The sequence below is a fragment of the Streptomyces sp. CC0208 genome (genome assembly GCF_003443735.1).
Lineage (GTDB): Bacteria > Actinomycetota > Actinomycetes > Streptomycetales > Streptomycetaceae > Streptomyces > Streptomyces sviceus.
Window position 1 is genome coordinate 9015173 of record NZ_CP031969.1, and the last position, 115343, is coordinate 9130515.

At 69.6% G+C, this 115343-nt stretch carries 100 protein-coding genes, 1 tRNA gene and 10 pseudogenes (2 of these 111 running past the window's edge); 56 read left to right on the forward strand and 55 right to left on the reverse strand.

All coding sequences use genetic code 11. The features are described 5' to 3' along the window. Positions 1-920, forward strand: partial view of a polyketide synthase gene (locus tag D1369_RS41345; RefSeq protein WP_050789646.1) — the 3' portion only. Its footprint begins 265 nt before the window's first position; only the last 920 of its 1185 coding nucleotides appear in the window; the start codon falls outside the window, past its left edge; its stop codon occupies positions 918-920. Positions 921-1108: 188 nt separating this feature from the next. Here D1369_RS41345 and D1369_RS41350 read toward each other — a convergent pair whose 3' ends face one another. Then, positions 1109-3271, reverse strand: a complete 2163-nt coding sequence (locus D1369_RS41350) for a SpoIIE family protein phosphatase (RefSeq protein WP_007379289.1) — start codon at positions 3269-3271, stop codon at positions 1109-1111. 763 nt (positions 3272-4034) lie between these two features. Between D1369_RS41350 and D1369_RS41360 the strand changes: the two genes are divergently transcribed. Next, positions 4035-4379 (forward strand): hypothetical protein, encoded by a 345-nt coding sequence (locus tag D1369_RS41360; RefSeq protein ID WP_007379288.1) that lies wholly within the window; start codon positions 4035-4037, stop codon positions 4377-4379. Positions 4380-4424: 45 nt separating this feature from the next. Here the strand turns inward: D1369_RS41360 and D1369_RS43270 are convergent, their stop codons facing one another. Both D1369_RS43270 and D1369_RS41365 read right to left on the reverse strand, forming a co-directional pair. Beyond that, the gene (locus D1369_RS43270; RefSeq protein WP_158680096.1) at positions 4425-4568 is read right to left on the reverse strand and encodes a hypothetical protein; all 144 of its coding nucleotides are present in this window, start codon (positions 4566-4568) and stop codon (positions 4425-4427) included. An 86-nt stretch (positions 4569-4654) separates the two neighbouring features. After that, positions 4655-5311, reverse strand: coding sequence for a transposase (locus tag D1369_RS41365; RefSeq protein ID WP_007379286.1), 657 nt, complete (start codon positions 5309-5311; stop codon positions 4655-4657). A gap of 406 nt (positions 5312-5717) precedes the next feature. Here D1369_RS41365 and D1369_RS41370 point away from each other — a divergent pair, with 406 nt between their 5' ends. Beyond that, positions 5718-7271, forward strand: a complete 1554-nt coding sequence (locus D1369_RS41370) for an MFS transporter (protein ID WP_050789844.1) — start codon at positions 5718-5720, stop codon at positions 7269-7271. A 529-nt stretch (positions 7272-7800) separates the two neighbouring features. Beyond that, the gene (locus D1369_RS41375) at positions 7801-8922 is read left to right on the forward strand and encodes an NAD(P)/FAD-dependent oxidoreductase (RefSeq protein WP_037898549.1); all 1122 of its coding nucleotides are present in this window, start codon (positions 7801-7803) and stop codon (positions 8920-8922) included. A 727-nt stretch (positions 8923-9649) separates the two neighbouring features. Here D1369_RS41375 and D1369_RS41380 read toward each other — a convergent pair. The 3 genes from D1369_RS41380 to D1369_RS41385 all read right to left on the reverse strand — a co-directional run bounded on the left by D1369_RS41380 (position 9650) and on the right by D1369_RS41385 (position 11302). Then, on the reverse strand, positions 9650-10438 hold the full coding sequence (locus D1369_RS41380) for a peptidoglycan-binding protein (RefSeq protein WP_037898548.1): 789 nt from the start codon (positions 10436-10438) through the stop codon (positions 9650-9652). After that, on the reverse strand, positions 10435-10596 hold the full coding sequence (locus D1369_RS43275; RefSeq protein ID WP_158680095.1) for a hypothetical protein: 162 nt from the start codon (positions 10594-10596) through the stop codon (positions 10435-10437). Before D1369_RS43275 ends, D1369_RS41380 begins: the two co-directional genes overlap by 4 nt. A gap of 103 nt (positions 10597-10699) precedes the next feature. Beyond that, positions 10700-11302, reverse strand: coding sequence for a peptidoglycan-binding protein (locus D1369_RS41385; RefSeq protein ID WP_007379282.1), 603 nt, complete (start codon positions 11300-11302; stop codon positions 10700-10702). Positions 11303-11903: 601 nt separating this feature from the next. On the opposite strand from D1369_RS41385, the gene D1369_RS41390 reads away from it, so the two are divergent. The 4 genes from D1369_RS41390 to D1369_RS41405 all read left to right on the forward strand — a co-directional run bounded on the left by D1369_RS41390 (position 11904) and on the right by D1369_RS41405 (position 15246). Beyond that, complete coding sequence (locus D1369_RS41390) at positions 11904-13178, forward strand: PHB depolymerase family esterase (protein WP_007379281.1); 1275 nt, start codon at positions 11904-11906, stop codon at positions 13176-13178. A gap of 721 nt (positions 13179-13899) precedes the next feature. Further along, positions 13900-14163 carry a hypothetical protein gene (locus tag D1369_RS44830; RefSeq protein WP_063649556.1) on the forward strand — a complete coding sequence of 88 codons (264 nt, stop codon included), beginning with the start codon at positions 13900-13902 and terminating at the stop codon, positions 14161-14163. 110 nt (positions 14164-14273) lie between these two features. After that, positions 14274-14453, forward strand: a complete 180-nt coding sequence (locus D1369_RS44835; RefSeq protein WP_063649549.1) for a hypothetical protein — start codon at positions 14274-14276, stop codon at positions 14451-14453. Positions 14454-14502: 49 nt separating this feature from the next. Beyond that, positions 14503-15246 carry an SDR family oxidoreductase gene (locus D1369_RS41405; RefSeq protein ID WP_007379280.1) on the forward strand — a complete coding sequence of 248 codons (744 nt, stop codon included), beginning with the start codon at positions 14503-14505 and terminating at the stop codon, positions 15244-15246. 377 nt (positions 15247-15623) lie between these two features. Here the strand turns inward: D1369_RS41405 and D1369_RS41410 are convergent, their stop codons facing one another. From D1369_RS41410 to D1369_RS41425, 4 genes and pseudogenes are all read right to left on the reverse strand, one after another. Continuing rightward, the gene (locus D1369_RS41410; RefSeq protein WP_037898547.1) at positions 15624-16847 is read right to left on the reverse strand and encodes a serine hydrolase domain-containing protein; all 1224 of its coding nucleotides are present in this window, start codon (positions 16845-16847) and stop codon (positions 15624-15626) included. 275 nt (positions 16848-17122) lie between these two features. Beyond that, positions 17123-17308 (reverse strand): annotated as a pseudogene (locus D1369_RS41415) (alpha-L-arabinofuranosidase); the annotation flags it as partial. Between the two features lie 130 nt (positions 17309-17438). Further along, complete coding sequence (locus D1369_RS41420) at positions 17439-19007, reverse strand: alpha-L-arabinofuranosidase B (protein ID WP_037898545.1); 1569 nt, start codon at positions 19005-19007, stop codon at positions 17439-17441. Between the two features lie 183 nt (positions 19008-19190). Then, positions 19191-20618 (reverse strand): glycoside hydrolase family 43 protein, encoded by a 1428-nt coding sequence (locus D1369_RS41425; RefSeq protein WP_007379276.1) that lies wholly within the window; start codon positions 20616-20618, stop codon positions 19191-19193. A 494-nt stretch (positions 20619-21112) separates the two neighbouring features. On the opposite strand from D1369_RS41425, the gene D1369_RS43280 reads away from it, so the two are divergent. From D1369_RS43280 to D1369_RS41435, 3 genes and pseudogenes are all read left to right on the forward strand, one after another. Beyond that, positions 21113-21274, forward strand: a complete 162-nt coding sequence (locus tag D1369_RS43280; protein ID WP_162950987.1) for a hypothetical protein — start codon at positions 21113-21115, stop codon at positions 21272-21274. Further along, positions 21256-21576: pseudogene (locus D1369_RS41430) on the forward strand (IS701 family transposase); the annotation flags it as partial. The gene D1369_RS43280 and the pseudogene D1369_RS41430, both read left to right, overlap by 19 nt. A 362-nt stretch (positions 21577-21938) precedes the next feature. Next, entirely contained in the window at positions 21939-23369 is a 1431-nt protein-coding gene (locus tag D1369_RS41435) for a non-reducing end alpha-L-arabinofuranosidase family hydrolase (protein ID WP_007379274.1), read from the forward strand. A 131-nt stretch (positions 23370-23500) separates the two neighbouring features. On the opposite strand, the pseudogene D1369_RS44340 reads toward D1369_RS41435, so the two are convergent. Continuing rightward, positions 23501-23683, reverse strand: a pseudogene (locus D1369_RS44340) (AI-2E family transporter); the annotation flags it as partial. 275 nt (positions 23684-23958) lie between these two features. Here D1369_RS44340 and D1369_RS43285 point away from each other — a divergent pair. Beyond that, a tRNA-Ile gene (locus D1369_RS43285) sits at positions 23959-24093 on the forward strand. Positions 24094-24493: 400 nt separating this feature from the next. Here the strand turns inward: D1369_RS43285 and D1369_RS41445 are convergent. Together D1369_RS41445 and D1369_RS41450 are read right to left on the reverse strand one after the other, a co-directional pair. After that, positions 24494-26767 carry a tetratricopeptide repeat protein gene (locus tag D1369_RS41445; RefSeq protein WP_240436142.1) on the reverse strand — a complete coding sequence of 758 codons (2274 nt, stop codon included), beginning with the start codon at positions 26765-26767 and terminating at the stop codon, positions 24494-24496. Between the two features lie 184 nt (positions 26768-26951). Further along, entirely contained in the window at positions 26952-27332 is a 381-nt protein-coding gene (locus D1369_RS41450) for a hypothetical protein (protein WP_007379271.1), read from the reverse strand. A 645-nt stretch (positions 27333-27977) separates the two neighbouring features. On the opposite strand from D1369_RS41450, the gene D1369_RS41455 reads away from it, so the two are divergent. After that, positions 27978-28670 carry a VOC family protein gene (locus tag D1369_RS41455; protein ID WP_007379270.1) on the forward strand — a complete coding sequence of 231 codons (693 nt, stop codon included), beginning with the start codon at positions 27978-27980 and terminating at the stop codon, positions 28668-28670. 75 nt (positions 28671-28745) lie between these two features. Here D1369_RS41455 and D1369_RS44345 read toward each other — a convergent pair. Then, positions 28746-28927: pseudogene (locus tag D1369_RS44345) on the reverse strand (IS5/IS1182 family transposase); the annotation flags it as partial. A gap of 320 nt (positions 28928-29247) precedes the next feature. Here D1369_RS44345 and D1369_RS41465 point away from each other — a divergent pair. Together D1369_RS41465 and D1369_RS41470 are read left to right on the forward strand one after the other, a co-directional pair. Further along, the gene (locus D1369_RS41465) at positions 29248-31317 is read left to right on the forward strand and encodes a putative Ig domain-containing protein (protein ID WP_007379269.1); all 2070 of its coding nucleotides are present in this window, start codon (positions 29248-29250) and stop codon (positions 31315-31317) included. A 541-nt stretch (positions 31318-31858) separates the two neighbouring features. Beyond that, entirely contained in the window at positions 31859-32971 is a 1113-nt protein-coding gene (locus tag D1369_RS41470; RefSeq protein WP_106433568.1) for an AI-2E family transporter, read from the forward strand. A 134-nt stretch (positions 32972-33105) separates the two neighbouring features. Here D1369_RS41470 and D1369_RS41475 read toward each other — a convergent pair whose 3' ends face one another. Then, on the reverse strand, positions 33106-33951 hold the full coding sequence (locus tag D1369_RS41475) for an MFS transporter (RefSeq protein WP_050789645.1): 846 nt from the start codon (positions 33949-33951) through the stop codon (positions 33106-33108). Positions 33952-34986: 1035 nt separating this feature from the next. Here D1369_RS41475 and D1369_RS41485 point away from each other — a divergent pair. Beyond that, complete coding sequence (locus D1369_RS41485; RefSeq protein WP_007379266.1) at positions 34987-35865, forward strand: LysR family transcriptional regulator; 879 nt, start codon at positions 34987-34989, stop codon at positions 35863-35865. Between the two features lie 45 nt (positions 35866-35910). Here D1369_RS41485 and D1369_RS41490 read toward each other — a convergent pair whose 3' ends face one another. Genes D1369_RS41490 through D1369_RS41540 form a run of 11 tightly spaced genes read right to left on the reverse strand, consistent with a single transcriptional unit; the run spans position 35911 to position 45386 of the window. Then, complete coding sequence (locus D1369_RS41490) at positions 35911-37491, reverse strand: AMP-binding protein (protein ID WP_118083077.1); 1581 nt, start codon at positions 37489-37491, stop codon at positions 35911-35913. Between the two features lie 12 nt (positions 37492-37503). Further along, complete coding sequence (locus tag D1369_RS41495; RefSeq protein WP_118083078.1) at positions 37504-38061, reverse strand: flavin reductase family protein; 558 nt, start codon at positions 38059-38061, stop codon at positions 37504-37506. Continuing rightward, on the reverse strand, positions 38048-38926 hold the full coding sequence (locus D1369_RS41500) for a hypothetical protein (protein ID WP_007379264.1): 879 nt from the start codon (positions 38924-38926) through the stop codon (positions 38048-38050). The genes D1369_RS41495 and D1369_RS41500 overlap by 14 nt, the downstream gene beginning before the upstream one ends. Further along, positions 38923-39525 (reverse strand): 4'-phosphopantetheinyl transferase superfamily protein, encoded by a 603-nt coding sequence (locus tag D1369_RS41505; protein ID WP_007379263.1) that lies wholly within the window; start codon positions 39523-39525, stop codon positions 38923-38925. Before D1369_RS41505 ends, D1369_RS41500 begins: the two co-directional genes overlap by 4 nt. Beyond that, on the reverse strand, positions 39522-40637 hold the full coding sequence (locus D1369_RS41510; RefSeq protein ID WP_240436144.1) for an acyl-CoA dehydrogenase: 1116 nt from the start codon (positions 40635-40637) through the stop codon (positions 39522-39524). The genes D1369_RS41505 and D1369_RS41510 overlap by 4 nt, the downstream gene beginning before the upstream one ends. Further along, the gene (locus D1369_RS41515; RefSeq protein ID WP_118083080.1) at positions 40634-40897 is read right to left on the reverse strand and encodes an acyl carrier protein; all 264 of its coding nucleotides are present in this window, start codon (positions 40895-40897) and stop codon (positions 40634-40636) included. Before D1369_RS41515 ends, D1369_RS41510 begins: the two co-directional genes overlap by 4 nt. Positions 40898-40937: 40 nt before the next feature. Continuing rightward, positions 40938-41789 (reverse strand): hypothetical protein, encoded by an 852-nt coding sequence (locus D1369_RS41520; RefSeq protein ID WP_118083081.1) that lies wholly within the window; start codon positions 41787-41789, stop codon positions 40938-40940. Continuing rightward, complete coding sequence (locus D1369_RS41525; protein WP_118083082.1) at positions 41786-43111, reverse strand: TrpB-like pyridoxal phosphate-dependent enzyme; 1326 nt, start codon at positions 43109-43111, stop codon at positions 41786-41788. Before D1369_RS41525 ends, D1369_RS41520 begins: the two co-directional genes overlap by 4 nt. Continuing rightward, positions 43108-43389: an acyl carrier protein gene (locus D1369_RS41530; protein ID WP_007379261.1), complete on the reverse strand. Its 282-nt coding sequence runs from the start codon at positions 43387-43389 to the stop codon at positions 43108-43110. The genes D1369_RS41525 and D1369_RS41530 overlap by 4 nt, the downstream gene beginning before the upstream one ends. Positions 43390-43423: 34 nt before the next feature. Then, positions 43424-44674: a glutamate-5-semialdehyde dehydrogenase gene (locus D1369_RS41535; protein ID WP_007379260.1), complete on the reverse strand. Its 1251-nt coding sequence runs from the start codon at positions 44672-44674 to the stop codon at positions 43424-43426. After that, the gene (locus tag D1369_RS41540; RefSeq protein ID WP_007379259.1) at positions 44667-45386 is read right to left on the reverse strand and encodes a thioesterase domain-containing protein; all 720 of its coding nucleotides are present in this window, start codon (positions 45384-45386) and stop codon (positions 44667-44669) included. The genes D1369_RS41535 and D1369_RS41540 overlap by 8 nt, the downstream gene beginning before the upstream one ends. 336 nt (positions 45387-45722) lie before the next feature. Here D1369_RS41540 and D1369_RS41545 point away from each other — a divergent pair, with 336 nt between their 5' ends. From D1369_RS41545 to D1369_RS41580, 9 genes are all read left to right on the forward strand, one after another. Beyond that, positions 45723-47039 carry a hypothetical protein gene (locus tag D1369_RS41545; RefSeq protein WP_007379258.1) on the forward strand — a complete coding sequence of 439 codons (1317 nt, stop codon included), beginning with the start codon at positions 45723-45725 and terminating at the stop codon, positions 47037-47039. An 8-nt stretch (positions 47040-47047) separates the two neighbouring features. Next, entirely contained in the window at positions 47048-48289 is a 1242-nt protein-coding gene (locus D1369_RS41550; RefSeq protein ID WP_118083188.1) for a pyridoxal phosphate-dependent aminotransferase, read from the forward strand. Between the two features lie 18 nt (positions 48290-48307). Next, complete coding sequence (locus D1369_RS41555) at positions 48308-48574, forward strand: hypothetical protein (protein WP_007379257.1); 267 nt, start codon at positions 48308-48310, stop codon at positions 48572-48574. After that, positions 48571-49752, forward strand: a complete 1182-nt coding sequence (locus D1369_RS41560; protein WP_118083083.1) for an acyl-CoA dehydrogenase family protein — start codon at positions 48571-48573, stop codon at positions 49750-49752. Before D1369_RS41555 ends, D1369_RS41560 begins: the two co-directional genes overlap by 4 nt. Further along, positions 49745-51292, forward strand: a complete 1548-nt coding sequence (locus D1369_RS41565) for an amino acid adenylation domain-containing protein (RefSeq protein ID WP_007379256.1) — start codon at positions 49745-49747, stop codon at positions 51290-51292. The genes D1369_RS41560 and D1369_RS41565 overlap by 8 nt, the downstream gene beginning before the upstream one ends. Beyond that, positions 51286-52566: an aminotransferase class III-fold pyridoxal phosphate-dependent enzyme gene (locus D1369_RS41570; RefSeq protein ID WP_007379255.1), complete on the forward strand. Its 1281-nt coding sequence runs from the start codon at positions 51286-51288 to the stop codon at positions 52564-52566. Before D1369_RS41565 ends, D1369_RS41570 begins: the two co-directional genes overlap by 7 nt. After that, entirely contained in the window at positions 52563-53825 is a 1263-nt protein-coding gene (locus D1369_RS41575) for an ATP-grasp domain-containing protein (RefSeq protein WP_037898541.1), read from the forward strand. The genes D1369_RS41570 and D1369_RS41575 overlap by 4 nt, the downstream gene beginning before the upstream one ends. Next, the gene (locus tag D1369_RS43290) at positions 53818-54150 is read left to right on the forward strand and encodes a hypothetical protein (RefSeq protein ID WP_162951053.1); all 333 of its coding nucleotides are present in this window, start codon (positions 53818-53820) and stop codon (positions 54148-54150) included. The genes D1369_RS41575 and D1369_RS43290 overlap by 8 nt, the downstream gene beginning before the upstream one ends. Positions 54151-54550: 400 nt before the next feature. Further along, positions 54551-55822, forward strand: coding sequence for an MFS transporter (locus D1369_RS41580; RefSeq protein WP_118083084.1), 1272 nt, complete (start codon positions 54551-54553; stop codon positions 55820-55822). 347 nt (positions 55823-56169) lie between these two features. Here D1369_RS41580 and D1369_RS41585 read toward each other — a convergent pair whose 3' ends face one another. From D1369_RS41585 to D1369_RS41595, 3 genes are all read right to left on the reverse strand, one after another. After that, positions 56170-56490 carry a hypothetical protein gene (locus tag D1369_RS41585; protein WP_007379251.1) on the reverse strand — a complete coding sequence of 107 codons (321 nt, stop codon included), beginning with the start codon at positions 56488-56490 and terminating at the stop codon, positions 56170-56172. Continuing rightward, entirely contained in the window at positions 56424-56828 is a 405-nt protein-coding gene (locus D1369_RS41590; protein ID WP_050789642.1) for a hypothetical protein, read from the reverse strand. Before D1369_RS41590 ends, D1369_RS41585 begins: the two co-directional genes overlap by 67 nt. Positions 56829-56961: 133 nt before the next feature. After that, complete coding sequence (locus D1369_RS41595) at positions 56962-57402, reverse strand: VOC family protein (protein ID WP_037898540.1); 441 nt, start codon at positions 57400-57402, stop codon at positions 56962-56964. A 268-nt stretch (positions 57403-57670) separates the two neighbouring features. Here D1369_RS41595 and D1369_RS41600 point away from each other — a divergent pair. The 4 genes and pseudogenes from D1369_RS41600 to D1369_RS41615 all read left to right on the forward strand — a co-directional run. Further along, positions 57671-57952, forward strand: a pseudogene (locus tag D1369_RS41600) (helix-turn-helix domain-containing protein); the annotation flags it as partial. A gap of 83 nt (positions 57953-58035) precedes the next feature. Further along, positions 58036-58295: pseudogene (locus D1369_RS41605) on the forward strand (MarR family transcriptional regulator); the annotation flags it as partial. 451 nt (positions 58296-58746) lie between these two features. After that, entirely contained in the window at positions 58747-59517 is a 771-nt protein-coding gene (locus tag D1369_RS41610; RefSeq protein ID WP_050789641.1) for an endonuclease, read from the forward strand. A 422-nt stretch (positions 59518-59939) separates the two neighbouring features. Beyond that, positions 59940-60176: a hypothetical protein gene (locus D1369_RS41615; RefSeq protein ID WP_007379246.1), complete on the forward strand. Its 237-nt coding sequence runs from the start codon at positions 59940-59942 to the stop codon at positions 60174-60176. 358 nt (positions 60177-60534) lie between these two features. Here D1369_RS41615 and D1369_RS41620 read toward each other — a convergent pair whose 3' ends face one another. After that, on the reverse strand, positions 60535-60738 hold the full coding sequence (locus tag D1369_RS41620; protein WP_007379245.1) for a cold-shock protein: 204 nt from the start codon (positions 60736-60738) through the stop codon (positions 60535-60537). Positions 60739-61227: 489 nt separating this feature from the next. On the opposite strand from D1369_RS41620, the gene D1369_RS41625 reads away from it, so the two are divergent. Beyond that, a complete protein-coding gene (locus tag D1369_RS41625; protein WP_205574511.1) occupies positions 61228-61635 on the forward strand; it encodes a hypothetical protein in 408 nt (135 codons plus the stop codon). Positions 61636-62126: 491 nt separating this feature from the next. Here D1369_RS41625 and D1369_RS43295 read toward each other — a convergent pair whose 3' ends face one another. From D1369_RS43295 to D1369_RS41640, 3 genes are all read right to left on the reverse strand, one after another. Then, the gene (locus D1369_RS43295) at positions 62127-62615 is read right to left on the reverse strand and encodes a hypothetical protein (RefSeq protein ID WP_007379244.1); all 489 of its coding nucleotides are present in this window, start codon (positions 62613-62615) and stop codon (positions 62127-62129) included. Then, positions 62603-63649: a hypothetical protein gene (locus D1369_RS41630; protein ID WP_007379243.1), complete on the reverse strand. Its 1047-nt coding sequence runs from the start codon at positions 63647-63649 to the stop codon at positions 62603-62605. The genes D1369_RS43295 and D1369_RS41630 overlap by 13 nt, the downstream gene beginning before the upstream one ends. A gap of 851 nt (positions 63650-64500) precedes the next feature. Continuing rightward, positions 64501-66153 (reverse strand): hypothetical protein, encoded by a 1653-nt coding sequence (locus tag D1369_RS41640; RefSeq protein WP_037898537.1) that lies wholly within the window; start codon positions 66151-66153, stop codon positions 64501-64503. Positions 66154-66739: 586 nt separating this feature from the next. Here D1369_RS41640 and D1369_RS43300 point away from each other — a divergent pair. Further along, positions 66740-66994, forward strand: a complete 255-nt coding sequence (locus tag D1369_RS43300) for a hypothetical protein (RefSeq protein ID WP_007379240.1) — start codon at positions 66740-66742, stop codon at positions 66992-66994. Between the two features lie 86 nt (positions 66995-67080). Here D1369_RS43300 and D1369_RS41650 read toward each other — a convergent pair whose 3' ends face one another. Next, positions 67081-68016, reverse strand: coding sequence for a GNAT family protein (locus D1369_RS41650; RefSeq protein ID WP_007379239.1), 936 nt, complete (start codon positions 68014-68016; stop codon positions 67081-67083). 562 nt (positions 68017-68578) lie between these two features. Here D1369_RS41650 and D1369_RS43305 point away from each other — a divergent pair. Continuing rightward, on the forward strand, positions 68579-68722 hold the full coding sequence (locus D1369_RS43305) for a hypothetical protein (protein WP_158680094.1): 144 nt from the start codon (positions 68579-68581) through the stop codon (positions 68720-68722). A 442-nt stretch (positions 68723-69164) separates the two neighbouring features. On the opposite strand, the gene D1369_RS41655 is transcribed toward D1369_RS43305, so the two are convergent. Continuing rightward, on the reverse strand, positions 69165-70019 hold the full coding sequence (locus D1369_RS41655; protein ID WP_007379237.1) for an alpha/beta fold hydrolase: 855 nt from the start codon (positions 70017-70019) through the stop codon (positions 69165-69167). A gap of 199 nt (positions 70020-70218) precedes the next feature. Between D1369_RS41655 and D1369_RS43310 the strand changes: the two genes are divergently transcribed. The 4 genes from D1369_RS43310 (at position 70219) to D1369_RS43315 (ending at position 72139) form a co-directional block, all read left to right on the forward strand. Continuing rightward, positions 70219-70389, forward strand: a complete 171-nt coding sequence (locus tag D1369_RS43310; protein WP_158680093.1) for a hypothetical protein — start codon at positions 70219-70221, stop codon at positions 70387-70389. A 231-nt stretch (positions 70390-70620) separates the two neighbouring features. Then, positions 70621-70779 (forward strand): hypothetical protein, encoded by a 159-nt coding sequence (locus D1369_RS43500; protein ID WP_205574512.1) that lies wholly within the window; start codon positions 70621-70623, stop codon positions 70777-70779. Beyond that, positions 70776-71783: an NAD(P)H-dependent glycerol-3-phosphate dehydrogenase gene (locus D1369_RS41660; protein WP_007379235.1), complete on the forward strand. Its 1008-nt coding sequence runs from the start codon at positions 70776-70778 to the stop codon at positions 71781-71783. Before D1369_RS43500 ends, D1369_RS41660 begins: the two co-directional genes overlap by 4 nt. A 47-nt stretch (positions 71784-71830) precedes the next feature. Then, positions 71831-72139: a hypothetical protein gene (locus D1369_RS43315; RefSeq protein ID WP_007379234.1), complete on the forward strand. Its 309-nt coding sequence runs from the start codon at positions 71831-71833 to the stop codon at positions 72137-72139. Between the two features lie 341 nt (positions 72140-72480). Here the strand turns inward: D1369_RS43315 and D1369_RS44350 are convergent, their stop codons facing one another. Further along, complete coding sequence (locus D1369_RS44350) at positions 72481-72678, reverse strand: hypothetical protein (protein WP_240436145.1); 198 nt, start codon at positions 72676-72678, stop codon at positions 72481-72483. Positions 72679-72891: 213 nt separating this feature from the next. Then, on the reverse strand, positions 72892-73281 hold the full coding sequence (locus D1369_RS41675; protein WP_007379233.1) for a RidA family protein: 390 nt from the start codon (positions 73279-73281) through the stop codon (positions 72892-72894). Positions 73282-73353: 72 nt separating this feature from the next. On the opposite strand from D1369_RS41675, the gene D1369_RS41680 reads away from it, so the two are divergent. Next, positions 73354-74262: a LysR family transcriptional regulator gene (locus D1369_RS41680; RefSeq protein WP_007379232.1), complete on the forward strand. Its 909-nt coding sequence runs from the start codon at positions 73354-73356 to the stop codon at positions 74260-74262. Here the strand turns inward: D1369_RS41680 and D1369_RS43505 are convergent. Further along, positions 74259-74713, reverse strand: a pseudogene (locus tag D1369_RS43505) (transposase); the annotation flags it as partial. The gene D1369_RS41680 and the pseudogene D1369_RS43505 overlap by 4 nt on opposite strands. Before the next feature lie 237 nt (positions 74714-74950). Here D1369_RS43505 and D1369_RS41690 point away from each other — a divergent pair. Next, a complete protein-coding gene (locus D1369_RS41690) occupies positions 74951-75277 on the forward strand; it encodes a CU044_2847 family protein (RefSeq protein ID WP_050789638.1) in 327 nt (108 codons plus the stop codon). Continuing rightward, the gene (locus D1369_RS41695) at positions 75274-79284 is read left to right on the forward strand and encodes a trypsin-like peptidase domain-containing protein (RefSeq protein ID WP_237557571.1); all 4011 of its coding nucleotides are present in this window, start codon (positions 75274-75276) and stop codon (positions 79282-79284) included. The genes D1369_RS41690 and D1369_RS41695 overlap by 4 nt, the downstream gene beginning before the upstream one ends. A gap of 519 nt (positions 79285-79803) precedes the next feature. Here the strand turns inward: D1369_RS41695 and D1369_RS41700 are convergent. After that, positions 79804-80901 (reverse strand): hypothetical protein, encoded by a 1098-nt coding sequence (locus tag D1369_RS41700; protein WP_240436146.1) that lies wholly within the window; start codon positions 80899-80901, stop codon positions 79804-79806. Between the two features lie 328 nt (positions 80902-81229). Here D1369_RS41700 and D1369_RS41705 point away from each other — a divergent pair, with 328 nt between their 5' ends. After that, entirely contained in the window at positions 81230-82018 is a 789-nt protein-coding gene (locus tag D1369_RS41705) for an FAD-dependent monooxygenase (protein WP_240436147.1), read from the forward strand. Between the two features lie 23 nt (positions 82019-82041). Here the strand turns inward: D1369_RS41705 and D1369_RS41710 are convergent, their stop codons facing one another. Next, positions 82042-82257 (reverse strand): hypothetical protein, encoded by a 216-nt coding sequence (locus D1369_RS41710; RefSeq protein ID WP_106433450.1) that lies wholly within the window; start codon positions 82255-82257, stop codon positions 82042-82044. A gap of 66 nt (positions 82258-82323) precedes the next feature. Beyond that, complete coding sequence (locus tag D1369_RS41715) at positions 82324-84558, reverse strand: LuxR C-terminal-related transcriptional regulator (RefSeq protein WP_037898535.1); 2235 nt, start codon at positions 84556-84558, stop codon at positions 82324-82326. A gap of 153 nt (positions 84559-84711) precedes the next feature. Between D1369_RS41715 and D1369_RS43510 the strand changes: the two genes are divergently transcribed. The 7 genes and pseudogenes from D1369_RS43510 (at position 84712) to D1369_RS41745 (ending at position 91169) form a co-directional block, all read left to right on the forward strand. Beyond that, positions 84712-85914 carry a hypothetical protein gene (locus D1369_RS43510; RefSeq protein WP_007379224.1) on the forward strand — a complete coding sequence of 401 codons (1203 nt, stop codon included), beginning with the start codon at positions 84712-84714 and terminating at the stop codon, positions 85912-85914. A 68-nt stretch (positions 85915-85982) separates the two neighbouring features. Continuing rightward, a complete protein-coding gene (locus tag D1369_RS41725; protein ID WP_118083085.1) occupies positions 85983-87566 on the forward strand; it encodes an MFS transporter in 1584 nt (527 codons plus the stop codon). 89 nt (positions 87567-87655) lie between these two features. Beyond that, positions 87656-88141: a helix-turn-helix domain-containing protein gene (locus D1369_RS41730; protein WP_037898534.1), complete on the forward strand. Its 486-nt coding sequence runs from the start codon at positions 87656-87658 to the stop codon at positions 88139-88141. A gap of 410 nt (positions 88142-88551) precedes the next feature. Next, positions 88552-89499 (forward strand): class I SAM-dependent methyltransferase, encoded by a 948-nt coding sequence (locus D1369_RS41735; protein WP_082319332.1) that lies wholly within the window; start codon positions 88552-88554, stop codon positions 89497-89499. A gap of 20 nt (positions 89500-89519) precedes the next feature. After that, positions 89520-89684: pseudogene (locus D1369_RS44355) on the forward strand (PhzF family phenazine biosynthesis protein); the annotation flags it as partial. Between the two features lie 269 nt (positions 89685-89953). Continuing rightward, positions 89954-90394, forward strand: a complete 441-nt coding sequence (locus D1369_RS43520; protein WP_202476894.1) for a PhzF family phenazine biosynthesis protein — start codon at positions 89954-89956, stop codon at positions 90392-90394. Between the two features lie 160 nt (positions 90395-90554). Then, a complete protein-coding gene (locus tag D1369_RS41745; protein WP_050789635.1) occupies positions 90555-91169 on the forward strand; it encodes a hypothetical protein in 615 nt (204 codons plus the stop codon). A gap of 293 nt (positions 91170-91462) precedes the next feature. Here the strand turns inward: D1369_RS41745 and D1369_RS44670 are convergent, their stop codons facing one another. After that, positions 91463-91585 (reverse strand): hypothetical protein, encoded by a 123-nt coding sequence (locus D1369_RS44670; protein ID WP_007379220.1) that lies wholly within the window; start codon positions 91583-91585, stop codon positions 91463-91465. A 56-nt stretch (positions 91586-91641) separates the two neighbouring features. Here D1369_RS44670 and D1369_RS41755 point away from each other — a divergent pair, with 56 nt between their 5' ends. Together D1369_RS41755 and D1369_RS41760 are read left to right on the forward strand one after the other, a co-directional pair. Further along, positions 91642-91932, forward strand: coding sequence for a hypothetical protein (locus D1369_RS41755; protein WP_037898533.1), 291 nt, complete (start codon positions 91642-91644; stop codon positions 91930-91932). 7 nt (positions 91933-91939) lie between these two features. Beyond that, positions 91940-92227: pseudogene (locus tag D1369_RS41760) on the forward strand (transposase); the annotation flags it as partial. 45 nt (positions 92228-92272) lie between these two features. Here the strand turns inward: D1369_RS41760 and D1369_RS41765 are convergent. Beyond that, on the reverse strand, positions 92273-93598 hold the full coding sequence (locus D1369_RS41765; protein WP_240436148.1) for an aminotransferase class V-fold PLP-dependent enzyme: 1326 nt from the start codon (positions 93596-93598) through the stop codon (positions 92273-92275). Between the two features lie 543 nt (positions 93599-94141). Here D1369_RS41765 and D1369_RS41770 point away from each other — a divergent pair. After that, positions 94142-94741, forward strand: coding sequence for a TetR/AcrR family transcriptional regulator (locus D1369_RS41770; protein WP_007379216.1), 600 nt, complete (start codon positions 94142-94144; stop codon positions 94739-94741). A 305-nt stretch (positions 94742-95046) separates the two neighbouring features. Beyond that, a complete protein-coding gene (locus tag D1369_RS41775; protein WP_007379215.1) occupies positions 95047-95625 on the forward strand; it encodes a MarR family transcriptional regulator in 579 nt (192 codons plus the stop codon). Positions 95626-95909: 284 nt separating this feature from the next. Here the strand turns inward: D1369_RS41775 and D1369_RS41780 are convergent, their stop codons facing one another. The 10 genes from D1369_RS41780 to D1369_RS41825 form a co-directional block, all read right to left on the reverse strand. Then, positions 95910-96629: a gamma-glutamyl-gamma-aminobutyrate hydrolase family protein gene (locus D1369_RS41780; protein ID WP_037898532.1), complete on the reverse strand. Its 720-nt coding sequence runs from the start codon at positions 96627-96629 to the stop codon at positions 95910-95912. Then, on the reverse strand, positions 96626-98116 hold the full coding sequence (locus tag D1369_RS41785) for an aldehyde dehydrogenase (RefSeq protein WP_007379213.1): 1491 nt from the start codon (positions 98114-98116) through the stop codon (positions 96626-96628). The genes D1369_RS41780 and D1369_RS41785 overlap by 4 nt, the downstream gene beginning before the upstream one ends. A gap of 509 nt (positions 98117-98625) precedes the next feature. Beyond that, positions 98626-100083, reverse strand: coding sequence for an APC family permease (locus tag D1369_RS41790; RefSeq protein ID WP_037902767.1), 1458 nt, complete (start codon positions 100081-100083; stop codon positions 98626-98628). A gap of 210 nt (positions 100084-100293) precedes the next feature. Then, a complete protein-coding gene (locus tag D1369_RS41795; RefSeq protein ID WP_037898531.1) occupies positions 100294-100929 on the reverse strand; it encodes a TetR family transcriptional regulator in 636 nt (211 codons plus the stop codon). 129 nt (positions 100930-101058) lie between these two features. Then, the gene (locus D1369_RS41800; protein WP_007379210.1) at positions 101059-101904 is read right to left on the reverse strand and encodes a fumarylacetoacetate hydrolase family protein; all 846 of its coding nucleotides are present in this window, start codon (positions 101902-101904) and stop codon (positions 101059-101061) included. Between the two features lie 12 nt (positions 101905-101916). Then, positions 101917-102852: a 3,4-dihydroxyphenylacetate 2,3-dioxygenase gene (locus D1369_RS41805; protein ID WP_007379209.1), complete on the reverse strand. Its 936-nt coding sequence runs from the start codon at positions 102850-102852 to the stop codon at positions 101917-101919. Then, a complete protein-coding gene (locus tag D1369_RS41810; RefSeq protein WP_007379208.1) occupies positions 102845-104308 on the reverse strand; it encodes an aldehyde dehydrogenase in 1464 nt (487 codons plus the stop codon). The genes D1369_RS41805 and D1369_RS41810 overlap by 8 nt, the downstream gene beginning before the upstream one ends. A 34-nt stretch (positions 104309-104342) precedes the next feature. Next, on the reverse strand, positions 104343-105149 hold the full coding sequence (locus tag D1369_RS41815; RefSeq protein ID WP_007379207.1) for an acetoacetate decarboxylase family protein: 807 nt from the start codon (positions 105147-105149) through the stop codon (positions 104343-104345). A 12-nt stretch (positions 105150-105161) separates the two neighbouring features. Next, entirely contained in the window at positions 105162-106376 is a 1215-nt protein-coding gene (locus tag D1369_RS41820; RefSeq protein WP_205574513.1) for an FAD-dependent oxidoreductase, read from the reverse strand. Between the two features lie 5 nt (positions 106377-106381). Beyond that, positions 106382-106570, reverse strand: coding sequence for a ferredoxin (locus D1369_RS41825; protein WP_037898529.1), 189 nt, complete (start codon positions 106568-106570; stop codon positions 106382-106384). Positions 106571-106935: 365 nt separating this feature from the next. Between D1369_RS41825 and D1369_RS41830 the strand changes: the two genes are divergently transcribed. From D1369_RS41830 to D1369_RS41840, 3 genes and pseudogenes are all read left to right on the forward strand, one after another. Further along, entirely contained in the window at positions 106936-108291 is a 1356-nt protein-coding gene (locus tag D1369_RS41830) for a glutamine synthetase family protein (RefSeq protein ID WP_007379204.1), read from the forward strand. 21 nt (positions 108292-108312) lie between these two features. Next, positions 108313-109611, forward strand: coding sequence for a cytochrome P450 (locus tag D1369_RS41835; protein ID WP_037898528.1), 1299 nt, complete (start codon positions 108313-108315; stop codon positions 109609-109611). 148 nt (positions 109612-109759) lie between these two features. Then, positions 109760-109906: pseudogene (locus D1369_RS41840) on the forward strand (transposase); the annotation flags it as partial. A 172-nt stretch (positions 109907-110078) separates the two neighbouring features. Here D1369_RS41840 and D1369_RS41845 read toward each other — a convergent pair. Both D1369_RS41845 and D1369_RS44360 read right to left on the reverse strand, forming a co-directional pair. Beyond that, complete coding sequence (locus tag D1369_RS41845) at positions 110079-111491, reverse strand: RICIN domain-containing protein (protein WP_202476891.1); 1413 nt, start codon at positions 111489-111491, stop codon at positions 110079-110081. A gap of 368 nt (positions 111492-111859) precedes the next feature. Then, positions 111860-113386, reverse strand: a complete 1527-nt coding sequence (locus tag D1369_RS44360; RefSeq protein ID WP_240436149.1) for an RICIN domain-containing protein — start codon at positions 113384-113386, stop codon at positions 111860-111862. 391 nt (positions 113387-113777) lie between these two features. On the opposite strand from D1369_RS44360, the gene D1369_RS43320 reads away from it, so the two are divergent. Then, entirely contained in the window at positions 113778-114659 is an 882-nt protein-coding gene (locus D1369_RS43320; RefSeq protein ID WP_162951054.1) for a hypothetical protein, read from the forward strand. Positions 114660-115013: 354 nt separating this feature from the next. After that, positions 115014-115343, forward strand: partial view of a hypothetical protein gene (locus tag D1369_RS41865; RefSeq protein WP_050789634.1) — the 5' portion only. The gene runs 246 nt beyond the window's last position; the window shows 330 of its 576 coding nt (coding positions 1-330); its start codon is at positions 115014-115016; its stop codon lies off the right edge, out of view.

Consider the following 115343-nt stretch of genomic DNA (forward strand, 5'->3'; position numbering starts at 1 on the left):
AGGACGTGGATCGCGTGATCGCCGCTCTTGAGGCGATACCCGCGCCGCAGACCGTCCAGGAACGCACCGCGCCGGCCTGGTCGGCGGTGCAGTCCTACGGTGAGCGTGCGGCGCGCGGGGCCCTGCAGATCGCCGGGCTGGACGCCGCGGACGTCGACTGCCTGATCACCAGTCACTCCACCACGCCCGCGCTGCCGGGACTCGACGTCTCCCTCGCCAACCGACTCCCGCTCCGGAGCGACGTACTGCTGCTGCCGGCCACACAGTGGGCCTGCATAGCCGGGACCCGCTCCCTGGCCCTGGCGGCGGATCTCGTGGCCGCGGACCCCGACCGGGTGGTCCTGGTCGTGATCGCGGAGGCACTGAGCACGACCTACCAGCCCGCGGACGACACCCTGGAGTCCTTGATCGTCCGGTTGCTGTTCGCGGACACCGCGGTCGCCGCGGTGGTCACGGGCCGACCGAGGCCCGAGTCGGTGCTGCGGCTGGACGCCGCCTGGCACCACACGCTGCCCGGCACCCAGGACCTGCACCGCCTGGAGACACGGGAGGACGGCACCCACTTCGTGATGGACCGGCGCGGGCCGCGCGCCGTGCAGGAGACGGTCACCGCGATGTGGGAGTGGTTGCGCCTCCGATACCAGGACGACCCCGGTTCTTGGCACCCCGACGTTCTGCTCGCCCACCCCGGCGGGACGCGTGTGCTGGAGTACATGGAGCAGACGATGCCCGACGGGTGGCCGTCGGGGCTCCTGCGCTACAGCCGGGAAAGCTACACCAGCGGCAACCGCGGAGGCGCCGCCGTGTTCGACATCATGCGGAGGGCCTACGACGCCGGCCAGAAGGCGGGCAGCCGTGCCGTCCTGTACGCGGCTGCCCCGGGTCTCACGGCCACCGCCCTGGAAGGGGAGTGGCTGTAGCGCGGACTCGCGCCCCTCGTAACGCCGGTGCCGACACCCGACGAACAGCTCGCGCGCCGCTAGGCCAACGCCCCGTCACCACCCGGCCAAGGCCTTGTCACCACCCGGCCAAGACCGCCTTGCCACCACCGGGCCGAAGCCTCGCCGCCGGCCGGCTGACGCCTCATCACCGCCCAGCCGACTCCCCGTCACCGCTCGACCGAAGCCCACACCACCTTCCCGGTGTCCGTCCACCGCACCCCCCACCGGGTGGTGAGCCCATGCACTACGTGCAGGCCACGGCCGGCGTCGTCGAGGAGCCCGCTCGGGCCCAGCCGCGGCCTGCCGTTGCCGGTGTCGCCCACCTCGCACAGCAGCCCGTGACCGGTCCTGATCAGCCGTACCGTGATGGGTCCGCCGGCGAAGCGGACCGCGTTCGCGACCAGTTCGTCGACCACCAGCAGCACGCTGTCCCTGGTGTGCTCTCTGGTGCCCCACTGTCCCAGCAGCTCGGAGACCAGTGTGCGGGCCCGGGCTGCCGCGTCGCCGCGGGCGGGCAGACGCCACGTCGCGGTGTCCTCCTTGCGGTAGCCGATCATGCGGGCGATCAGCAGAGTCACGTCGTCACGCCGACGTGTCGGCGCCACCGCCGAGACCACGCGTCGAGCGGCCTGCTCCAGGGCGTCCCACGGGTGCACCGAGGACACGGCGTCCGTCAGCCTGTCGATGCCGTCGTCGATCGACAGGGCCGGATTCTCCACCAGGCCGTCGGTGTAGAGGGCGAGCAGCGAGCCCGGGGGCGCACGGAACGTGTGCACGTCGTACGGCTCCCGCAGCGCGAACTCGGCGCCGAGCCCGGGGTGGGGGTGTATCGCGACCGGGTCGGCGGGGCCGTCCGGGGGCACAAGGACCGGGGGGAGGTGGCCGGCGCTGGCCACCGCCACGTGGTTGCTGACCGGGTCGTACACGGCGATGCAGCAGGTCGACCCGAGGGCGCTGTAACCGGCCGCCAGCCCGGACTCCGCGTCGTCCAGCAGCGACACGGTCTCGTCCAGGTGCTCCAGCACCTCGTCGGGCGCCAGCCCCGCTGACAGCAGCGCGCGGGCCTCCATGCTCAGCTGTCCCATGGTCGCCGCGGCGCCCAGCCCGTGCCCGACGACGTCTCCGACCACCAGCGCGGTACGGCCGTCCGGCAGCGGAAAGCTGTTCACCCAGTCGCCGCCGACGCCCGCGCTGTCGGGGGTGGCGGGCTGGTAGACGCTGGCCGTCTGGATGGTGTCGCCGCCGGACCGTGGCAGCAGTCGGCGCTGCAAGGCCAGGACCTGCGTGTGCTCGCGCTGGTGCTGACGGGCCAGGTCCACGTGGTGGGAGGTCCTGGCCACCAGTTCCTGCAGGTCGAACAGCTCGCTGTCCGCGAAGGGGCGGTCCGCCCGCCGCCAGACCTCCGCGACACCCAGGACTACGGGCGGCGGGCCGTCCAGGACCAGCGGTATGCACGCCACGGCCGCCGCCTGGTCGCCGGGCACCAGGGCCCGTACCAGCTGAGGACTGCCGAGCACCCGCTCGATCGCTTCCCGGTCGGGTATGACGATGGCCTGCGCGGCATCGTCACGCCGTATGGCCTGCGACAGCAGCCGACTCGCATCGCCGGGAAGATCGTCGCCCGGGGTCACGTAGCCGTCGGGCCACGCCCCGTCCGGCACCAGGGCCGCCCGCCGCAGCCGGAGGCGCCCCTGCGGCTGCTCGGTGACCGCCTCACCCGTCCACACGGCGAAGTCGAGGTCGATGGCTGTCACGTCACCCCAGGCCAGCAGGGACTCCGCCAGTGACTGCGCGGTCTCGCCGATGTCCAACGAGGTGCCGATCGCGGTCTCGGCGGCGTACAGGTGCAGCCTCCTGGCCATGGCGATCAGGGAGACGGTCAGGCCCTCCTGGGGTGCCGCGGCGGCCAGGATGCTCATCGAGACCACCAGCTCCGACCCGTCGCCGCGTCGCAGGCGCTGGACCCGGGCGACGTGCGGCTCTCCGGTCTCGAGGACCTGCCGCAGGCGCCGGGTGACCGTCGGTACGTCCGAGGGAGGCAGGAGATCGACGAAGGGGCTCCCGGCCACGGCCTCCACTCCCGCGAAGACCGGGGCGTCCATATTGCAGCGGCTGATTCTCAGATCCCGGTCCAGATTGACCGCGCCGAGGATTTGCTCCTGACCGGCGGGGGCCGGGTTGTCGGATACGTCTCGGCGGGCGGCGTTGTCCCCCTGCGGGTCGGCGGAACCGGCGGCCGCCGCCGCTCCGTCGACTGGCATGTACTGCCCCAAAGCGCTGCTGACCATGTCGAACGGTGACACAGACGAGGGGGGTGGGGTGGAGTCCATGCGACTCTCTCAGCTCGCTCGCCGACCCCGGCACCACGTCGGAGCCGTACCAGAACCCGGGCGACACAGTCCCGGGATTCTTGACCGCAAACCTCATTCAATAACACCCGGGGCCGCTTCGCCCACACCAGCGGGCCGCACGGTGACGTGGTGGCAGCCGGCGACCAGTCGACGACGGTGTTCCTTCGCAGTCGACCGACCCCGTCGATGCTGATCACCGTGCCCCCACATGCCCCTCGGCGGGTGGGGCCGTTCGCGCGCATCCACGGTATGCAGACCTGCCGCCCGCGAGCGGCCGGGCATTGCACCCGGCCAGGCAGCGGTCGGACCTCTGATCAGCGTCTCCGACGGCATCCCTCGGACCCGGTGACACCACCCCAGGTCATCCGTTCGACAGGGGAAACAGTCATGCCGGTCCCGGAGGCCGGCGGCCCTCTTGCAGGACGGCGAAGATGATGACGGGGGGCGTAGAACGACAGCGTGGCCCCTCGGCAGTGCGGGAGAAGAGCGGATCGCCTCAGGAGGGCTCCTGCGGCCGCCCCGCGGACGCGAGTGCTGCGGTTGACCGCCCCGTCCCGGGCGGGGTGTGCCCGGTGGCGAATCGCGTTGACACGGATGGTCGCCGGACGTTGACTGACAACACGGCGCAGGACCGTGAACGGCAGGGTCGACCGGGCTTTAGGCGGCCCTGAGCAGCCGTCGAGAAGGTGAAGGGCAACCTCGGACGGTGACCTCATCGCAACGAAAAACGGTGAAGACGACGATGTACGACCAGACACGCGCCCAGCAGCCCGACGACCGGTCCTCGGGCTTCGCGGCGCGCCGCACCCAGGGTCCCGAACCGCTGATCCCGTCCGATGAGCGGGACAAGATCGTCCGGCACCTCGGGCACGCCGTCAACCACTTCGCGGACACTCCGCGCGAGGCGCTGGAGGAGGCCGAGGTCGCCTTCGACGCAGCGGCCGACGCGCTGGTGAAGGCCCTCGCGGAACGGCGGCGCGACCTGCGCGAAGGCTGGCAGGATCAGGACGCCGAGACGCGGTCCACCGAACTCCGGCTCGCGTTGCGGGAGTACCGGGAGATCACCGGGCGGCTGCTCCGCGCGTGATCGAGCGAGGCGGTGTTCAGTGCCGATTCGTCACCGACTGCCGTGTCAGGTGTAGTAGGGCGTGATGCTGGCGTCATTGACGATGTCGCCGTCGAACGGGCGTGTCATTGCCGGGGCTACGGCACGGCGGCCTTCTTCGGCGAAGGGGCCCCGAGCGAAGGCCAGGGCGTAGTGCTTCGTCAGGTTCATTCTGGTGAGGGGTCGGCCGCAAGTGGTGCACCTGCCGTTCCAGCAGCGCAGCAAGTCCTGTAACCCGTTGAGGACTTGGTAGAGGCTCAGGCTGGCGTGAGGGCTTTTGGGTCGTGGCGCCGGAGGGTGAGGAAGGCCTGGGTGGCGGTGACGAGGGTGCCGTGGTGGTGCCGGCCCCGCCAGGTGCGGCCCTCGAAGTGGTCCAGTCCCAGACGGTGTTTGAGTTCGCGGTGGTCGTGCTCGAGCGCCAGCGCATGTTGGCGAAGCGCACCAGATCGGCGACGGGAGTGGTGGCGGGCAGATTGGTCATGCAGCAGCCGGTGGGCTCGGCGGCTCCTGCGGGCTGTTCGACCAGCAGGGTCCGCAGCGGCAGTACGCCATTGCACCGGCTGCGTCCGCCGGCGTGTTCCTGCGCGGTGCGGGTGGCTTCCTTGCCCGAGGGGCCGCATCTCCAGCACGGCACAGCGTGAGGTCATCGAGCCCTTGCTGCCCTGGCGCCGGGTGACGGTCTCCAAGCGGGTGGCCGGACCGACCAGGTCTCGCAGGGGGCGGGCCGGCTCGCGATAGCGCGGCAGGGTGGGCGGCCCCAGGCCGCGGTAGGGCGGCAGATGCGGCTCGACACCGGCTGGGCGGGCGATCTCCTCGGGCTCGACGGCCATCACGTAGGACCAGCCGTGTTCCTCCAGGGCCAGACGGAAAGCGACACTGCGGCCGTAGCCGCAGTCGGCCACGATCACCGGCACCGCATCTGCCAGTCAAGCTCGCCCATGGGCGCAGGCCACTCGATGCGAAATTCCATGCTGAATCATGTGGGGCGGCCAACTGTGGTGCGCTTCGGGCTCGCCCGACACGTCGGCCGGCCCGGTTCACGTATCCCAGTAGCGCGGAGAAGCCCTATGTGCGAATGACCCGCGCATGCCGGGAGCGGCCAGAGCGGACCGGCGTTCAGGGCTCCTTCCGGTCTCGTCCACCCGTCCGCGCCGGGCGGCGGGCTCGTTTGCCGTCGAGTACGCGCCCGCCGTATCCCCCTCTGCTGCGGGCTGGCCTGGGTCGGGGCAGACTGGGAGGGTGAGTGACACACGCCTCGGGGGTGCTGGCACCACGCTGGCACCTCGCACAGTGCATCAGCAGACGCTGGCTCTCGCGGCCATGATGTTCGCGGTTTCGATGACGTTCATCGATCAGACCATCGTCTCGATCGCCGCCCCGGACATCGTCAGGGAGCTGGGCCTTTCGGCGTCCGGGATGCAGTGGGTGATCAACGCATATCTACTGGCATTGGCCGCCTTCTTCGCTGTCGGCGGCCGTCTCGCTGACCTGTATGGTCCACGGCGGATCGTGGTCATCGGGACGCTGGTGTTCGTCGCGTCCTCGGTGATGTGCGGCTGTGTCCCCAAGGGGGACGTCGCGCAGGCCTGGCTGATCGGATTCCGGGCTGTCCAGGGGGCTGGTGCGGCACTGCTCTTCCCAGCCGCGCTCGCGGTGGTCGTGGCGGTGTTCCCGGCCGAGCGGCGCGGCCGGGCCCTCGCGCTGTTCTTCGGGCTGTCGGGCGCGTTGACGGCCGTCGGGCCGCTGTTGGGCGGCTGGCTCACGGCGGCGTGGACGTGGCGTGCGGTGTTCTGGGTGAACGTGCCTGTGGCCGTGGTGGCGCTGGTACTGACGGCGATGGCGCACATCGCCGACCGCAGGCGGGTCGGCACCCTGGACATCGTGGGCGCCGCTCTCATGGCAGCCGGCATGGGACTGAGCGTTCTCGGCTTCCAGCAGGCCTACGCCTGGGGTTGGGACAGCCCGGCCACCTGGCTCTGCGTGGCGGGCGGCCTGGCGGTCCTGGCCGTCTTCGTCCGCTACGAGCGGGGCGTCCGTCATCCTCTGATCGACCTGCGGGTCTTCCGGGACCGGGGCTTCACTATCGACGCGGTGGTGCTGTTCTGCGCCATGCTCGCGTTCGTTCCGCTGTTCTTCTTCGCGTCCGTGTACGCGCAGGTCTCGCTCAGCGCCTCGCCCAACCAGGCAGCGCTGTTCCTGCTGTATGTGTTCGCGGGCTTCGCCCTTGCCTCGCAGTGGGGCGGGCGGATCCTCGATCAGCGGGGCGCTCGCCCGGCGCTGAAGGCGGGCGCCGTCGTGGGCTGCGTCGGCTTCGCCCTGTGGGCGGGCAAGCTGACGGACCTGTCCATGCACGACCAGTGGCCGTACGCGGCTTTGGCCGGGGCGGGCATCGGCTTCATCCTGGCTCCCGCCTCCACGGACGCCGTCAACCGTGCGATCGGGCCGTCCTACGGCGAGGTCACTGGCGTCACCCAGACGGTGCGCAACTACGCGGCAAGCGTGGGCATGGCCGTCTTCGGCACGATGCTCACCCATGTCACGCGCTCGAACGTGACGAGCACCCTCGAGTCGCGGGGCATGTCGGCCGAACAGGCACGAGACACCGCCCACCGCCTCAGTAGCTCCATCACAGGCAGCGGCGACGCCCGCCCGCCCTCGGGCACCGGCGCTGAGGCCGACCGGATGCGCGACCTCGTCAGCACGGTCCGCATGGACTTCGCCGAGGCGAATCAGTGGGTCTTCTACGGCATGGCCGTCGCTCTGGGGATCGCGTTCCTGTTCGCCCTGTGGCACCCGGGCGGCACCGCGGCCGCCGCGTCCGGGGTCTCGTCAGGCGAGGCGCAGTACCGGCCCATCCCCACGAAGACGAACTGATCCTCACCACGGTCACCCGCGTTAGGCGGGTTTGCAGGAGTCGCTGTCCCAGGAGGGTTCGGCGTCCGAGGCGGTGGCGGCCTCGGGCGCGCGAAGGGTGCGGTCCTCAGCACGTCTGCCTGCTCCGTCAAGGGCCGGCTGATCCCTGAACCCTGCCGGATCGCTTCCAGGCCGCCGCGACGCCGACGCCCTGCCGTCGTTGGCGGGAGCTGGTGGTAGTCGTCGTACCGAAGGCACCTCGGACAACCACACCCAACGACACCGCCGAGCCGGTCGAGGCGGCTGTCGGAGATGAACGTGGCGGGCGCGGTGCGTCGGAGCGTCAGCGGGCCCGGCCGGTGCGAGGTGGATGCGGGGCTATAGTCACAGGGTCGCGAAAAACGATCTCGCGGGTCCACCCGCCGGGTATCGCACATACATCGATGCAGATGGTTCTGATCGGTGAGCGTCTCCTGCCGAGACCGGACATCCCGTCCGCTCACGGCGTTGACTGTCGCCGACGCGTGTCGGCGCTACAGAGGAGCGCAGCATGCAGAAGACCATCGCCATCGTCGGAGCGGGACTGGGCGGGCTGACGCTCGCCCGGGTGCTTCAGGCTCACGGCGTCGCCGCGACGATCTACGAGGGTGAGGCTTCGGCGTCGACCCGTGCTCAGGGTGGCCTGCTTGACATCCACGAAGAGACCGGACAGGTCGCGCTACGCGCAGCTGGTCTGTACGACGAGTTTCTCACTCTGGTCCGCCCGGGCGAGGATGCCAAGCGGGTGGTCGACCGCCACGGCATGATCCTTTTCGACATGCCTGCGGACCCCGGTTCGGCCCGTCCTGAGGTGGATCGTGGCGAACTCAGGCGCCTGCTCATCGACTCGCTGGCGCCCGGGACGATCAGGTGGGGTCACAAGCTCGCCGCGGTCCGGCACCGTCCGGAGGGCGGCTACGGTCTCGCCTTCGCGGACGGTTCCGCCACCTGCGCCGACATCGTCATCGGCGCGGACGGCGCCTGGTCGAAGGTGCGTCCGCTGCTCACCCCCGCCGAGCCTCTCTTCAGCGGAACCTGCTTCATCGAGATCACCCTCACCTCAGGTGGCCAGAACTGTCGGGCGAGCGTGGCTGCGATCGGCAGCGGCACGCTGATGGCGGTAGCGCCGGGCAAAGGCATCATCGCCCATCGCTACGCCGACGGGCACGTGCGCGGATACGTGGCGCTGAACAAGCCCGAGGAGTGGATGAGGTCGATCGACTTCGGCGAGCCGTCCGCAGGCCTCCGCCAGCTTGCCGACGAGTTCGACGGCTGGTCGCCGCTGCTCACCGCTTTCGTGACAGAGAGCGACGCGGAACCGTGGCTCCGACCCATCTACGCCCTTCCCGTCGGGCTGAAATGGGACAGGGTGCCCGCAGCGACGCTCGTCGGCGACGCCGCGCATCTGATGTCGCCCTTTGCCGGCGAGGGCGCGAACCTCGCCATGTACGACGGCGCGGACCTGGCGAGCAAGCTGGTTGAGCAACCCGACATCGAGGTCGCGCTCAGCGCCTACGAAGAGCGGCTGTTCCTGCGTAGCAGCGACGCCGCCGGCCGCTCGGCGCAGAACCTGGAAGTCTTTTTCGGCCGGGAAGCACCGCAGAGCGTAGTCACTCTGTTCGATCACTCCTGATACCTCAGTCAGGTTCGCGATCTTGCCGCGGACCCGGCGGGGAACGGGTACGGCCATCGCGTGATCTCCGGGGGTGTGTGGACTCGTGAAGATCGGATGTTCGACCGCCCGCGTCTACCTGCTCGGGATGCGGTGTCAGTCACTTGACCTCTCTCCCTGATCGTCGGATCCGCCCTTGAAGATTTGCACTCCCTCGCGAAGAGCGGCTTCGTCCCTGCGGCCGGTGGCGACGGCGACCACGCGCACTCCGTTGGCGTGGGTGCCCTAGACGTCGGCCGGGGTGTAGGTCGGCGCGTACGTCGTGCTCTTCGCCGTAGGCGCCCACCTCCCACTGGACGGGGGCGTCCGGGCCGAAGGTCTGTCCCGGAGGAGGGAGGCGTCGCTTCAAGTACACCGGGGGAGGGGCGCGACCGCCGTCTACCGGGTGCCGTTCTCGGTGAACGTTCACCTGGCTCGGCTGTTGAGCGACATCTCAGCCTGCTGGTAGCGGGCGACCATCTCCCACTGCTCAGGAGACCTCGAGGTTGAAGATGACGGGGCAGTGGTCGGATGCCTTGGGAAGATGTCCGGGAGCGCCTGTGGCACCGCCTGGGCGAGCGATGCCCGAACTCCCGTCGCCGTCCGGTTCCAGGTAGTCGTTCAAGTCGCCCAGAACGACGAACGGATGGTCTCCCGGAGCCTCGTGCCCGAAGCGGTCGGTGACTAGTTCTTGACAATTCCTCGGCGCTCAGACGTTGGGGACCTGTAGTTTGTCCCAACTGGTCTCGCCGGGTGTGCCGTTGGCGGCGGCGCCGTCGTAGCCGAGCTTCGTTTGCCAGGCGGCGTAGGATTTCACATCGCCCGGGCCCCATACGTCGGCGTTGGCGTGGGACTGGTACAGGTCGCAGCCCTTGGCGACGAGTCGGTGGTGCATCGCGGCGATGATCGGCGACTTCCGTCCGGTGTGGAAGAACGACGCACCAGGGAACGGCTCGGTGTTCGACACACGGACCGGGTGTGAAGCCTTGAAGTGGTCGTATGCCTCCTGAGCCGCCGCGAGGACCTTGTCGTAGAGCGTGTCCATGTGCGGGCCGGCGCAGGCGGTTGAGGACCAGTGGTGATGGTAGAAGAGGTTGCCTGTGCTGGGGCGTTCGCCGATCACCTTGGCGAAGAGCCAGCCGGCGAGCCGTGCGGAGTTCTTCCACGTGGGCTCGGAGACCTGCCAGGCGGGTGCGAGCGTTTCGTTCGCCATTTCGATGCTGATTGTTCTCTGGTTGCCGACCGTGTCTCCGACGGCCCAGGCGTACTCGTTCACTTTGACGTACTGAGCGACGGCACCGGAGGCGTCCACGTCGAAGTGCGCTGACGCGGGACGCGTCTTCCAGACGTTGAGCACGCCCTGGTGCGAAAGCCGGCCGCCGTTGTGGTGCAGCGTGACCGACGTCTTCTTGTAGGACTTGTGGGTGACGTGGCCCGTCGCGCTGAGTTTGTCGATGAAGTTCGAGACAGGGCGGTCGTAAGCGATGGTGGCGGTCACCTCGGGGCCTCCGCATCGTTCTCGACCCCGTGCTCGGCGAAGGCGATGAAGTCGCTTGCCGGAAGGCCGTCGAGGTTGTCGGTGCCGGGTCCGTCGGCGGTGTCGGTCTTCTCGAGGGCCGCCTTCACGTCGTCGTGGTCGAAGTTCTTCTCGGGCATGACGCAGTCCTTCCACTCGCCACTGTTTTGTGTCGCTGACGGTTCGACCTGCGGCCGGGGACGAATTCTCTCGTCGCCGTAAGGAAGAACACTGGGGGATTGTTCAGACGTTGGGGACCTGTAGTTTGTCCCAACTGGTCTTGCCAGGTTTGCCGTTGGCGGCGGCGCCGTCGAATTCGAGCTTCGTTTGCCAGGCGGCGTAGGATTTCACATCGCCCGGGCCCCATACGTCGGCGTTGGCGTGGGACTGGTACAGGTCGCAGCCCTTGGCGACGAGTCGGTGGTGCATCGCGGCGATGATCGGCGACTTCCGTCCGGTGTGGAAGAACGACGCACCAGGGAACGGCTCGAACTTGGCGGGGGCGCCATCCATGTACTGCTTGTAGGCCCCGTTTGTGAACGTGGACCATTGGTTCCAGTCGTGTGCGTCTTTGATGGCCCTTGCCGTCTTGGCGTTGTAGAGCGGATCTTTGAGTTTTGCCTCAACCCTGAGTGTGTCCGGTGGGGAGAACTGCCCCGGGTGCTTGAGTGAGCGTATTTGGAACAAGCCTATGGACGGCCCCCACTTGTGGTCGACCAGATTCTTGTCTCCGATGATGACCGGGTCGCCTTTCGACTCTGCCATGGCGACAGCCGCGGCGATTTTGATGTCGCTGCCGGTGAACCCTGCCTGTGTGGCGAGTGCGCGCAGCTCAGCCAGGCTCATTTTCATTCCCGACGCCCCTCTCTGCCGCTGCAAGCCATCCCTGATGGGCGCTGAACAGAGGAGACCGGGATCCTTGTCGCTGCGCCTCTGTGGGGGCGAACAGCTTCGCGAAGCATGAAATTTCGGCATTTCTAAGGTATTGCAAGGTCAGGTAGTGGGCAAGCGCAGTGTCGACGACTGGTGCACGGTTGAACGAAATCGTCGCGTACCTCGGTCTGGCCCGTGTTCACAACTGTCGTGTCGAGTTGAGATCCATGGCCTGCTGGTCGACAACAGTGGGGCGAGTGCTGGATGGGGTCTTCGCCGGGTCGCTGGTCGGGGCACCCGTTCTCTGACCGCCGGCACAGTGTGCTGCGGTTCGCTCAGCTGAAGGCCCCATGCCGATGCGTCGTCCCTCCGCTGCGCCCTGGCGCCCACCTGATCCTGCGACAGTTGTGGCTGCGTCAGCCGCGTCTGACTCTTGACTATTGCCATCAAGAGAGGTCTGGTCGTGTGAGCCTCGGCAGACGGGGTCGGCCGTCTGCGCTCCTCGGTAGCGCGCCGCCGAGTTCGGCGCGAACTGGTCGTGGTGAAGCCTCCGAACCCCCAACAAGGAGTCCGCATGGCACCGCATATCAGCCGTCGCACCGTACTGACCGCCGGAGCGAGCGCTGCCGGCCTCTCCCTGCCCGGCGTTGCCGCGTCCGCAGACGACCGTGCGACCACCAGCGTGAGATTCACCCTGAACGCCCGCGTGCTCGACGGCGGAGAACAGGTCACGTCGATCACTCTCAGGACCTCCCGGCTCGGCCCGATCGACCCGGCCGGCCTGACCACCGACACCTTCAGCGTGCACGCCAAGGCCGTCAGCCCGTTTCCCGTGGCCCCGGACGACATCATCTTCGGCGAGTACGACCTCGACCGTACGGTGACCGCGGTCCGGCTCGACCACCGCGGCGACATCGTGCTCGAACTGAGCCATGGCGAGGGGCAATCCGGGGGCGGCACCCTCGGCTACCTCGCGGGCGCGGGCCGCAACGTGATGCTCGACCTCGTCTACACCCTCACTCAGCACGCCCCGATCCCCTTACGCAACCACCGTTCGATCACCATCGACGACTTCGTGCAGGACCGGCGACTGTCGGACCCCGAGGTGGATGCCTTCAGCTCGCACGTCTCCGGCTCGGGAATGAAGTACCGCCTGTACTCGCCCACCGCCCCCCACGCTTCCCGGCACAGGAGGCGTCCGCTGATCGTGTGGCTGCACGGCGGAGGTGAGGGCGCCTCCCTGCCCAATGACTACTACGACAACGAGACCACGCTGCGCGCCAACCGCGGTGCCCTGGGCTTCGCCACCCCCCAGGCACAGCGCATCTTCGACGGCGCGTACGTCCTCGCCCCGCAGAGCACCTCGTACTGGATGGAGGACGGCCCCCGCTTCGCCCCCCTCATCCACGAGATCATCAGCGACGTCACGCGCCGCCACCACGTCGACCACAACCGGATATACGTCGCGGGCTGCAGTAACGGCGGCTACATGAGTCTGAAGATGACCACCGTCTATCCCACTATGTTTGCCGCATCGGTTCCGATCTGTGGCGTCGTCGCGTCGTTCCCGCCCGGCGGTGCGGCCCTGATTCCCGACGGCGACCTGGCCCGGATCAGCACCCCCACCTGGCTCGTCACCTCCCGCGACGACACCACCGTGGACCCGCAGGCCAACACCGTGCACGCGCACGACGTGATTCCCGGTTCCCTGATGACGCTCTACGACCACGTCGTCCGGAACGGCCACCAGTTCGACGGCCATTGGTCGTGGATCTACGTCGCCCGCAACGACCCCAGCATCGGCGGAACTCACATCTGGCAGTGGATGGCAGCCCGGCACCGTCACTGACAGGCGGGCAGGGGGTGCCCCTGTCTCTTTGGCCAAGCGGATTGGGGCGTTGTTTCAGTCTGTGGGCGTGGGATGGATGCCCTTGTGTGAGTGGATCCGCCTGCTGGGACGTCGGTGGAGCGAACTGCCTCGTAGCGGTGGCGGTCGGATCGTGCCCGGCCGCCAGAGGCGCGAATCTGTGCGGGAGGTGTCCCGCCCGAACCGGGTTTAGCGGTTGATGAACTGCAGGTCCTCGGAACCTTCTGGCGCCATGGAGCCAGCCGAGCACGGGCGGGTCGGGAGGGGCAAGGTATTCATCTCATCTCGCCCTGACGACTGACTGCCGCTGAGCGGGAGTTCGGCGAGCAGATCCGGATGGTCGCCTGTGAGCGGTTCGAGTCTGGGGTGAAGAACGAGCAGATCGCAGCCGAGCTGCGGGTGTCGCGGCGCTCGGGATCTGTTCCGGTGCGCGGTTGGAGCCGCGTTGTCCGAGGGTCCTGCCGCGGACGGTTGGGCTGACCAGCGCGGGACCCTGGGCAGGGTCAAGCTGCTGATCGGGCGGATGTTCCAGGTGTCGTACAGCGTGCGCGGGGTGTGGGGGCTGTTGCGGCACAACGGGGCTGGTCCTAGGAGGTGCCCCGCGCGGCGGGCGGTGAAGGGGATGAGCAGGCGATCGCGCTGTGGAAGAAGGCGGTGCTGGCCGCGTGGAACCACGGCCGCCGAAGGCCAAGAACTGGGGCCGGTGTGGACGGACTCCGGTGGTCACGGTGCGAGGGCGTGGCTCGGGGCGGGTGTCGATCGCCGGGCCGACCTGCTGCCGTCCCGGGCACCGCAGTCACCTGGTCTTCCGGCTGCACGTCTACCGCGGTCGGCGGGGGAGAAGAAGGGTTTCGGCTGGACCGACTACCGCGACCTGCTGGCCGCCGCACAACGGCAGCTCGGTGCGCCGCTGGTCGTCGTGTGGGACAGCGTGCGCACCCACTGGATGCCGGGCCTGCGCACCTAAGCCGCCGAGCACGCCTGGCTGACGCTGGCCGCGCTGCCCACCTACGCCCCGGAGCTGAACCCCATCGAGGGCATCTGGTCGCTGATAATCGAGGGCCACTGGCGAACGTCGTGGTCACCGACCTGGACGGTTTGCTGTCCGCCGTCCGCTTCGCCCTCGAACGGATCCAGTACCGCCCCGAGCTGGTCGACGACTGTCTGACCGAGACCGGCCTGATCATCAGCCCGTCCGGATCCCCAACCCCGACAACAGCCATGTCCCGGAAAGCGCGAGGAACTCCAGTGATGTGATGCCGCTCACGTCGCGTCACGGGAACGACGGGAGCGGTGTCTTGGGGGCATGACCGACACGAAGCAGTCCACAGTCCTGATCACCGGCGCCAACAAGGGCCTGGGCCACGAGGCCGCCCGCCGCCTCGGAAAGCTGGGATGGAAGGTGTTCCTCGGCTCCCGGGACGAGGATCGGGGCCGCGAGGCCGCCGAGAAGCTGGCCGCCGACGGCATCGACGTCGTCCTGGTCCCGCTCGACGTCACCTCGGAGGAGTCCGTGGCGGCCGCCGAGGAACTGGTCCGCACGCACACCGACCGGCTGGACGTCCTGATCAATAACGCCGGCGCGCCGGGCCACGCGATCCACCCCGCCCAGGCGACCGTCGCCGAGGTCCACGCCGTCTACGACACCAACGTGTACGGCCCGATCCGCGTCACCCACGCCTTCCTGCCGCTGCTGCAGGCCGCCGACCACCCGCGGGTGGTGATGGTGTCCAGCGCCGTCGGGGCATTCTCCGTGGTGACCGATCCGGAGCAGCCGGTTTCGAAGATGCACGAGCTCGCTTACAGCTCCTCCAAGGCGGCGCTGAACATGCTCACCATCCGCTACGCGCAGGCGTTCCCCGGCATCAAGTTCAACGCGGCCACCCCCGGGGAAGTCGTGAACCACACCTTCGCGGCCACCGACATGAACAACAACATGGGCCAGCTGACCGTGACCGAGGGCACCGATTCGATCGTTCGCCTGGCACTGCTGGACCCAGACGGCCCGAGCGGGACCTTCACAGATCGACTCGGCCCCATACCGTGGTGATCGCCCGACCGCCTGCGGACCGGTCCACGGATCGCCGGCCATGGTGTTGCAACAACTGACGGCGCGTGGCCCGCTGCCGCAGTAGAAGCGAGCCGGGAAGGCCGCGGAGACGCTACGGGGCTCGGACGGTGACCGGTAGGGAGCGTGGCCCAGAACCCCGGAACATGCGCCAATGACCTCTCTGCGGCCCGATGACCGTGAGCGTCCAGGGCGGCGACGTCATCATGCAACTGGGGCCGTAGAAACAGCGGTTCACTCTGCGGTACTACGAAGGCGATCCCTTCAGCTCCTGCACGATGAGGCTCGCGGTCACTGAGCGTTTGCACAGGCGCGGTTACGGGGTGGGAACGATTGCACCCGGCCCCACCGGGCCCGATTCACCGGACCCGGCCCCACCCCGACCGCGGAGCAATCGCCCCGTCGTAAACGTTCCCCGGCGTGACAATCCCGGTCACCGCCCGGGCCAGCAGCGTCGACGGCTCCTGGCCTCCGCTGCTGATGTCCGTGTTGATCATGATGACCAGGGTTGCCTTCTTCGAGGGCAGATACACCGTCACTGTCTGGTACCCGGGGATCGAACCGTTGTGGCCGATCCATCCTGCCGTCTCGAAGATGCCGAGGCCGTAACTCAGGCCCGCAATCCCGGTCGGCAGCGTCTTGAGCCTCTGCGCCTGGGTCTGGGCGCTGAGTAGCGATCCGGTTGCGACGATCGGCGCCCAGCGGCGCAAGTCGTGCAGATTGGAGATCATCGCGCCGGCCGCCCAGGCCCAGCTGGGGTTCCAGTTGGTGGTGTCGGCCACCTCGCCGGTCAGGGTCTGGTTCGTGTAGCCGTGCGGGTGTGGCTCGGGGAATTCCGGACCCTGGGGGAGCAGCGTGTGGTGCAGACGGGCCGGCCGCAGCACCCGGCTCTCGATGAAGTCGGCGAGGCACTGGCCGCTGACCTTCTCGATCACCAGGCCCAGGAGGACCAGGTTGGTGTTGGAGTACTGAAACTGCGTGCCCGGCGCGAAGGTGTTGTCGTGGCGGTAGCCGTACGCGAGTACCTCCTGCGGGGTGAAGTAGCGCTGCGGGTCGCTCAGCAGGGCGTGGGCGAAGTCCGGGTCGGCGCTGTAGGGGAACAGGCCGCTGCGCATCCCGGCCAGGTGGCGCAGGGTGATGCGGTGGCCGTCCGGTACGCCGTCGACGTAGTGGGAGATCGGGTCGTCCAGGCGGATCCGGCCGTCGTCTACGAGTGTGAGCAGCGCGGTGACCGTGAACGTCTTGGTCTCGCTGCCGATGCGTAGGAAGACATCGGAGGCCATCGGGCGGCGGGTGGCGGTGTCGGCGACGCCGGTCGCGCGGACGTAGCTTCCCTTGCCGGGCAGCCAGACGCCGACTACGGCACCGGGGATGCCTGCCTGCCGGCGGACGTCCTCGATCGTCCTGTCCAGGCGGGCGGTCAGTTCGGGGCCGAGGCCGCCCGGCGGGTGGTCGTCCCCGTAGTGCCGGTCGATCCCTGTGGTCTGAGCGGTGGCGGCGGGAGCCGCTGTCGTGGGGACCAGGGCGGCGCACGCCACGAACAGCGTTGCGGCGAGCATCCGGAGGTGGGGGGTGCGGCGCATCGGCGGGGCTTCTTTCAGTCGCGGGCTCGGATGGCCGCAACATCACCATCGGCAACGCGTCGAAAAGGGCCCCCACAGATCACGTACCGGTGAGTCCACTCGTTCGGAGCCGCGCAGGTGATCGGCATGGTTCCTGGCCCAGGGCCGTCCCACGGTTCGCTGATGCATGCGGTCGCCGTCTCGCAGCGACCTCTTGCCCATGCCGGCACTGTCCCGCGCCGCTCTCGCCGGGTGCGGTCGCCGAGGACGCGGATGACAGGGCCCGGCTACAGGGCTTGGCTGGACGGCATCCACTGCAGCGCGTCGGTGCTGACGGCGAGGTGGAGGCCGTAGTCCGTACCGAGGTTTCTCGGTGACTGGGTGAAGTAGGCCATGACGAACGGGGAGGCCGTCGCGGCGTTCGCGGACTGGCTGCCGAGGGTCAGCGTGCCGGTCATGGACAGCGGCACGGCCGCGGCCATGCCGAGGAAGAGCCGGCGTGAGGGGAGGGGGGTGCGCTCATCTGGTACTTCCGGGGCGTAGGAAGGTGCGGGCGGATGGAGAACCCGTGGGCGGCCCCTGCCCGAAGCCGCCCACGGATTCGGTCCCACGTCAGTTCCAGGGAGCCGCGGTGAGCCAGCTGGTGTCCTGGGCCCACGACGTCGTGTTGTCCCAGGCGTTGGTGCCGCCGTTGCTGGCGATGTAGGCCGTGTAGTTGTAGTGGCGGATGTACTTGGTCGGGAAGTTGGCGGACTGGAAGGAGGTGCCGACGCCGCTGTTGCCCGCGGTGGGGCAGAAGGTGGCGTCCTTCGCGAACGAGCTGCCGCCGTTGTCCGTGTTCAGGTAGAGCTGGTAGTTGGAGTGGCGCAGGTACTGGCCGGGTTTGTCGGCGGACTCGAAGGACAGGCAGGAGGTGTTGGCCAGTCCGGCGCGGACGATCCAGGTGGCGTTGGCCTTGTCGGTGGCCGGGCTGGCGGAGTTGATGCTGGAGATGACGACCTTGGTGTCGGCGCTGTTGTGGCGCAGGTAGTGGGAGGTGCAGCAAGGCGAGGTGGTGGCCTGCAGGGAGATCCGGGAGCCGGGGGTGAGGGTTCCGGTGCTGGTCGAGCCGCTGTTGTAGCCGGCGGCGGTGATGTTGGCCTGTACGGCGTTCTCGGTGGCGTCCGAGGGGTAGCCCTGGGTCATGACGCCTTCGTAGAAAGTGCCTTGGCCGGTGTTGCTGTTGTCACCGCCGATGCCGAGGATGATCGCGCCCTGCTTCTTCATCGGGTTGTAGCCGGTGTCGTTGGGGCGCACGCCGTCGTAGAAGGTGGACAGGCTGCCCGACTGGGCGTTGCCGCCGCGGATGGCCCAGTGGTTGGGGCCGCCCTTGACGATGGCGGTTGTGAACCGGTGGTTGATGGTCGGGTCGCTCGCGTTGACGCCGCGGTTGACTCCGGAGAACAGACCGTTCTCCAGGTCGGCCATGATCCAGGGGCCGGTGCCGCTGCCGGAGCCCCAGCCCGTGCTGGTGCCGAAGTAGATGGCCTCCATGGTGCCGTTGCCGTCGTCGTTGCCGGTCGTCTCGGCGTTGCCGTAGTCGAAGCAGCAGCCGCCGTTGACGTGCGTGCCGTCGAAGATGGCGTACATGCCCTCGGGCTGGTCGCCGGTGGCGATGCCGTTGGTGTTGTTGTTGCGGTAGCCGGTGCCGGGCGCCACGTAGACGCCGTACGCCTTGTGCCCGCCGACGGTGACCGGCGCCTCGAAGGCGTTGGCCAGGTTGTCGTTCCCGTTCTCCGCCGGACCGGGCCAGTAGCCCTTGAGCGCCTGGGTGAGGTTGTTGTGCTTGGGCGACTGGTCGTAGATGACGGTGATGACGCAGCTGGTGTTCGCGCAGAACGAGTCCTGCTGCGCGGCGTCGGCGTATCCGCCCGCGCTCAGCAGGCCGATGTCCTTGGTCGCGTTGTCGGAGGCGCGCTTGACCTGGTAGAGCGGGCCGTTGTAAGCCCCGTACAGGGCGCGGGTGGTGCTGTGTGCCGCGACGCAGGGTGTGTTGCCCGCGGCGTAGATGTCGCACGGCCCCTGGGTGGCAGCCTGCGAGGGGGCAGCTGTGGCGGTGAGCAGGCCGGCGGTGAGGGCGGCAGTGGCTCCTGCCGCCAGCAGCGCGCGTCTGGCGCGGCGTATCCACTGTTTCTTGATCATGAAGAACTCCTACGCAGAGTGGAGTGGGAAATGAGTGGACTCCCGGGTGCCGCCATCACGGCGGCGGCCCGGCCCCGCCGCTGGCTCCGGGGGCCGGCCAGGGCGGCGAGCGCCGTCGCCGGAGCTTGTTGGGTCCGCCGGAGAAGCGGCGGACTCCGCAGAGCGCTCCGTGACACGGTCGCGTCAGTTCGTCACACGGAAGGTGGCGTCACTGCGGGCTGTCGTGGTGGTGACCGGGTCGAGGCGCAACTGGTAGGCGTAGTGGCGGATGTAGCGGTCGGGGAAGTTGTACGACTGGAACGACGACCAGGTGGCGTCGGCGAGGCCTGCGACCTTGCGGAAGGTGGCGTCCGCGGCGAACTGGCTGCTGCCGTCGTTGAGGACAAGCTGGAAGTCGTAGCCCGCGTGGCGCAGGAAGTAGCCGGGGTAGTTGACCGACTCGAAGGAGACGGTGCCGGTGCCCGCCAGGCCAGGCCGGAGCCGGAACTGGGAGTCCTCGACGGGGCTGACGTTCGGGTCGATGCGCACGTCGAAGTCGATCTGGCGCACGTACCGGTCCTGGAAGTTGTACGACTGGAACCGCTGTGCGGGGGTGTTGGGCCAGCGGGCGAGCACGCGGCTCTCCTCGGCGGCCGTGAGGGTCATGATCGCGCCGTGGCGCTTGGGGGTGCCGCCCATGTCGTAGCTGGTCGTCGGCTGCAGCCGGTAGGTGCTGACGTCGAACGGGTTGGTCGTCAGGATCGGCCTGTACTCGCGTACGCCCTGCGGGTTGTTGTAGTCGATGTAGAGAGCCCACTCGTCGCGGTCCTGGAACTTCATCCAGACGGGGCCTTCGACCACGTTGCCGGTGAGGCCGATGCTGGAGAGGTTGCCGAGGTTGGTCCAGGTCCCCAGGATCGAGTTGCTGCCCTCGACGTTGTTCTGGCCGTCGCCGGAGACGCGCAGGTAGCGGTAGGGGCCGGTACCTGCGGGCAGCTCGGTCATCTGGGTGTCGACGACCGGGGTGCTGCCGGGCGGGTCGATCCAGATCTGCGGGGTCGTGATGGTGCGGAAGTCCTTGGTGCGGGCGGAGTAGATGCGGTACTTGAGGATGCCGTTCACCGTGGCGTTCGTCGCCCAGTACAGGACGTAGTCGTTGGTCTCGGGGTTCCAGGTCGCCTCCGGCGCCCACGCGTTCATTCCGCCGGGGATCAGTCCGGCGGCGCCGAGCAGCCACGGTTTCGACCAGGTCACCAGGTCGGTCGACTCCCACACCACGAAGTTGGGGCTGCCGTTCTGGTAGGTCGAGCCGCAGCGGATGCACAGGTCGGTCACGATGATCCAGTACTTGCTGCCGTCTGGGGAGCGCACCAGTGCGGGGTCGCGCACTCCCTTCGTGCCGATCTTCGAGTTGAGGACCGGCGCTCCGCCGTTGAGGTCCGTCCAGTGCAGACCGTCCGTGCTGTGCGCGAGGTACAGCGTCTGACCGGTGGCGGAGTCGCCGGTGAAGTGCACCATCAGGTAGCCGGGTTCGGTGGCGGCCGCCCGCTGGGGTGTGGTGAGGGCCTGGGCCGTGAAGAGGAGGCAGACGGCGAGCAGCATCACCGTCAGCCGGGCGCGGAGCGCAGACATCGGATCTCCTGTCGTGTGCGGGTGCCCTCGCCGGGCGACGGGGGAGCGGGGTAGTGGGGGGAAGCTGGTCTCGCCATGGGCGGGGCAGGACCCGGACAACTACGCGGGCCGGAAGGTCGGATCCGACCGACGGTGTGTCACTGCTTCGCCCAGGGCGCCGTGGTGACGGCGGGTCAGGGTGCGCGAGTACGTGCTTTTGCCCAGGTGGGGAGGTTGCGGCGCGGGCCGGGTGTATGTGCCGGTCGGTACCCGTGAAGGTGTTTCAGGTGGGTGGCGTTTCGTCCGGAGGGCTTCATGGTCAACTCACTGTCCGATCAGGCGTGTTGGACGATATATCGAACGCTGTTCGTGAAATCGGGCAGAGGCTAAATCCGAAAAAGAGAGCGCGTCAATACATCCGACACATCCGGTTAATCGAACGTACAAATGAGCGACCCGGCACCCGGCCCCCTGGCCCGGCTCGTACGAGATACGCCCCGTCCGCTTCTGGGAGGGTGCCGGGGTCCAACTCCGCCGACCGGCCATGGCTGGCGGCGCGGAACAAGGCCTCCCTGGTCGACGCCCGGCGCACCTACCGGGAACGCCGGCCGAGGACAGGGCCGGGCAGGCCGCGGTGGCTCAAGGAGGCCGTGAGCGCCTCGCCCGCCGCGGCGTGAGCAGGCCCGAGGTGATCTCCTGCTGCATCGCCTACTGCCCCGCCGACACGACGCCGGACGAGCTGATCCGCGTGGCGGGCAGCCGGTGGGCGGTTGAGGAATGCTTCCAGACCGCGAAGCAGGAGTGCGGCCTGGACGACTACCAGGTCCGCCGCTACCCCGGCCGGCACCGCCACATGACCCTGGCCATGGCCGCCCACGCCTGTCCGACCGTCCTGCGGGCCCGACGGCTGGACACGGACAAGACAGAAACGGGTCCTCCCGGCTCATCCACCTCAGCCTCGCCGAGATCCGGCGCCTGATCACCCGCCTCGCCGACCGCCGCCCCACCCCGGTCGACCACATCTTGCACTGGTCCCACTGGCGCCGACGACGCCGGCACCAGGCCCGCATCAGCCACCACAAACGACGCGGACACAGCCCCTGAAGCCGCCCGGCAATCAGAACAGGCGCCGTTGCAGTAGGCCTTCTTCCGGCTCGTGACTCTTCCGGCTCGTGAACTCCGTGAGAAGTATTGACGCTGGTGGCCGGATCTTTATTATCCACTTGCTCGACACTTCGATCGGTGTTCGAAATCACGAACATATGCGAAGTCGTGCCGCACCACCGTTCGCACAGCCTCCGAGGGGCCGGCAGAGCCGCGCACTCAGAAAACGAGGTCCCCATGCACAGACTCGGCTTCAGCCGCAGGCGTTCGTCCGCGGTGCTCGCCGCCACGACCGCGACCCTGGTCTCGCTGGCGGCGCTGCTGGTCGCCAGTCCGACCGCCCAGGCAGCCAGTAGTGGCGCCCTGCGCGGCGTCGGCTCCAACCGGTGTCTCGACGTGCCGGGCGCCAGTCAGACCAATGGCACCAGCACCCAGATCTGGGACTGCTGGGGCGGGAACAACCAGCAGTGGACGCTGACGGACAGCAACCAGCTGACTGTGTACGGCAACAAGTGTCTGGACGTCCCTGGCCACGCCACCACGTCCGGAACCCGGCCGGTGATCTGGGACTGCAACGGCGGTACCAACCAGCAGTGGCGGGTGAACGCCGACGGCACGGTCGTCGGCACGGAGTCCGGGCTGTGTCTGAGCGTCACGGGTGCCGGTACGGCCAACGGCACGGCGGTGGAGATCGCGACGTGCAACGGCGGCAGCAACCAGAAGTGGTCCGGCCTGACCCCGTCGGGCACCACATGTGCTCTTCCGTCGACGTACAACTGGACCTCGACCGGACCGCTCGCGCAGCCGGCGAACGGGTGGTACTCCGAGAAGGACTTCACCACCGTGACGTACCAGGGCAAGCACCTGGTCTACGGGACGTACGCCGACGCCAGCGGCTGGCACTCGATGGGCTTCGGCCCCTTCACGAACTGGTCGGACATGGCGACGGCCCCCCAGACCGCCATGAGCCAGGGCGCGGTGGCGCCGACGCTGATCTACTTCGCGCCCAAGAACATCTGGGTGATGGCCTCCCAGTGGGCCGGCGGCTGGAAGTTCAACTACCGCACGTCGACCGACCCCACCAACCCCAACAGCTGGTCCGCGCCGCAGGCGCTGTTCACCGGCGAGCTCCCCAGCACCGAAAGCAGCGTGGGCGCGCTCGACCAGACCCTGATCGCCGACGACCAGAACATGTACCTGTTCTTCGCCGGTGACAACGGCAAGATCTACAAGACGAGCATGCCGCTCGCGAACTTCCCGGGCAACTTCGGCTCGTCGTACACGACGGTCATCAGCGACACCGTGGACAAGGTGTTCGAGGCGCCGGAGGTCTACAAGGTTCAGGGTCAGAACCAGTACCTCATGATCGTCGAGGCGAGGGGCGCGAACGGGCGCTACTTCCGCTCGTACACCGCCTCCAGCCTGAACGGTCCGTGGGCCGTGCAGGCCGGCAGCGAGAGCAGCCCCTTCGCGGGCAAGGCCAACAGCGGTGCCACCTGGACCAACGACATCAGCCACGGTGACCTGGTCCGCAACAACCCCGACCAGACCAAGACCATCGACCCCTGCAACCTGCAGTTCCTCTACCAGGGCAGGGGCGCCACCCCGAGCGGTGCCGACTACCTGACGTGGCCGTACCGGCCGGGTGTCCTCACCCTGCAACGCTGATCCGCCTGACACGCACCGTCCGAAGGAACCCCAGCCGCCCGCCGGCCGGGGTTCCTCCCCTTTGGCGGGCGGCGGGCCCCGGGGGTCATCCCGCCGTTCCGGCGATCTCCGTCGGCCGCGCGGGTTCGGCCCGGTCCGCCGTCGCCGTACCGGGAGCGCAGCTCAGACAGCACGCCGAACGCCGCCGCCGTCAGCGGCACCGACAGGAGCATGCCGAGGATGCCGGCGATGGAGGCGCCCGCCGTGAGCGCCGGCAGGATCGCCGCCGGGCGCATCTGCACGGTCCGGCTGCGGATCACCGGCTGCAGCACGTTCCACCCTCGAGGGCCGAGAACGTCGCCGCTGCACACCTCGCTTTCACCCCCGAAGGGCTGGATCTGATCGGCTCGCTGCTGCCGAATGGCGCGGCCGGGGACCGCTACCCCGCGCCGATGAAGCCCGCCTGGTAATGCGTTGGAAGAGGAATCCGCTGCGGGCAGGTTTGAGATCCCCCTCCGAGCGGCGCGGTCGCATGTCAGCCCCGTGCCATTTTCGCTGTGCGACGGAGTTGGGGACGCGTTGGGGACGCAAGGACAGGATCAGACTGACAGAGGCGGGGGAGAGTCGACACAGGTCGTCTCGTCTGACCAGCACAAACGCCAGGATCAGGGTAGGAATAAGGCCCGCCAAGATCCTCAAAGGACTCATAATCCGTCGGCCGTGGGTTCGAGTCCCACCCGCCCCACCTGTGAAACTCCCTGACCTGCAGAAACGTGCATTCGGGGCTGCCGGAACCCCAACTCGGGCTCGGATTGAATCCGCTGCTCGCAAGTTCGGCGGGAGTCGACGGAGGGCGGTACGCGCTGCGCTGAGCTGCGTGAATGCTCCGAGAGCGCGGTGCGGTAGATGCCCGACAGGGGCCTGAATGAGGACGGAGGGCGACATCGACGCGCTGGTAGCGTTCAACGCGCAGGACCTCGACGTCGCGTTCCGTAATGGACACGACCGATACTGACCATGGCGGGCCGACGGCCGTGCCGTGAACGTGGCGGCCAGGTAGGTCCTGCGGGCAGAAGGGCGCACGGGACACTGACCGTCGCGTCGGTGAACCGGGAGTGGCGTACCGACGCTTAGGCATGTGTTAGTCAATGTCGGCGTGACCGTTGTTCACGCTTCCACTGCCGCAGCATGCAAGCCATCTGCACGGTCTCGGGGTTGGCGGCCTGCAGCAGTCGTTGGCGGTCGGCGACGACCTGCTCCAGCACGGCCACGGCCTCTGCTCGGCGGCCCGCTTTCCGGTAGGCGCCGGCGAGATGGGCGCGGGTTTCCAAAGAGGTCGGGTGCTCGGGACCGAGGATACGTACGCAGTCACGTACGTTCGGCTCCAGGAGGGCGATCGCCTCACGACTGAGGTCACTTCCCACGTAGCAGCTGCCAAGGCTGGTGCGTCCGGCCAGGGTCTCAGGATGGTCGGTGCCGAGCTGCCGCTCGCGGTCGGCGACGACCTGCTCCATCAGGGGGATCGCCTCGTCGGTGCGCTCGCAGAACAAGTAGGCCTGCGCGAGCATGTACCGCACGGTGAGAGTGTTCGGATCGTCCGCTCGGCCACGTCGGGCGTTGATGGGCTCCAGCAGGCGGATGGCCTCGTCAGCGCGACCAACCCGCAAGTAACCAGGGGCCAGGTTCACCAGGGTGTTCTCGAAGTCGCGGTGGCGACTGCCGAGATACCGCCGGCGGTCCGCGGCCACCTGCTCCAGCAAGGCGATGGCCTCACTGATGCGGCCGGCCTGCAGGTAGGAGTTGCCCAGGTTGGCGCGTGCGATAAAGGTGATGCGGTGCCGAGTGCCAAGCTCCCGCTCACAGTCCGCGACGCCGCGCTTCTGAAGGGCGATGGCATCCTTGGTGCGGCCGACCTGTGCGTAGGAGGAGGCCAAGTTGGAGCGGGTGAGCAGGGCTTCACGGTGTCCGGGTCCCAGCCGCCGTTCGGCCTGCTCCACGAGGCCCTCCCAGTAGCTGATCGCTGTGATGTAAGCGCCTGCATCGAGGAGGCTCGTGCCGGCGCGCCACATCAGCAGGCGGGCCTCCTCCTCGGCCCACACAGTCTCCTCGGCGCACTCCGCCAGTGCGCTGGTATTGGCTCGGAGTACGACAGCGAGGTCCGGGTCGGTCTGGTCCACCTCGGGCCACAACTCCGCGAGACCCTCCGCAGCGGCCCGCACGATGGCGGACAGATCGCGAGCACGCACCGTCTCGCGGGCCGCGCGGGCGGTCAGGGCATGCAGCCGGACTACGCGTCGGTTGCCCGTGGAGGGGTTCGATGTGTCTGAGTCGTCGTCAATCAGCCCGTAGAGGTGGAACAGTCGCAGCACGGCGTAGGTCTGTTCGGGACTTGTCCGGGGCCGCAGCAAGCGTCGGCGCGGTTCGCGTCGGGCGCGCAGGTAACGCAGGACGGCCGCGCTCTGCCAGAGTTCGCCAGGGTGGCCGGCGGGGTCGAGATGGGCAAGCAGGTGCAGCATCGGCACCGCGAGCCCGCTCGGGTCTGCGGCTCGGACGGCGTCCAGAGACAGCAACAGTGCTGCCGCCACCTGCCGCCCGTACCCCTCGGAGTCCGCGCTCTGGGGGAGCACGTCGTCCAACAGCAGGCGGCGGTCGGTGAACAGCCGCAGGTACCGTCCGCACGCCACGTTCTCATTGATCATGTAGGCGGCGGCGTGTGACAGCGCCAGCGGCAGCAGCCCCAGTGCTGCGGTCAGTTCAGTCTCGGATTCGTCTCGCAGGTGGGCGGCACCCGCACGCTCCAGCCGGCTCTTCAGATAGGCGCCCGCCTCGGCTGGTGTATAGCTGCCGATCTCCACCACCTCGCGACCGCCACCCCTCAGCACGTCGTCTCGGCGGCGAGTGGTGGCCAGAACGCGGCCGAGGCCCTTCATCGAAGCCGGTGGCCACCAGGCCGCGAGCATTGCGGGGTCGGTCACGTCATCCAGCACGACAAGCCATCGGCACTCGTCACGAACCAGCCAATTCACAAACGCTCGTGCGTCGGCCTCGGCATCTTCCCCGTCGGCACCGTCCGCGCGCACGCGTTGGGCAGCCTGTGCGTACTCTGCGACCACCTGACCGGGGTAGGCCGCGTTGACCCAGACCAACAGCTCGGTGCCCTCGGCAAGAGCCTCCCAGAACAGCTTGGCGGCGAGCTGGGATTTACCCACCCCGCCACCGCCGCTCAATACCTGGGAGAGGACAACCGTGGCGTGTCGGTCCCGCGCTGTATCGATGTGCTTTCGTACCTCGGGGCGTTCCTGGAAGGCCGATGCCGTTGTCGGCGGGTTCCCCACCACTTGCGGCCACCGAAGTGGCTCGGGAGGGGGCTGCACCACGGTAAGGGCGCCGGAGACGGCGATGGAGTTGTCGCCGTTCACGCTGGCATTCCCGGTCCGGTGCACCTGGATGCCTCGGTCGGCCGCCGCACTGGACTGCCCGTCTGCCGGAACCTCGGGCGCCTTGCTCAACCGTCCACTGCCCGCCGCCTTACGCTCGCGCTTACCTTTACGGCCACCAGTTCGGCGCCCCATGTCTCTGACCTCGACCTGTCCGGTGTCCGCCTCACTCGCCCAGATCGACGCCGGTGTTGGCACGGCTGCCGGTGCCGCGCGCAACCGCATCCCCGGTCCGCTCGGCCCGTGCAGATCCGCCCGCCAGGTCGGCCGACCGGCGAACGCCGGTGGATGCGGTGCCTCCGTCCTCCGCCTCTGCCCGACCTGTGGCTACGGCGGCGTTCCGGGCTCCGGTCCGTGGTGAGTCTCCGGAATCGCCTGACGGCGACCGGAACAGGGCCCACACCAGTGCCGCCACCCCTGTGCCGGCTTGCACGGCCGCGCCGACCAACTGACCGACGTCCGCATTGCCCAGTAGCCACACCAGTGGCGTTGAGACGATGACGAGTGCGGCAGCGGTCAGCACCATGGCCTTCGTGTTCCTCGACATGACAGACCCCTTCCCAGCGGCTGTCCAGAGCCGCGCAAGTCCTTAGTGCTACCAGGCAGCCACTTCCGCTTTCGTCACTTTCTCGAAAACCACTTCCCGGACAGCGCATACGATGTGCCGCACGGCATGCCGGGTGTAACATCACCGACTCGGTCGGACCGACCGGGCCCCGTGGGCCGAAGCACGAGACACCGAAACCTGTGGCCCCCGCGCTGGGAGAAGAGGGTGTACCGCCAAGCCCGTAGTGGTGTCGGTCGCTTCCGCGTCGAAGGAAGTGGGCCCCACCGACTCCGCGGCCGTCGACACCCTGGAAGTCCTGCGCCGGCGGCGAAGCGGCCGGGCGGTTGCCCCCGCCCATCGCCGAAAACGGGAGACCTGCAGCGGCGAAGTAGCCGGTCCCTGGTCATGGAGGTCCTTCCCCGGTCCCCGAGGGTGTGGAGGGTGTCGGTCGCCGGGACACGCCGTCGCAGATCCGCGGCGGCGAACGCCGGCGTTTGCCGTACGGCTCCACATGGCCCAGCCAGGCATGGGCTGTGGGCCAGTCGGCGGCCACGCGCTCGGCCGCAAGGTGTGGCAGTGGCTGCCAGGGCGTGCATCGGCGGTACTGGCGGGCGGGATTGCGAGTGGGGCTGCAAGGATGCAGCCATGGAGCAGATATTGAGTCGGCAGGCAGCTTCGGAGGCGGTCCAGGATCACGGGTGGCGCTACTTGCTGGGCTCGTTGCAGACGTCGGTTCCGGTCGGGACGTCGGCTCAAGCGATCAGCTTGGCAGCGGACGCTGTCGCGGTGTGTGGCGACGATGCGGATCGCCATCTCCGGATCGATGTCCGCCCCGATCGGGTCGTCTTCACTCTGCAGTCGTTGGACCATGCGACGGTCACCACCCGGGATGTCGAGCTCGCACGTCGGATCTCCGCCACCGCCGGCAAGTCCGGATTTCTGCCGGAGCCCGGAATGGGAACGGGGGCACCACGGTCCGTCCAGCTTGTGGAGATCGCTATCGATGCACTGAACATCGCAGGCATTCGGCCGTTCTGGGAGGCGGTGTTGGGCTATACCGATGAGGCAGGTGCCGGTGGAGCGGATGATCCGCTCGTTGATCCGCTCTGGCAGGGCCCGGCCATCTGGTTCCAGCAAATGGACCGCGCGCGTCCGCAGCGCAATCGCATCCATCTCGACATCAGTGTTCCGCACGACGAGGCACCCCGACGGGTCGAGACCGCGCTGGCCGCTGGGGGGCGGCTTGTATCCGCGGCCCGTGCCCCCGCGTTCTGGGTGCTTGCCGACCGGGAGGGGAACGAAGCCTGCGTCACCACATGGCAGGGCCGAGACACCTGAAACAACGTGCTGGTGACAGCCACTCGTTGATGGCTGCGACGAGGACGGTCGTTTCGTAGCGGAGGGTGAGCGTGTGTCGAATCGCGTGGCGACGGCGCGGTGCCGCTTGAGGCGATTGATGCCGCACTTGACCGCGTGACGATCGCGGTAGTCGGCCTGTCGAACCTCGGCGGTCGGCCGCCGCAGGAGCCGAGCCTGCGGCGGTTGGCGAGCTGATCGGGCTTGTTCGGGATGGTGCTGCGGATCCCGCGTCTGCGCTGAAGAGGTCCTTGAGACGCTGCAGAGTCCGCCCCCCGGGGCCGGCCGTCTTCAGTCTTCTGCTCTGCACCAAGCCCGCCCCAGTCACCTCCAATGAAGTGGCCATTCTCGTCCTATGGCGGAGCAAAGACTTCCTAGCGGACCTGCCGGTTCGGCCGCCTCGGGATTTACGTTCCTCTCGCACCCTGTCATGTCATGTTCATCGGCATGTCGGGTCAGGTGAATGTCATGCTCATGGCTGCGCGGTTTCGCCGCCGCTACGCGCGTCACGGGCCTGCCAATCCAGTGCGCATCCCCACGTCAACGGAGGCAGAACCCCATGCGTGAGTCCCGTCCGAACAAGCGGAGAAGGAGTCTGCGAAGACTCCTCGCCGTCTCCTTCCCGGCCCTCGCCCTTACCGTCGCCGGACTCGTCGCGGCACCGACGGCCGGCGCTCAGGCCGCTGCCGCCCACCCGCACACCACCAAGGTCACGCAGAACAACAAGGCGCTGACCGCCCCCGCGCGTCAGGCCTTCCACTCCACCGGCAAGGCGGGCCAGAACGTACCCACAACTCACCTGTGCGCCACCGCCGAGCCGGGCCACGCGTCCTGCTTCGCGCAGCGCCGTACCGACATCAAGCAGCGCCTCGCCTCGGCACTCGCCGCCGCGGCCCCCTCCGGCCTCTCCCCGGCCAACCTGCACAGCGCCTACAACCTGCCCACCACCGGCGGCAGCGGCCTGACGGTCGCCGTGGTCGACGCCTACAACGACCCCAACGCCGAGTCGGACCTCGCCACTTACCGCTCCACCTACGGTCTGTCCGCCTGCACCAAGGCCAACGGCTGCTTCAAGCAGGTCAGTCAGACCGGTTCGACCACCTCGCTGCCGACCAACGACAGCGGCTGGGCCGGCGAGGAGGCCCTCGACATCGACATGGTCAGCGCCGTCTGCCCGAACTGCAACATCACCCTTGTCGAGGCCAACTCCGCCAACGACACCGACCTCGGCATCGCCGAGAACGAGGCGGTCTCGCTCGGCGCCAAGTTCGTCTCCAACAGCTGGGGCGGCGACGAAGCCTCCTCCCAGACCAGCGAGGACACCTCGTACTTCAAGCACCCGGGTGTCGCGATCACCGTCTCCTCCGGTGACTCCGCCTACGGTGCCGAGTACCCGGCGACCTCCCAGTACGTGACCGCAGTCGGCGGCACCGCCCTGTCCACGTCCTCCAACTCCCGCGGCTGGACCGAGTCCGTGTGGAAGACCAGCTCCACCGAGGGCACCGGCTCCGGCTGCTCGGCCTACGACCCGAAGCCGACCTGGCAGACCGACACCGGGTGCACCAAGCGGATGGAAGCCGACGTCTCCGCGGTCGCCGACCCGGCGACCGGTGTGGCCGTGTACGACACCTACGGCGGCTCCGGCTGGGCGGTCTACGGCGGCACCAGTGCCTCCGCACCGATCGTCGCCGGCGTCTACGCCCTCGCCGGCACCCCGGGCTCCAGCGACTACCCGGCGAAGTACCCCTACTCCCACACCTCCAACCTGTACGACGTGACCAGCGGCAGCAACGGCTCCTGCTCCACCTCGTACTTCTGCACCGCGACCACCGGCTACGACGGCCCGACCGGCTGGGGCACCCCCAACGGCACCGCCGCTTTCGCCTCCGGCAGCACCTCCGGCAACACGGTGACCGTCACCAACCCGGGCAGCCAGTCGACGACGACCGGTGGTTCGGTCAGCCTGCAGATCAGCGCAAGCGACAGCGCGGGCGCCACCCTCACCTACAGCGCCTCCGGCCTGCCGACCGGCCTGTCCATCAGCAGCTCGACCGGCAAGATCACGGGAACGGCGTCCACCGCGGGCACCTACCAGGTCACCGTCACCGCGAAGGACTCGACCGGCGCCTCCGGCTCGGCCTCCTTCACCTGGACCGTCGGATCCGGCAGCGGCACCTGCACCTCGACCCAGCTGCTCGGCAACGCCGGCTTCGAGTCGGGCAACACCACCTGGACCGGCTCCAGCGGGGTCATCACCAACTCCACCAGCGAGGCGGCACACTCCGGTTCCTACTACGCCTGGCTGGACGGCTACGGCTCCGCGCACACCGACACGCTCTCCCAGTCGGTGACCGTGCCGAGCGGCTGCAAGGCCACCTTCACCTTCTACCTGCACATCGACACCGCGGAGACCTCGACCAGCAGCGCGTACGACAAGCTGACGGTCACCGCGGGCTCGACCACCCTGGCCACCTACTCCAACCTCAACAAAGCCTCCGGGTACGCCCAGAAGTCCTTCGACCTGTCCTCGTACGCCGGCTCCACCGTCACCCTGAAGTTCAACGGAGTGGAGGACTCCTCCCTCCAGACCAGCTTCGTCGTTGACGACACCGCCCTGACGACCAGCTGACCCTCCCGAAGCAAGCACTCGATCCCGCACGCGGAGACCGTCCGCGTGCGGGACACCCGTGATCCACTCGGCCGGACACCGTCAGCGGCCTCGGATGACGCCTTCGTGCCCGCAAGCCCTGCGGCGAACAGTTTGCGGCCGCCGCAACCCCCCCCCGCACGGCTGGTCCTCCGACGACCACCACTGGGCTTTGCCCACCGGCTGCGGAGCGGGCTCCTGAAGGGGTTCTTGCCGTCGAGTGCCATGATCTTGGCGTGTGCCGGCAGCTGCCGCCGATCGGGTATTCGCGACAGCCGCGGTCCGCCAGGCTGCCGGCGTCCGGGGCAGATGGGGGATGCGTTTTTAGAAGGCAGCTCCTCTGGGGACACGTAGCTGCGTGGTTTCGACGACGTGAGGCGGTGACGTGCAGGTGAGCGACGCACTGCGTCGGTCGCGCAGACGTCCGGGCGCTGGCCCCGGCGGCGGTCGTGGCGCCAGTCGTGGTCCGCGGCGGATGCGGTACGTCGTGCTCGGCAGCCGGCCGGCGGGCGGAGTCGGGACCGTGGCGGTTGCGCGCAGGGCGGCGACGGCGGTGCGCCCGGCCGAGGACGGCGTGACCGTCAGCCACGGGCTGAAGGTGGGTGCCGCGTACGCGTGGCGGCTGCTGGTGCTCGGGGCGGCGGTGTACGCGGGTTTCGTGCTGCTGGGACGTCTGCAGTTGGTCGCTGTCGCGTTGTTTCTCGCCCTGGTCGTCACCTCCGTACTGCGTCCCCTCGCCGATCTGTTGGCTCGGTGGCTGCCGCGTGCCCTGGCGGTGGTGGTGAGTGTCGTGGGAAGCCTGCTGGTGCTCCTCGGGCTGCTGGCGCTGGTCGGGGAGCTGGTGGCGAGCGAGTGGGGCCGGCTGGGGCAGGAGTTCAGCGGGGGCGTCGGGCGCATCGAACGGTGGCTGCAGGGAGCTCCGTTCCACGTGAGTCCCGCGGTGACGTCGAATCTTCAGGACAAGGTGAACTCCTTCGTCTCCGATCACCGTTCCGTGCTGATCAGCAGCGCCGTGAGCGGTGCGGGACGGCTCGTGGAGGTGCTGACCGCGGGGGTGCTCGCGCTGTTCTGCTCCCTGTTCTTCGTCCATTCCGGCGACCGGTTCTGGAGCTGGTTCCAGGAACTGCTGCCGCAGCGGGCGCGGGACCCGTTCAGCCGCGCGGGCCGTACGGCGTGGCGGACTTTCGCCGGGTACACGCGGGGCATCGTCATCGTGGCGGCCAGCAACGCGGTGCTGGTCGGCGTCGCGCTGTTCGTGCTGCGGGTGCCGCTCGCCCTGCCGCTGACGATGCTGGAGTTCTTCGCCGCGTTCATCCCGCTGGTGGGATCGCCCATCGCGTTGGGCGTGGCCACGGTGGTCGCCCTGGCGTCGCGTGGGCCGGCCATCGCGATCGTGGTCCTCGCGCTGATCGTCATCATCGGCCAGATCGAGGGCCACGTCCTGCATCCGCTGGTGATGAGCTGGGCGGTCCAGCTGCACCCGGTCATCGTGGCCGTCTCCGTCATCGCCGGCGCCATCCTGGCGGGCGTCGTCGGCGCGGTCGTGGCGGTGCCCATGGTGTCGGTGGCCTGGGCGGTGCACGGCGAACTGCGCACCCCGCCGACCGCGCAGAAGCATCCACGAACACCGCCGTGACCTGCCATCGCCCGGGTATCAGACGCCCTCTCTGTGTTGCGCAACTGACATGCCGCCACTTCCAGCCGGCTCTCGAGCCATACTTCGCCAGGCAGGTCGTTGCGATACGGGTGCTGTGGATGCGGCTCACAGCTTCAGTGGGTCCGCGGTGGACCGCCATGGGGGGGCACAAGGCGAGGAAGCAGCCCGACGCGGCCAGCGCGAGGCCGAGGACCGATGTCGCCATGGTCGGGGCTGTGTCCTGGCCACCGAGACCGGCCATCATGCCGACGGGACAGGCCGTGAAGAGCAGCGCGGTTGGCGAGCCAGGGCAGACCCAGGTGTGTGGTGGTGACCAGTAGGAGCAGGGCGGTACCCGCGGCACCGAGTACGGCCGGCCCCGTCGCCAGGACGCGGTGCGAGGGGAAACGGCCGAGCAGCAGCTTGCCGCTGAGCTGGCCGGTGGCGACCATGCCGATCGAGTTGACGGCGAAGAGCACGCTGTAGGTCTGCGGGGAGGCGCCGTAGACGCGTTGCAGGGTGAAGGACGAGCCGGCGATGTAGGCGAACAGGGCGGCGAAGCCGAGACCGCCGGTGAGCAGGTAGCCGGTGAAGCGGCGGTCGCCTAGCAGGTCGCGCATGGTGCGCAGGGTGGTGGTCAGCCCGCCGTGCCGTCGATGCGCGGTCGGCAGGGTGTGGGGGAGCAGGGCGGCGGTGGCGGACAGGATGACCACGCCCAGCAGGGTGAGGGTGACGAAGACGCCGCGCCAGGAAGTCAGGCGCAGCAGTTGAGCGCCGAGCACGGGGGCGAGGATCGGCGCCACGCCGGAAACCAGCATCAGCGAGGACAACAGGCGGGCGGCGGCGAGTCCGTCGTCCAGGTCGCGCACGACGGCCCGGGCGATGACGATGCCCGCGGTACCGGCCAGACCCTGGATCAGGCGCATGCCGATGAGCACCTGCGGATCCGGGGCGAGGGAGCAGACGGCGCCTGCCGCCATGTACACCGTCAGGCCGATCAGGAGTGGGCGGCGTCGGCCGCGGGTGTCGCTTCGCCGAGATCGGCCAAAGTCTGTTGCCCCGCCGTCGGCCCCGTGACTGCCCTCGCAAGATCCGCTCCTGCATCACCGGCTACGGCAGCAAGGCCCCCGAAGAACCCGCAAGCCAACGCCGCCCCCCGGTCGTCGTCACCCTGAACCAGCGATGGCACGACCACTTGAAGCAACGGCGTTGTCATGCCTTCGATATGGGGCAACAGTCATACCGGGCCCGGAGGCCAGCGGCCCTTTTGCAGGATCGCGAAGAAGATAACGGGGCATACAGGTTGACGCGGTTCTCGTACGCGCGGGGGCCTCGCGCTGGCCGGGACCGCCGCGGCGCCGTCGAGCACCTGGCCGCGGCCGGGGAGTCGGTGGTGGAGCGCGGGCGCGGCGGTGATGCGCAGGGCGGAGCCTCGGCGGCGCCGTACGGTTACGCCCTGGTCGAGCGCGGCGCGCTCTGTCGGCGCCAGCTCGGCGGTGCCGAGGAAATCGGCCACCTTGCAGCTCAAGGGCTGGGGTGCCCGGCTCCGCGACGGCGGTTCGGATGGTGCCGTGGCTGACGCCGGGGTGGCGGGCGAGGGGCGCGATGGTCATGGCCGGTTCCAGGTTCGTTGGCATGAGCGCTGCGACGCCGAGTCCTGCCCATACTGCGGCGGGCACACTGAACCAGGCTGTTGCTTTCGAAGGCCATACGCCAGGGCCGTGGCGGGTTCCCGGGGTGGAAAAGGCAGGCGATCCGGCTGTGCGCCCGGGACGCCGGAGGGGGCCGTCCGCGGGTACTGAACTGACGTGAAATCGTCCGTCCCGGAAAAGGCGCTCCCCATAAATGCCCATACCAAACATGTTGATGAGAGGGAAGGGTGACGCTACGCTCGTATACACCGTGACCGCTCATATGTCATTCGTAACCGGAATGACAGGGCGACGCAGCGGGGAAGAAAGCCGACATAGCACCGGCTTGCATTTCGACGGGTTTCGACTCACACGGGGGAAGAATTGGATACGCGGCATCTCGAGGCATTCCTGGGCGCCGTGGACGCGGGGAGTGTGACACGGGCTGCGAGCATGCTCCGGGTGACCCAGCCCACGGTGACCAATCGCATCAAGGCACTGGAGCGGTCGCTCGGTCTGCCCCTGCTGGAGCGCTTACCGGGGGGTGTCCGGCCGACGCGAGCCGGTCGCTCCATTCTCGAACAGGCCCGCGAGATACTGCGGCTCAGCGGTCACGTCCGGCGCATCGCGGACGCGTCACTCACGCCGCAGGGGAGAATCTGCGTCGGTGCGTCGGAAAGCCTTATCAACCACCGACTGCTCCCGCTCATCGAATACCTGCTCGTGCGCTATCCGGACATGGATGTGTCGCTCCGGCTGTCCACCCCTCAAGAGGCACTCGTCATGCTGCACAACGGAGAGATGGACTGCGTATTCATGATAGGAAGCGAAGCGTCGGACGAGGATCTGGAGTACTGCGATCTCTGCCCCGAGCCATTCGCCTTGGTCGCCGGAGGACGACCAGGTCCCGGCCGCCCGGGCCCCGAGGAGGCGGTGTCGTCGATTCTCGTCAGCGCCGACCTCGACGTCCGTCACTGCGGCGGGCTCCTGGACGAGGTCGAGTCGACCCTGCGGCCGGGGCGGACGCTGAGGCTCGATTCCGTCACCGCGGTGAAGCGCATGGCCGAGAGCGGCATCGGCGTGGGCCTGCTTCCCGAGGTCGCCGTGGCCGAGGACATCGCCGACGGCCGGCTTCGCAGGGTCGTGGACTGGCGACCCGCCACCGCCACGTACACGCAGGCCCTGTGGCGCCGCGGCGACGCCGGGCACCCGGCCCTCGACGCCGTGCTGAAGGCCGCCTCCGACGTGGTCAGCGCAGACTGAACGGGCTCCGGGCCCGCTGCGGGAGCCACGGAGCCCGCGGGCCGCTCAGGCGGCATCCGTGAGGAGCTGGGCGAGAAGCCGCCGGTGGTCGGTCTTGCCATGCTGGTTGACGGGGAGGCTTTCCACGATACGCACCACGCTGGGTGCCATGTACGCGGGCATCGAACGCAGGCAGAACGCGAGCAGGTCGCTCTCGGCCGACCGGGCCGCTCCGTCGGCCAACACGACGAACGCGCTCAACTCAGCGTCACCCTCAGGCCCCTTGTACACCACGACGGCCGCCTCGCGGACCTGGGGGTGGGCGAGCAGCCGTCGCTGCACCTCGGCCGGTTCGACGCGGTTGCCGCGGATCTGCACCTGGGAGTCCCGACGCCCGCAGAAACGCAGCGCGCCGTCGGCGTCCCGGAAGGCCAGGTCACCGGTCCGCAGCAGGCGCTGCCCGGAGCGGGGCTCCAGCGGGTCGGTGACAAGGACGGCGTCCGTGGCCTCGGCGTCCCCCCAGTAGCCGGTCATCAGGGCCGGGCTGCGCAGGTACATCTCGCCGACGACGCCCTCCTCGCACACCGGTGCCCCCTCGGCGTCCAGCAGGAGGATGTCGGTGCCCCGGTGCCCGTTGCCGATCGACAGGTGCGTCACGTCGTCGGGCAGGGGGTCGGGGACGTCGGCGAAACTGGCCGCCATGGATTCCGTCGCCCCGTAGCAGTTGATCAGACGGATGCCGGGCCGCAGGCGCTGGAGGTGGCGCAGTTCGCCCAGCGGGAACTCCTCTCCGCAGAAGAGCACTCCGCGTAGATCGGGAAGGTCGGCCAGCTGGTCGGGGATGTGGCGCAGCGACTGCCGCCAGATGGACGGCACGCCGTTGACATGGGTCGCCCGGGTGACGCGCAGCACCTTGAGGAACCTCGTCGGCCAGCGCAGCAGAGCCCGCGGGACGGGGGCCACCGCCGCTCCGCTGCCCAGCGCCATGCCGATGTCCAGGAGCGAGAAGTCGAACTGGAGTGGGGACGTCGACGCCACCCGGTCGCCCGTCGACACGAACCCCTCGGCGATCATGCCCCGGTAGAAGGCGACGACGGACCGGTGGCTCATCACCACGCCTTTGGGCCGGCCCGTGGTGCCCGACGTGAAGATGATGTAGGCGGTGTCGGTCGGCGTCACGGCGCGCCTCAGCCGCTCACGGCGCACCGGCGGGCGCGGTACCTCGATGCTGCCCCCGCCGAACCGGCCGTGGCCCACGGCCGCCCGCGGTTCCCCGTCGGCGGTCAGGCACAGCGCGGGCTCGGCCAGCCGCTCGATCGTCTCCCGCCGTTCGGCCGGCGTCTCCGGGCTGACCGGGACGAAGGGCAGGCCGCGCGACGAACACGCCAGCACGAGGGCGACGGCCTCGGCGGACGTGTCCGAAACGATCATGACACGGTCGCCTGTCCGCAGGCTGAAGCGGTCCAGTTCAGCGGCATACCGCTCGGCGGCCTCGCGCAGCCCGCGGAAGGTCGTCACCCGTTCCGCGCCGTCCGCGTACTCCACCACGGCGGGTTGGTCGGGGTGCGTGGCCGCGGCTGCCAGGAGGAACTCGTCGAAGCGTTCGTCGGGCCGGTGGGTCACCGCAGGTGCGGGAGTCGCTGGCATGATCTCTCCAGGTCAACGCAGGTTGCCGGCCGCGGCCGGGGCGGGCGGTACGGGTGTGGCGATGTGCGGTTCCCCGGTGACGAGCACCAGCGGGGAACCGGGGGCAGTGCTCAGGTGGCGTACGGTGCCGACGACCAGGACGTGGTCGAGGGAGGTGAAGGTCTCCGCGACGTCGCAGGTCATCACGACGGCGGCGTCGTTCAGGACTGGGACGCCCCGCACCACGGCGTGCGGCGTGTCGCGGAAGCGCTGGGCGGGGGTGCCGGTGGCGAAGCGCCGGACCAGCGGCCCCTGCGTGTGGGACAGCACGTTGACGGCGAAGTGGCCGGCGCCGAGCAGGTGGTCCAGGGTGCGTCCGCGCGTGCCGAAGGCCAGCAGCACGCTCGGCGGCGCCACGGACAGCGACATCAGCGAGGTCGTGGTGCACCCCACCGGCCCGTTCGGTCCGAGGGCGGTGGTGACCGCGACGCATTTGGCCAGTCCCGTCATCGCCGCGCGGAAGAGGGCTTCGTCCACCCCCGCCTCGGCCGACGCGGCCGCCTGGGCAGTCGAGGTCTCAACCCCGAGCACGGCTCACCTCCATGCCGGTCGTGAGTCCGGCGAGGGTGTCGAGCGCCCGCTCGACCACACCGGTGCGGGGGCGTCCGCGCCCTGCGGAGTCGGCTGCGAATCGCAGGGCTTTGGGCAACTGCGTCCAGGCGTCGGCCAGGTCCGGGTCAGGGTTCGGCCCCAGGCGGTGGAGCTGGTGCCGGGACGCCGCCCACAGGTCGTCGATGTGCCGCTCCAGCAGATCCCCGTCGGTAGTGAGGCGGTCCCGCAGGTACGCGAACACCTCCCGCGGCTCGCGCAGCCAGGTGCCGGGCCACTGCGCCGGGACGCCGGCCGGGGGTGTGATGGTCCGGCGCAGCCAGCGGTAGGCATCCGTGGGGCCGCTGTCCACCGGTTCCCCCAGGGCGTGCACGTCCCGGTTGCGGACGGCCGGGTCGAGCCGCCCCACCGGTGCCAGCGCCCGGCGCAGCGCGTCGTCGTCGAGTACTCCGGCGTAGGGCAGTTGCTCGCCGTTGGGCATCAGGGCGTGGAACGGGTCGGTCACGAGCCACCCGTTCGCGTCGTGGGCCCGCAGCAGGAACCAGTGGGGGACGGTCCGCACCCCGTGGTGCGGAGACCAGGGCAGGTGGAAGGCGTTGCCCGACACGATCACCTGCCCCTGCTCGGCGAGCAGGTCGGCGAGCGCGGCACGGGCCGACGGCCAGTCCGGGCGATGGTCGTGGACCAGGGTCCCGCCGTCGATGCGATCGTGGTGGGAGAAGGCGAGCGTGCCGTCCGGTTCGTCGGTGCGCACCCACAGGTGCACCGCCGACGCCAGGCGGTCCGCCGCCGCGCCTCCCAGGTACTCCACCAGCGTGGTGGAGTAGCAGGACAGGGCAGGTGTCATGGTGTCGTCTCCCAAGCGCAGGCCACGGGTACGTCGATGAGGTCTCGCACCTTGCGCCAGCGCAGACCGCGCCAGTTGCCGTGGTCGAGATGCGGGGGCACGTCGATGCTCCAGGGGCGCCCTCCGATGCCGGTGCCGTGTGCCTTCACACAGGCCTCCTGGACCGTCCAGATCTCCGTGAAGACGGTGTGCCGCAGGGCGGCCGGCATGCGGTACAGGTGGTTCGCGTACGGGGCGGCGCACCGCCGGAGCATCGAGTGGCCGACGTACTGCGGCGGCACCTGCACGTCGACCCCGAGGCGGCGGCCGGGCGCGACGGCCACGACGGTGTGCCCCCCGTCGTGGGAAATGCTGATGCCGGGCCGGGACCGGCCCCGCAGGAGCGGTTTGCCGTTGCGGCCGGCCACCACCGGCTCGCCGGCATCGTCGGGTGCCACCTCGGCGAGCAGCTCGCGCAAGAGCGCGCGCCCCGCCAGCATCTGGCGCGCACGCCAGGCAGGCCGGTCTTGTGTCGCGGCGAGGTCGGCGCGGGTCAGGCGTCCGGTGGACGCCTCACCGGTGGCCACCCACACCCCCGGGCTGATCTCCACGACTCTCACGGCAGATCCTCCGGACCACTCTGGGAGGCCGTTTCGGCCACGATGCTCAGAACGACCTCGGTGGTACCGCCGCCGATCCCGAACAGGGCGCCCTGCGCCCGCAGGTGCTGCGGGCCACCGGTACGGAAGCCGTGCGCGCCCTGGAGGTGGGCGCACACGTCGAGGACGTGTTCGACGGTCTCGGCGGCGCTGGCCTTGAGCAGCGCGGCGGCAGAGGTGTCGCGGCGGGCGGCGACCGCCTCGGTGAGGCTCTCGGTCAGGGCGCGGTGCTGACGGGAGCGCAGCAGTGCGCCCGCCCAGCGCTGGCGTATCCCCTCCCGCTCCCACAGGACCCCGTCGCCGTGGCGGCGCCGCCCCAGGTAGCGGGCGGTATCGCGCAGCACCCGCTCGCACAGTGCGACCGCCCACAGTGCCCCGGCCAGCCGCTCGGTGGCGATGTGGGCCGCGAACGTGCTCAGGCCCCGGCCGGTACCGCCCACGACGTGGCCGCGGGTCAGCCGGACGTCGTCGAAGGTGAGGTGGCCGGTCCCGGAGCCGTCGAACAACTCCGTCTCGGCCGGTTCCACGTGCACGCCGGGCGCGTCGGCCGGCACGAGGACCCAGGTGAAGTTGGTGAAGTGGGGTCCGGGCCGGTGACGGGCGAGGACCAGGGCGGCATCGCACGTCGTCGCGTTGGTGATCCAGCGCTTGGTTCCGTCGAGCCGGACGTGGTCGTCGTCGAAGGAGACGCGGGTGTCCAGTGCCGCCAGGTCGCAGCCGGAGCCCTCGTCGGTGGCGGCGAGGGCCACGACGGTACGCCCGTCAAGGCTGTCGGCGAGCGTCCGGGCGGCCGGGCCGGTCCCCCCGGCCAGCAGCGGCAGGCACGTCGCCAGCGGCACGGTCACGGCCAGTGTGGAGCCGACGCCGAAGCGGCGGTCCACGTCCGTCAGCAGGGCGCTCAGCGCGGCCGCGTCGACGCCCCGGCGTGGGTCGTTGCCGCGGTAGGCCCCGGCCAGCCGGTTCTCCGCTCCGAGGGCACGCCAGAGGTCGGCGCCGCTCGCGTCGGCGGGCAGCGTGCCGAGCCGGGAGCCGGCCGCCGCGGCCGCCGGCTCCCGCATCGCGGAGACAGTCATGCCGCCGCCCTGCCGTCTCCCTCGGTGGCAGCCTGTGCCCGCTGCACCGCGGCCCACAGACTGCCGGCGGTGGCGAAGGTGGTGTCGTTGAGGTCCTCGTCCGGAAGGGAGACCCCGAGCCCATCCTCGATGGCGAAGAGCAGGTCGATGGCCTTCATGGAGTTCATCCCGAGGTCGTGCAGGCGGCTGTCCTCGGTGAGGGGACGGTCCCCGAGGTTGGGGAGGAACGGCGTCAGCAGGTCGATGAAGGGCTGGTTCACGGCTTCTCCGTCGCTTGGGTGGTGGTGAGGATCGGCAGGGTCAGGGTCGGTGGGGCCGCACGGCGAACACCTCGCGATCGGCGGCCAGCAGGGACGCCAGCTCGGGCAGCAGGGTCGCGGGGACCGGCCTGCCCCGTTCGGCGCGCCGCTGGGCGATGAACACGGTCGCGGTGAGCCGGTCCCAACGACGCAGGTGTTCCTCCGCCTCCAGCCGCTCGCCGAGGTGCTCTCGGTAGGCGGCGTGCAGGTGCCGGGCCCGCGTCAGCAGCCAGGTCTCCGCGGTCAGCCGGCGCAGGGCGGCGAGCCGGTCGGGATGGGCGGTGTAGGTCTCGACGTATGCCGCCGGATCGTCCAGGAAGAGCTCCGGCCGGGGCGCGCGGTATTCGGGCACCGACGACAGGGTGCATGCGAAGGAGGCGGCGGGCAGGCGCTCCCAGGGGTACGTCCAGCGGCCGGGCCGGGCCGGCCCCCACGCCGTCTCGTTGTCGTACGCGTCCTCGACCTCGGCTCCGTCCCGGTGCGCACCGACCAGGAAGCTGTGCTCCATGCGCGCCCGGCCCGCGTAGGGCAGCCACGGCATGTCGTAGGAGTCGGCCACGGCGTAGACCCCGGACGCCCGTTCGGCCATGGCGCGCAGCCCGTCCGCGGGGACGCGGTGGGCGAAGGCGTCCGGCCGCAGGCCCACCAGAGCGGCTCCCTCGCGCAAGTGCTCCTCTGGCGAGGGGTCCACCGTGGGCAGACCGTCGGGGCCGGGCCGCGGCAGGAAGCGCAGCCGCGCCCCCAGCGCGAGATGCCGCCCCGGCCCGTTGCGGCGGTCCGCGATGACCGCCAGGTTGACCTGCACGCAGTCGAGGATCCCGGTCCGCACGGACGGGGCGGCGGTGGCCGTCACGGGCGCGTCTCCACCCGTGTCAGCCCGGCCACCGCACGGGCAAGCGTTTCGTCGGGCGGGGACTGGTCCTCGACTCCGCCGTCGAGGAAGTGCTCGTAGGCCCCGAGGTCCAGGTAGCCGTGGCCGCTGACGCACACCAGGACTCCGCCGGTGGCCCCGGGCGAGGTGGCGATGCGGGCGGCGGCCGCCAAGGCGTGGCCGGACTCGGGCGCCGGCAGGACGCTCTCGTGGCGGGCGAGCAGCCGGCCCGCGTCCAGGGCGTCCGCCTGGCTGACCGCCATGGCGTCGATGTCCCCGCTGTGCCGCATCGCGGAGATGAGCTTCGCCGCGCCGTGGAAGCGCAGGCCCGCGGTGTGCGCGTCCGGGATTCGGTAGTCGCTGCCGATGGTGTACATAGCCTCCATCGGGCCGCTGCCGGTGGCGTCGGTCTTGTCGTAGGCGTAGACACCGCGGGTCAGCTTCGGTGTGCTGCTGGACTCGGCGGCGACCAGCAGGGGCCCCTCCCTGCCTGCCGCCCTGGCCGTGGCGTGGAAGGGCAACGCGATGCCGCCGAAGTTGGATCCGGCGCCAACGCAGCCGACGACCGCGCCGATCTCGGCGTCCAGTTCCGCGAGTTGCTCCTCCGCCTCCAGGCCGATCACGGACTGGTGCAGGATGCTGTACGTCTCCCCGCTGCCGATGCAGAAGGCCACCCGGTCGTGTTCCGTGGCGTACTCGACGGCCTCCCCGATGGCCAGCGAGAGGCTGTTGCCGGCGGCCGGGCCCTCGGTGGCGGAGACCTTGGTCATGCCGCTGGGGCTGGCATGCACCTCGGCGCCCAGCATGCGCATCAGGACCCCGCGGTAGGGCTTGCGGCGAAGGCTGGACTCGACCATGAAGACCCGGCAGCGCAGTCCGAACAGGGCGCACGCCGCAGCCATGGCAGTGCCCCACTGGCCCGCCCCGGTGCCCGTGACCAGCTCCTTCACACCGGCCTTCCGGTAGTAGTAGGCCTGCGCGAGCGCCGTGTTGAGCTTGTGGCTGCCCGAGATGTTGACGCCCTCGTTCTTGACGTAGACGGGGACACGGGCGCCGACGGCCTCCTCGAAACCGCGGGCACGCCACAACGGGGTCGGGCGGTACTGCCGGTAGCGCTCGACGACCGGGGCGGGGATGTCCCAGTACTCACGGGCGGAGATGCTGTGCCGAATCAGCTCGGTCGGGAGGTTGATCTTTATCTCTCCGGCCTCGTCACCCGAGCGGGGCGGGGTGCGGTCCGGCGGCAGGGGCTCGGACAGATGCGGCAGGACGCTGCGCCACCGAGTCGGGACCCCGTGCGTCACCGCCGTACCTCCGCGGCCGTCACGACGTCGATGAGGTCCCGGACAGTACGGAAGCTGCGCCCCACGAAGAGGTCGTCGGGGAGAGTGACGTCCAGCTCGTCCTCGATCCGCACGAGCATGCCGACGAACCCGAGCGAGTTCACGTTCAGCAGGTCCCCGACGAGTGGTTCGTCGTCGCTGACCCTGTCGGGCGGAAGGGACAGCCGTGACTCGGCGATGACCACCTTCTTGACGACGGTGGCGACGGCGTCCCGGTCGAGGGACAGTTCCTGGGGCATGGCAGACCTTTCGGGGAAGAGGGGAGGCCGGACGTCAGCCGCGCAACGCGCCGGCGCCGTCGGTGACGTAGCTGTAGGTGACCAGTGCGCCGAGCGTCACGGGACCGCGCACGTGCAGACGGCCGGTGGCGATGGCGATCTCGGTGCCCAGACCGAGGGTCGGACCGTCGTGCAGCCGCAGCGAGCCGTTGACCACGACCATCGCGGCGTCGGCGCGGCGGCGGAAGGCGTCGATGACGTGCCGGTCCCGGGCGATGACGCCCTCGGTGTGCCCGGAACCGTGGCGGCGGACGTGGTCCAGTGCGGCGTTCTCGTCGTCGACCGGTACGACGGCGACGATCGGGTCGAGGAACTCCCGGCCCAGATCGTGTGCGGCGAGGGGTTCTGTCTTGAGCGTGCAGGGGACCACAGCGTCCAGTTCGGGGGCCGTGTGCAGGGTCAGCTCCCCCTCACGGCCCGCCAGCCCGCGCGCCAGGGCTGTGAGGTAGTCCCGGGCGACGGCGCGGTCGAGCAGCAGCGTCTCCACGGAGGTACAGCCGGCCGGCTCGGGCAGCTTGCTGTCCAGCGTGGCACGCACGGCGAGGTCCAGGTCGGCGCTGCGGTGAACATAGAGGTGGTTGACGCCGCCGCCGCCGGCGATCAGCGGGATGGCACTGGTACGGCAGTGCTCCACGAGCGCGGGACTGCCGCGCGGGATGAGCACGTCCACCTCGTCGGGCCGTTTCAACAGGGCCCGCAGCAGCCGGCGCTGCGGGTCGTCCAGCACCGTGACGAGGCCCGTGGGCAGTCCCGCTCGGGTGAGCGCGGCGTGCACGGTCCGTTCGACGGCGGCGTTGGTGGCGGCCGTCTCCTTGCCGCCGCGCAGCAGTACCGCGTTCCCGACGGCGACCGGGAGCAGGGCGCCGTCCACGGTGACGGTGGGTCGTGCCTCGTAGACCATCAGGACGACGCCGAGGGGCCGCGGGACACGGTGGACGTGCCGCGCCGCACCGGAGACGGGCACCTCCGCCTCGCGCACCTTCCGCAGTTCGTCCCGGGTCATCGCGGTGAGCTCGACCATCCGGTCCCGGTGGACGTCGGTCAGACGCAGCCGCTCCACCAGCGTGGGCGGCATGCCCAGCCGCTGGGCCGCAGCGACGTCCGCCGCGTTGGCCCTGGCGATCTGCGGCCAGTGGGCGACGAGTTCCTCACCGAGGAAACGGCAGTACTGGTCGTAGGCGGGGTCGCCCACGGGCGGGGCCGCGTCGAACGCCGCGCGGGCCCGGCTCAGGAGAGCGTCAGGCATGCTGCTCCTCCGTTGTGGTGAGGAAGGCCCCGAGGTGGTCCAGGAGAAGGGGCAGCCGCTCGCCGTCGAAGGCGGTGAAGTGGTCGCCGGGCAGCGGCCGTACGGTCAGGTGCGTAGCCACCTCGCGCCAGGCCGCCAAGTGGTCGTCGTTGTCCTCGTCCGCGCACGGCATCAGCAGTGTGGGGCAGTCGTGGCGCACCTCGGCCCGGTAGGAGACGACGGCGTCGAGGTGCGCGTCGGCGGTCGCGGCGACCCGGTCGGCGGGAACGCCGCTGTCGTCGGCGGCGAGGGAGGCGTGGACCCGCTCGCGCCACCGCCGGGCAGCCGCCGGATCACGGTCGATGCGGGCGGCGGGGCTGTCGACCATCACGACCCGTGGCCGCCGTCCCTCCTCGGCCAGCCGCGCGGCCAGCTCCCAGGCGAGCACGCCGCCGAGTGACCAGCCGAACAACAGCTCCGGTGGCTCGGGGAGTTCAGCCAGCAGCGACCAGTAGCGGTCCGTCATCGCGGCGACGCTGCGGTCCGGCTCCTCTCCCGGCGCCAGCCCGTACCCGCGCAGGGCGACGACCGGGCCGGACCGGCGCAGGGCGAACCCGACGCCCGTGTAGGCCCCGACACCGCCGCCGGCGGCGTGGACGAGGACGCTGCACCTTCCGGGCCGGGGCCGGCCCATCGGCATGAGCACCGGCTGGGCGACATCCGGGCGGCTCATGGTGTGCGTCCGCGACGCGGGCAACCGATCATCAATGATCTTTCCTTTCCGTACTCAATGGCACCGACGAGAAGCGAATTCCGCGCCACCCACCTTTCAAACGAACTCCGTTCGCACCCATAGAGGGCTCTTATATTCCTCGACTGCGGGCATTATGAAAGCTGGTCAGGGTCGAAATTAGGTGCTCTTATCGACACCATGCGAACAATTTATGGCTTGGAAAACTGACTCGAATCAACGAATCCCAGCGGGGTAATCGGCGCTCGACGCCACGACCGCCGACAAGGGCCGGCCTGTCGTCGCCCAGCTATTCCGCCGAATTCAGAGGGACCCCGCATGACACTGATGCTCGACCAACCGGTCGGCAGTACCCGCTTCCGTGCCTTCGGCCCGCGGCAGATCGACGACATCGCCCGGCGTTACGGGCTTTCCCCGAAGATCCGGGACGGCATCGCCCTGCTGGCACACGTACTGCCGTTCCGCGTCAACGAGTACGTGCTCGACCAGCTGATCGACTGGACGGACCCGGCGCAGGACCCGATCTTTCGCCTGGTCTTCCCCCAGCGTGGCATGCTCCCGGAAGACGACGAGCGCTCCCTGGAGTCGCTCGTGCGCTCGGGGGCGGCCAAGCGCGAGATGGCCGCCGAGGTCGCCCGGATCCGCGCCGGACTCAACCCCCACCCCTCCGGGCAGCGCGAGTACAACGTGCCGGTGCACGAGGGCGAACGGCTGGCCGGCCTGCAGCACAAGTACCGCGAGACGGTGCTGTACTTCCCCACCCAGGGGCAGTCCTGCCACTCCTTCTGCACCTATTGCTTCCGGTGGGCGCAGTTCGTGGGAGACCCCTCCCTGCGCTTCGCCGCCCCCGGCCCGGACCGGCTCGTCAGCTACCTGCACGACCACCCCGAGGTCAGCGACGTCCTGGTGACCGGGGGCGACCCGATGGTGATGAGCACCGAACGCCTCACCGGGCACCTGGAGCCGCTGCTCGGCGTGGAGAGCGTCAACACTGTCCGCATCGGCACCAAGTCCCTGGCCTACTGGCCGCAGCGCTTCGTGAGCGACGCGGACGCCGACTCGCTGCTGCGGCTCTTCGAGCGGATCGCGGCCACGGGCAAACAGGTCGCCGTCATGGCCCACTTCACCCACCCCCGCGAGTTGCGCACCGCCCGGGTGACCGAGGCCGTGCGGCGGATCCGGGCCACGGGAGCCGTGGTCTACTGCCAGGCCCCGATGGTCGCGCACATCAACGACGACGCCGAGACGTGGGCCTCCATGTGGAAGTCCGAACTGGCGCTCGGCGCGGTCCCGTACTACATGTTCGTCGAACGCGACACCGGCCCCTACGACTACTTCAAGGTGCCGCTGGCCCGCGCGATGGAGATCTTCCACACCGCCTACCGCACCCTGCCGGGACTCGCCCGCACCGTGCGCGGCCCGGTGATGTCCACCACGCCCGGCAAGGTCGTGGTGGACGGCGTCGAGACCCTCGGCGGAGACCGGTACTTCCAGCTGCGGCTGGCACAGGCCCGCAACCCCGCCCTGGTCGGCCGCCCGTTCCGGGCGCACTACGACCCCAGTGCCAGCTGGCTCAGCGACCTCGAGATCGCGGCGGACACGCCGCAGGACATCCGGGAGGCGCTGCGGTCGTGAACGCCTCGATGTCCCCCAATCTCGCCCTCAACGAAGAGGTCGCGCGGCTGCGGGCCCAGGGCCGGTCCGTCGTCCACCTCGGTTTCGGCGAGTCCCGGCTGCCCGCCTTCGCCCCCCTGGTGGAGCAACTGCGCGCCGGCGCCCACCGCAACGCCTACGGGCCCGTGGCCGGAGCGCCCGACGCCCTCGCATCGCTCACCGGCTACTTCGAGCGCCGCGGCCTGCCCACCGGCCCGCAGGACGTCCTGCTCGGCCCTGGCAGCAAGTCCCTGCTCATGGCACTGAACCTGGTCCTGCCGGGAGACGTGCTCCTGCCGCGTCCCAGCTGGAACTCCTACGAACCACAGGCGCGTATGGCCGGGAAGAGGGTGTACGGCGTCCCGATCCCCGCCGAATGCGGCGGCATCCCCGACCCGGACGCCCTGCCGGAGACCATCGAGCGTGCCCGCCGGACGGGAGGCGACCCTCGTATCGTCGTGCTCACGCTCCCAGACAACCCGACCGGCACGCTCGCCACCGCCGGGCTGATCGAGCGGGTGTGCCGGATCGCCGAGGCGGAGGACCTGGTCGTCGTCTCGGACGAGATCTACCGCGATGTCATGCACCGGCCCGACGCCCCCTTCCTCAGCCCCGCCGAAGTGGCCCCCGGCCGCACCGTGGTGACCACCGGGCTGTCCAAGTCCCTGGCGCTCGGCGGCTGGCGCATCGGCGGTCTGCGGGTGCCCCCCGGCGCCCGGGGGCGCGACCTGCGCGACCGGTTGGTCGCCGTGGCCAGCGACATGTGGTCCACGCTGTCGGGTCCGATGCAGCAGGTCGCCGCGTACGCCTTCGGCGACCCGCCCGAGATCCGGCAGCGGCTGGCGGCGAGCGCACGACTGCACGGAGCCGTGGCCCGTGCCGTGCACGCCGCGGCGATCGCCGCGGGAGCCACGTGCCGGCCGCCCACCGGTGCGTTCTACGTCTACCCCGACTTCGAGCCGCGGCGCGAGGCGCTGGCGCAGCGGGGGGTGGCCGGATCGGCGGCGCTGGCCCGTCATCTGCTGGACGAGCACGGCCTGGCCGTCCTCGCGGGACATCACCTCGGCGACGATCCCGGCGCGCTGCGCTTCAAAGCCGCCACCAGCATGCTCTACGGCGACACCGACGAGGAGCAGGAGGCCGCCCTCGCGGCTCCCGACCCGCTCGACCTCCCGCACGTCGCCGACGCCCTCGTCCGCGTCGCAGAAGGCTTCGCCAAACTCGCCGCCTGACCCCACCTGGGAGACATCATGGAGACACCCGACGTCCGCGCGGTCGTCACCGGCATCACCGCCGAGGTCCTCGGCGTCGACCACGGCGACCTGTACAGCACCTGCGCGCTGACGGACCTGCCCACGTTCAGCTCCTTCCGCATCGTGGAGATCGTCGAGCGGGTCGAGGAGGAACTCGACACCGAGGTCGAGGCGAGCGAACTCACCCCGGACAACCTCAGTCGCCTGGACACACTCATCGCCCTCTTCGAGCGGACCCTGCGCACGAGCGGGGTGCCCGGATGACCGTCACCGACCTCCCCCGCACGGCGTGGCGCCCCGCCGACCTCGAACGTGCCGTGTCCGAGGTCGAGGCGGAGGCCGCCCGCCACGCCGAGGCCTGCGACCGCGAGGCGCGCTTCCCCGCCGAGGCGCTGAAGGCCATGCGCCGCACCGGTCTCCTCGGGCTCATGGTGCCCGCCGAGGACGGCGGCCCCGGCGGCGGCATGGCCGAACTGCTGGCCGTCAGCAGCCGTCTTTCCCGCACCTGCATGTCGGTCGGCATGATCTTCACCATGCACTGCCAACAGGTGGCCGCCGTCGTCCGGGACGGCGGCCCCCTCCGGGAACGGCTACTGCCCCGTATCGTCCGCGGCGAGCTCTATCTGGCCTCGGTGACCACCGAGGCCGCCACCGGCGGACACCTGTTGTCCTCCGGGTCCACGCTGGCGGCCGGCGACGACTCCACCGTCCGCGTGGACCGCTTCGCCCCCGTGGTGACCGGAGGCAGCCACGCCGACGGATTCCTCATCACCGCCCTGGCCCCGGACGCCACGTCCCCCTCCCGGCTGTCGCTGGTCTACGCCGAGCGCGACCAGCTCACCGTCACGGTACGGGGTGACTGGAACCCGATGGGCATGCGCGCCACCCACAGCGCGCCCCTGCACCTGGCCGGCGAGATCCCCCGCGACCAGGTCGTCGGTGAGCACGGGGCGTTCCGGGACATCGCGGTACGCACCTTCGCCCCACTGGCCCACCTCGGCTGGGCGGCGTGCTGGCAGGGCGCCGCCGACGGCGCGCTCCAGCGCGTCGTGACCCTGCTGCGGGCCGAGCGGCGCCGCTACGACCTGGAGTCGCCCCTGCTGCTCACCCGCCTCTCGAGGGTCCGCCAACGCCTGGACACCGTCCACGCGTTGATCACGCACGCCGCGTCGGTCCTCGCTTCGGCCGAGGACACCACGAGCGCGCCGGTGCAACTCCTGATCAACGCGGTGAAACTGACCGCATCGGAGCTGTGCCCGGCGGCGGCCGACGAGTTGACGGACCTGATGGGCATGCGCCACGGCTACCTGCGGGACTCGCCGACCGGCCTCGAGCGGACGCTGCGCGACCTGCGGTCCGCCCCCCTGAACTACAGCAACGACCGCCTGCACGCGGCGGACGGCGTGCTGGCCCTCATGGACCGGGAGGTCCGCCATGTCTGACTCGCTCTTCGACCTGTTCTCCGCAAGCGCACGGCGGCACGCTGACCGACCCGCCCTGTGCGCGGCCGGCGTGACCCTCACCTACCGGGAGCTGGCCCGGACCGCCGAACGCCTCGCGGCCCACCTCGGCCCGGTCCCACCGGGAGCGCGTATCGGGCTGCTGGCCGCCCGCTCACCGCTGGCGTACGCCGGATACCTGGCCGTCCTGCGCACCGGGGCGACCGTGGTCCCGCTCAACCCGATCTTCCCCGCGCAGCGCAACGCCGCCATCGCCGCCCGGGCCGGCCTGCGGACCGTCCTCACCGACATCGCGTTGCAGGATCTGATGCGCGACAGCGCGGTCCCGCTCGCCCTGGCGAAGGCGGACGGCACGCCGTCGGGGCACCTCTCCTCGGCGGCGTCGGCCGGCGGGACCACGGCCGGGACGGGAGGCCCGGCCGCGTCATCGCCCGTCGACGAGGCCCCCGCCTACATCCTCTTCACGTCGGGCTCGACGGGCGTCCCCAAGGGCCTGCCCCTCACGCACGGCAACGTGCTCCCCTACATCGCCTACCAGGTGGAACGCTACGAAGTCGCTCCGGGTGACCGGCTGAGCCAAACCTTCGACCTGACCTTCGACCCGTCCGTGTTCGACATGTTCGTCACGTGGGCCGGCGGCGCCACCCTGGTCGTGCCGCAGCGGGAGGACCTCGCCGACCCGGCCGCCTTCGCCCGGGCGAACCGGCTCACGCACTGGTTCTCCGTGCCGTCGGTGGTCTCGCTGGCCGCACGCATGCGCCGGTTGCCGGCCGGGTGCCTCCCCGACCTGCGGTGGGGTCTGTTCGCGGGGGAACAGCTGACCCTCAAGCAGGCGGCCGCCTGGCACCGGGCGGCACCACAGGCGGTCATCGAGAACCTGTACGGCCCCACCGAACTCACCGTCACCTGCACCGCCTACCGGCTGCCTGCCGACCCCGCCGACTGGCCGAGCACCCGCAACGCCTCCGTCCCGATCGGCCACCGCCTGCCGCACCTGGAGCACGTCGTCCTGGACGAGACGGGCAGTCCTGCGGCCATGGGCGAGCTGTGCGTACGCGGCGTGCAGCGCTTCGCGGGCTACCTGGACCCGGAGAACAACGCGGGCCGCTTCCTCGACTGGGAGCCCGGCGCCGGCGCCCGCGTCCACGACACGCACGACGTCCCGCCGGCACGGCTGTGGTACCGCACCGGCGACCGGGTCGTGGAGGAGGACGGGGTGCTGACCCACCTCGGCCGGCTGGACGCCCAGGTCCAAGTCCACGGCTACCGTGTGGAGCTGGGGGAGGTCGAGGCGGCCCTCGGCAGCCACCCCGGTGTCGAGGACGCCGCCGTCCTCTTCGACGGCACCGACCTCAGGGCTCTCTACGTGGGCGCCTCGGTGCCCGTGGCGGAACTGGCCGGATGGGTGGCGGGCCGGCTGCCGGCCTACATGGTCCCCGGCCGGTTCCTGCGGGTGGACCGCTTCCCGCTCAACGACAACGGCAAGCTCGACCGCAAGAGGCTGGAGACGCTGGCATGCTGAGGAACGACCACGACGCACTCTGGCACAACTCCCTCACGCCGCAGATCGTCCGGGACGGCGGCTTCGACGCCGGCGCCATCGTGCACGGCAAGGGCTGCCGCGTGCAGGATGCCACCGGCACCTGGTATCTGGACGCCCGGGCGGCGATGTGGAACACGACCCTCGGCTACAGCTGCGAACGGATCGTGGACGCCGTCACCGAGCAGCTCCGCCGACTGCCGGTGGCCCAGATCATCCGCTACGAGGAGCCCTCCGAGGTCTCCCTGCACTATGCCCGCCGACTGGTCGCCGAACTGCCCGACCCTCTCAACCATGTGCGCTTCGGCAGCACCGGCTCTCAGATGACCAGCGCCGCCGTGCTCATGTCGCGCTTCGTGCGCAAGGTCCGCGGCGAGACGCAGCGCCTCAAGGTCCTCGCCTTCACCAACGGCTATCACGGCACCGGGGGCCTGGCGGGCGCGCTCACCGGCGAACGGCAGATGCACGCGCTGCAGGCCCCGCTCACCCCGGAGGTGCACCATGTCCGGCCCTGGGATCTCGACGCCCTCGAACGGGCCGTGCAGCGCCGCGGGCCGGAGAACATCACCGCCGTGATCGTCGAGCCGATCATGGGCACCGATGTCGTGCCCGCACCCGAAGGGGCCCTCGCCGCGATCCGGGAACTGTGCGACCGGCACGGCATCCATCTCATCGCTGACGAGGTCACCACGGGATTCGGCCGAACGGGCGCGATGTCGGTGATGGCCTCGCAGGGCGTCCTGCCCGACATGCTGGTGCTGGGCAAGGGCATCACCTCTGGCTACTTCCCGCTGGCCGCCCTGGTCTGCTCGGACGCCGTCTTCGACGAGGCCGTCTCCCGTCCGGAGTATGTCTTCCCGCACGGCTGCACCGCCGACGGCCATCCTGCCGCCATGGCCGCCGGACTGGCCGTCCTGGACGAACTGGCCGACGGCACGCTCCTGGAGCGGGTGCGGACGACCGGGGCGGAGATCCGCCGGCGGGTGCGCGCGGCGGCCGAGGAGATCCCGCTGATCCACGACGTGCGCGGCGAAGGCCTGATGATCGGCGTCGAGCTGCGCCGGGAATCGGGCCGTCTGGGTGAGAGCGAGATGGCGCAGGTGCGCAACGCCTGCAAGGCCGCCGGTCTGCTGCTGACCAGTACCAACAACACGCTCGTGCTGATGCCCCCCCTCGTGCTGGGAGACGAGGAGGCCGACGAGCTGGTGGAGCGGCTGACAGCCGCGCTGCGTACCGTCGTCGGGCACGGCTCGTGACCCGGCGTCCCGCCGTCGCGGTCGTCGACGGCTTCGGGTCCGCCGCCCGGCTGGTGAAGGCGTTCGACGTCGCCGGGCACGACTGCGTGCGGGTGCAGAGCACCGTCGGCATACCACCCAACTACCGCAGCGAGCTGGACCTCGGCCTGTACGCCGACAACCTCGTCCACGCCGGCGACGTCGAGGCGACCGCCGCGCGGCTGGCCGACTACCGGACGACCGCCGTGATCGCCGGAACCGAGCAGGGCGTCGAACTCGCCGACGCCCTGTGTGAGGCCACCGGCCTGCCGGGCAACGGCACCGCGCTCAGCCACGCCCGGCGCACCAAGGACGTGCAGACGCGGACCGTGGCGGCGGCCGGTCTGCCCACGGCACGTCAGCTGACGGTCGAGGATGCCGCGCAACTACAGGCGTGGCACGCGCGGCTGGGCAGGCGGGTCGTGGTCAAACCGGTCCGCAGCGCCCGTAACGACGGGGTGAGCGTCTGTGACAGCCCGGCCGAGTCCGTCGCCGCCTACGAGCGGGTCCGGCACGCCGTCAACGACTTCGGCGTGCGCAACGAGGGGGTGGTGGCGCAGGAGTACCTGACCGGCACGGAGTTCGTGGTCAACACCGTCAGCCGGGACGGGCGCCACCGCGTCACCGACACCTGGCGCTACCAGAAGATCGACGTCAACGGCGTCCGCGACCGCATCAACGCCATTCTCTCGCTGCCGCCTTCGGACCCGCGCTGGAGCCGGCTGCGGGAGTACGCCTTCTCGGTGCTCGACGCCCTCGGCATCGCCCACGGGCCCGCTCATCTCGAGATCATCATGACCTCAGACGGCCCACGCCTGGTGGAGCTCGGCGCCCGACTGTGCGGCGCGGACGTGGCCCGGTACGCCGTCCTCGTCACCGGTGAGTCGCAGGTCGACCGCACGGTGCAGGCGTACACGGACCCGGAGGCCTTTCTCGCCGACGTCGACACCCCCTACCGCAGGGACGGGCACGCCGCGATGGCGTTCCTCGCCTCCCCACTGGAAGGCCGCCTCAGGTCGTATCCACTGCTCGGCGAAGTGGAACGCCTCGACAGCTACCAGGGCGTGGCGCTGCGGGTCACCCCGGGACAGCAGCTGCACCGCACGGTCGACGACGGCACCGAGCCCCTCGCGGTCGGCCTGGCGCACGCCGATGCCGCGACCGTCGAGAAGGACCTCCAGACCGTCTGCTACCTCGACGGGTACGGCTTCTACGACGTGGAGGAAGGACACCATGGCTGACCCACCCACGATCGCCCTCGTCGACCCCTTCGGCGCTGTCGACAAGGTGGGCCAGGCGTTCCGCGAGGCGGGGCTCGACTGCCTCCGCGTCCAGTCCACACCGCGGGTCCCGCCCTCCTCCGGACCGGCGGGCCTCACCGGCTACCGGGACAACTTCGTCCACGACGGACCTTCGAGCACATGGTCGAGCGGCTGGCGAAGTTCGACCCGCAGGCCGTCGAGACGCTCAGGGCGGCCGGGGTGCCGACCACCAGGCAGGAGCGCGTCGACTCACCGCAGGACCTGGAAGCGTGGCCCCGCTCCCTGGGCGGCCGGATCGTCGTGAAGCCGGTGCGCAGCGCCCGCAACCGGGGTGTCGTTCTGCGATGCCCCCGAGCAGTCGGGCGCCGCGTACCACCGGATGTTCGTGGTGAACACCGTCAGCTGCCGAGGCCGGCACCGGGCCACGGACGTCTGGCGCTACCAGAAGATCATGGTCAGCGGCATGCGCGACCGGATCAACGGCATGACGACGAGAGCGAACCGGTCACGGTGGGTCGATTCACCCGGACCGCTCCGTCCTCCTGCAGGATTTCGCCACTGTCGGCTATCTGGACGGCTTCGGCTTGTACGACGTGGAACCGGGGCACTGAGAAGTCTCACCGCCGTTCCCGGAACCGGTCGTCCGAGGCGGCGGCGCCGGTGCCGACCGGTACCGGCGACAGGACCGAAACTTAGGGAGCATCGTGGCCGAAGGCTGGCGCAGGGACTTCAACTTCGTCTGGGCGGGGGAGACCGCCTCGCTGGTCGGAACCCAGGTGTACCAGCTGGCCATGCCACTGACCGCGGTTCTCACCCTCGACGCCAACCCCGCGCAGCTGGGGCTGCTGGGCGCGTTGACGTTCGCCCCGTACGTCGTCCTCGGTCTGCCCGTCGGCGTCCTGGTCGACCGGTGGCAGCGGCGCGGCGTGCTGATCCTCTCCAGCCTGGGGCAGGCGCTGTCGATCGGCGCCATCCCCCTGCTGGCGGCGCTGGACCTGCTGACGTTCGGCTGGCTGCTGGCGCTGGCCTGCGCGGGCGGGACCGCGCGCGTATTCTTCACCATCGCCTACCGCTCGTACCTGCCGGCGATCGTGCCGCCGGAACACCTGACCGGTGCCAACTCGCGTCTCACGGCGAGCGAGTCGGTGGCGGAGATCGGCGGCCCGGGACTGGGCGGGGCGCTGGTGCAGCTCTTGGGGGCGCCGTTCGCCCTGCTCGTCGACGCGGTCTCGTATCTCGCCTCTGCGGTGGGCGTCTCGGCGGTACGCAAGCGTGAGAAGGCCGTCCACGTCGATCCCGCGCCGTTACGGTCCCAGGTGACCGAGGGTTTTCGCTTCACCTTCTCCAGCGCCTACCTGCGGGCCGCCCTGGGCGAGGCGGCCAGTTACAACCTGTGCTGGCAGATCGTCCTGACGATCCTCACCCTGTTCGCGGTGAAGGAACTGGACATGAGCCCGGGGAAGTTGGGGCTCGTGCTGTCCGTCGGTGCCGTGGGCGCCCTGCTCGGCGCGGCGTTCACCGACCGTATCGCCCACCGGGTGGGTCTGGGCCGCACGCTGGTGATCGCCGCGGTGATCGGCGACCTGGCCCCGCTGCTGCTGCCGGTCGTGCACCGCGGCACGTGGGCGGCTCCCCTGTTGGCCGTCACCTTCTTCGTGCAGGGCTTCGGCATCACCGCCTGCAACGTGCACACCATGACGATCCGCCAGACGGTGACTCCGGAGCGGCTGCTGGGACGTACCAACGCCGCCTACCTCTTCGTCGCACTGGGCATGAAACCGGTCGGCTCGCTGCTCGGAGGCTGGCTGGGCACCCACCTGGGGCTGCGCGGCGCGCTGGTGGTGGGAACCGTGGGGCTGCTGAGCACCAGTTTCTTCCTGATCCTGTCCCCGCTGCGCAGGGTCCGCAGCCTGGACAGCCTCAGGCCCGAGCCCCCCGAGGAGGCCCGGACCGCCGCGCCGACGAGCACGCCCTGAGACCGCGGTCCGGCGCGCCTGTGCGATCGCCTTAGCCGCCGACGCGGACACCTGCCGTGCCGCGTTGGACGTGGCGGGACATGCCCTGCGGGTTGACGTGGCCTGAGACGGCCGACCCGAGGCGGCGACCCGGCCGTCCATCAGTCCGCGGGGCGGGGGCGACTTGACCTCTCCCGGCGCCGCCAGCGGGCCGCAGCACACCACATGCTCCGGCAAGCCCCGACAGGCGTTTCCGGTGGCCGCACGCAGCCTCGGCAGTCGGCCGCAGGCGACGTCGGCGGCGGCGAGCGCGAGGTCCGGGCGGGTCACGCCGTCGGTGAAATCCAGCGCGGCGTGCGTACGCACGATCACGTCCGCCAAGTGTCCCGTCGGACCACAGCGGGTCGTCCGGGTCGACGATGTGCCCGGTCTCCTCGAAAGCAGGACTCGAAGCCGACCTCCTTGCGGGCGAGGCAGAGCGAGGTCACCGTGCGGCGGTGGACCACGCTGTCGACGCTGACCTCCGGTCCTGCGGCGAACTCCTCGACCAGGATGTCTTGTTCGTGCGTCGGAAGGCCGGGCGCCCACTCGCCGCTCGCATCCGTGAACTCGACGGCCTCCATCAGGCCGGCGGGCGAGTCGGCCGCCCGAGGCTTGACGACGACCGGGTAGCCGATGTCCCCGGCCACCGGGAGGCCTCCTCGCGCCCGGAGACGAGCACCGAGCGCGGCTGGGGCACCCCGGCGGCATCGAGGGCCGCACGGATGCGGTACTTGTCCCGGCAGCGCTCGACGCACCGCCGTTCCCCTCCCGGCAGTCCGAGGGCGGCGGCCACCTGCGCGGCGTCGACCGTACGGGCGACCCGCACGAGGGCGTCGACGTCGGCCAGGTCGGCCACCACGGTGTGGCCGGTCAGGTACGCCAGTTCCCATGTGGGAGGTTCGGCCAGCACCAGGTGGACGCGGAAGTCGCGGCTGATCGGCTGCAGGAGGTACTCACGATATGCGCGGATGCCAGGCGTGATCACGAGCAGGTGTCTCCTCGTCGTGGGCGCCGGATACCCGTGCACCGCCGGGCGAGGCCCCGGCGGCGGCCCCTGCGGCTTCTGCCCGCAAGGGCCGCTCGCCGCCGCCCTTCACGGTGCTCCCGGGTTACGCGCCTCACTCGGCGACGAAGATGCAGAACGGGTGGCCCTCGGGGTCCCGGTAAACGCGGAAGCGTTCCTCGTCATCGGGATCCGGCTGGTCCCGGTTGCTGAGCAGGCTGCCGCCGAGGGTGAGCACGCGCTCGTGCTGGGCCCGCAGTTCCGCCAACGAGGCGACGCTCAGATCGAGGTGCATCTGCTGGGGCACCGGGCCGTCGGGCCAGTCCGGTTCGCGCAGGCGCTCCACCTGCTGGAAGGCGAGCCGCGGTCCGCCGCCAGGATGGCGCAGGACGAGCCAGTCCCTGCCGTGCTCGTCCTGCTGACCGGCCGGAGGCGGCTCGTCCCCATCCGCGTATTCGAGCCCCAGCAGGGACCGGTAGAACTCGGCGAGTTTGCGGGCGTCGGTGCTGTCGATCACGGTCTGCACCAGCCGGATACGGCTTGCGTCGTTGGACATGGGCTCCAAGTGCCCCGGCCCGGCCCCGCCCGAACGACCCATTCGGGGGAACGCCCGCCGGCGAACAACGCAAGTCGCTCGGCCGTGGGCTCGGAGTTGACTCGATGGCCCGGGCCTGAGCCCCGCAGTCCTCAGAGGGCGATACGCACGTTGATGTCCGGTTCGCGATTGCGGTTGAGCGAGGTTGGCGGGTCGGGTGTCCGGGGTCGGTGGCCGGGCTGGGTGCACCATCCCCGTTGTGGATGACCGTACGCATACGTGGATTGGTTCCTACGCCACCACCCGCCGCGCCGCCGACTACGCCCACCGCCTCGGCTACACCGTCAAGACCCTCACCCGCGCCTGCACGGCCGCGACCGGACAACCCGTCAAGCACGTCATCGACGGCCGGGTCACCCTGGAGGCCAGGCGGCTGCTCGCGCACACCGACGATCCGGTGGCGATCATCGCGCGCCGCCTCGGTTTCCCCGAGCCCACCAGCTTCGGCAAGTTCTTCACCCGCCACACCGGTGCGACGCCCGGCGCGTTCCGGCTCGCCCAGGGCCGGTAGCCAAGTCGGCAGACCCACCGCTCAGCCGGTGCGCCGTGTTCGGTGGGCGGATGGAAGCAGGAATGGGAAGGGGCGTCAGGGCCGTGGACGAGCATGCGGAGATCTCGACGTCGAGCCACGCCGCGAACAACGCGCTGATCCTGGCCTTCGGGCGCCGGAAGGGGGCCGCGAACCGGCTGGAGTACATCCTGGGGCGAGCTCTGGAGGTGGACTGCGTATCAGCCATCTGATGTTCGAGGTGCTGCTCATCCTGGGCATGGCGGGGGAGCCGGGACTGTCGATGCGGGTCGTCGCCCAGGAGCAGGTCCTCACGACAGGTGGCGCCACGCGGCTGGTCGACCGTGGTGCCCAGCGAAGACCGCTCTGCGGCTTACGCGCCGGTGGCCTTGCCCGAGCTGATCCCCCTGGTTATCCCTCGCGGGAGTGGCGACAGCTCGAGGTTGGTGCCCTACCTCACAGCAGCTGCCGGGCGATGCGCGGAACAACTTGAGGGAGCTGACCGTTCATCAGTATGTGGCTGCGGAGGGGACAGTGTCCCCGGGCCTCACCTATAGCCCATGGGGACGATCGTCCGGCTGAAGCCCCATGGAGCCTTTCGCCGAGAGGCGACCGCCCTCCGCACGGCTTCCGCATACGGCCCCGGCTGGTCTCCCCCGTCCAGCCGGGGCTTCGCGTTGTCCCAGGCCGCGCCCGTCACGATCACCACAATCGGCGCTTGCCGTGTCGATCCCGGTTATCCACGCTCAAGATGCCCTGCTGCCCTGCTGCCCTGCTGCCGTGTTGAGGAGGAACTCGTGGCGTCCGATCCCGACATTCTGACCCCGCCGCAGGCAGTCGCCGCGCGCCTCGCGCAGTGGGTAGAACACGTCGACGGGGTGGTGCCGGCGAAGTGGGACGGCGCGGCCATTCTGGTCGCGACGTGGAACCTGCGCGCCTTCGGGGATCTGACGAAGGCGTGGAAGACACCCGAGGGTGTCGAACCTGCGCGCCCTGCGCTACCTGCTGAAAGTCCTCGGCAAGGACTGGGCGTTCATCCTCACGACGTCACCCTGGGCAAGGACGGTAACAACGAGCGTCTGGGGTTCTTGTTCGACACCCGCCGGGTCAAGCCGTCGGGCCTGGCGTGCGAGCTGGTGGTGCCGATCGAGCAGGAGACCGGAGTGAGCGCCAGCGGCCTGGAGCGGCAGTTCGCCGGCACCCCCTACGCCGTCAGCTTCCTCTCCTCCGGGCAGACCTTCACCCTCATCATCCTGCACGTCGACTACGGCGACACCGTCGCCGATTGGGTGCCCGAGCTCAAAGCGATCGCGAAGTGGCTGGCCGGCTGGGCGGAACAGGAGTTCGGCTGGGACCACAACCTCGTCGCGCTCGGCGACTTCAACATCGACCGCGTCGGCGACCCACTCTTCGAGGCCTTCACCTCCACCGGCCTCACCCCCGCCCCACAGTTGGCAGACCTGCCGCGGACGATCTTCGACAAGCCCGGCGCCGCGCACTTCTACGACCAGATCGCCTGGTTCACCAAGGGCCCAGCAGCACCGCCCCGTCCTGAACCTGGGCCGTGACCGGAGGAAAGGTCGACTTCGTCGACACCTTCCAGGGCGAGGGCACTTGTGCCAGGACAGGTCGTTGCGACCAGCTTTACCGCCCCGCTACCCGGGGGCGAGGGGGTTCTCATGGCCATGACCGACGCCGATCTCCTCGCCGGGTACGCCTCCTCGATCCGGACGTGCGGTGGGCCCAGGCACCATGTGCCGGTCATATCCGGGAACGGATCGCCGGCCAGGAGCAACCGGCGCCGGCTGCGGGTGTTCGCCGCCGGTTCCGCCTGCGCCACTCCTACGGACGGCCCCCAAGCCGGCCCGGGATGCGCTGCGACTTCGAGTTCGCGAGCGACGACGGCCCAATCGAGGAGTAGACGGGCGAGCTCCCTGCTGCCTGCACGTCGCGGGAAGGAACCAGCCCGTGCACGGCTTATGGTCCTTACGTGGCACACACCTTCGAAGAACTCGTGGAGAAGCAACGCGCCGCCGACCAGGCGCACGCGACTGCCCAAGCCCTGCGCGCCAAAGGCGACCCTCCCGCCTACGAGAACGCATGGCAGGTATGGCGTGACCTGGCACAAGACGTGCAGGGCGCGGTCACCGTGCACGCGAAAGAGCGGGGTGCGGCGCGGGCCGGCGTGGAGCTTGAGGTGAAGAGGGCGGTCCGCCACACCGAGTAGCGAGCAGGCAGTCCGCGCCCCCCCTCGCACCTTGTAAGACGGTCGTGCAGAGCTTGGGAGTGTAGGGGACAGTGTCCCGGGACCTCACCTGTAGCCTGCGGGGACGATCGTCCGCTGAAGCCCCGCAGAGCCTTTCGCCGCGTAGGCGACCGCCCCTCACCCCCACAAGCACGATTGTGGCCCTGACCGGAATTCTGGTCAGGGCCACATGCGTACGCCTCCCAAAGCGGGTGCCCCGTTGGCAGGGACAGCCTGTGCAGGGGAACCTGCCGGGAAGGACCGCCTCACGCCTTCCGGCGGCATGAGTGAGGCGGCTGCCGAACCCGTCAGCCGCCTCACCCTGCGCTGTGTGGCCCGCTCAGCCGCGGACGATGTTCTGCGCCTGCGGCCCCTTCTGCCCCTGGCCGATGTCGAAGGTCACGTGCTCACCCTCAGTCAGCTCGCGGTACCCGTTGGCCGCGATCTCGGAGTAGTGCGCGAAGACGTCCGGGCCCCCTCCGTCCTGCTCGATGAACCCGAAGCCCTTCTCGGAGTTGAACCACTTCACGGTGCCGCTGGCCATACCATCGATCCTTCGTTCATACCTGGGAACAGCCCGTCCAACCGGGCATGTTCCGGCCCGCAACCGCGCGAGCCTGCCCCCGTTGTACCCCCGATCACCCCGCTTATCCGACCGACAGCACGCAACACGCCAAGCCCGCCAGCCTCACGCCGGCAGATCCCTCGCCATCGACGCACCTGCTGGGCGTAGTGGGCCCAATCCACCCCGCCCTCCGTCGTCCGGGACAAGGAACCGGGCCAACGCCGCTTCGTGGCATGACGACGCGGACCGCCGCTGGGACAAGGTGGCCCCGGAAAAGCGCACTCCTGTTCCGCGTGCCTGAGGTTGCTCCTCAAGACTGCCTATGTGTGGGAGACAGCGGGGGTGTTCTGTCTGGGAGAACTCGCAAATGCGCTCTCAACTCATAAGCAACAGAGGTTTCTTGATGGATCGTCGGGTAACTCGGCGGTCGTCGGCTGGGAGGGCCCCGGCCGGGAGGGAGTTTCGATCATGAACCGGACCCGGACAAGTCACCGGTCGGCCGCGATCCTGGCGAGCGCGGCGGCAATGGCCGTCCTGCCCTCGGTCACCGCAGCGGCGGCGCCCGCGCAGGCCCAGCCTTGCGTTCAGAAGGTGGCTGTCGTCAACAATGCCGGCTTCGTTCTTTCCTGGGCTGCCACCGCCCGCTCCGGGGAACAGTCCGCCCCGACCGACGAGTACCCGATTAACCAGACCAGGGTCATCGACCTGTCCACCACGTCGTGGCTGGAGGGCACCGACGTCCGTCCGTATGTCGAGGCGGTCGGTGGGACCAAGGAGTTCGGCAGCTCCTACGTCTCCTACTGCGACAACGGTCAGACGGCTACGTACACCGTCACCGGGACTACCTTCGACTACGCGGTGACTCGGCTGACCTGACCGGCTTCCGCAACGCCCCCTGACCACGACGGTATTCGGGCGGGAGCGTCAGGTCGACCAGCGCCCGTACCGGCCGGTCCGTGCACGGCAACGCGTCGCACACGACGTCTTCTGCGACGGAATTGCAGCCCCGGAAGCTGCGGGTGGCGTCTCGTCATGGCCCTAGCCTGCGCGTTTCACTCACGTTGCAGGTGCGGCCGGGTTGTCGGCTGCCGACGCCAGATCTCCACCGCCTCCAGCTCGGCGGTCAGGGCCTCCTCGCGCCGCCCTACCGCTGACAGCCAGGCCCCGAGGTGCCGGGGAGCGCGCGGTAACCCTTCGCTCTGGCTGGGCGGCACCATTTGGGTTCACAGCCTTGACACCGCCCCGGACGCGCCCGTGCACACCACCGGACAACCCCTGATCGCGACGTGGTTGTGGCTGACACGCCTGTGGCCGTCGCAGCCGTCGACCTTCTGTCGACCTGGATCGGATTGCCAGGTCAGCGTGTGTCAGAGCGGGGGCTTGTGCCCTGCGCGCCATCCAACTGACAAGCCCCAGTGGATTCCGGCGCTGGCCGTGACCGTGATGGGGACGTGTTGTCTCCTGCTGCCCAGCCCGATCTCGTTGTAGGTCGTTGCGGGCGTGGCCGTGCAGGGGATGGTGTAGGTGGCCAGTTTTCCGATGACTATGACCGTTTTTCCCTCACCAGCGCATTCGGTTGCCACGGCGATGGTCCCTGCCCTGATGCTGTCGACCACTGTCACCTCCTCCGACCCCGTCCTTTGGGCCAGGCGAACCAGCGCTTTGGTCGAGCCGGAGATGTCCGGTGGAGTTCTTGTGACATCGATGACCGGGGACAGGTGGGACTGAGTCGGGGAAGTGCTCGAGACGCTTTGCGATGAGGCCTGGCTGCCGTGCGCTGTGCAGCCCGCTACGAGCGGCATACTCACCGCCAGGACAATCATCGCTACCACGCGCATCTTTGTCAGCTTTGCCATGTGTACCAGCCGACGGTGTAGGGAGTGTAGGAGGAGATTGTCGAAGGAGCAGAGTGGGTGCAGTTGCTGTACAGGATGTAGCTGATGCCTGTGATGTGTCGGCGCCAGACACCGTACTTGGCACTGACGGTTTTGTGCGACGGGATGGTCGCGGTTACCGAGTTCCCCAGCTTCGCGGTGAGCGAGACGGAAAAGCTGATGCCGTACGTTGCTTCTTGGCGCGCGACGAGTTCGTTTGCCGAGACCTTCACTGATCCGCTCAGGCTGACACCGACGGTCCCCGAAGCCTCAGCACTGAACGTGGTGGTCTCGCTATGGGTGGTGCCGTTGTAATTGGACTGGGAAGGGCCGATGGCGTGGATGTACTTGCCGCCCAGTGAGGTGGGTTTGTAGACACCGCCCGCATTGTCGCAGTACACGCCCGCAGGGGCGTTGCCGGTCGGTGAGTCCGTGGGAAGGGCAGGCGCGGAGGAGGCGGCCGCGGGATCCGTCGGCTCGTCGGTCAGGTTTGTCTCCGGGGGATCGACCGGCGGCAGGGTCGTCAGGGCGCCGCTGTCGTCGTTGCCGTCGATGGAGAACCAGCCCTGCAGGTCGACGATGAGCTGGATGGTGCTGCCGCTGGCGTTGTAGATGCTCACTGCGCCCTGGTCACCAGGTTGGGCGATCACCAGGTCGGCGGTGGAGGTGTTCGCCTGGAAATTGTCCACCAAGGGGGTCGACGGCATCGGCTGTCCCGTCGGCCACACCCGCAGGTAGCCGGAGTTCTGCTGTCCGGTGGTGGTCAGGTTGAGCACAGCCGCGCCGAAGGAAGCAGGGATGCCGTCGTTGCCGGCCATCATGACGCTGATGCTGCTGTCGGCCGGGATGGCAGTGGAGGTGCGGGTGTCGAGCAGCCGGTCCTGGGCGGCAGTAAAGACCCCGTCGCCGGACGACGCTTGAGTGAAGTAGCCGTAGACGTCGAGGACCACATCGACGGGCTGAGTGGACGATCCGTTCTTCAGGGTGATCTGCCCGTTTGTGCCTACGGGGATCACCGCCCCCTGCGACGTGGTGACACTCTTGTAGTCAACAGTCGGCTGACCCGCCGATCCTCCGGTGGCGAAGGCTCGCCTGCGGGGCTGACGCGCCTGGGGCGAGGTCCGCGCTCCCCGAACCGCGGAAGCTCAGGTAGCTGGTGCTGGGGGAGGGCTCACCTCGGCGGGCGGAGGCCAGGCGCGCTGGGTGCCACTGGCAGGGGGTGGCGACGGCGGCGGAAGTCGTCTAGCAGTTCCGCCAGCGCGGTGGGCAGGTCAGGGCCGGCGGGCAGCCGGGCATCGATGGCGTCGCGCTCTGCGCGGGCCGCCAGGACATCGTCGGCGAAGTCGTCGACGAAGCGCATCGCCCACTTCAACAGCGGCCCCACCACCTGCTAGGGGAAGCGGTCGGTGAGATTCTCTTAGGTCAGCACTGGATGGCTCCCCGAGCGTTGGATGCGGCGGCCTATCCGGACACACCGGGCCCGGGGACTGTCAGGCAGCCGTCGACGTCCTCTTGGTCGAGGCCGGGGACAGCCTCCGTTGGGGCGGGGACATGTTGAACCGGATGTCCAAGGGCCGCGGCTCCACGTTCACGCCGACCGCGCCCGCAGAGGAACGGTCCTCGCGGTCACGGAGGTCAGCCCCACCCGCCACGACGAGTTCAACCTGTGTAGTCCTCGAGTTGGCCGTCCGGGACGGGGCTGCCGGTGAGGATGTCCCACTCGTCGCCGCGGTGTACTTGGACAGCGATGTAAATCGGGCCGTCGGGGCGGCTGCAGGTGCCGGGGAGCGGAGATTGGGCTGCGGAGGGTCCCGATGGCGGGTGTGGGGGCCAGCACCGGGCGGTTTTCCTGCGCCGTTCGTGCGTCTCATGGGACGAGCCGTCGGGCGTCCCACACGAGGATGGAGGCGCTGCCCAGGTGCCAGGTGGCCAGGTACCGGCCGTCGGGCGAGGTCCGCACGCGATGGTCCCAGCCGCGGTGGTCCGGGGTGAACTCGCCGAGCAGTTCGCCGGTGTCGGTCCGGTGGAAGCGGACGGTGTCCCCCGGGACGGCGAGCCAGCGCCCGCCATCGCCGACCGCGAACGGTTGCGAGCCCGGGATATGCAGGCGCTCCCGGCCGCCGGGCAGACCCAGGATCCGGACCCCGTCCAGGGTTACGGCGGCCAGCCAGCTGCCGTCGGGGGCGAAGGCCAGGCGGTAGACGGACCTCGGGGACGTGGGGAGTTCGGCCCGCAGTTTGCCCGAGGCGGGGTCCCACAGCTGGATCCGCCCGCTCTGTTCGCCGACGGCGACGGTCCGGCCGTCCGGGGAGCAGGCCATGGCGGTGACGAGGGTGCGGTAGTCCGATTCCTTCCCGAGCCGTTTGATCGCGTAGGTCGTGCTGTCGATGACCGCGGGGCGGGGCCGGGTGTCGGTGGCGACCCAGGCACCGCCTGGGTCGAGGGCGAGTTGGGTGGTCCAGCCGTCGACCGACCGCAGGCGCCGGCCGGTGGCGGCGTCCCACCAGCGGGCGGCGTCGTAGTCCCCGGTGATGACCCGGCTGCCGTCCGGCGTGATCGCGCACACCTCGTGGATCCCCTCGGTCGGGCCCAGGACGTGCCGCACGCTCCGGTCGGCGACGTCGTGGATCCGGCTGGCCTTGTGGCCCGAGGCCGTCACCAGCCAGCTGCCGTCCGCCGCCAGGGCGACGTCCTTGACATACGACGGGGACGGCAGCACGCCCACCAGGGCTGACGTCAGGTCGGTAGCGACGCGACCCGGGGCCTCCTCCCGCAGCTCCTGCCGGAAGAGCTCGGCCTCCGCCCGCAGGACGGCCTCGCCGACCAGGGCGTCGAGCAGCAGCCCGGCCCGGAGAACCGGGTCCGGGCAGGCGCGGCGCTCCAGGCGGTGGGCGACGCGGTCCACGGCCCGGCGGGCCGCGTCGATCTCGGGGGTGTCGAACATCGCCAGGTCCGCGCGGAGTGCGGCCACGCCGCAGACCCTGACCTTCGCGGCCTGCCAGCGGGGGTTTTGGACCAGTCGTACGGCGGCGGCGCGGTCGTGGGCGGCGATATGCCAGGGCAGGTGGTGCCAGAGGTAGGTCTCGGCGACCGGCAGCTGCCACCAGTGGCCGCCCTCCGGCGGCAGGGTGACGGCCCGGGCGAGAATCCGGCGGTGCCCGGCGCGGATCTCCTCCGGGGTGCGGTGGGAGGAGATGAGGGCGTGCAGCCGTCCGGGGAACGTGATCCGCCGCAGTCCGTCGCCGCCCCGGGGCAGGGCGACCAGCCCCCGGCGTTCCATCATCGGCAGGACGGTCAGGGCGGGGAGCTCCGGCGTGACGTCCTCCCAGCCGACGGCCAGGTCCGTCAGCAGGATTTCGACGTCCGGGGGGAGGGCGGTGAGCGCCAGGACCTCGTCCCGGAAGCTGTGGAGGTCGCCCAGCGCCTCCCCCTCCGGGCCGCCGCCCCACTCCGCCGCCCGGGCGGCCGCTGCGGCAGCTCGGGCCCGTGTCTGCCGATTCCCGCGCCGGAACAAGTCCATGTGCCGCCCCTTCCTCCCCGACTGGCGGACAGTCAATCAGAGCCTCTGCCCGGTACACACCGCCGGACGGTCATGACCTCTCGGCGTCCAGCCCGTCATGGTGTCTCACACCTCAGGAGCGCCCCTTCGCCGTGGGTAGCTGAAGGCACCCCCGCCGACCGGGCGCTGGAAGGCGGTGAGTTGGCGTGATAGTTCGAGTCCTACATGGAGCTGCCGGTGGGCCATGGTCTGGCTCATCAGTCTCCCAACCAACCAGCGTCGCCTCAGCGGACGCCCAGCCACGGCCCAGGAGGGGGGACCTGCTTGGTTCTGGTGGGCACCTTCATCAACGGGGTGTACCGCTCCGTCAACGACGGTGCGACTTCGGCAACAACCTGGGCGCCTACGACAACAACGCGCCGCGGTCGTCGCCGACCGGCCCACCCTGGCCGGGCTCGCCGGCGCGGTCTTCCTGACTCCGTCGCACACGACCCTCCGGTAGACGCCCGCCGCCGGTCCGGCCGCCCGGGAGTGGATCGAGCAGGCGCACGGCAAGGCGTTCACCAGCGGAGCAGAGGCCGTCCTGCGCGCCGTCGGCGAGCTGAGCGTGGAAGCTGCCGCGGACCTGTTGCGTGAGGCGCTCGATGCCTGGGCCAGCTCCGAAGCAGCACTGGCTGGTATCGGGCTCGGCGGCCTCCTGGAGGCACCGCCGCGCCAGCGGCCTGCCGACCCGATGGACGCCTTCCGTGAGGCCGGAATCGAGGTCGTCACGCTCGACGACCTCGACCTGCCCGACGACGTCGACCCCTACCACCTGGACCCAGGACCGAAACGACGAGCGACCGGTCAGACGGTCACATGATTCGCCGGACGGAACCTAGCGGCAGCGGGCATGACGTAGGGAGGAAACCCTCTGGGGCCGGGGCCATCGGGGACGAGCTTGTCGGCTTACTTCGGTGGGGATTCCAGGACGAGGCGGATCTCCGTGATCTCATAGCCCGCGCGGTCGAAGGCGGCGGCCATCGGAACGTTGACGGTGTCCGTCGTAGCGGTAATGCGGTCGGCGCCCTCGCTCGCGTGGAACCTGGTGATCTCGGCGAGTATTTCGTCGATACGGCCCTGACCGCGCTGCTCTGGGACGACACCCAGATAGCCGACGTTTCGGTGGTAGGGGGTCGCGGAAGGGATGGCCAGGCCCGCCAGCGTGCCGTCCGGGAGTTCGGCAAGGCGCCACCAGGAGCGCTCACCAGGACAGTCGCGGTAGAACTCGATGTCCTCGCGGGCCAATTGCTCGGCGTCCATCGAGCGGAGCTCGTTCTGTGTGTGCAGATCCAGGCTCCCAGCCGACAGCCGGACAAACGCGTCGAGGAACTCCTCGTCCGTACCCTCGCGGAAGATCAGCTTCCCCGCAGGCACAGGGACCTCGGCAGCGGGTGTCCACTCGTACCGCAGACGCTCGATCTCGCTGCTCAGTCCGGACCTGCGTGCCGCCTCCCTGCGCCAGGCCACCGCATCGGCCAACACCGGGCTGCTCCGCCAGTCGCGGGGCAGCGAGATGTTGTAAGCAGGAAGAGCCCCGAGGGCGGCATGGCCAGCTGCAAGCAGCCCGGAGGCGACGGCGACCGGGTCGACGACGCTGGAGCGTACCTGGAGGCAATCGAGCGCGATCGGCCGCGCGCTGTCGGCACGGCCCCACCACAGGGCGCGAGCCAGGATCTCTCCATTCTCGTCCTCAGCGAACCAGATCCACTCAGGGCGGAACTGGTTGCTCGCGCGCTCCTCTCGGATCCTTTCCGCGCTCAAGGCGGGGATGGGACCATCGGCCGGGTAGGCGGCTGCGCGGTCGAGGTCTGCGGGGTCTGCGGTGGCAGCGCGAAAGAGCATCCGGTCATGATCACACCGTGGGGCCAAGGGGACCACGGCTTTTTGACCAGAGCGAGGGCCTGTCCGGCGCACCAGGTCGCAGGAAACCAGCGGTGACTCATCGACGCCGGTGAGCGGAGCGGATGAGGGTGCCCCCGCGCGAGCTCGGTTCGAGCGTGGGGGAGTCGACAACCGACGACAACGCCGGTGGGGCCACCGCCCGCTCGAGCAAAGCCGAGAGTGGGGGAGGGCGTGGTAAGTGCCGCGTCTGCGGCATGATCTGCCAGACAGGCAATAATGGCAGGTCTTCGACCGCCGCTACTTCTTTGAAGCCTCCATGGCCGAGCTCCTCACGATGCCCGCCCCCGCCCGAACCGCAGATCACGCTACAACCGGAATCGAAACAGCTGCGTGACTACACACTCAGCGGGACATGACCAGACAGGGATCACCTTGTCGGCGGACACGGCGGACACGGCGGACACGGCGACCCCGGAAGACCTCTCCGGACTCGGCCAGGAACTCGGCGCTCTGCTTCGTTAGATGAGTGAGCCGGCTTCCTCCGTCGGCGAGGGCTCACTGCATGCAGAGCAATGCCCGCACCGCCTGCGTCCGGGTCCTGTCCTCGCTCGCGGTCCGCAAGTTCGTCCACCTGCGCCGCGCGGTCGACCTCAGCCTCGCCGCTCTGTCTCTGCTCGTGTCGGCCGCCGCCCGCACCGCTCTGTGACGGCGACTCCGGGGCCCGCCCCCCCCGCCGCATGCGTATCGACCGAGTCCGCGCCACCGCCGGAATCGTCCAACTCGCCCTCCAGCAGATCGAGGTCGAACGGCGCGGCGAGATCCCAGTTCGACCTCGCCGACTCCCGACCGTCGCCCAACAGCGCCACTACCGGCTCCTTCGCCGCCACGGTCCCCATGCGCTCAGCCCGTGCTACCCGAAGTGCTCACTGTTCTGGCACGTTCTCATGCGGCACGGTTGACGGATCAGCGACTGCTCCCACCGTCTCGTCCGGCTCCAGCCCCGCCCTGCCCGCAGCGTCCGGTCCTGGTGTCCCGTCCCAGACAACTGTGGGCATGGTGGGGCTCTGACCTGCGGTGCTTACTGTTGAATGGGACGAGCGGGCTCCTCTTGTCCCACTCAACCGTAGGCATCCGTCTCCGGGGGTGCGTCAGCGCGCCGCGAGGTTTGCGAGCAGCTCGGCGGCGGGCTTCGGGTGGACGAGCCATTGCAGGTGGCTCCCCTCGAGTGTCCGGACGTCGAAGGGGTTGTCTGGTGTGAGCTCGTCGGCTTCGCGAATCATGCGGTCCTGCATGGCGGGCGGAATGCTGGCATCGGCGGCCAGGCGCACATAGGTCTTGGGTATCCGGCCCCAGGTCGTGGCCTGGGCCCGGTCGGCGGATGTACCGGCGTCGAGGTTCTCATCGGGCTGGAAGGTGTTCAGGAAGGCTCGGAACTCGTCATCGGTGAGGTCGGCGGCGAACGCTCGCTTGAATGCGGCGAGTGCCGCTGGCTCGGCGGTACGGAAGTTGGTGCGGAGCAGACCGAGTTCGGCCGGGTTTCCGACGAGCGTGGCAGCGAAGGCTCCCGCGTCGAGGTCCGCCATCTCCGGCTGGGCGTAGTAGTCGCTCACGTCCAGATCGACGGGGCACCAGGCGGAGACGTAAACGATCCGGTCGATCAGCTCGGGCCGGGCGTTGGCGACGGCGGTGGCCGTGATGCCGCCCCTGCTGTGGGCGACGAGGATGGTGGGCCCGTTCTGCTTGGCCTGTTCGAGGCATTCGATCACGCGGGCGGCGTTGTCGGCGAGCGTGACTCCCTTGATGCTCCCCGGTTCTGCGGCGAGTGCGTCGAGGTTTTGGGGAGCCTGGTAGGCCGCGGGGAAGGTCGCCTCGAATCCGTGTCCGGGAAGGTCGACCGCGGCCGAGCGATGCCCGAGTAAGGCGAGCTCGGCCTGCAGTGGCGCGAACGAGAACGAATTCGCGAAGGCCCCATGAACAAAAACGAAGGTCGGCAGATTCTGCATGCCTCAGCCTCCAACAGAACGATCTTCTGGGCAAGATCAAGGGTTCAGGAGGGCTTCGCGACCGCCGTACCCACGCAAGATCTGAGCTCTCCAGAACTTGCCTACACATCACCGGGACCCAGGCTGTCCTGTCCCGGATGAGTCCGGGCATCATGCCGCGTTGACCTGCGGTGCCTGGACTTGAGTGAGGCGGGATTCGATGGTGTGTCTCACTCAAGTCTGGGCAGAGAGCCGCGTTCTCGCAGTTGCCGCCGACCGCGCGCACTTCCGCGTCGCCCACCTGGAGGACAGCGGCCTGGCCGACGGCTGCGCGGCCGCCGTGGTGTGCGTGGACGCCCTGTCCTTCGCCGCCGACCGGACGGCGGCGTGAGGGAATTCGGGCCGCGTTCCTGCCCCCGGTGGCCGCCTCGCCCTCACCCGCGCGGTACGGCGCGACGCCGAACCGGACTTCGACGCACACGCCGGGGCGGCCGGGCTGGTCCTGGAGCACGTCGACGAGTGCCCCGAGGAAGAACCCGCCGGCGGGGAGCGGCTGTTCCGGCTGGGGATCCGTCACGCGGACACCCTCACCCGCGAGCTCGGTGAGGCGGAGGCGCAGAACATGCCGGCCACCGCGAACCGACGGCTCCCGACCCTGCCCGGGCGGCGCGCGGTCCTGCTGACCCTGCGCCGCCCGGTGACAGGCCCCGCGGCCGATACGATGGCCGCGCCCGGCCACCCTCACGTCCGGCGCGTACCGGACGAGAGGACCCAGCAGTGAGCCAGCACCCCGCCCGTGCGGCGGTGTTCTCCGCCGGCTCCTGGGGCACCGCCGCGGCGACGATCCTCGCGGACGCCGGCACCAGTGTCGTCCTGCACGCCCGCCGCGCCACGATCGCCGACGCGATCAACACCGGCCACCGCAACCCGGACTACTTCCCGGACGTCGAGTTGCCCGCCTCGCTGACCGCGACGACCGATCCGGCGGCTGCACTGGAGGGGGCCGAGTACATGGTCCTGTCCGTGCCCGCGCAGTCCCTGCGCCAGTGCCTGACCGCATGGACGCCCCACATCGGCCCCGAGACGCTGATCGTCTCCCTGATGAAGGGCATCGAGACCCACAGTCATCTGCGGGCCAGCGAGATCATCCGCGAGGTGACCGGCGTCGGTGCAGAGCGGGTCGCGGTGCTGTCCGGGCCGAATCTGGCGCGGGAGATCATGGCCCGCCAGCCTGCGGCCGCCACCATCGCCTGCGCCGACGAAGACGCCGCTCGCCGTTTCCAGGCCGCCTGCCACACCCCGTACTTCCGCCCCTACACCTCCACCGACGTGATCGGCTGCGAGATGGGCGGCGCGCTCAAGAACGTCATCGCCTTGGCCGTCGGCATCGCCTCCGGCCTGGGCCTCGGCGACAACGCCACGGCGCTGATCATGACGAGGGGGCTGGCGGAGAGCATCCGGCTGGCCACCGCGATAGGCGCCCAGCCCACCACCCTGGCCGGTCTGTCCGGCATGGGGGACCTGGTCGCCACCTGCTCCTCCCCGCTCTCGCGCAACCGCACCTTCGGCACCTACCTCGGCGCGGGCCTGAGCGTCGACGAGGCCGCCGCAGCGACGAAGCAGACCACCGAAGGCGTCAAGAGCGCGGAGGCGATCCTCGACCTCGCCCGCACCCACGACGTCGACATGCCGATCGCGGCCGTGGTCACCGCCGTCCTCACCGGCAAGACCACCCTCGACGAAACCGTCGCCGCCCTCATGCAGCGGCCTCCCAAGCCCGAATAAGCGGCCCCACCACCTTCACCCCCTCCCCGCGCCGGAGGTTCCCTGTCATGCCCGCAGCCTTACCGACCGCTGTCCAACTCCCCGCCACCGCCGCCCTGGTGGCATGGATGGTCACCGGCTTCACCCGCAGCCCCGGCCGCTGGATGCGCTACCTCCTTTTCAGCCGGGCCACCTTCGTGATCACCGACCTCACCGGCACCAAGGACGGCCACAGCGAGCCCGATGCCGAGTGGGAACGGCTGCGGCCGTTCCTGCCGGTCAGCAACGGACGTTGTGGCACACCTCCTCGACGACCACTCCGCCTGACACCTGCCGACCCTTGCGTTCCGCGGTGTAAAGCGAGTTCGCGTCGATGACGAGCGCGGGGGGCGCGGATGTGGCACGGTGGACGCAGGCTGGCTCCGTCGCTTTCCCCCGTAGCGACGGGGCCGGCCTCACTCTGTGCTCCCGCGCGCCCGCTCCGTTGCGATGCGTGCGGATGAGCTGTGGGACCGCCTCTGCCGCGGCATGACCGGTGGTTTCGCAAACTCGAACACGAGGCTGTACGCCCCGGGCCACCCAAGGTCGTGCGGAGCTATTCCACGAGCTACCCCCGCGGGGATCCTGGGGCCGAGACTGCTGACAACGACCTGCTGTGAAGGCGTGCGGAGTGTCCGGGGCCGAGAAGGACGTCGCCCTGCTGGAGTTGCCCGAACCGTCACCTCCCGGACCCGGCCAGATCCTGGGCGCGGTTGAGGCGGCCGGGGTTGGCCCGTGGGACGAACTGCTCAATGGCGGCAGCTGGGACGTGGGGCTGCGCCCACCGGCGGCGCTGGGAGTGGAGGGCGCGGGCAAGGTGGTGGCCGTCGGCGCGGGTGTCACCCGTTTCGCCGTAGGTGACTGGGTGCTCGCGCACGAGGCCCCACTGCGCCGTCCAGGACGAACAGCAGCCGCGGGAAGAGCGGGTAGCGCCTGCGCCACTCCTCCACTCCCGGCTCCTGAAGCGGTGGAAGCGGTGGATCCGCCGCCGGGCAGCAGTGGTTGGAACCGTGCCCATTCGGCATGTGTCAGATCGCCCCCGCCCGACCTCGGGCACGGTGCCCCCGTTCACCCAGACCGGACTACGCGGTTACGCGGTGATCCGCCGGGCGTACACCTCGATCTCGATCTTCATGCGGGGATTGGCGAGGCCGCACACGAGCATGGTGGCGGTCGGCCGGACCTCTCCGAAGGCGCGACGCAGCACCGGCCAGCAGGGCTCGAAGTCGGCCCGGTCGGGCAGCAGATAGCGCACCCGCACCACGTCAGCGAAAGTGCACTCCGCTTCGGTCAAGGCGGCCTCGATGTTGCGCAGGCACTGCTCGGCCTGCTCCACCACGTTGTCCGAAATCGTCATGGTGGTGTAGTCGAACCCGGTCGTCCCGGACACATGAACCCAGTCACCGTCGACCACGGCGCGGGCGTAGCCGATCTGCTCCTCGAAGGTCGAGCCGCTGAGGATGGAACGTCGCTCTGTCATGCGCCGAACGCTAAGTGACCAGCACTGATACGTCTAATACACTTTCGGGCATGGAGTGATATCTCTATGCGTATGGAGCGCCCTGAACTTCCCCTCCCGCAGCTGCACGCCTTCGTCGTGCTCGCCGAGGAACTCCACTTCGGCCGCGCCGCCACCCGCTTGGGCATCGCCCAGCCGCCGCTGAGCCAGCAGATCCGCCGCCTGGAAGACAAGGTCGGGTACGCGCTCTTCAGCCGCGAACCCGGGAATATCGGCCTCACCCCGGCGGGCCGGGAACTCCTGCCCGCTGCCCGGCATGCCCTTACCCACCTGGCAGAGGGCCTGACCGCAGCCAGAGAAGTCGGCAGCGGCAGGGCTGGCCGCCTGCGGATCGGCTTCGCCGCCTCCCTCGCCCTCACTGTCCTCCCCGGCCTGCTGCGCACCTTCCGGGAAAGGTTTCCCGCCGTGGACCTGGACATCCAGGAGATGACCACCACACCGCAACTGGCCGCTCTGCGCGAAAGGACGATCGACATCGGCCTGTTGCGCGAACCGCCCGCCCATGACGCGGAGCTCGGATTCAAGACCGTGTTGACCGAACCGTTCGTGGCCGTCCTGCCCTCCTCACACCCACTCGCAGCACAACGGACCGTCAGAGTCGAGCAGTTGGCAGAATGCCCCTTCGTGCTCCTGCCCCGCGCCGTCGGCCCGCCGCTGTACGACCAGATCACCAACCTGTGCACCGCTGCGGGCTTCACCCCCCAAGTGACCCAGCGTGCCGTGGAATGGCAGACCGTCTGCGCCTTGGTGGAAGCCGGCCTGGGCGTATCACTGGCCCCGGAGAGCATCCGCCGCATCCGCCTCAAGGGCGTCGCCTTCCGCGGGATCGAGCCCGGCACCGCGCGCACACGAGTCGCCGTCGCGTGGCGCAAGAATGATTCAAACCCCCTGGTCCTCCGCCTATTGGCAGCTCTCAATCAAGATCCGACGGACAGCCCCTAGTAGTGCTTCGTTAGGTTCTCTTTCTGGTGAGGGGTCGGGCAGGTGGTGCACGTGCCGTCCCAGCAGCAGGCCTGGGCGGCGGTGACGAGGGTGACGTGGAGGGGTGCCGGCCCCGCCAGGTGCGGCCCTCGAAGTGGTTCAGTCCCAGACGGTGTTTGAGTTCGCGGTGGTCGTGCTCGATGCGCCAGCGCATGTTGGCGAAGCGCACCAGATCGGCGACGGGAGTGGTGGCGGGCAGATTGGTCATCCAGTAGCCGGTGGGCTCGGCGGCTCCTGCGGGCTGTTCGACCGGCAGGGTCCGCAGCGGCAGGGTCCGCAGCGGGAGTACGCCATTGCATCGGCTGCGTCCGCCGGCGTGTTCCTGCGCGGTGCGGGTGGCTTCCTTGCCCGAGGGATGCACCTTCTTCAGCACGGCACAGCGTGAGGTCATCGAGCGCTTGCTGCCCTGGCGCCGAATGACGGTCTCCAAGCGGGTGGCCGGACCGACCAGGTCTCGCAGGGGGCGGGCCGGCTCGCGATAGTGGGTGAGGTGGGGACCGGGGTTGCAACGAGCGGGGTGCCTCTGCCGTTGAGGGGGGGTGTTCGAAGTCTCAACCACCGGCAGAGGTGCCTTGGCCAGGCGCCAGATCTGGCCTCCGTACGGCCCGCCCGGCATGCGGCATGTGCCAGGAGCAAGGAGTCTGGTGGCATGGTGACTCCTCTGACCCGGATTCCGCTGGACAGCGGCGGCTCCGTTCTGGTCGAGCAGCCGGCGGCCGCGTGGGACGGGCCGGTCAAGGCCGGCCGCATTGGCGACGCGGTGCACGAACTCCCGGTGACCCTGCAAAGGTCGCTGGAGCCGATCACGGAGGCTGCCCGCGCCACCCTCGACCAGCTGCGCAAGGCCCGACCCGACGAGATCACCATCGAGTTCGGCGTCGACCTCGCGGTGGAGGCGGGGGCCGTGATCACCAAGAGCCAGGCCGGTTGCCATCTGAAGGTGACCGTGTCCTGGAGGAGCGACGGCTCCTCATGACCGGCGCGGAGAACGAGACTCCAGGTGGTCCGCCGGGGGGCGGCGTCGCATGCGATCTGCTCAGCGCCGTCGCCCAGATCCTGCGGCCGGACGGGTCGGTGGCCGGGGCGGGGTTTTTGGTCGCCGAGGGCGTCGTGGTCACCTGCGCGCACGTCATCGAGGCCGCCGGCGGCGGACCGGGGGCCGGTGCCGTGCTGTCCTTTCCCCATCTGGAGGCCGCAGGAGGCGTGGAGGGTGCAGTACTGGGCGACCTGTGGCGGGCCGCTGAGGCCGGGGACGTGGCGTTCATCCGGCTGAGGGGCGGTATGCCGGCCGGGGCGCGGCCGGTGCCGCTGGGCTCGGCGGAGGGCCGGGGCCATGGGGTGCGCTCGTACGGGTTCCCCGCTCAGGCCCCGCCGGAAGGACACTTCGGGTACGCCGTGACCGGCGACCTGCTGCCGAGCACGGACGGCACGGGCCCGCACCTTCAACTGACCGCCGCGAACGACCTCACCACCGGTTTCAGCGGCGGGCCTGTCATGGACGAGGTGACTGGCCTGGTCATCGGCATGCTTACGGAGATCACCGCACCGGACAGGTTCGAACGGGGGCAGGGCATCGCGTACGTCACGCCGACCCAGGTCCTCCGGGAGATGCTGCCGGAACTGACCGAGCAGGATGTGTGTCCGTACCGGGGACTGGAACCGTTCACCGCGGAGCACGCCCACTGGTTCCAGGGCAGGGCGGAGGCGGTACGGCAGGTCGTGACGAACCTCGCCCAGCAACGCCAGCTGACCCTGCTGCTGGGGCCGTCCGGTTCGGGCAAGTCATCGCTGATCCAGGCGGGTGTGCTGCGGGCGCTCGCGGAGGGAGAACTGCCGGGCAGCGACCGATGGCTGCCCGTCCTCACCCGGCCGAGGCAGGACATGCTCGCGGAGATCGAGCGGGCCGGGTTGCCGGGGGCGAGCGACGAGGGAATCGTCGCGGCGGTCAACCGACGGCTGGCTGTCGACCCCGATTATCAGCGCGTCCTGCTGGTCATCGACCAGTTCGAGGAACTACTGGTGCAGACGGTCAACGGCCGCCTGCGGGAGCTGCTGTCGGTCATCGACGAGGTGACGACGGCCGCCGACGCGTACACGAAGACCACCGTCATCCTGATCATGCGGGACGACTTCTATCCTCAACTGGCTGCGCTGGCACCGAAGTTGCTGGAAGCTGCTATGCCCGGACTCCTCAATGTGCCGGGCACCCTGAGCCAGGAGGACTTGCACGACATCATCGTGCTGCCCGCGCGAGACGTGGGACTCCGCTTCCAGCCGGGGCTGTCCGAACGGATCATCGGTGACGTCCTGGACATCACTCCGGAAGCGGCCATCACCCGCCAGGCGCCCGTCACCGTGCTGCCCCTCCTGGAAATGACGCTCAGCCAGCTGTGGCTGCGGAGACAGGACGGCCACCTCACGCACGAGGCGTACCGGCGCATCGGAGGAGTCAGCGGAAGCGTGACTACCTGGTGCGACAGCGCCCTGCGCGAACTGACCCCCGATCAACAACTCATCGCCCGGCGGGCATTGACCTCCCTGGTCCATCCCTCCGACCCCAGTCGCAACATCACGGCCGTACGGACCCAGGTTCCGCTGGACGAGCTCCGTATCCTCGCAGCGGACCCCGGACGCAGCGGGGAGAAAACGGTCGACGCGGTGATCGCCTCCCTGACCCGGTGTCGCATCATCACCACACACACGCTCCGTGTGCCGCAACACCCTGACGCGCCCGCCGGCGAGCCGGTGGCCGAACTGATCCACGAGGCGCTCATCCGCGACTGGGGCGCACTGCGGGAATGGGTCCAGCAGGACCGCCGCTTCCAGGAGTGGCTCGACCGCACGCGAGAGCGACAGGCCCACTGGGCCGAGAAGAAGGACCCCGGGGACCTGTTGGGCAGGACGGCGCTGGCGGAAGGGCTGGAGTGGTCGCGCAGGCGGCGGCTCCCGGCGGAGATCGGGGCGTATCTGGAGGCCAGCCAGGCGAGACAGCAAGCGGCGATACGCCGCACCAGGCGGGTGGTCGCGGTTCTGGCCGGTTTGCTGGTGCTGGCGTTGCTGGCTGTGGGAGGCGCCGTCTGGCAGTGGCGTACGGTCCTCGATGAGCGGCAGGCGGCACGGTCCCGCGAGCTTGCGGCACAGTCCGACGACCTCATCTACACGAACCCCGACCTGGCCTCGCTGCTGGCCGTGCAGGCCTACCGCACCCATCACACCTCGGAGGCCGTCGAGAGTCTGCGGGCCGCCGCGGCCCTCCCGAGGCACCGTCGCTTGTTCGGGCACACGAGCGAGGTGAAGGCGGTGGCCTTCAGCCGCGACGGCAGCACACTGGCCTCCGCCGGCGCGGACGGGACGGTACGCCTGTGGGACCCGTCATCCGGCAAGCCCGGGCGGATCCTCCGGGGACACACCGGCGCGGTGACAGCGCTGGCCTTCAATCGGTCCGGTGACACTCTGGCGACCGGCAGTGCGGACAAGACCATACGCCTGTGGGACCCGGCGACGGGCAAGACCCGCGCCAGACACGACGGATACACGGGCAGCGAACTCTCGGTCGCCTTCAGTCCGGAAGGCGACACACTGGCGGTCGGTGACGCCAAGAGCGTGCGGCTGGTCGACCCGGCCACGGGCGACACCCGAAGGACGCTCCCAGGGGCGAGGCGCCTGGTTGCCTTCAGCGTCGACGGCCGCACTCTCGCCACCGGCGCCGCAGGCCGGACAGCGCGCCTGTGGGACCCGGCCACGGGCGAACTACGCAAAACGGTCACCGGATTCCCGGACGAGGTGGTGTCGCTGACGTTCAGCCTTGACAACCACACGCTCGCCACCATCGCCAAGGACAGCACCATTCAGTTGAGGAACCCGGCCACCGGCAAGCTCCGAAAGACCTTCGACTACGGAGGGTTTTGGCTGGTCTACAGCCCGGACGGCGTCACTTGCGTCACTGGCGACGGTGACGTGCAGCTGCGCGACGCGGCCACCGGCGCATCGCGCGAGACTCTCGCCGGACACTCCGGCAGCGTCCTGGGCGCGGCGTACAGTCCGAACGGCCGCACCCTCGCCACCGCCGGCGGCGACGGAACGGTACGTCTGTGGGACGCGTCGGCGCGAACCGACCACGGCACCTTCAAGGACCCCACCGGTGCGGTAACCGCGGTGGCGTTCAGTCCGAACGGCCGCACCCTCGCCACCGCCAGCGACGACAACACGGCACGCCTGTGGGACACGACGACCGGAAGGGTCCGTCACAAGCTCACTGGACACACCGGTGCGGTAAACGCGGTGGCGTTCAGTCCGAACGGCCGCACCCTCGCCACCGCCAGCGACGACCAGACCGTCCGCCTGTGGGACACGGCCAACGGAAAGTTCCGCAGAAGACTCAATATGCGTATGAAAGAGGTGTACGCGGTGGCGTTCAGCCCCGACGGCCGCACCCTGGCGACCGGCGGTGAGGACCACAGCGTGCGCCTGTGGGATCCGGCCTCCGGCGCACTGCGTGCTCGCCTCGACAAACACAGCGAATCGGTGTCGGTGGTTGCTTTCAGCCCTGATGGCCACACCCTCGCCACAGGAGGCGCCGACTCTGCCGTGTGGCTCTGGGACGTCACCCGTCACAAGGCCCGCAGAAGAATCAGCGGACATACCGGCGACGTGAGCGGCGTGGTATTCAGCCCCGACGGTCATACCCTCGCCACGACCGGAGACGACGGAATCATCATTCTCTCGGACCCGACCACCGGCAAGCTGCGCCGCGCCTTCAGCGGAGACACCGGCGGAGAATACGCGCTGGCATACGCCCCCCACAGCCACACTCTCGCCGCCCTCGGTGTTAAGACTGTGAAGCTGTGGGACACCGATCGGAGCAAGTTCCGCGCCCTCCCCGGGCTGCCGACGAGATGCAGTCCATGGCGTTCAGCCCCGACGGCCGTACCCTGGCGGTCGGTGGTCCGACGGTTCAACTGTGGAGCGTCACCACGTCCCTGAATCCCGCCGAAGCCGTTGAACAAGTCTGCCGCGATCTCGACCGCGACTTCACCGCCGACGAACGCGCGGCCTACCTTCGCGACGAATCAGCGGGCCCCGTCTGCCCATCGGACTGACGGCGGGGCGTCCCGTACCCAGCCGTCAGAGGGTATGACACCTGATGCCCGATTCTTCGTTTCGTGTTGGTCGAACGGGAAGGTCGCGGCCACGTCGGTCGACTACGGCCGTTTGAGCTTCAGGCGGGTGTTGTCGTAGCCGGTGTCGGTGTCGTCGTCACGGATACGGATCACGCACACCACCTGGGTGCGGAAGGGCGCGTACGCCGGCGACGCGCTCCGACCGTGTCGATCTGCACGGCGTTGGCCGGCCGTGACCGTGCTGCTCCGATCAGCCTCAACACCAGCACCCCTGACCCGGCATTGCATGTTGGATGGTCGCAGCGGATGACCTGGGCTCGCGCGGAGAAGGCCACCCGCGTCGCCGTCAACTCGGTCGTTTTCCGCTCCAGCGGACAGAACCTCACCACCGCCGGCACTTACATGAGATGGCCTCCCGCCTCCTCGAACCCATCCTCCTCACCCTCGGCGCCCTCGCCATCCGCGGACGCATCAAACGCTGACCGGGGTTCTCGGCAGCGCACGACGGCCTTGCGGTGGGGGAGTGGCCGTCGTACCGCTGGAGCGTGCCGGTTCGCAGGTCACGGACGAAGGCGTTCCAGCCGCCGTTCGGATCGGCCTGCGGAACCATGTTGGTGGCCCGTGAATTGAAACCGACCTTGGAACCATCGGGGCTCAGCACCGGATCGACGGCCGACATGTCGGCCGTCGCACCGTCATGGGTGGCATCTGCCTGTACGGTTCCTCCGGTCACGCGGTCGTACACCAGGATGTCGCCCTGATCGTCGTCGGCCGGCCCGGAGTAACCCTCCAGATAGGCGACCTTGCGGCCGTCGGCGCTCATCGAGACCTGCTGGCACTGGTGGAAGTTCTTCGAGCCGTCCGCGGGCCGGCTGACCCGCCGGACCTGCTGCGTCCGGCGGTCCAGGAGCATGACCCGGCAGGCGTAGGCGCCGTTCTCGTCGGCGGTGGGCCGGGCGATGAAGGCGACGTAGCGGCCACCGGCGCTGATCGGGGCGACGCCGTAGGACACGTGGTAGCCCTCGTCCATCGCGGGTGCCAGGCGTTCGGCCTGGCCGGTCTTCAGGTCCATGACGTGTACGGACGAGGTCCCGGTCGCGGTCGAGTACGAGTTGAAGGTCAGGTAGCGCCCCGACTCGGACAGCTGTGGCGTCGACGTCGTCTCACCCGGCACCACGACACGCTGCAGCGGTGCGCCGGGAGCCGTCCGGTAGAAGACGCTGTTCGGCACGTCCGTACCGGGCACCAGGTTGCTCGCCGACGACTGGAAGGCCACCACGCGTCCGTCTGCGCTGACCACCGGTTGCACCGAATGGTGGTTGCCGCCGGTGCCGTCAGGGGCCACGCTGATCCGTTCGGTGCGGGGGACCCCATCGGCGTCGGCCGCCCCGGCCGCCCCGGCCGCCCCGGCCGCCCCGGCCGCCCCGGCCGGCCAGGAGAGACAGGCGACAGCGACCGCCAGGACAGCGGTCATGGACATGCGTAAGGAAGGTCTCATCAGGTGGCTCCCCCTTCGGCAGGGAGGGCCTCCGCCGCCCCCCGAACCCCGTGCCCCCGGCCCGGCGCAGAAGGCTCACGAGGATGCACGAGATGAAAGCGCGTCGTCCGCCAGGGGTCAATGGGTCCGCAATGGTCGGTCCCCTCCTGGACGAGTTGGGAGCCTCGAAGCAGCTGATCGCGCGAGGCGTTCAGGTCACCCGGTTCGCCGTCCGTGACGGTGCCCGTCGGCTGCTGACGGTGCCGTTCGATGAGCTGCCCACGCCTCACCCGTACACGCTGATGGTGTTCCGCAGTACGAGACCGAGAGCGTGCTGCTGGACCGGCTGCGGGCGCTCGGCGGCGATGTGTACCGCCCCTACGAGGTCGCCTCCGTCGTCCAGGACGAGGAGGGCGTGACGCTCACCATGACCACCGGCGAGACGCTGCGCGCCGCGTACGCCGTCGGCGGCGACGGGATGCACAGCACCGTGCGCGAAGCGGCGGGCATCGGTTTCACCGGCAACACCTACGCCGAGTCCTTCGTCCTCGCCGACGTCGTGATGGACTGGTCCCCGGGCCCCAGCGAGGTCTCGCTCACCTTCGGCACCAGGGGCCTCACCGTGGTTGCCCCGCTCCCCGGGGGTCACTACCGGGCGGTCGCCACCGTGGACGACGCACCCACCACGCCGGATCTCGCCTTCGTGCAGCATCTGCCCGACGAGCGCGCCCCCGGCCAGGCCCAGGTCACCGACCTGGCATGGTCGTCACGGTTCCGGGTGCACCACCGAGTCGCCGACCGCTACCGCGCCGGCCGCCTGCTGCTGGCCGGCGACGCCGCCCATGTCCACAGCCCCGCTGGCGGCCAGGGAATGAACACCGGCATCCAGGACGGCTACGCCCTCGGCCGGGCCATCGCGTCTGGGCGCCTTGTCGGCTACGAGGCACGACGCCGCCCCGTCGCGCAGCGCGTGGTCGCCTTCACCCACCGGATGACCCGCGTGGCCGCCGCGCGCAACCCGATGACCCGAGCGGCACGCAACACCCTGCTCCCCCTCGTCGGCCACACGGCTCTGCCGAAGAAGCTCGCCACCGAGCTTGCCGAGCTCAACTACCGGTAGTGCAAACGTTGTTCGGGGGCCTCTCAGACGGTCGTCTCCTCGAAGGCCAGCACGTGGTGGCCGGTGTCCCAGAGCAGGGTCAGCAGGGCGCGTACCGAGGCCTGGTCGATGTTCTCGACGATCAGTACGGTACCGTCCGCGCCCGGTGTCGACACGTGGTCGAACCTGGTCCGGATCACGTCCAGCAGGGTGCGGGAGATCGGTCCGCGCAGCGTCAGCTCGTAATGGGAAGGGGCCATGCGTCCAGGGAACCCGCCCCCAGGAGGGCTGCGCACCACCCGCTGGGAGAAGCACCCGGGGTGGGGTCAGATCATGCCGAGTTCACGTGCCGCTGCGACGGCGTCCTGCCGAGAGGCGACGCCGAGCTTGCGGTACAAGCTCTTGTTGTACGCCTTGACCGTATTGATGGACAGGAACATGGCGGCTCCGATTTCCCGCTGGGTCGCCGACCCCTGCAGAGCCCGCAGGATCGACAACTCCCGGTCGGTCAGTTCCTCCGCGAGGACACCGGAGCGTACGGCGGTACGGGCGCCGACACGGCCCAACCGCGCCTCGCTCTCCTCGAGCCGCCGCTTCGCGAAGGCGCTCACCGGTTCCTCCTCCACCACCTCGCGAGCCCGGGCCAGTGCGGCGCGGGCGGCGGGCCGGTCGCCGCAGGCGAGCTCGGCGTCCGCGAGATACAGCAGGCCGAGGAACAGAGTCGTCGGCCGCGGATGGAGCTCGGCTAGGGTGACCGCGCGGCGCAGCCGGACGGCGGCCGCCTCCACGTCGGCGTTCAAGTAACTGCGTCGGCCGGCGGCGATACGCAGCGCGGCGAGCCCGGGAGTGCTGGCCTCCCTCCCGTCGCCCTCGACAGCGTCGGCTGTCGGACCGGCCTCGCGCAGTACCCGGTCGCAGTCCTCGCCGCGGCCGGCCTCGACAAGGCTGACCGCCAGCATGCCCGCCACGGCCATCACGGTCCACAACGGCCAGGAGCCGCGGCGGCGCTGCTGCCACACGTCGAACAGCAGGGTCGCGGCCTCGTCGAAACGGCCGTCGCGAGCCAGCACGCCACCGAGTGTCGCCGGCACGTGGGGGTGCGCGGTGGCACCGCCGGCGGTTTCCAGTTCGAGAGCTTGCCGGGCCAGGGCCACGGATTGCGCGGCCTCGGCATCGGACATGCCGAAGCCCGCGCGAACGGTGAGCACGGCACCGCGGAAGCTGTGCCAACCGGGCAGGACGGTGTCTGGGGTGCTGCCCGCCTCGCAGACGTCCAGCCAGCGGTTGACACGGTCCTGGTCGCCGCACAGCGCCGCCGCGAAGGCCAGTGAGTAGGCCAGCTCCGGGCCCACCGTCCGGCTGGACAGGCGCTCGCCGAACCGCAGATACGTCGCGGCGGTGCCCCGGGGGAAGAACCAGCTCTCCGCGGTGCGCAGCATCAGCTCCGCGGCCTCGTCGTCGCGGCCTGCCCGCAACAGGTGGTGCACCGCGTCGTCGATGCGGTTTTCGTCGGCAAACCAGGCCGCGGCATGCCCCAGCACCTCCCGTGGGTCCGCTGTGGCCTCACGTCCCAGAACCTCTCGGAGCAGATGATGACACCGATACCAGTGCTGCTCGTCGTCCAGGGCGGCCACGAACAGATCGGCCCTGACCAGATCGGACAGCACCTCGGCCGATCCCGTCACCTGCAGCGCGGCGTCGCACAACGGACCGGAAAGGCGTTCGAGCGGCGCGGCCCTGACGAGCAGGTCCCGATGGCGCGGCGCGAGGCCCGGCAGTACCTCGGCCGTGAAGTAGTCCAGCAGATGCCGGTCGTCGGCGTGGCCCTTCGTCGGGTCCGCACGCAGCGCGAGAGCGGCCAGTTGCAGGCCGGCCGCCCACCCCTCGGTGCGTTCCCATACGGCTGTGGCCACCACCCCGTCGAGGTCGTGCCCCGACACCGCCGCCACCAGGGCCGCCGCCTCCTCCGGCGAGAACCGCAGCTGTGCCGCCCGCAGCTCGGTCAGGTCGCCGCGGGCCCGCAGCCGTGCGATCGGGAGCGGCGGGTCGGTGCGCGAGGCGATCACGATCCGCAACGAGGCGGGCAGATATGTCACGAGGTACTCGACCGCCTCGTGGATCCGTTGATCGGCGAGCAGGTGGTAGTCGTCGAGGACCAGTACGTGCGGCACGGTGGTCGCCGCCAGTTCGTTGAGCAGCATCGGCAGCGCGAGGTCGACCGGAGAGACGCCGGTCGCGTCCAGTGCCTGCAACGGGCCCGCGCTGATCGCGTCGCCGGCGTTGTGCAGAGCGGTGAGCACATAACTCCAGAACCGGACGGGCTCGTCGTCACCGTCGTCGAGCGAGACCCACGCGATACGGCGCTTCTCCTCGGGGTCGGCAGCCCAGCCGCTGAGCAGACTCGTCTTGCCCCAGCCGGCCGGCGCCACCACCACGGTCAGCCGGGTGTCGGCCAGGCGCAACTGGCGCTGCAGGCGTTCACGCGGGACCGAGCCGGCCCGGGCCGGCGGGATCACCTGCTTCACGGCCAGCAGTGGCCGCTTGGGTATGTCCGACGTCACGACGCTCCCGACCTGCGGCCTGGTACCGCAACCCGACGCCGATTCTGCCAGCTCCACCACCCCGGGTACATCTCGCGGCGGGGTGGTGCGCCGGCACCCTGTCCGCCGCGAGTCTCCTGCCACAACCCGGGGCCACGCGACAGGAGACACGCCATGGCCACGAACACCATCACAGACGAACCGCCGGAGATCGCCTTCACCCGCAGGGACGCGCTGAAACTGACCGGCCTCGGCATCGGCTCGCTCGCCACCTTCGGCGTGGGCGTCGGCGGACTCCGGGCCGCGACGAACGGAGCCTTCAGCGCCGGATCCGGCGATCCGTACGACCTCTGGCACGACTGGAGCTCGATGTCCGGCATCGAACGGGTGGTCGCCGCCGGCGTCCTCGCGTGCAACCCGCACAACACCCAGCCCTGGCGCATCACCGTCGACGCAGACACCATCGACATCCACTCCGACCCTAGCCGGCGCATGCCCCTGAACGACGCGAGCGGCCGCGAACACTTCGCCGGGCTCGGCTGCGCCGTCGAGAACATGGTGATCGCCGCCGGACCGGCCGGATTCAGCGCCGACGTGACACTCTTCCCGGACGGCATCGCTTCGGACCGAGTCGCCCGGATCGCGCTGCAGAAGGGTGGCACCGGGCAGGACCGTGACCTCGCCGCCGCGATCCCGCACCGGCATACCAACCGCGGCCCGTACACTTCCGCCCCCGTCGACCTCAGCGGCTTCACCGAGCAGAGCTCCCGCATCGAGGGAGCGAACGTGCTGTGGATCGCCGACAGGACGACGCGCGAGCAGCTGGGCCGGCTCTACGTCGAGGCCACCGAGGCGATCACCGCCGACACCGATCAGTCGACGGAGGCCTTCGGCTGGTTCCGCAGCTCACGCGACAGCATCGACAAGCACCGCGACGGGCTCACCCTCGACGCTCAGGGCCTTGGCGGCCTGACACTGTTCGCCGCGAAACTCCTGCCTGCGCAGTCCCGCAAGGACGGCGACGCCTACTGGGTCAAGGCCACCCGCGAGGTGCACACCGCGACCGCCGCTGCCTACGGCGTCATCACCGTCGACGACGTCACCGACAAAACCGCCCAGGTCAACGGCGGACGGCTGCTGGCCCGGATGCACCTGACCGCAACCATGCTGGGCTTTGGCCTGCATCACATGAACCAGATCACCGAACGCATCGACCGCGACACCGCGGCCGGCACCCCCGATGTCTTCTCCGCACGCTGGGCCGCCCTGCTCGGCCGCCCCGCCTCGACGGGCCTGCTGTCCTTCCGTATCGGTCACCCCGAGCGCACGCCGGGCCTCAGTCCGCGCCGCAGCCTCGAAGACGTCGTGACCAGCTGACCCTCTACCGGTACGGCGAGTCCCACGGCGCCGCCCGACCATCCGTTTCGTCCAAAGGAGGTTCCCTCATGCCCAACTCCAGCATCGCGGAGCAGGCCGGCGGACCGGTGCGCGCATTGCGCCCCGGTGCCGTTCTGGCTGTGACATGCCTGGCACTGGCGACCGTTGTATCGGCGATGGCTTCGCTGAGTGTGGCGTTGCCCGACGTCGCCCGTGAGACGCACGCCAACCAGACCCAGTTGTCGTGGATCATCGACGCCTACAGTCTGATCTTCGCTTCGTTCCTGCTGTTCGCCGCGACCCTCGGCGACCGCTTCGGCCGTCGCAGGGCACTGCTCGGCGGTGTCGCAGTGTTCGGCGCAGTGTCGCTCGCCGCGACCTTCACGACCGAGCCGGGCGTCCTGATCGCCCTGCGTGCGGTGCTGGGCGTGGCCGCCGCGTTCGTCATGCCCGCCACGCTGTCCACGATCACCAGCACGTTTCCCCGCGCCCAGCAGGCGCGTGCGATCAGCATCTGGGCGGGGGTCGCGGGCGCCAGCGCCGCGCTGGGACTGCTCGCCTCCGGAATACTGCTCGAGGCGTGGTCGTGGCGATCGGTGTTCTGGCTGAACGCCGTCATGGCCGCGGTGGCGTTCATCGGCACCTACCTCTTCGTGCCGGAATCCGCGCAGCCGGGCAAGCAGCGCATCGATGTGACCGGAGCGGCTCTCACCGTGGCGGGACTGGGGGTGCTGGTCTACTCGGTTATCGAGGCGCCCGAGCACGGCTGGGGCAGCACCCGCACCCTGGCAGGCATAGCCATCGGGCTCGCCGTCCTGGCCGCCTTCGTCGCCTGGGAGCTCAGGCACCCGCACCCCCTGCTCGATCCGCGGCTGTTCCGCAACAAGCTCTTCGCGGCCGGGTCGGTCTCGACCACCCTGCAGTTCTTCGCGTTCTTCGGGTTCATCTTCGTCACGATGCAGTACCTCCAGCTGGTGCGCGGTGACAGCGCCCTGATGGCCGCGGTGAGCGTGCTGCCGATGTCCGCGGCGATGATCCCCAGCGCCCGCCTCAGCCCGCTCCTGGTCGCCCGGCGAGGCATGCGTGGCCCCTGGACCGTCGGCCTCGTCCTGGTCACCACCGGCCTGGTCGTGCTGGCCCAGCTCGACGCCGGCAGTTCGTACTGGCTGGTGGTGGGCGGGCTCCTGCCGCTCGGTGCGGGTATGGGCCTGGCCACGACGCCGGCCACCGCGGCCATCACCGACGCCCTGCCGCCGCGTCTGCAGAACGTGGGATCCGCCGTGAACGACCTCTCACGCGAACTCGGCGGCGCCCTGGGCATCGCCGTCCTCGGCAGCCTCATGAGTGCCCAGTACCGTGACTCCCTCGACACCGGCGGCCTCCCCGCCCCGGTCGCGGAAGCGGCCCGCTCCTCCCTCGCCGCCGCCAACCACATCGGCCAGGCCACGGGCAACCCCGCACTGATCGACGAGGCCCGCGACGCCTTCGCCTCCGGCATGCACCTCGCACTCATCGGCGGCGCAGCAACCACCCTCCTGGCCGCCGTCGTCGTCACCCTCCTGCTGCGCCGTCCCGGCAAGCCCGGCACGGTCGTCCCGAAGACGCAGACCGACGGCACAGACCGGGAAACGGCCGCTCAAGCGACGGCATAGCACCAACCGACTGCCGCACAGATCCACCACGACGGGCGGCGCGAGGGGCCACGATCAGGCCCGCGCGCCGTACCAGGAAGGGAACCGACATGACTGCGTTGCGCACCCAGAAGGTGCACCAACCCGGCCCAGAGCGGTTGCCGGAGCCACTGGAAGCCCTCACCCGGGCCTTCGCTCTCCTCGGCACACGCGGCACCGGGCTCATCATCACGGCCCTCGCCAAGGGCCCGGCCGACCTCCACCTCATTCACGAGCGCATCCCCGGCCTCAGCGACGGCCTGCTCACCCGACGCCTCCGGGAGATGACGGCCCTCGGCCTGGTGGCCCGAACCGCCGACCCGGGCACACGCACGAGCAGCGTCTACACACTCGCCTCCCACGGCAAGGCGCTCCTCATACCCCTGACCGCCCTGACCGTGTGGGCACAGGATCACCTCCCTGCGAAGGTCTCCGGGGGAACGCCATCCCTGCAACGCGACAGGGCGTGGGCGAAGCGGAGTTCCACGGACCTGGTACACCACCGAGGTGGTGGTTCAAGTCGGCGCAGAACGGTCCGGGAAGACAGTGCCTGGTAGTAGGCGCCGGAGTGCAGCGCACTCCGGCGAGCTGACGAATCGTCGACGGTGGCACTCCCTGTTTCGACCGTCGCTTCCCCACCGAAATCCACAGAATCGGATTACAGAAATTGAGCGCGCACGGACACGTGGACCTTGGGTCATACGGTGGCCGGCTGGACCGGAACTGCCGTCGCCCGGACTGCCTGGGGTGCCGCATGGCCGGAAGGCGGGCCGAGGCGGTGGGCAAGACCGCGGCAGAGCCGACGTCCCCCGCGGCCATCGTGCCGTCGCCGCGCCAGAGCCCGCACAGCTCGGACATCTCGCCGGCAGGGCCTGCGAAAGAGAGCCAGCCGCTCCTCTAGCGGCTGCGCTGCCAACTGCCCAACGAGAAAGCGTCTTTGCCCAGAACGTAGAAGGAGAGGCCTGCAATGGCTCCTGAAAACAAACCTGACGGCGTACGTGCCCGCGAGGGTGGTGTGGCGGCCCAGGACGGCCTCGCGGCCAACCGGGCTCTTTGGGACCACCTCGCCGAAATCCACGGAACTGACCCCGGAGACCGGTCGTACGACGTGCAGGCATTCCTCGCCGGAGGGGAGACGCTTCGCGGGATTGAGCGAGAACTCGCGGGCGACGTGGCAGGCAGGGATCTCCTCCACCTGCAGTGCCACTTCGGGATGGACACCCTGAACTGGGCGCGCCTGGGCGCACGCGTCACCGGTGTGGACTTCTCCTCCAAAGCGATCGCACGGGCACGGACCTTGGCGGAACAGGCCGGTCTGGCCGCGGAGTTCGTGGAAGCGGACACCCAGTGCCTCCCCGACGCTCTGGCGGGCCAGTTCGACCTGGTCGTCGCCACCTACGGGGTCCTGTCGTGGATCGGCGACCTCGGCGCCTGGATGGGCGGTGCGGCGACGGCGCTGCGTCCGGGCGGCCGACTGGTACTCGTGGACCTTCACCCCCTGTTCCAGACGGTGCTCACGTTCGACCCCTTGGTGGCCGACTGGCCCTACGGTGGCGGCGCACCGCAGCACGACGCGATGACGGGCACGTACGCCCACGCCGAAGCTTTCTCCGAGCCGAGGAAGTCCACTCAGTATCCGTATTCGGTCGGCGACATCGTGACGGCGGCCGCTTCGGCGGGTCTGATCGTGGAGCGTCTCGGCGAGCACACCGAAACCGAGACCGACGGGCGTCACATCCTGCCGCAGGGCCCGGACGGCCTGTACCGGTTCCCGTTCAGCGACACCTACCTGCCCATCCTGTATTCGCTCACCGCAGCTCTCCCGCCCGCACCCGACGGACACCCGAGGGACCCCGGCGGTGCGGTCGGGCACGATGCGGCGGGGCAGACGCCTCGTGGTGACCGCCAGCAGTGACAGACCGGGGTGTCCGATGCATGTACTACCTGCACATCGATGTCTTCAGTTCACAGCCCTACAGCGGCAACAGCCTGGCGGTGTTTCCCGACTCCGTGGCGCTCAGCGGGCAGCAGATGACGCGCATCACCCGGGAAATGCGCCATTTCGAATCGGTGTTCCTCGCCCCCGACCCCACCCATAAGCGGACCTGCAGTGCGCGCGTCTTCGATCTCGCCGAGGAACTCGACTTCCCTGGACACCCCCCTCATCGGGGCAGCCTGTGTCCTGCACGCTCTGCACGCTCTGCACGGCGCCGGCGAGACCGAGACCTGGCACCTGAAGCTGAGAGGCCGAACAGCCGACGTCGCCACCCGAACGCCGCTCGGCGGGCCGCTACACCGCCGTTCTCGACCAGGGCCCTGCCGCATTCCTGGGCCGCCCCAACATCCCCGAGCTGGCCGCCTGGTTCTCCTTGGACGCCGCCGACCTGGACCCGGAACTGCCCCCAGAAGTGCTGTCCACAGGACTTCGGTACCTCATGGTCCCTGTGCGCGGCAACGCACTGGAACGCGCCCAGATCGCCCGAGACCTCGACGCCCCCCTGGCTGCTGTCGGCGCACAGTTCGCCTACCTGCTCGACGCCGCCGCGCTGGAGGGCCGCCATTGGAACAACGACGGCAAACTGGAGGATGTGGCCACCGGTTCCGGCGCCGGATGTGCCGCCGCCTACCTGCGCCGACACAGCCGGATCGGCGACGGAGAGACCGTCACCCTGCACCAGGGGCGCCACACTGGCCGCGCCGGCCAGATGGCGATCAGCGCATATGGCCAAGGGCAGAACATCCGCTTGGTCACGGTGGGCGGCGAGGTGGCGTTCGTTGGTGAAGGGCACCTCAGGGAGCTGCCCGCATGAGCCCCTCCACGTTGCAGTCCGGGTTGTCGGCTGCCGGCGCCAGATCTCCACCGCTTCCAGCTCGGCGGTCCACAGCCTTGACACCGCCTCGGACACGACCGGACAACCCCTGATCGCGACGTGGTTGTGGCTGACACGCCTTTGGGCCGACGGTCCCAACATGGCCTGCGAGGCGTGCGGGCTGCCCGTGGCGAGCAGGATCGACGACTGCTCGCTCTGGCAGGCGGTGTGGCTCGCCCCAAACGCCGTGCGCCGCTTTGCCGTCGACAACGCCAACGCCGCACCGCTCTCCGGGGCGGAACTGATGGCGGATGGGAAGGGCACGCCCCCGTTCGAGCTGATTGCGGAAGTGGTCCAACGCGCCCTCGACGCCCTGCTGCCCGCAGGTCCGCCAGCGGGGCGCGCCCTCCTGGCCGGACCGGGACGGCCGCCCCCGCCACGGACGCCGACGTCCTCCTCGTTGCCGGCCCATCCGCAGACGGGGGAGACCTGGACCCCGACCAACCCGGCCACCCCGGCGTACTTGGTGCCGCTGCCGTTCGGGGTATGGCTGTGGCTGGCCTTTCTCGAGCCGTACCTGCCCATCCCTGCGGCGGGTGGCATGCCCAACGGCTTCCTGCGCGACGACCCGCCCGCGCCGCGTACCCCTCACCTGTTCCGGGCCGGCCCAGGAACGTTCCAGCACGCCCTGGTCCGGCTGCCAGCCGTCCACAGCCGGTGGCTGCGCGAGATCCTCGAGAACCTCACGCAGCACATGCGCGCCCGCCTCTTCTAGCCTGTTGGCAGAAGGCGCCGACACCCAGTCTCCGACCTATCCGGTGACCGTGCTGCTGCAGGTGCAGATTGGCTGCACTCACCTCACCCGCGTCGCTCCAGGCGCCCGTCGTCATGCGGGCACCCCGGCCTCGTCCATGACCACGGCCATCTCACCCGGGGGAAGGGCCGGGTTGGCACGCGCGGGAGGCCAACTCGGGCAGGGCGAAGGCCTCGAGGAGCCGGGGGAGCGGCAGGCGCGGGTCGCGGGTCGCCGCCTGGCGCGTCCAGACGTCCGGGGCGTGGCTGAGCCGCTCAGATCAGGTCGGGGTTGGCGGCGGGGTCGCGGACTGCCAGCTGTCGGTAGATCCCGTCGGAATGGTCCGCGAAGCGGGCGGCGAGCCCCTCGCGGGGGAAGCGGGGATGGCCGGTCGCCATCCAGGTGATGCACGGCCAGGTGGGTGCGCACGAGGAGAGGTGGAGGCCGCGGCCCGGTGCAGCACGTCCTGATCCCCCATCTCATAAACGGCGGGGACGAAGAGGAACTCACAATCAACCTGGGGCTGGGACTCGTGGCCCGAAATGCCGCGGAGGCTGAGTACATCCTGCACGGGATCTACGTACACCTCGTCAAAGCGGAGAGGGCGTACCGCGAACTGGCAGTCGCTACCGGCGGCACGCTCGTCCAGCAACGCCGAAAGAAGCTGGAAGAGGCCACCCTTGCCCACTTGTGTACTGGCTCTAACAAAAGCGGTCATGTGGCTGTCGGCTTGATCGCTCGTTGATGTGGTCATGGGGAAGCGTCAGTCGCGGCCGTGGATCGTGTCGGGCGAACTGTGGTCGCTGATCGAGCCGTTGCTGCCCGAGCCACCGCCGAAGCAGGTCGAGGGGCGGCCGCGGGTGCCCGACCGCCAAGCCCTGTGCGGCATCCTGTTCGTCCTGCATACCGGCATCCAGTGGGAGTACCTCCCGCAGGAGCTCGGCTTCGGGTCGGGCATGACCTGCTGGCGCCGCCTGGCGGCCTGGAACGAGGCCGGTGTCTGGGACCAGCTGCACCGGCTGCTGCTGAACAAGCTGCGCTCGAAGAACCACCGGCACCCGAAGCCAATCCGGCAAGGTCAGTAGTCATCCACCGCTCTGGCGAGCGGCTTTGCACAGCGAGTCCCACAGGGTGTCGATGTGGTCGGGCAGCGTCGTCGTCGCGCCGATGGCGACGCGAATCGCGAAGTGACCGTTGACCGATGTGTGCGTGAGGAAGGAATGCCCTTCGGCGTTGACCGCCTCCATTGCTGCCTTGGTAGCGGCGTCGTCGGGGCGCCCTTCCTGGTCGACGAGGTACAGACATACGAGTGCCAGTGATGGCGGGGTGGCCAGGGCGAAGCCCGACTCGCTCTCGATCCGGCCGGCCAAGGAGTTGGCCATGGCGACGTGGCCGCGGATGCTTTCGCGCAGGCCTTCCAGTCCGGCCCCGTGCACCACCGACCAGATCTTCAACGCACGCATACGACGGCCCAACGGGACCTGCCAGTCGCGGTAGTCGATGACTTCGCCCGATTCGGTCGCAGCGTTACGCAGGTACTCCGGTGTGATGGACAGCGCGGTGGGCAGCGCTCGGGCATCCCTCACCCACATGAACGAGGCGTCGAAGGCGGTGTAGAACCACTTGTGTGCGTCGGTGCAGAACGAGTCGACAAGGTTCACGCCGTCCAGGAGCCAGCGGAACTCGGGACACAACGCCGCGACTCCTGCCCATGCGGCGTCGACGTGCACCCACGCCTCGTACGTACGCGCTGCCAGCGCGACCTCTCTCACGGGGTCGATGGCACCCGTGCCGGTTGTTCCCACGGTCGGACAGACCATGACCGGCCTCTTTCCGGCGGCCGTGTCCTTGGCCAGCATGTCTGCCAGGGCATCCGCCGACATGGACAGCGTGCCCTGGGTGAAGGGGACGATCCGCAATGCTCGCGCGCCGAGCCCGGCCACACGCACGGCCTTGGCCAGTGACGAGTGGGTCTCGGCAGTGACGTACACCGTCTCGGTGCCGTCCACGCCGTGTTCGCGCCAGTCCGGGTTGCTGCGCTGCAGCGCAGCCAGCAGGGCAGCCAGCGATGCCGACGAAGCCGAATCCTGCAGCGAACCGCCTCCGCCTCCGGCGAAGGTGAACTCGCGGCCAAGGCCCAGGGCATCCGCCAGGCCGTCGAGCAGGACCTGCTCGATCTCCGTACCGGCCGGCGATGTCGACCAGAGCATTCCCTGCGCCCCGATCCCGCCCGATGCGATGTCACCGAGGAGCGACAGCAGGGACGCGTTCGCTGGGAAGTAGCCGAAGAAGCCCGGGTGCTGCCAGTGGAGCGACGAGGGGACGACCACGTCGTTGAGCAAGGCGATGAGATCATCGCCCAGCGCCTGGGACGGCTGCTCGGGCAGTTCACGAGGAAGCTGCGCCTTCACGGAGCCCGGCACGACCTTCGGCCGCACGTGCAGGGAAGGGAGCGAGGTGCGGTATCGGGCGACCCAGTCGACCAACTGGTGGCCCTGGCGGCGGAATTCATCTGGCTCAAGATCAGGCATGCTCTGTCCTAAGAGGTGGTGGTGGTCATGACGAGGGCTGAGCGCCCACCTGAGCGCTGGGGATGATCAGGTGCCCGGGGCGAGCCGGCCGCTACCGGGTTCAGAGGGCCCCGATGCCGCGTACCGACTGGTGCCGCACCAGAACCTATCGTCTACAGTTGTTGATTAATAGCTCCAATGTAACCCCTTATGGGGTCGCTGGGAAGGGGGCGCCATGGGGGCCCCTCTCGCGGCGACTGGGAAGGACAGCTCTTCGCCCTCGCTCCGTGCGCCCCTGCCGCGAGTGCGTGGCGTAAGAGGTTCACCAGGTCACAGCGTTGGGTCTGCGGGTCACACGACCCCTCGGACTCATCCGCCGTGAGGCCCGCGAGTGCGACCACGGCCCTCAGTATTCAGGCGTCTACCCGTTGGTAAGGTGTCACCATGCCCAAGATCGTGGACCACGACGCGCGGCGTGAAGAGATCATCGAAGCCGTATGGCGCCTTGTCGCGCGGCGAGGATTCGCGGCGCTGAACATGCGGGATCTCGCCGCCGAAGCTGGATTCACCAACGGTGCGCTCGCACGATACTTTCCCACCAAAGCAGCGATTCTGCGGGCCTCGCTGGAGCGCGCCAATGCGGCCACCGAGCAGCGGGCCGCCCGCACCATCGCCGGCGCCGACGGCCTGAACGCGTTCCGCAAGTTCTGCGTCGAGATCATGCCCCTGGACGACGAGCGCCTCAATGAGGCCCGCGTGGTCATCGGCTTCTGGAACTACGCGGTGGCCGATCAGGAACTGATCGGCGTCTACGACCAGGCGATATCGCGCTGGCGCGATCAGATGCTCTCGTATCTGCGCACTGCGGCCGAAGCGGGAGAGATCAACCCATCCTGCGATCTCGATGCGTTCTTGGACCTTGCGATGGCCACGCTGATGGGACTCCAGATCAACGCGATCTTCGCGGCTCGCCTGACCACACCCTCCCGCCAGTTGCGGATACTCGACGGACTCATCGCGGGGCTGCAGACCGGCACCTCATGATGTGAGCACGCAGGCGCAGACGTACTCACCTGTGGACAGTCGCATCTGATCCGCCCTGTGTGTCACAACCACCGGTGCGGGTGGCGTGGACCACCGCCGTCCCGGCTTCGCGCCGTCTTCCGCCCTGCAGACATACGAAGGGGCGAGGATCGACGCGCCGGGCTTCTCGGCAGCGGCGGCGTAGGCAGATGCCGTGTACATCGGCGGCCGATGGCCGAGCGCTCCCTCACTCGGGCTTCGTACAATTTGGGTCCGAACGGTAATGTCGATCCAGTGCGTCGCAGAGACGTCGAAGGGGTGTGCCCGTGCCCGGCCATCGATCCATCACCGAAGCCGAGAAGCTGGCCGCTGCGAAGCTCGGCGGCATCCCGATCCGCCATGAGCAGATGGCTGTGGTGGCCAATATCCACCGGGCGGCCTCGGCGGTACGGCAGCATCTGGAGAACTCCGTGCTCCGTGGATCCGATCTCACCTGGACGGCGTTCGTCGTGCTCTGGGTGGTCTGGATCTGGGGCGAGTCGGAGACCCGGCACGTGGCTGAGGAAGCGGGGATCTCCAAGGGCACACTCACTGGGGTCGCGCGCACGCTGGAGGCTCGGGGGCTCATGCGGCGGGGCGGTCATCCCACCGACGGGAGGCTGGTTCTGCTCAGCCTCACGGACGAGGGTGAGGAACTGATGCGGCGGGTGTTTCCGCAGTTCAACGAGGAGGAGGCATTCGTGGCCGAGCAGCTGGACGACGACGAGTGCCGCAGCGTCGCGGACGGACTGCGGCGAGTTGTGCTCCAGGTCGAGGAGCACGGCGAGGAGCGTCGGCGCGCCCTGCTGAACGGTGCCGAGCCCGCCCTGCGTCGCAGTGGTCGCCGTCCGAAGCCGAAGGCGTGAAGGGGAGCCCGCGCAGCGGGGCAGGACTCAGAGGGAGAACGCCTCTGCCGCGATGACGGCGGGCGGCGCTCGGAGCCCCCGCGTTACCGGTGACGCGGTGGCAGCGATCCCCCTCCTCGCCGGCGGACCGCGGCAGCTGATCGCATCGGGCGATGGCGATGTCCTGCGGTCCCAGCCCTCGGGCGGCGGTGATGCGCCGCCGAGTTATGCCGGGAGCGAGGTAGCCGTGGGGGCAGGACTTGTGCGGCGTCCGACGAGGAAGACGGCGGTGAGTTCTCGTGCTGTCAATGGCGGTCCCGTGCGGCGCCTACAAGGGCGTCGAACAGTCCCTGCTGGGCGGGGTCTTCATGGGCGGTGTCCTCGGGGTGCCACTGGACCGCGGCGAACCAGCCGAGAACTCCGGGCAGTTCGAGCCCTTCCACTGTGTCGTCGGCGGCCCGGGCGGTAATCGTGAGGCCGGCGCCCGTACGGTCGACCCGCTGGTGGTGGTAGCAGGACGCCTCCACCTTCTCGGCGCCGGTGGCCTGTTCCAGCAGCGAGCCGCGCCGGATCGCCATCGGGTGCACGACATGTCGGTGCTCACGGTCCGGACCGCCCATGTCCTGGTGGAGGGTGCCGCCGAGGGCGGTGTTGACGACCTGGAGGCCGCGGCAGATCGCGAGCAGGGGCAGGCCCAGGTCGAGGGACTGGCGGGCGACTTCCAGGTCGAAGGCGTCCTGGAGGTCGTCGACGTCGTACACGCTGTCGTGGGTGTCGGTCGCGCCGTAGCGGTACGGGGCGAGATCGCCGCCGCCGGGGAGGAGGACGCCGTCGAAGCGGGCGAGGCGGGCGGCCACGCCGGCGGCGGTGGGCTCGGCGGGGTGGATGGTGGCCGGTTCGCCGCCGGCCCGCCAGACCGCCTCGACCAGCGCGCGAGCGTTGACCTCGGCGGCGTAGCGCAGGGCGGAGGTGGAGGCGGCGAAGCGGGCGGGGATCGCGATCAGCGGTCGCGCGGGCGTCGTCACAGCTGGATCCAGGTGGTCTTGAGTTCGGTGTACTTCTCGATGGCGTGGGCGGACTTGTCGCGTCCGTTGCCGGACTGCTTCACGCCGCCGAAGGGCACGGTGAGGTCGCCCTCCTCGTAGCAGTTGACCCAGACCGTGCCGGCCTTCAGCGCGCGCGAGACCTGGTGGGCGGTGGACAGGTCGGAGGTCCACAGCCCGGCGGCCAGGCCGTACTCGGTGTCGTTGGCGAGCGCGACGGCCTCGTCGAGGTCGTCGAAGGTGAGCACGGACAGGACGGGGCCGAAGATCTCCTCACGGGCCAGCCGCATGCCCGGATCCACGTGGTCGAAGACGGTGGGCTGCAGGTAACTGCCGCCGGTGTCGGTGAGTGTGCGGCTGCCCCCGGCCCGCAGCCGAGCGCCCTCGCTGAGGCCGGTGCCGATGCGCTCCAGTACGCGCTGCAGGTGGCGCTCACCGACCAGCGCCCCCATCTCGGTCGCCGGGTCGAGCGGGTCACCGATCCGTAGTTCCCGGGCCCGCGCCACGATGGTGTCCGTCACGCGCTCGGCAATAGAGGAGTGGACGAGCAGCCGCGAAGGGGCCGTGCACATCTCGCCCTGGTTGAAGAAGATGCCCCAGGCGGCGGTTTCGGCGGCCTTCTCCAGGTCGGGTGCGTCCGGGAGGATGATGTTGGGTGACTTGCCGCCCAGCTCCAGCCAGACGCGCTTGAGGTTGGAGTCGGCCGCGTACCGCAGGAAGTGCCGCCCGACGGCGGTGGATCCGGTGAAGGCCAGCACGTCGACGTCCGGGTGGAGGCCGATCGCCCGTCCGGCGGTGGGCCCGTCGCCGGTGACGACGTTGAGTACGCCCGGCGGCAGCCCGGCCTCGGCCGCCAGCCGACCGAGCAGCAACGCGGACAGCGGCGAGTTCTCCGACGGCTTGAGCACCACGGTGCAGCCGGCCGCGAGCGCCGGAGCGACCTTCCAGCTCGCCAGTGTGAGAGGGAAGTTCCAGGGGACGACCGCGCCGACGACACCCGCCGGTTCGCGGGTGACCAGGGCGAGCGCGTCGGGCGCGGTGTGCGGCGACTCGTCGGTGAGCTTGTCCGCCAGCTGCCCGTACCACCGAAAGGTGTTGATCGCGGCGCGCAGCTCGATGTCGTACGCGTCCGTGATCGGCTTGCCCATCTCCAGGCTGACCGTCAGCGCCAGCCGGTGACGCTGTTCCTCCAGCAGATCAGCGATCCGCAACAGGACCCGGCCCCGGTCGGCAGGTGCGAGGCGTGGCCACGGCCCCGAGTCGAAGGCCCGGCGCGCGGCGGCCACAGCGGCGTCCACCTCGGCGGGCTGGGCGTCGGCCACGTGCGCCAGCACCTGCCCGTCGCGGGGCGAGACGGCCGGGTAGGACTGCCCGCCGCCGGGTTCGTCGGCGCCGTCGATGTGGTGCGCACCTGACACGTCCAGCGCCGTGGCCCGGCGCAGCCAGTCGTCGTGGGTGATGTCCAGCATGCGTAGCCTCCAGGTCATGGCATTACGTTTGAATCCAAACGATAAGCCGCGGGCGGTCCCCGCAGGGGAGACCGGGGTCTCGACCGGCTTGTCGTTCGGTCGTACGGTCAACGGGTTGTGGACATGCACGGGTGAACTCGCGCCCCTGCGCATGGATCACCACCTCGGCGTACCGGTGCTTGGTGTCTGCTTCGGCGGCCGGGGGCCGACCACCGCGCTCGGTCGGTCAATGCGTCATCGCGCCCGGAGATCGGCCGGCGTTCCAGGTGGGGCGCTTTCCGGAGATGCGGATCCGGAGATCACCAGGGCTATGACGCGCGACTGCCTCGACCTCGGCGGCGCGGAGCGTACGGCCGGCACGTCGGCCACCTGGCGTAGCGGCCGGCTGACGGCTTCTTCACGTATCCCGGACTCAGGGCGAGCCCTCCCCCGGCCCGGAGAGGTCGGTGTGGCCGGTCCGGGCCCGAGGGGGAGGGCAAGGACCGGGCCGGACACACCGCGGGCCAGGCTCAGACGTCGGCCATCGCCCTGCCACGAGTCAGTCGCGCGGCGATGACGCCCAGGACCAGGACCGCCGGGACGGTGAGCTCCAGCCACATCGCCGTGCCCTGCTCCCCGCCGATGAGGGTGGTGAAGTTGGCCAGGATCAGCCAGATGGCACCGGCGATGCCGAGCGCACCCAGGACGGGGGCGATCAGCGTGTTCCAGGCGCGAGTGTCCAGCCGTTCCCGGCGGAAGAACACGACCACCGAGACAGAGGTCAGGAAGTACAGGAGCATGACCGCCAGCACCGCGACCCCACTGAACCAGGAGAAGAGGCTCAGCACCGGGTCCTTGCCCAGCAGCGCGAAGGACATGACCAACGCGAGCGAGATCACGGTCTGCACGCCGCCGGCCGCCCAGGGCGAGTGGCGTCGGTTGACCGCGGTCAGCCCGCGCGGCAGCAGGCCGTCGCGGCCGAGCGAGAACAGGTAGCGGTTGGCGGAGTTGTGGAAGGCGAGGGCACCGGCGAAGAGGGAGGTGACCAGCAGGATGGGCAGCGCGTCGCCTGCCCAGCCGCCGAACTGCGCGGTGATCGGCGCGAAGACCCAGGACGTGGCGTCGCCGCTCTCCAGTGCCTTCCCGGCGGCCGCGGTGGCGTTCGAGGCGCCATGGGCGGAGACCAGCATCCACGAGGTGAAGGCGAAGAAGACGGTGACGAACATGACGGACAGGTACGTGGCCCGGGGGACGGTCCTGCGGGGCTCCCGTGCCTCCTCGCCGTAGATCGCTGTGGCCTCGAAGCCGAACATCGACGCCACAGCGAACATCAGCGCCACGCCCGGTGCCCCCTGCAGGGCCGCATGGGGCGAGAAGCTGTGGGCGAAGCCCAGCCCCTCGGGACCGCCGCCCTTGAAGAAGGTCACCAGGGCGAAGGCGAACAGGATGCTGAACTCGGCCAGGACGAAGACGGCGAGGATCTTGGCGCCCATCTCGATCCCGGCGGCACCGAGGATCTGGACGATCACCATGGTGACCAGGACCCAGACCCACCACGGTGTGCTCAGCCCTGCGTACTGCTCGACCAGGCCGCTGACGATGAAGCCGTACAAGCCGTACATGGCGGCCTGGACCGCACAGTAGGCGAAGAGCGCGACTCCTGCGCTCCCGGAGCCGATGGGGCGGCCGAGCCCCTTGCCGATGTAGGTGTAGAAGGCGCCGGCGTCCACGACATGTCGCCCCATGGCGACGAAGCCGACGGAGAACAGCAGGATGACGGCGCCGACCGCGGCATACGCGGCGGGCGCACCCGCACCGCTGCCGATGGCGACGGCGATGGGCACGGCACCGGCTATGCCGGTCAGCGGCGCCTGCGCGGAGAGAACGAAGAAGAGGATTCCCAGAACACCGAGGGAGTTGGGTTTGAGCCTGCCTGCAGCGGAGGGGCTCTGCACGGTCTGTGTTGGTTCGACCGTCTGACTGTCCACGCGGATCACCTGCCTGGAAGGGGGAGAGGTTTCGTTTCGAGCCAAACGAGTTGCTTCATAGTGGGCTGGAACTATCCAGATGGCAAGGGTTTGTGTGGTGTTTTTAGGCCACCGCATCGTCGGTATGAGGCCGCGGCCGAGGTGGCATCCGAGCCGAACGAGGCCCCGGGCGCCAAGCGTCCGGGGCCTCACAACAGGCAGGTCGGCGAGTCAGGCGCCGCTGTCGCCCGCACTCTCGCCGTCTGCGTCGGCGTCGAGCAACCGCAGCAGGGAGCGGAGCTCCTCGATGGCCGCGTCAGTGACCTCGGGTCCGCCGCCCAGAACGAGCTGGTGCAGGACGAGACCGTCGAGGGCGGCGAAGACCAGCCGCGTCATCGCCCGGTTCGCACCCTCGGGGAGCATCCGGGACAGCTCGCGCTCGGTGGCATCGAAGTACTCGTCGTACAGCCCACGGATCAGCGGCAGCAGCTCCGGCCTTCGCCGGGATTCGAGCAGCAGCTCGTACTGGAAGAGCTGGGTGTCCGGATCGGCGGTGACCATCTCGGACACTCCGGCCGAGAAGTCGGACACCTTGCCGGTCCCCGGCTCGACCGCGCTGACGCTCAGGCTGGAGCGTACGGTGTGGGCGAGCGCCTCCTCGATCAGCGCGTCACGGGTGCCGAAGTGGTGGACGACAAGACCGTGGGTGACTCCTGCCTCCTCCGCCACCGCGCGATAGGTGAGCTTGCGCAGACCACCCCGGGCCACCACCCGCACGGCCGCGTTGAGCAGGGCCTCCCGGCCCTGCCCGTAGTTCACCCGCTTGCGCGGCCTGCGGCCCTCAGGGGTCCCGGTGGCTTCGGTCATGGGTGCGACCCTACCGGCCCGTACACGCACGGCGGTCTCTCCCCTGCCCGGCCGCACGGGACGGACAGGTGAAGCACCACGCCGGGCACCGTCGTGGCAGGCCGGGTGCGGTTCCGCCTGCGGTGGGCATCAGCGCTTGGGGGGCCGGATACCGCGGAACTCCCAGTCGCCGCCGAGCGCGGTGGACAGGACCTCTTCCGATTCGGTGGGCTGGGCTCCGACGTCCGTACGGATCGAGGTGGGGCCGGTGACGATGTGGTTGGTGAGCCGCCCCAGGCCCTCGACCTCGACCTCGACGACGTCACCGGGCTGGACAGGGCGGGAGTTGGCCGGGGTACCGGAGAGCAGCACGTCGCCGGGGTGGAGAGTGATGGTGCGCGCGATGTCGGCGACGAGGTAGTGCATGTCCCACTCCATCTCATCCGTCGAACCGTCCTGTACGAGCTCGCCGTTGACGTACGTGCGCAGGTACTTGCCGTGGAAGTCCCAGTCGGTGACCAGGCCCGGGCCGAGCGGACACAGGGTGTCGGAGCCCTTCACCCGCAGCATCGAACCGGCGTCGGTGTCGCGGAAGTCGTGCAGGCCGTAGTCGTTGGCCACGGTGTAGCCCGCGATGTACTCGCCTGCCTCGGCAGGGGAGATGTTGCGCGCGGTCCGGCCGATGACGATCGCCACCTCTCCCTCGTAGTTGAGCCACTTACAGCCCTCGGGGCGGACGATGGCGCCCTTGTGGGAGTTGAGGGCGGAGGTCGGCTTGTGGAAGTACGTCGGCGTCGGGGTCAGCTGGATCTGGAACTCGTCGACCCGGCTGCGGTGGTTGAGGTGAACGGCGACGACCTTGGACGGCACGACCGGCGGCAGGTGCTGGGCGTCCTCGATCTTGACCCGGCGGCCGTCCCCGGCGACGAGTTCGTCACCGTCGCGGACGGTCTCGACAGCGGCTCCGTCGAGGAGGGCACGGCGGTATTCGGGCATGGCGGGGCCTTTCTAGGAGCGGCTGTGCGGGGTGCGGGGGGAGACGGACGCGGGCGCGCCGGTGCCGGTCCAGCCCTCGGCCGGGCGGTCGAACCAGAGGTGGACCTGGCCGGTGCCGATGGAGTTCTCGTACTCGCCGTACTGACGTGCCTCGGCGACGCATGCCTGCTCGCCGAGGGCGCCGGCCATCATCAGGTAGTGGTAGAAGCGGGCCTCGGGCTTGTACTTCCAGAACTCGTCCATGGTGTCGAGGACCTTGTCGTGGCGGCCCTCCTTGAACCAGGCGATGCGTTCGTAGTCGGCATCGCGGGCCTCGGACGTGAAGATGTGGCCGGGGTCGCTCGACTCGTGGTCGCGAAGCTCGCGCAGCGGCCAGAAGGTGTGCGACAGCGCTCCGGAGGCGATCAGCAGCACGCGGCGGCCAGGAGTGGCGGCGATACCGTCCGCCAGGGCGCGGCCGAGCCGCAGGTGGTCCTCCATGTCACCGGTCTGGCAGACGCCGATGGTCACCCATCGCTTGTCCGGCAGCCCCTCGCCGAGGAACTTCCACAGGTTGATGGTGGCGTAGTAGATCGGGAGGTACTCGTCGTCGATCGCGGTGACCCAGGTGCCGTGCTTGTCGGCGAACCGGGCGATGTTGTGGGCCAGTTCGGGATCACCCGGGAAGTCGTACGGCATCCGGCACATGCCGCGCGGCAGTTCCTCGGAGGTGAACAGTCCGGCCCTGCGCTGCTGGGCGGTGACGACGAACTCGACGGTGGTGGCCCAGTGCGAGTCCAGGACCACGACGGTGTTGTAGTCGTCACTGTCGAAGACGTCCTCGCGGAGCTGTCGCAAGCCGGTGACGAGGGTGATCTCCTTGCCCTGGTTCAGCTCGAGCCGGTCCCCCTCCGGCAGCACGATGGTGGGGACGTGGGCGAGCAGGCCCGCCCCGACGATTTCACCCATGGTCTTGCCATCCGTTCGGTGCGGTGACGGTGTTCTTGACGTCGCAGTAGAAGTCGAAGCTCCATGTGCCGCCCTCCCGGCCGACGCCCGAGTGGCGGGAGCCGCCGAAGGGAGCCTGGAGGTCGCGTACGAAGAAGCAGTTGACCCAGACCGTGCCCGCGACGAGCCGCGCGGTGACCCGCTTGGCGCGCTCGTGGTCGCCGGTGACGAGGGTGGCGGCCAGACCGAAGCGGGTGTCGTTGGCGAAGCGCACGGCCTCTTCCTCGTCGCCGAAGGTCTGGAGCGTCAGGACCGGACCGAAGACCTCCTCCTGCACGATCTCCGAGTCCTGGGCGACGTCGGTGAGGAGGGTCGGCTCGTAGTACAGAGCGTCCTTGCGCTTGCCGCCGATGACCGCGCGAGCCCCGTCGTCGAGCGCGCGACGCACGAAGCCGTCGATCTTCTCCAGCTGGCGCGGGTGGATGTTGGGGCCGAGGTCGGTGCCCTCGTCACGCGGGTCACCCTGTCTGAGCCGGCTCGCCTTTTCCACGAACCGGCGGGTGAACTCGTCCGAGACCGCCTCCTCGACAAGGATGCGGGTCGCGGCCAGGCATACCTGCCCGGCGTTGTCGTACTGCTCCACCGCCAGGTCCACGGCGAGGTCGAGGTCCGCGTCGGCGAAGACCAACAGCGGTGACTTTCCGCCGAGTTCGAGGCTGAGAGGGGTGAGGTTGGCGGCGGCCGCCCGGGCGATGTGCTGGGCGGTGGGCACGGAACCGGTGAAGCTGATCCGGCGGACGTCCGGGTGCGAGACAAGAGCGTTGCCGACCTCGGTGCCGTATCCCTGCACGACGTTGAGGACACCGGCCGGCAGCCCTGCCTCGGCCGCGATGTCGGCGAGCAGCGAAGCAGTGAGCGGGGACCACTCGGCGGGCTTGAGGATCACCGTGTTCCCGGCGGCCAGCGCCGGGGCGACCTTCCAGGTGGCCAGCATCAGCGGGGCGTTCCACGGCGTGATCAGCACGCACGGGCCCGCCGGGTCCCAGCTCACGTGGTTCGTGTGGCCGCGGGAGGCGAAGTCCTCGTGCTCCAGCTTCAGCAGCCAGTCGGCGAAGAAGCGGAAGTTGTGCGCCACGCGCGGCATCACACCGCGGCGGTGGGAACGCAGGAGGGCGCCGTTGTCGAGCGTCTCGACATTGGCGAGGTCCTCGATGCGCTTCTCGACTCCGTCGGCGATGGCGTGCAGGATGCGGGCGCGCTCGGCGCGCGACGTGGCGGCCCAGGCGGGAAAGGCGGCGCGAGCGGCGGCGACGGCCGCCGCGGCCTCCGTCGCCGTGCCCCGGGAGATCTCTCCAAGGGTGCTTCCGTCGATCGGCGACACGTCGGTGAACGTCTCGACGGACGCCACGCGTTCCCCGCCGATCCAGTGCCGGGTGTCGACGGCGACCCCGGCCACCGTGGTGATGTGCTCGGTCATGTCCGGTCTCCAGGTCTTCTGATGCGTAAGGGGGTTACTCGGCCTCGGAGGTGCCGGATTCCAGCAGTCGACCGCCGTCCCAGACGACGCCCACCTGCCGGTAGTACGCGGCGATCGGCTCTCGGATCTCCAGCCGGGCCAGCTCTTCCGTCGGCGCCTCGAACAGCTCCAGTTCCGCATCGCCGACCCACGGCTGTCCGGCCTCGAACGACGCGGCGCCGGTCTCGATCAACTCGTCGAGCGCGAGGCCCTTGCCGTTCTCGATGGAGGGAAGCCAGCGGTGGTGGGCCATCGGGTGGCCGTTGACGAAGCCGTTGGTCTCGGACGGCTCGCGCAGGGTCACCACCGTCTGTGCCAGGCGTCGGTCGGCTGCGGCGAGGGTGGCGCCGAAGCGGGCTCCGGCCTCGATGCGCGGGGCCGGACCGTACAGGTGCGGGCGCGTCTGGTGGATCGAACCGAGCTTCTTCGGGTAGCCCTGGTGCAGCCCGCGGGCGATCGCGAAGTCCTTGTCGACCCAGATGTACACGCAGCGCGAGTACGTCCGCCCCTGGTACGAGCAGCGGACGACGGCGAAGGCCTCCTTGTACTGGGCGCGCACCGGGTCCAGCAGCTCCTCCTTCGTACCGGAGCAGGACTGCCAGTCGGCCCAGATCAGCGCGACCGCGCCCGGGTCCTCCTCGGCGAGTTCCAGCGGTGCGGGCAGCAACTCCCGTACACGTGCGGGATCGGTGCGGTACTCGATCGTGAGCAGGTCGCCGGAGTAGTGCCAGGGGGGTGAGGGGATCAGGGACGATGATCCGGTCGCCGTCTTGGGATGGAAGTAACCACGGACGCTGGCCATGACGTTGGTTCCTTACGCGGTGAGGGCGGGCTGCTTGAGCAGCTGGGCGCGGTAGCGGGCGGCGCCGGTGGCAGCGGCTGGGCCGCCGAGGGCGACGACGCCGACGAGCTGCCCGCCGTCGGTGTGGTAGCCGACGAGCATGTCGCCGCCCGGATCGCCGGCCAGGACGCGGATGTCGGCGAGGCCGAGTACGGGGGAACCGAAGGACTGCAGCCGGAAGTCGTGCTGGTCGCTCCAGAAGGTGGGCAGCGGCGCGAACGGCGGCAAGCCGGCTTCCGCACCCGTGAGATGAGCCATCAGTGCCTTGGCCGCATGTTTCGCGGTGTCGCCGGGGATCGACCAGTGCTCGACCCGGCGCGGTACGCCGTCGTAGCGGGCATTGGGGAAGCGGGCGACGTCGCCGACCGCGACGACGTACGGCAGTCCGCCGACCCGCAGCTGCCCGTCGGTGAGCACGCCGTCGGTCAGGTCGAGACCGTTGCCGTCGAGCCACTCGGTGTTGGCGACGGAGCCGACCGACTCCACGACCACATCGGCCGGGAGCACTGTCCCGTCACTCAGTACGACCCCGGTGACGTGCTCCTCGCCCTCGAACCCCGAGACACCCGCACCGAGAGCGAAGCGCACACCGCGTTCCTCGTGCCGCCCCAGCAGCGCGCGGGCCGGCAGCTCGCCGAGTGGTCCGACCATGGGCAGCGGCAGCGGGTCGACCACGGTGACGTCCGTGACGCCGAGACCGACCGCGGTGGCGGCCACCTCGCAGCCGATGAACCCGGCACCGATGACGACGACCCGGGCGCCCGGCCGGACCAGCTCCGCACGCAGGGCCTGAGCGTCACCGAAAGTCCGTACGGTGTGACGGCCGACCGCGGGGCCTTCGCAGCGCAGGCGCCGGGGACGCATACCCGTGGCGACGACCAGTCCGTCGAAAGGCAGCTCCTCGCCGCTGTCGAGCACGACGACCCGCTCGGCGAGTCGGGCGCTCGTGACGCTCGTACCGAGCCGCCACTCCACGTCGGCCGCGCTCGCCTTGGGAGCGAAGGCCAGGGACTCGAACGACGCCTTTCCGGCCAGCGCTTCCTTGGAGAGAGGCGGCCGGTTGTACGGCATGTGGGGCTCGTCACCGATCACGGTGATCGCGCCGGTCCACCCGGCGCCGCGGAGTTGTTCGGCCGCGCGCAGGCCGCCGATGGAGGCCCCGGCCACGATGATGCGCTGCGTCGTCATGCCGCTCAGTCCTCGATCCGGATGGCCTGCAGCGGACAGACGTCCGCGGCCTCCTCGACCTCGTCGCGCAGGGTGTCGTCCGGGTCGCTGACGTAGGCCAGCCGTCCGTTGTCGTCCAGCTGGAAAACGTCGGGGGCCGCGAAGACGCACTGTCCGTGGTCCTTGCACTTGTTCATGTCGACGACGACCTTCATGGCCGGTCCTCCTGGAAGGTGGGTGCGCCGGAGCGGGCGGGAGCGAGGGGCAGGGGCGGGATGGAAGGGCCCGGCCTGTGGCCGGGCCCCCAGCCACAGGGGGACGGGAAGCCGAACCCCTGACTCGTTTGGCTTCAAACAACATAGGAAGCCGCCACGCTCTGGTCAATACCTATCCGGATGGATAAATTCTTTGGCGCACCCCCTTGCGGGAAGGTGGCCACCTCCATACCGTTTGGCTTCAAATGATTAACCGGGGCTTCACGACCGCGGCATCGCCCGGCGCCCCGACCAGTCTTCGCTCCGCCACCCTCCCCCCGGGCTCGACGCCCGAGAGGTGCCCCGAATCCGCCGAGGAGACATCGGTGAGCGCTCACGACACCCCATCCGTCCGCCGGCACCAGGACCGGCTCGCCGCCGAGGGCATCGACGTGGTCCGGGTGACCTACCCCGACCTCATCGGCACCGACCGCGCCCGCGACGTGCTGCTCGACCACCTGCCGTCGGCCTGCGAGCACGGCCTGGCCTTCTGCCGCGCCGTTTACCACACCACCCCGCGCGGCGACGTCGTCGCGATCCAGGGCGGCATCGATGCCGGCCTGCCCGACATCTCCGTGCGACCGGACCTGAGCACCCTGGCACGCGTGCCCTGGGAGCCCGGCGTTGCGTGGTGTCTCGGTGACACGACCGACCCGGCGACCGGCGGGCCGGCCGCGGAGTCGCCGCGCGATCTGCTGCGCTCGGTGCTGGCCCGATGTGCGGACGTGGGCCTGAGCCCGGTCGTCGGCCCGGAGCTGGAGTACTTCCTCCTCGAAGAGGACGCCACCGCGCCGAACGGCTGGCGGCGCAGCCCCACCGTCACCGGGTCCGTCTACACCGCCGGCCTGCGCGCCGACCCCGACAACCACCTGCTGCGTACCCTGCGACAGCTGCGCGACCTCGGTATCGGCGTCATCACCGGCAACCACGAGTTCGACGGCGGCCAGTACGAGATCAACCTGACCCACTCCGACGCCCTGGACGCCGCCGACCGGGCGTTCCGCTTCAAGGCCGCTGTCAAGGAACTGGCCCGCAAGGAAGGCAAGTTGGCCACCTTCATGGCCAAACCCTTCAACGATTCGGGCGGCTCCGGCTTCCACCTGCACTTCTCCTGCGTCGACGCCGACGGCCGCAACGTCTTCGACGACCCGGCCGGCGCCTTCGGTCTCTCCGGCAACGCCCGGCACGCCATCGCCGGCATCCTCACCCACGCCCCGGCGCTCGCCGCGCTGCTCAACCCGACCGTCAACTCGTACAAGCGCTTCGGGCCCGACACCCTCGCGCCCTGGCTGATCAACTGGGGCCTGGACAACCGAAGCGCCATGGTCCGCATCCCGCCCGAGCGCGGCTCCGGCGCCCGTCTGGAGGTACGGCTCGGAGACGCCGGCGCCAACCCGTATCTCGCGATCGCCGCGCTCACCGCCGCCGCCCTGCTCGGCGTCCAGGAGGGCGAGGAGCCGCCAGCGCCGCTGGAGGGCTACGGCTACGACCTGGAGAAGTCCCAGGTCCTGCCGATGAACCTGACCGCCGCGCTCGACGCCCTCGAAGCCGACGAAGCGCTCATCGAACTGCTGGGCAAGGACTTCACCGCGTCCTTCCTCGCCTACAAGCGCGACGAGGCCGAACGCTTCCAACGACACGTCACCGACTGGGAGTTCGCCGAGTACTCCTACCACCTCTGAGCACCCCGCCAGGAGCACACCATGACGAGCACCCTGAACACCACCGACACCCACCACGCCCCCGACGACCCGATGCCGCTGGACGAGGTCGACCTCGCCGACAACGACAAGTTCCTCGACGGCGTCACCCCCTGGCGCATGTTCCACACCCTGCGCCACCAGGACCCGGTCCACTGGCAGCCGGAGCCCGAGCCCAACCACGGCTTCTGGGCTGTCACCCGGCACGAGGACATCACCCGCGTGGGACGCGACCCGCAGACCTTCACCTCCACCAAGTTCGCCAACCTCGAAGAACTCGACGACGACCAGATCAAGAAGCGCGCCTCCATCCTGGAACTGGACGGCGTACGCCACCGCGCGATGCGCAGCCTGCTACAGCGTCAGTTCGGCCAGGGCGTCATCAACGAGTACGCCGACTTCCTGCGCGGCCTGACCGCCAGGACGCTGGACACGGCCCTCGCCAAGGGCACGTTCGACTTCGTCGCCGACGTCGCCGCCGACTTCCCCATCAACGTCCTCGCCCGGCTCCTCGACGTCCCCCCGGAGGACAACCAGCAGCTCATCGACTGGGGCAACCGGATCATGGGCAACACGGACCCCGACTACGCCGATGTCCTCCTCCACAGCGAGGAGAGCGAGCAGTACAAGGATCTGCCCTTCCGCAGCCCGGCCTCGCTGGAGGTCTTCGAGTACGGACGGGAGCTGGCCCGGCAGCGGCGGGGCGGCACCGGCACCGACCTGATCTCCAGACTCGTCAACGAGAGCCCGCGCGACGGCGTCCCGCTCTCCGCGCAGGACTTCGACAACTACTTCCTGCTGCTGGTCGTGGCCGGCAACGAGACCACCCGGCACACCATCTCGCACTCCATGCTGGCCCTCATCCAGCATCCCGAGCAGCTGACCAGGCTCCAGGAAGACCCCTCTCTCATCCCGGTCGCCGTCGAGGAGTTCCTGCGCTGGGCCACGCCCGTCTACCATTTCCGCCGTACCGCGACACGCGACGTCGAACTCGGCGGCAAGCGGGTGAAGGAGGGCGACAAGGTCGTCATGTGGTACGCCTCCGGCAACCGCGACGAAGAGGTGTTCGGCAACCCGTACGACTTCGACGTCACCCGCCAGGACAACGACCACCTCACCTTCGGCAAGGGCGGCCCCCACCTGTGCCTGGGCAACCTGCTCGCCCGCACCGAGATCCGCATCATGTTCGAGGAACTGATCCCGCGCCTCGCCGACATCCGCCTCGCCGGCGACGTCCCCCGGGTCCGCTCCAACTTCGTCAACGGCATCAAGAAACTGCCGGTCGAGGTCACCCTCGCCTGACCGTCTGTACACGGAGCTGTGGCCACCCGGACGCTGGGTGCCCACAGCTCTGTGCGTCTGGGCGGCAACACTCTGATCGCGGCCGTTCGCCAAGGGCACGCAAACTCGGTCAGAAGGTGACCTTCGGCATCACCTCGAAACGACTCCCGCACTGAGATACAAAGCCACACACGACACCGGCCTGGGCACCTTCCGCTGGGTCGTCGAGCGGACCATCTCCTGGCTGCACGGCTTCCGCCGGCTGCGCATCCGCTGGGAACGACGCGACGACATCCACGAAGCGTTCCTCGGACTCGCCGTCTGCCTGATCACCCACCGGGCACCGACCACGTACGGCCGTGCGGCTCACCGGTCGAGGACCAAGCTGATCATGGACAAGCCTGCGTGGTATGCGTTCATCGCCTGCCACGTACCGGCGCCGGTTGAAGCGCTCGCCGTTGGTACGCGGCAGGCGATGCGAGTGGTGGTCAACCGGCGGCTACGATCCGCCACTGCTGGTTCGTGCTGTTGCTGTCACTCCACTGGCCCAGATCAGATCCATTGCCGGTGCGGCCCATGCCGTCGATGTACTTGCCGGTGGTGCGGTTCTTGATGCGCACGTTGTCGGCGACGGTCACCACCGACCACTGCTGGCTCGTGCTGTTGCTGTCACCGTACTGGGTGAGCGCGGATCCGTCCGAGGTGCGGCCCGCTCCGTCCAGGTACAGGCCGGTTGCCCGGTTCTTGATGCGCACGTAGGGCCCATCGTTCTCGACGGTCCACTGCTGCTCGTACCGGTTGCTGCTGCCGCTGGCTTCGCCGACGGTGGCCCCACTGGCCGTGCGGCCCTCTCCGTCGATGTACAGGCCGGTGGCGGCGTTGGTGATCCGCACGTATGTGCCGCCGCCGTTGCCGATCCCCCAGGCGTACTGCAGCCGGGTCAGTCCCGAGGCGTTCACCAAGGACAGCTTGATGCCCGAGCCGGTGCCGCTCTTGCTGGTCATGCTGTACCAGTCGCCGTCACGCAGCCCCGGCCAGTAGACGCTCCCCATGCCGAGGCTGCGCAGTTCGCTGCTGACCCCCCGGACGTAGTCGGCGAAGAACGAGCCACTGGGAACGCTGTAGTCGATGGTGTTGTAGTGGACGCCGTTCTTGCTGCCCGGGCCCATCGGGCCGCCCCACTCGGTGGCGATCGTGCGGGAGGCGTATCCGCCGATGTACCCGGCGAGGTGGTTCGCCCACTCGGTCTCGTCCTCGTATCCCGCGAAGAACGAGTAGTCGTGCACCGCCAGGAAAGTGCCGTCCAGGCGGCTGTCGCGACCGACTGCCGCGACGTCCTGGGCCAGCCCGGCGCCGTCGAGGATCACCCTGGAGCGCGGCACGGAGGGGTACCTGGCCAACCAGCCGCTGTACATGTCGTCCAGGCTGGTCGTGCTGTAACCGTACGGCTCGTTGATGACCTCGAAGTAGGCGTTGGGGTTGGAGCCGTACTTCTGTACGACCTTGTCCCACATCTGGTTGAACCCGGCGGTGCTCGCCGGCTTGCCGCCGCTGTACGCCCAGTAGGCGAGGATCACGTTTCCCTTGGTGAGGGCCGTGTCGATCGCCCCGGTGTAGGTGTTCCAGTAGTCGGCGACAGTGGGCTCGTTGACAGGCATGCGCACGGTGTTGGCGCCCGTCGCCACGTACATCTGGCCAACAACCTGGTCCGCCACGGCGGAAGCCGATGAGTAGGTGTCCGACGCCCCGAGCCCGGACGGGTGCAGTACGCCGTTGACGAAGTTGTCTCTCTGGTCGGCCCAGTTCACTCCTCTGAACTGCGATGTGGAAGCGTGTGCCTGGTTCGGACCGGCCGCCAGAATTCCTGCGGCGAGTGCGAACACCGCCAGCAGTCTGGTCATCTTGGCTGGCTTTCCACGTGTATTGGCGATCGGGTTTCCCATCGGGTTCTCCCTTCTGTGCGTGTAGTCCCTTCGGAGGCTCGCCGCCGGTCATGGGGCGGATTCGTGTCTCCTGCGGTCCACCCGAGGGTCCACATCTGTTTGGTCCGTACATTGCAGTTCCAGGTGGGCCGGCAGCGTGCCCGCCGTGGTGCCGCACCTGATATGGCCAGGCCTCTTTCCCGCACCGAACGCACACATCTCGCCCCCGGCCCGCCGCAGGGTCGATGGCCCGTGTCTGCGTCGGGCTGGTCGCCGCGGCCACCAAGGAGGCCGGCCCGGCGACGATCGACCCGTCGGGGACCGTCGTGGTGTTGGCCGCCGAGAAGTCACTCAGGCGGAACCCGCGAAAGCGCGCGCTGGTTGTCGAAGTGCGGCCGCAGGTCCCTGCCGGTCGTGGGTCGTGATGTCTTCAGGAACTTGCCCGGGCCATTGGGTTGCCTGGGTGAAGCGGCGCTGCTTATGGGCTGTCCGAGTGTCCAGTGCTGGTTGGCCGCGCCGTTGCAGGTCCACAGTTCGACCAAGGCGCCGTTCGCGGTGGCCCCGCCGGTCACGTCCAGGCACAGCCCGGACTGTGCCCCGGTGATCGTGCCGTTCGCATTCACGTTCCACTGCTGGTTCGACCCGCCGTTGCATGGCCAGATCTGCACCTTCGTACCCGGACTGGCGCCCTGCGCGTCGGCGTCCAAGCACATGGTCGAGCTACCGCTGTACACCGTCAGTCGGCCGGAGGAAGTACGCGTCCACAACTGGTTGGCCCCGCCGTCGCAGGTGTGGATCTCCACCTGCGTGCCCGCTGTCGTGCGCTGGTCCGGTACGTCCAGGCACTTGCCCGCACCCACCGCGTGGACAGGCTCACCGCCGGCAGGCGTCGGCGGCGGCGTCGGGCCGCTCGGGGGAACGTAGGGGCACTTGGGCTGGTAGACCGAGACGGTGGAGGGGTCCGGCAGGCCCGGGCAGAGGAACTGCGTGTAGCGGGTGTCGTTGTCCACGAACACCTTCAGCCACGGGATCAGTAGCTTCAACTCCACGTTGTTCGGACGGGTGTAGTACACGTGGTCCGCTCCGGCGATCTGGGCGAAACCGCTCTGCGTGGTGCCCGGCAGCGTCGCGTACAGACCGCTGAGATACGACGGGGTGACGACCGTGTCGTTCTGGCCGCCGATGACCAGACTCGGCACCCTGTCGGTGGCCATGCTCAGGCCATTGCCGGGGAACCCCGGAGCAAGGCCGATCATCGCCTTCAGCGACGGCTGGCGTTCTGCCGCGATGATCGCTCCGGCTCCGCCCGCGGAGTGGCCCAGTACGGACAGCCGATTCGGGTCGATCTCCGCCTTGACCGGGCTCTGCGTGGTCAGCCACTTCAGCCCCGCCAGCAGTTCGGCGGCCCGGGCGTCGGCCCCGTCGGTACGGCTGTTGGTCTCGATGCAGATCACCACGAACCCGAATGAGGAGAGCCACGGCCCCATCCACGCCTCTTCGTCGGCGCACCGCGCCGTGTACCCCGGCACGATCGCCAATGCTCCCCACGTGCCCAGGCTGGTGTCCGTCGGGTAGTAGACCACTCCGCCGTTGAACCCGTTGCCCGGCGCCACACCCATCTGCGCCGTGGCGAACGGACCGCGCGACGCCTCGATACCGGTCAGGGTGGGATCAGGGCCGCGCTGGTACGGATTGCTCTGGGCAGCCTGCGGCGCGGCGGCGCCTGACGCCGGCAGGGCTGACGCCGGTGCTACCAAGAACATCGCAGCGACGACCGCAGCGACGGCTGCCACCGCCGCCATCCACGCCGGCCATCGCCTCGTTCGCGCCCTCCCCGCTTCGGCGCGTCCTGGCGTTGATCTCGACATCGGCATGGTGAACCTCCCGATGGGAATAGCGAGAGAGTCTGGATGGTGGCGTGCGCAATGAAGTGAGATCAGACCAAGCACGTCAGTGATGGGATGTATAGCGCGCCGTGTCCACTGCGGGGTGAAGATGCCATAGCAATGCGTCGACTTCAATGGGCTGTTCACACTCGCAGTGAAAGAAGGAAGGCGATCAGGACAGTCGATCTGCCCCACGGAGATCCCATGTCATGACCGATGGTGCCCTGGGAGCACCGGCACTGAGCCGCGGCCGCAGCACCGCCCTTGCAGGCGTGCCGAACGGCTCGATGTGAACGTCAGGCGGGCGACGTGAGACGCCGTAGGTCAGCATCGCCCCGAACTGCAACGTGGAGTTCCGGCACCCCGATCGAGAACAGCCTTGCCGGACAACCGGCTGCCGCCAATAAACCGGCCGAAACCCCGCCCCCCGACGTCACAGCCAAAAGGGCAGTTCGCCCTCGAAGGTGGCGTTCTGCGCGATGGCGTCGTCGTCGTTGGTGCCGTGCCCGCCCGCACCGTGGCCGTGCCACCCGCACCGCTGGGCGACCCGGGGGAGCTATCCAGCGAGGGCTGGATCGTATCGAAGCTGGACAGCAGGTCCCGGGTGGTGAGGGGGCAGGGCATCCACTCCCCGACGCGCGTCGCGTCTGCGACCGAGAACCATTCGATCCAGTTTCACCAGTTCCACCTGGAGGACAGCCGGGCCGCGGCTGGTGATCGCGTCGGCCTCAGGGGTGTCGGCGGCGATGGCGGAGCCCTGGGCATGGAGGAGGGCGTTGCCGCCGACGTGGTCGGAGTGTCAGTGGGTGTTGACGACCAGGTCGACGTTTCCGGCGTGTGTGCGGGCCGATGCGGCGGTTTCGTCGGCGTGGCCGACGAAACCGGTGTCGACCAGGGCCGGTTGGCCGGGCAGCAGGAGGGTGTTGGCGTCGGGGAAGGGGCGCTGCCACCACGCAACGAGGCCGGCCGTGCCCTTGTCAGTGGTGGCGCGGGCGAGGCAGCAAGGCGAACGCGCTCTCCGCGATCGAGGTCAGGCGGTCGGGACTGTGGCCGTACGCGCCTACGTGGCGCGGCTGTGGTCGAGGTCGTCCAGCAGCAGATGGCGCTGGTCGTGGGTGCTCAGGGCGTGCACGGCGGCGAGCACAAAGCTGAGCCGCTCGCGGGCGTGGGGGAGGCGGTCGAGAGTGCCGCGCAGCTGCCGCGGACGATGCCTGTCGCCGTACCGCCGACTACCTGCTGCGCAGCAGACTCGGACACCTGACTGTACTGCGCGCGCCGATGGCGGCCAGCCGGTCGCACCGCAGTGTCTGGTGACGGCTGTGGGAGCTCTTGACCATATCCAGGCCGAAACGCGGTGCCGAACGTGGCCGGATGCGGCGTTCCGGTCTTGCTGCCCTCGACGGGTCGGTAGCTTCCGTGCCATGAGCGAACACCGAGCACCCCCTGCACAGCGGTGGCCGGGCTGGTCGACCAGCAGAGCGGCTCAGGCCGTGCGGCAGCGGGGCGTCGGGGCGCGCGGCAGCGGCTTCTCCACACTTCCGGCAGAAAAGCGTGCAACCTTTCGACCGATCCAGCTGTCTCGCCCAATAGGACAATAACCTGCTTGGGGGACGAGATGGCAAGAAATAGTACAGTCTGGGTGACGGCGGCTCTCATGGCCACCACGCTGGGAGCGGCCACGGTGCCGGCCATGGCCAGCACCGCCCCCGCCACGCAGGCGGCGACCGCCTGCCCGGCCGGCTGGGGCAGCGTCGAAAAGACGAACTCGGCCAGCACGGCCGGCCACTACGTCACGAACGCCAGGACCGGCCGCCACGACTGCTATGACCGGTTCGTCATTGACGTCCCCGGTGCGCCTGCCGACCAGCTCGGCTACAGCGTGCGGTACGTCGACCAGCTGATCCAGGACCCGACCGGCCACCGCATCCCCGTCAGCGGCGGCGCC

What these genes read in the sequence shown, in the direction of transcription:
- D1369_RS41555 (WP_007379257.1), top strand. Translation starts at nt 48,308, where the DNA reads ATGGAGACACCCGACGTCCGCGCGGTCGTCACCGGCATCACCGCCGAG.
- D1369_RS41510 (WP_240436144.1), bottom strand. Translation starts at nt 40,637, where the DNA reads ATGACTGTCTCCGCGATGCGGGAGCCGGCGGCCGCGGCGGCCGGCTCC.
- D1369_RS41700 (WP_240436146.1), bottom strand. Translation starts at nt 80,901, where the DNA reads ATGTCCATGACCGCTGTCCTGGCGGTCGCTGTCGCCTGTCTCTCCTGG.
- D1369_RS41540 (WP_007379259.1), bottom strand. Translation starts at nt 45,386, where the DNA reads ATGAGCCGCCCGGATGTCGCCCAGCCGGTGCTCATGCCGATGGGCCGG.
- D1369_RS41490 (WP_118083077.1), bottom strand. Translation starts at nt 37,491, where the DNA reads ATGCCAGCGACTCCCGCACCTGCGGTGACCCACCGGCCCGACGAACGC.
- D1369_RS41845 (WP_202476891.1), bottom strand. Translation starts at nt 111,491, where the DNA reads ATGACCAGACTGCTGGCGGTGTTCGCACTCGCCGCAGGAATTCTGGCG.
- D1369_RS41690 (WP_050789638.1), top strand. Translation starts at nt 74,951, where the DNA reads ATGGTGACTCCTCTGACCCGGATTCCGCTGGACAGCGGCGGCTCCGTT.
- D1369_RS41735 (WP_082319332.1), top strand. Translation starts at nt 88,552, where the DNA reads ATGGCTCCTGAAAACAAACCTGACGGCGTACGTGCCCGCGAGGGTGGT.
- D1369_RS41800 (WP_007379210.1), bottom strand. Translation starts at nt 101,904, where the DNA reads ATGCCCGAATACCGCCGTGCCCTCCTCGACGGAGCCGCTGTCGAGACC.
- D1369_RS41450 (WP_007379271.1), bottom strand. Translation starts at nt 27,332, where the DNA reads ATGTCGAGGAACACGAAGGCCATGGTGCTGACCGCTGCCGCACTCGTC.
- D1369_RS41650 (WP_007379239.1), bottom strand. Translation starts at nt 68,016, where the DNA reads ATGCTCTTTCGCGCTGCCACCGCAGACCCCGCAGACCTCGACCGCGCA.
- D1369_RS41745 (WP_050789635.1), top strand. Translation starts at nt 90,555, where the DNA reads ATGGCCTGCGAGGCGTGCGGGCTGCCCGTGGCGAGCAGGATCGACGAC.
- D1369_RS41680 (WP_007379232.1), top strand. Translation starts at nt 73,354, where the DNA reads ATGGAGCGCCCTGAACTTCCCCTCCCGCAGCTGCACGCCTTCGTCGTG.
- D1369_RS41725 (WP_118083085.1), top strand. Translation starts at nt 85,983, where the DNA reads ATGCCCAACTCCAGCATCGCGGAGCAGGCCGGCGGACCGGTGCGCGCA.
- D1369_RS43275 (WP_158680095.1), bottom strand. Translation starts at nt 10,596, where the DNA reads ATGCCCGAGAAGAACTTCGACCACGACGACGTGAAGGCGGCCCTCGAG.
- D1369_RS41595 (WP_037898540.1), bottom strand. Translation starts at nt 57,402, where the DNA reads ATGTCCAACGACGCAAGCCGTATCCGGCTGGTGCAGACCGTGATCGAC.
- D1369_RS41420 (WP_037898545.1), bottom strand. Translation starts at nt 19,007, where the DNA reads ATGATCAAGAAACAGTGGATACGCCGCGCCAGACGCGCGCTGCTGGCG.
- D1369_RS43305 (WP_158680094.1), top strand. Translation starts at nt 68,579, where the DNA reads ATGCAGAGCAATGCCCGCACCGCCTGCGTCCGGGTCCTGTCCTCGCTC.
- D1369_RS41465 (WP_007379269.1), top strand. Translation starts at nt 29,248, where the DNA reads ATGCGTGAGTCCCGTCCGAACAAGCGGAGAAGGAGTCTGCGAAGACTC.
- D1369_RS41815 (WP_007379207.1), bottom strand. Translation starts at nt 105,149, where the DNA reads ATGGCCAGCGTCCGTGGTTACTTCCATCCCAAGACGGCGACCGGATCA.
- D1369_RS43310 (WP_158680093.1), top strand. Translation starts at nt 70,219, where the DNA reads ATGGTGTGTCTCACTCAAGTCTGGGCAGAGAGCCGCGTTCTCGCAGTT.
- D1369_RS44360 (WP_240436149.1), bottom strand. Translation starts at nt 113,386, where the DNA reads ATGCCGATGTCGAGATCAACGCCAGGACGCGCCGAAGCGGGGAGGGCG.
- D1369_RS41435 (WP_007379274.1), top strand. Translation starts at nt 21,939, where the DNA reads ATGCACAGACTCGGCTTCAGCCGCAGGCGTTCGTCCGCGGTGCTCGCC.
- D1369_RS43295 (WP_007379244.1), bottom strand. Translation starts at nt 62,615, where the DNA reads ATGGCAAAGCTGACAAAGATGCGCGTGGTAGCGATGATTGTCCTGGCG.
- D1369_RS41535 (WP_007379260.1), bottom strand. Translation starts at nt 44,674, where the DNA reads ATGCCTGACGCTCTCCTGAGCCGGGCCCGCGCGGCGTTCGACGCGGCC.
- D1369_RS41550 (WP_118083188.1), top strand. Translation starts at nt 47,048, where the DNA reads ATGTCCCCCAATCTCGCCCTCAACGAAGAGGTCGCGCGGCTGCGGGCC.
- D1369_RS43290 (WP_162951053.1), top strand. Translation starts at nt 53,818, where the DNA reads ATGGCTGACCCACCCACGATCGCCCTCGTCGACCCCTTCGGCGCTGTC.
- D1369_RS41410 (WP_037898547.1), bottom strand. Translation starts at nt 16,847, where the DNA reads ATGCGCCGCACCCCCCACCTCCGGATGCTCGCCGCAACGCTGTTCGTG.
- D1369_RS43510 (WP_007379224.1), top strand. Translation starts at nt 84,712, where the DNA reads ATGGCCACGAACACCATCACAGACGAACCGCCGGAGATCGCCTTCACC.
- D1369_RS41675 (WP_007379233.1), bottom strand. Translation starts at nt 73,281, where the DNA reads ATGACAGAGCGACGTTCCATCCTCAGCGGCTCGACCTTCGAGGAGCAG.
- D1369_RS41405 (WP_007379280.1), top strand. Translation starts at nt 14,503, where the DNA reads ATGACCGACACGAAGCAGTCCACAGTCCTGATCACCGGCGCCAACAAG.
- D1369_RS41545 (WP_007379258.1), top strand. Translation starts at nt 45,723, where the DNA reads ATGACACTGATGCTCGACCAACCGGTCGGCAGTACCCGCTTCCGTGCC.
- D1369_RS41625 (WP_205574511.1), top strand. Translation starts at nt 61,228, where the DNA reads ATGAACCGGACCCGGACAAGTCACCGGTCGGCCGCGATCCTGGCGAGC.
- D1369_RS41620 (WP_007379245.1), bottom strand. Translation starts at nt 60,738, where the DNA reads ATGGCCAGCGGCACCGTGAAGTGGTTCAACTCCGAGAAGGGCTTCGGG.
- D1369_RS41370 (WP_050789844.1), top strand. Translation starts at nt 5,718, where the DNA reads ATGATGTTCGCGGTTTCGATGACGTTCATCGATCAGACCATCGTCTCG.
- D1369_RS41500 (WP_007379264.1), bottom strand. Translation starts at nt 38,926, where the DNA reads ATGACACCTGCCCTGTCCTGCTACTCCACCACGCTGGTGGAGTACCTG.
- D1369_RS41375 (WP_037898549.1), top strand. Translation starts at nt 7,801, where the DNA reads ATGCAGAAGACCATCGCCATCGTCGGAGCGGGACTGGGCGGGCTGACG.
- D1369_RS41455 (WP_007379270.1), top strand. Translation starts at nt 27,978, where the DNA reads ATGGAGCAGATATTGAGTCGGCAGGCAGCTTCGGAGGCGGTCCAGGAT.
- D1369_RS41385 (WP_007379282.1), bottom strand. Translation starts at nt 11,302, where the DNA reads ATGAGCCTGGCTGAGCTGCGCGCACTCGCCACACAGGCAGGGTTCACC.
- D1369_RS41530 (WP_007379261.1), bottom strand. Translation starts at nt 43,389, where the DNA reads ATGCCCCAGGAACTGTCCCTCGACCGGGACGCCGTCGCCACCGTCGTC.
- D1369_RS41770 (WP_007379216.1), top strand. Translation starts at nt 94,142, where the DNA reads ATGCCCAAGATCGTGGACCACGACGCGCGGCGTGAAGAGATCATCGAA.
- D1369_RS41810 (WP_007379208.1), bottom strand. Translation starts at nt 104,308, where the DNA reads ATGACCGAGCACATCACCACGGTGGCCGGGGTCGCCGTCGACACCCGG.
- D1369_RS41820 (WP_205574513.1), bottom strand. Translation starts at nt 106,376, where the DNA reads ATGACGACGCAGCGCATCATCGTGGCCGGGGCCTCCATCGGCGGCCTG.
- D1369_RS41695 (WP_237557571.1), top strand. Translation starts at nt 75,274, where the DNA reads ATGACCGGCGCGGAGAACGAGACTCCAGGTGGTCCGCCGGGGGGCGGC.
- D1369_RS41570 (WP_007379255.1), top strand. Translation starts at nt 51,286, where the DNA reads ATGCTGAGGAACGACCACGACGCACTCTGGCACAACTCCCTCACGCCG.
- D1369_RS41835 (WP_037898528.1), top strand. Translation starts at nt 108,313, where the DNA reads ATGACGAGCACCCTGAACACCACCGACACCCACCACGCCCCCGACGAC.
- D1369_RS41390 (WP_007379281.1), top strand. Translation starts at nt 11,904, where the DNA reads ATGGCACCGCATATCAGCCGTCGCACCGTACTGACCGCCGGAGCGAGC.
- D1369_RS43500 (WP_205574512.1), top strand. Translation starts at nt 70,621, where the DNA reads ATGCCGGCCACCGCGAACCGACGGCTCCCGACCCTGCCCGGGCGGCGC.
- D1369_RS41475 (WP_050789645.1), bottom strand. Translation starts at nt 33,951, where the DNA reads ATGGCGGCAGGCGCCGTCTGCTCCCTCGCCCCGGATCCGCAGGTGCTC.
- D1369_RS41360 (WP_007379288.1), top strand. Translation starts at nt 4,035, where the DNA reads ATGTACGACCAGACACGCGCCCAGCAGCCCGACGACCGGTCCTCGGGC.
- D1369_RS41640 (WP_037898537.1), bottom strand. Translation starts at nt 66,153, where the DNA reads ATGGACTTGTTCCGGCGCGGGAATCGGCAGACACGGGCCCGAGCTGCC.
- D1369_RS41655 (WP_007379237.1), bottom strand. Translation starts at nt 70,019, where the DNA reads ATGCAGAATCTGCCGACCTTCGTTTTTGTTCATGGGGCCTTCGCGAAT.
- D1369_RS41795 (WP_037898531.1), bottom strand. Translation starts at nt 100,929, where the DNA reads ATGACCGAAGCCACCGGGACCCCTGAGGGCCGCAGGCCGCGCAAGCGG.
- D1369_RS43270 (WP_158680096.1), bottom strand. Translation starts at nt 4,568, where the DNA reads ATGAACCTGACGAAGCACTACGCCCTGGCCTTCGCTCGGGGCCCCTTC.
- D1369_RS41710 (WP_106433450.1), bottom strand. Translation starts at nt 82,257, where the DNA reads ATGGCCCCTTCCCATTACGAGCTGACGCTGCGCGGACCGATCTCCCGC.
- D1369_RS43315 (WP_007379234.1), top strand. Translation starts at nt 71,831, where the DNA reads ATGCCCGCAGCCTTACCGACCGCTGTCCAACTCCCCGCCACCGCCGCC.
- D1369_RS41730 (WP_037898534.1), top strand. Translation starts at nt 87,656, where the DNA reads ATGACTGCGTTGCGCACCCAGAAGGTGCACCAACCCGGCCCAGAGCGG.
- D1369_RS41785 (WP_007379213.1), bottom strand. Translation starts at nt 98,116, where the DNA reads ATGCTGGACATCACCCACGACGACTGGCTGCGCCGGGCCACGGCGCTG.
- D1369_RS41560 (WP_118083083.1), top strand. Translation starts at nt 48,571, where the DNA reads ATGACCGTCACCGACCTCCCCCGCACGGCGTGGCGCCCCGCCGACCTC.
- D1369_RS41425 (WP_007379276.1), bottom strand. Translation starts at nt 20,618, where the DNA reads ATGTCTGCGCTCCGCGCCCGGCTGACGGTGATGCTGCTCGCCGTCTGC.
- D1369_RS44670 (WP_007379220.1), bottom strand. Translation starts at nt 91,585, where the DNA reads ATGGCGACCGGCCATCCCCGCTTCCCCCGCGAGGGGCTCGCCGCCCGC.
- D1369_RS41805 (WP_007379209.1), bottom strand. Translation starts at nt 102,852, where the DNA reads ATGGGTGAAATCGTCGGGGCGGGCCTGCTCGCCCACGTCCCCACCATC.
- D1369_RS41825 (WP_037898529.1), bottom strand. Translation starts at nt 106,570, where the DNA reads ATGAAGGTCGTCGTCGACATGAACAAGTGCAAGGACCACGGACAGTGC.
- D1369_RS41565 (WP_007379256.1), top strand. Translation starts at nt 49,745, where the DNA reads ATGTCTGACTCGCTCTTCGACCTGTTCTCCGCAAGCGCACGGCGGCAC.
- D1369_RS41350 (WP_007379289.1), bottom strand. Translation starts at nt 3,271, where the DNA reads ATGGACTCCACCCCACCCCCCTCGTCTGTGTCACCGTTCGACATGGTC.